Annotated in this window: 101 protein-coding genes and 1 tRNA gene (1 of these 102 only partly in view); 53 read left to right on the forward strand and 49 right to left on the reverse strand. The window is 67.4% G+C overall.

Annotated elements, in window-relative coordinates:
* The 3 genes in view from U0R18_RS10475 to U0R18_RS10485 are tightly spaced (at most 20 nt apart) and all read right to left on the reverse strand, a layout consistent with a single transcriptional unit that may run on beyond the window.
* A protein-coding gene (locus tag U0R18_RS10475) for a thiolase C-terminal domain-containing protein (protein ID WP_526368099.1) crosses the window boundary here: on the reverse strand, positions 1–964 show its 5' portion. 683 nt of this gene lie to the left of the window's left edge; only the first 964 of its 1647 coding nucleotides appear in the window; the start codon lies at positions 962–964; its stop codon lies beyond the left edge, outside the window.
* Positions 961–1260, reverse strand: a complete 300-nt coding sequence (locus tag U0R18_RS10480; RefSeq protein WP_526368297.1) for a ferredoxin — start codon at positions 1258–1260, stop codon at positions 961–963. Before U0R18_RS10480 ends, U0R18_RS10475 begins: the two co-directional genes overlap by 4 nt.
* A gap of 20 nt (positions 1261–1280) precedes the next feature.
* Positions 1281–2597, reverse strand: a complete 1317-nt coding sequence (locus U0R18_RS10485; RefSeq protein ID WP_526368100.1) for an NADH-ubiquinone oxidoreductase-F iron-sulfur binding region domain-containing protein — start codon at positions 2595–2597, stop codon at positions 1281–1283.
* A gap of 50 nt (positions 2598–2647) precedes the next feature.
* On the opposite strand from U0R18_RS10485, the gene U0R18_RS10490 reads away from it, so the two are divergent.
* Complete coding sequence (locus U0R18_RS10490) at positions 2648–3130, forward strand: hypothetical protein (protein WP_526368101.1); 483 nt, start codon at positions 2648–2650, stop codon at positions 3128–3130.
* Positions 3131–3138: 8 nt separating this feature from the next.
* Here U0R18_RS10490 and U0R18_RS10495 read toward each other — a convergent pair whose 3' ends face one another.
* The 4 genes from U0R18_RS10495 to U0R18_RS10510 are packed head-to-tail and all read right to left on the reverse strand — an operon-like array spanning position 3139 to position 6720.
* The gene (locus tag U0R18_RS10495) at positions 3139–4029 is read right to left on the reverse strand and encodes an alpha/beta fold hydrolase (protein WP_526368102.1); all 891 of its coding nucleotides are present in this window, start codon (positions 4027–4029) and stop codon (positions 3139–3141) included.
* Positions 4030–4049: 20 nt separating this feature from the next.
* Positions 4050–4457: a Rieske (2Fe-2S) protein gene (locus U0R18_RS10500; protein WP_526368103.1), complete on the reverse strand. Its 408-nt coding sequence runs from the start codon at positions 4455–4457 to the stop codon at positions 4050–4052.
* A 2-nt stretch (positions 4458–4459) separates the two neighbouring features.
* Entirely contained in the window at positions 4460–5614 is a 1155-nt protein-coding gene (locus U0R18_RS10505; protein ID WP_526368104.1) for an amidohydrolase family protein, read from the reverse strand.
* A complete protein-coding gene (locus tag U0R18_RS10510) occupies positions 5611–6720 on the reverse strand; it encodes an amidohydrolase family protein (RefSeq protein ID WP_526368105.1) in 1110 nt (369 codons plus the stop codon). Before U0R18_RS10510 ends, U0R18_RS10505 begins: the two co-directional genes overlap by 4 nt.
* 163 nt (positions 6721–6883) lie before the next feature.
* Here U0R18_RS10510 and U0R18_RS10515 point away from each other — a divergent pair, with 163 nt between their 5' ends.
* On the forward strand, positions 6884–8056 hold the full coding sequence (locus tag U0R18_RS10515) for an acyl-CoA dehydrogenase family protein (protein WP_526368106.1): 1173 nt from the start codon (positions 6884–6886) through the stop codon (positions 8054–8056).
* A 117-nt stretch (positions 8057–8173) separates the two neighbouring features.
* Here U0R18_RS10515 and U0R18_RS10520 read toward each other — a convergent pair whose 3' ends face one another.
* Positions 8174–9316 carry an amidohydrolase family protein gene (locus tag U0R18_RS10520; protein WP_526368107.1) on the reverse strand — a complete coding sequence of 381 codons (1143 nt, stop codon included), beginning with the start codon at positions 9314–9316 and terminating at the stop codon, positions 8174–8176.
* A 78-nt stretch (positions 9317–9394) separates the two neighbouring features.
* Entirely contained in the window at positions 9395–10276 is an 882-nt protein-coding gene (locus U0R18_RS10525; protein WP_526368108.1) for an SDR family NAD(P)-dependent oxidoreductase, read from the reverse strand.
* Positions 10277–10463: 187 nt separating this feature from the next.
* Here U0R18_RS10525 and U0R18_RS10530 point away from each other — a divergent pair, with 187 nt between their 5' ends.
* Positions 10464–10994: a nuclear transport factor 2-like protein gene (locus U0R18_RS10530; protein ID WP_526368109.1), complete on the forward strand. Its 531-nt coding sequence runs from the start codon at positions 10464–10466 to the stop codon at positions 10992–10994.
* Between the two features lie 298 nt (positions 10995–11292).
* Positions 11293–12492, forward strand: coding sequence for an IS110 family RNA-guided transposase (locus U0R18_RS10535; protein WP_526368110.1), 1200 nt, complete (start codon positions 11293–11295; stop codon positions 12490–12492).
* 30 nt (positions 12493–12522) lie between these two features.
* Here the strand turns inward: U0R18_RS10535 and U0R18_RS10540 are convergent, their stop codons facing one another.
* From U0R18_RS10540 to U0R18_RS10555, 4 genes are read right to left on the reverse strand one after another with little or no spacing between them, the layout of a single operon-like run.
* Positions 12523–13278 carry an SDR family NAD(P)-dependent oxidoreductase gene (locus U0R18_RS10540; RefSeq protein WP_526368111.1) on the reverse strand — a complete coding sequence of 252 codons (756 nt, stop codon included), beginning with the start codon at positions 13276–13278 and terminating at the stop codon, positions 12523–12525.
* An 8-nt stretch (positions 13279–13286) separates the two neighbouring features.
* Positions 13287–14576 carry a cytochrome P450 gene (locus tag U0R18_RS10545; protein ID WP_526368112.1) on the reverse strand — a complete coding sequence of 430 codons (1290 nt, stop codon included), beginning with the start codon at positions 14574–14576 and terminating at the stop codon, positions 13287–13289.
* Positions 14573–15049, reverse strand: coding sequence for a hypothetical protein (locus U0R18_RS10550; RefSeq protein ID WP_526368113.1), 477 nt, complete (start codon positions 15047–15049; stop codon positions 14573–14575). The genes U0R18_RS10545 and U0R18_RS10550 overlap by 4 nt, the downstream gene beginning before the upstream one ends.
* Positions 15046–16338: an aromatic ring-hydroxylating oxygenase subunit alpha gene (locus tag U0R18_RS10555; protein WP_526368298.1), complete on the reverse strand. Its 1293-nt coding sequence runs from the start codon at positions 16336–16338 to the stop codon at positions 15046–15048. Before U0R18_RS10555 ends, U0R18_RS10550 begins: the two co-directional genes overlap by 4 nt.
* Positions 16339–16538: 200 nt before the next feature.
* On the opposite strand from U0R18_RS10555, the gene U0R18_RS10560 reads away from it, so the two are divergent.
* Both U0R18_RS10560 and U0R18_RS10565 read left to right on the forward strand, forming a co-directional pair.
* Positions 16539–17150 carry a TetR/AcrR family transcriptional regulator gene (locus U0R18_RS10560; RefSeq protein ID WP_526368114.1) on the forward strand — a complete coding sequence of 204 codons (612 nt, stop codon included), beginning with the start codon at positions 16539–16541 and terminating at the stop codon, positions 17148–17150.
* A 72-nt stretch (positions 17151–17222) separates the two neighbouring features.
* The gene (locus tag U0R18_RS10565) at positions 17223–18020 is read left to right on the forward strand and encodes a VOC family protein (protein WP_526368115.1); all 798 of its coding nucleotides are present in this window, start codon (positions 17223–17225) and stop codon (positions 18018–18020) included.
* A 9-nt stretch (positions 18021–18029) separates the two neighbouring features.
* On the opposite strand, the gene U0R18_RS10570 is transcribed toward U0R18_RS10565, so the two are convergent.
* The 4 genes from U0R18_RS10570 to U0R18_RS10585 all read right to left on the reverse strand — a co-directional run bounded on the left by U0R18_RS10570 (position 18030) and on the right by U0R18_RS10585 (position 21952).
* Positions 18030–19376 (reverse strand): cytochrome P450, encoded by a 1347-nt coding sequence (locus U0R18_RS10570; RefSeq protein WP_526368116.1) that lies wholly within the window; start codon positions 19374–19376, stop codon positions 18030–18032.
* Between the two features lie 54 nt (positions 19377–19430).
* Positions 19431–20804: a cytochrome P450 gene (locus U0R18_RS10575; RefSeq protein ID WP_526368117.1), complete on the reverse strand. Its 1374-nt coding sequence runs from the start codon at positions 20802–20804 to the stop codon at positions 19431–19433.
* 34 nt (positions 20805–20838) lie between these two features.
* Positions 20839–21030 (reverse strand): ferredoxin, encoded by a 192-nt coding sequence (locus U0R18_RS10580; RefSeq protein ID WP_526368118.1) that lies wholly within the window; start codon positions 21028–21030, stop codon positions 20839–20841.
* Positions 21031–21091: 61 nt separating this feature from the next.
* Entirely contained in the window at positions 21092–21952 is an 861-nt protein-coding gene (locus U0R18_RS10585) for a mycofactocin-coupled SDR family oxidoreductase (protein WP_526368119.1), read from the reverse strand.
* 400 nt (positions 21953–22352) lie between these two features.
* Here U0R18_RS10585 and U0R18_RS10590 point away from each other — a divergent pair, with 400 nt between their 5' ends.
* The 10 genes from U0R18_RS10590 to U0R18_RS10635 all read left to right on the forward strand — a co-directional run bounded on the left by U0R18_RS10590 (position 22353) and on the right by U0R18_RS10635 (position 34866).
* Positions 22353–23810, forward strand: coding sequence for an aldehyde dehydrogenase family protein (locus U0R18_RS10590; protein WP_526368299.1), 1458 nt, complete (start codon positions 22353–22355; stop codon positions 23808–23810).
* Positions 23807–25015 carry a CaiB/BaiF CoA transferase family protein gene (locus U0R18_RS10595; protein WP_526368120.1) on the forward strand — a complete coding sequence of 403 codons (1209 nt, stop codon included), beginning with the start codon at positions 23807–23809 and terminating at the stop codon, positions 25013–25015. Before U0R18_RS10590 ends, U0R18_RS10595 begins: the two co-directional genes overlap by 4 nt.
* Positions 25016–25334: 319 nt before the next feature.
* Positions 25335–26132: an MlaE family ABC transporter permease gene (locus U0R18_RS10600; RefSeq protein ID WP_526368121.1), complete on the forward strand. Its 798-nt coding sequence runs from the start codon at positions 25335–25337 to the stop codon at positions 26130–26132.
* A 13-nt stretch (positions 26133–26145) separates the two neighbouring features.
* Entirely contained in the window at positions 26146–27003 is an 858-nt protein-coding gene (locus U0R18_RS10605; RefSeq protein ID WP_526368122.1) for an MlaE family ABC transporter permease, read from the forward strand.
* A 54-nt stretch (positions 27004–27057) separates the two neighbouring features.
* Complete coding sequence (locus U0R18_RS10610) at positions 27058–28266, forward strand: MCE family protein (RefSeq protein ID WP_526368300.1); 1209 nt, start codon at positions 27058–27060, stop codon at positions 28264–28266.
* Positions 28263–29294 carry an MCE family protein gene (locus U0R18_RS10615; protein ID WP_526368123.1) on the forward strand — a complete coding sequence of 344 codons (1032 nt, stop codon included), beginning with the start codon at positions 28263–28265 and terminating at the stop codon, positions 29292–29294. The genes U0R18_RS10610 and U0R18_RS10615 overlap by 4 nt, the downstream gene beginning before the upstream one ends.
* Positions 29287–30369, forward strand: a complete 1083-nt coding sequence (locus tag U0R18_RS10620) for an MCE family protein (protein WP_526368124.1) — start codon at positions 29287–29289, stop codon at positions 30367–30369. Before U0R18_RS10615 ends, U0R18_RS10620 begins: the two co-directional genes overlap by 8 nt.
* Positions 30366–31880, forward strand: a complete 1515-nt coding sequence (locus tag U0R18_RS10625; RefSeq protein ID WP_526368125.1) for an MCE family protein — start codon at positions 30366–30368, stop codon at positions 31878–31880. Before U0R18_RS10620 ends, U0R18_RS10625 begins: the two co-directional genes overlap by 4 nt.
* On the forward strand, positions 31877–33211 hold the full coding sequence (locus U0R18_RS10630; protein WP_526368126.1) for an MCE family protein: 1335 nt from the start codon (positions 31877–31879) through the stop codon (positions 33209–33211). The genes U0R18_RS10625 and U0R18_RS10630 overlap by 4 nt, the downstream gene beginning before the upstream one ends.
* On the forward strand, positions 33211–34866 hold the full coding sequence (locus U0R18_RS10635; protein ID WP_526368127.1) for an MCE family protein: 1656 nt from the start codon (positions 33211–33213) through the stop codon (positions 34864–34866). The genes U0R18_RS10630 and U0R18_RS10635 overlap by 1 nt, the downstream gene beginning before the upstream one ends.
* A gap of 110 nt (positions 34867–34976) precedes the next feature.
* Here the strand turns inward: U0R18_RS10635 and U0R18_RS10640 are convergent, their stop codons facing one another.
* The 5 genes from U0R18_RS10640 to U0R18_RS10660 all read right to left on the reverse strand — a co-directional run bounded on the left by U0R18_RS10640 (position 34977) and on the right by U0R18_RS10660 (position 37750).
* Positions 34977–35489 carry an Rv2253/PknI dimerization domain-containing protein gene (locus U0R18_RS10640; RefSeq protein ID WP_526368128.1) on the reverse strand — a complete coding sequence of 171 codons (513 nt, stop codon included), beginning with the start codon at positions 35487–35489 and terminating at the stop codon, positions 34977–34979.
* 85 nt (positions 35490–35574) lie between these two features.
* Positions 35575–36267 (reverse strand): Rv1363c family protein, encoded by a 693-nt coding sequence (locus U0R18_RS10645; protein WP_526368129.1) that lies wholly within the window; start codon positions 36265–36267, stop codon positions 35575–35577.
* Entirely contained in the window at positions 36267–36719 is a 453-nt protein-coding gene (locus U0R18_RS10650; protein ID WP_526368130.1) for a hypothetical protein, read from the reverse strand. The genes U0R18_RS10645 and U0R18_RS10650 overlap by 1 nt, the downstream gene beginning before the upstream one ends.
* Positions 36720–36733: 14 nt before the next feature.
* A complete protein-coding gene (locus U0R18_RS10655) occupies positions 36734–37177 on the reverse strand; it encodes an Rv2576c family protein (protein WP_526368131.1) in 444 nt (147 codons plus the stop codon).
* Between the two features lie 60 nt (positions 37178–37237).
* On the reverse strand, positions 37238–37750 hold the full coding sequence (locus U0R18_RS10660; RefSeq protein ID WP_526368132.1) for a hypothetical protein: 513 nt from the start codon (positions 37748–37750) through the stop codon (positions 37238–37240).
* Between the two features lie 90 nt (positions 37751–37840).
* Here U0R18_RS10660 and U0R18_RS10665 point away from each other — a divergent pair, with 90 nt between their 5' ends.
* On the forward strand, positions 37841–39403 hold the full coding sequence (locus U0R18_RS10665; protein WP_526368133.1) for an AMP-binding protein: 1563 nt from the start codon (positions 37841–37843) through the stop codon (positions 39401–39403).
* Entirely contained in the window at positions 39400–40374 is a 975-nt protein-coding gene (locus U0R18_RS10670) for an NAD-dependent epimerase/dehydratase family protein (RefSeq protein ID WP_526368134.1), read from the forward strand. Before U0R18_RS10665 ends, U0R18_RS10670 begins: the two co-directional genes overlap by 4 nt.
* 74 nt (positions 40375–40448) lie before the next feature.
* On the opposite strand, the gene U0R18_RS10675 is transcribed toward U0R18_RS10670, so the two are convergent.
* Together U0R18_RS10675 and U0R18_RS10680 are read right to left on the reverse strand one after the other, a co-directional pair.
* Positions 40449–42089 (reverse strand): FAD-dependent oxidoreductase, encoded by a 1641-nt coding sequence (locus U0R18_RS10675; protein ID WP_526368135.1) that lies wholly within the window; start codon positions 42087–42089, stop codon positions 40449–40451.
* Positions 42090–42121: 32 nt separating this feature from the next.
* On the reverse strand, positions 42122–42787 hold the full coding sequence (locus U0R18_RS10680) for an IclR family transcriptional regulator (RefSeq protein WP_526368301.1): 666 nt from the start codon (positions 42785–42787) through the stop codon (positions 42122–42124).
* A 181-nt stretch (positions 42788–42968) separates the two neighbouring features.
* On the opposite strand from U0R18_RS10680, the gene U0R18_RS10685 reads away from it, so the two are divergent.
* The 12 genes from U0R18_RS10685 to U0R18_RS10740 are packed head-to-tail and all read left to right on the forward strand — an operon-like array spanning position 42969 to position 56246.
* Positions 42969–43835: an alpha/beta fold hydrolase gene (locus tag U0R18_RS10685; RefSeq protein WP_526368136.1), complete on the forward strand. Its 867-nt coding sequence runs from the start codon at positions 42969–42971 to the stop codon at positions 43833–43835.
* Entirely contained in the window at positions 43832–45511 is a 1680-nt protein-coding gene (locus tag U0R18_RS10690; RefSeq protein ID WP_526368137.1) for a bifunctional 3-(3-hydroxy-phenyl)propionate/3-hydroxycinnamic acid hydroxylase, read from the forward strand. Before U0R18_RS10685 ends, U0R18_RS10690 begins: the two co-directional genes overlap by 4 nt.
* Complete coding sequence (locus U0R18_RS10695; protein WP_526368138.1) at positions 45468–46382, forward strand: 3-carboxyethylcatechol 2,3-dioxygenase; 915 nt, start codon at positions 45468–45470, stop codon at positions 46380–46382. The genes U0R18_RS10690 and U0R18_RS10695 overlap by 44 nt, the downstream gene beginning before the upstream one ends.
* 53 nt (positions 46383–46435) lie before the next feature.
* Entirely contained in the window at positions 46436–48175 is a 1740-nt protein-coding gene (locus tag U0R18_RS10700; protein WP_526368302.1) for an FAD-dependent oxidoreductase, read from the forward strand.
* 3 nt (positions 48176–48178) lie between these two features.
* Positions 48179–49489 (forward strand): LLM class flavin-dependent oxidoreductase, encoded by a 1311-nt coding sequence (locus tag U0R18_RS10705; RefSeq protein ID WP_526368139.1) that lies wholly within the window; start codon positions 48179–48181, stop codon positions 49487–49489.
* 25 nt (positions 49490–49514) lie between these two features.
* Positions 49515–50345, forward strand: coding sequence for a coniferyl-alcohol dehydrogenase (locus U0R18_RS10710; RefSeq protein WP_526368140.1), 831 nt, complete (start codon positions 49515–49517; stop codon positions 50343–50345).
* A 3-nt stretch (positions 50346–50348) separates the two neighbouring features.
* Complete coding sequence (locus U0R18_RS10715) at positions 50349–51347, forward strand: cyclase family protein (RefSeq protein WP_526368141.1); 999 nt, start codon at positions 50349–50351, stop codon at positions 51345–51347.
* Positions 51347–52105, forward strand: a complete 759-nt coding sequence (locus U0R18_RS10720) for an alpha/beta fold hydrolase (RefSeq protein ID WP_526368142.1) — start codon at positions 51347–51349, stop codon at positions 52103–52105. The genes U0R18_RS10715 and U0R18_RS10720 overlap by 1 nt, the downstream gene beginning before the upstream one ends.
* Positions 52106–52108: 3 nt before the next feature.
* On the forward strand, positions 52109–52933 hold the full coding sequence (locus U0R18_RS10725) for an alpha/beta fold hydrolase (protein WP_526368143.1): 825 nt from the start codon (positions 52109–52111) through the stop codon (positions 52931–52933).
* Complete coding sequence (locus U0R18_RS10730; protein WP_526368144.1) at positions 52930–53718, forward strand: SDR family NAD(P)-dependent oxidoreductase; 789 nt, start codon at positions 52930–52932, stop codon at positions 53716–53718. Before U0R18_RS10725 ends, U0R18_RS10730 begins: the two co-directional genes overlap by 4 nt.
* Positions 53719–53730: 12 nt before the next feature.
* A complete protein-coding gene (locus U0R18_RS10735) occupies positions 53731–54651 on the forward strand; it encodes an ABC transporter ATP-binding protein (protein WP_526368145.1) in 921 nt (306 codons plus the stop codon).
* Positions 54651–56246 carry an ABC transporter permease gene (locus U0R18_RS10740; protein ID WP_526368146.1) on the forward strand — a complete coding sequence of 532 codons (1596 nt, stop codon included), beginning with the start codon at positions 54651–54653 and terminating at the stop codon, positions 56244–56246. Before U0R18_RS10735 ends, U0R18_RS10740 begins: the two co-directional genes overlap by 1 nt.
* Here U0R18_RS10740 and U0R18_RS10745 read toward each other — a convergent pair.
* Together U0R18_RS10745 and U0R18_RS10750 are read right to left on the reverse strand one after the other, a co-directional pair.
* The gene (locus U0R18_RS10745; protein ID WP_526368147.1) at positions 56206–57507 is read right to left on the reverse strand and encodes a hypothetical protein; all 1302 of its coding nucleotides are present in this window, start codon (positions 57505–57507) and stop codon (positions 56206–56208) included. The two genes, U0R18_RS10740 and U0R18_RS10745, sit on opposite strands and share 41 nt — an antisense overlap.
* Before the next feature lie 5 nt (positions 57508–57512).
* A complete protein-coding gene (locus tag U0R18_RS10750; protein WP_526368148.1) occupies positions 57513–58481 on the reverse strand; it encodes an enoyl-CoA hydratase/isomerase family protein in 969 nt (322 codons plus the stop codon).
* A 139-nt stretch (positions 58482–58620) separates the two neighbouring features.
* Between U0R18_RS10750 and U0R18_RS10755 the strand changes: the two genes are divergently transcribed.
* From U0R18_RS10755 to U0R18_RS10765, 3 genes are read left to right on the forward strand one after another with little or no spacing between them, the layout of a single operon-like run.
* Complete coding sequence (locus U0R18_RS10755) at positions 58621–59313, forward strand: TetR/AcrR family transcriptional regulator (RefSeq protein ID WP_526368149.1); 693 nt, start codon at positions 58621–58623, stop codon at positions 59311–59313.
* Positions 59310–59504 (forward strand): ferredoxin, encoded by a 195-nt coding sequence (locus U0R18_RS10760; protein ID WP_526368150.1) that lies wholly within the window; start codon positions 59310–59312, stop codon positions 59502–59504. The genes U0R18_RS10755 and U0R18_RS10760 overlap by 4 nt, the downstream gene beginning before the upstream one ends.
* Before the next feature lie 10 nt (positions 59505–59514).
* A complete protein-coding gene (locus U0R18_RS10765) occupies positions 59515–60741 on the forward strand; it encodes a cytochrome P450 (protein ID WP_526368151.1) in 1227 nt (408 codons plus the stop codon).
* A 186-nt stretch (positions 60742–60927) separates the two neighbouring features.
* Here U0R18_RS10765 and U0R18_RS10770 read toward each other — a convergent pair whose 3' ends face one another.
* From U0R18_RS10770 to U0R18_RS10795, 6 genes are read right to left on the reverse strand one after another with little or no spacing between them, the layout of a single operon-like run.
* Positions 60928–61902, reverse strand: a complete 975-nt coding sequence (locus U0R18_RS10770; protein WP_526368152.1) for an NADPH:quinone oxidoreductase family protein — start codon at positions 61900–61902, stop codon at positions 60928–60930.
* Between the two features lie 13 nt (positions 61903–61915).
* Positions 61916–62674, reverse strand: coding sequence for an alpha/beta fold hydrolase (locus tag U0R18_RS10775; RefSeq protein WP_526368153.1), 759 nt, complete (start codon positions 62672–62674; stop codon positions 61916–61918).
* Complete coding sequence (locus tag U0R18_RS10780; RefSeq protein WP_526368154.1) at positions 62671–63285, reverse strand: TetR/AcrR family transcriptional regulator; 615 nt, start codon at positions 63283–63285, stop codon at positions 62671–62673. Before U0R18_RS10780 ends, U0R18_RS10775 begins: the two co-directional genes overlap by 4 nt.
* Positions 63282–64577 (reverse strand): acyl-CoA dehydrogenase family protein, encoded by a 1296-nt coding sequence (locus tag U0R18_RS10785; RefSeq protein ID WP_526368155.1) that lies wholly within the window; start codon positions 64575–64577, stop codon positions 63282–63284. The genes U0R18_RS10780 and U0R18_RS10785 overlap by 4 nt, the downstream gene beginning before the upstream one ends.
* Positions 64578–64614: 37 nt before the next feature.
* Positions 64615–65376 carry an SDR family NAD(P)-dependent oxidoreductase gene (locus U0R18_RS10790; RefSeq protein WP_526368156.1) on the reverse strand — a complete coding sequence of 254 codons (762 nt, stop codon included), beginning with the start codon at positions 65374–65376 and terminating at the stop codon, positions 64615–64617.
* 1 nt (position 65377) lies between these two features.
* Entirely contained in the window at positions 65378–66415 is a 1038-nt protein-coding gene (locus U0R18_RS10795; RefSeq protein WP_526368157.1) for a phosphotransferase family protein, read from the reverse strand.
* A 378-nt stretch (positions 66416–66793) separates the two neighbouring features.
* Between U0R18_RS10795 and U0R18_RS10800 the strand changes: the two genes are divergently transcribed.
* From U0R18_RS10800 to U0R18_RS10820, 5 genes are all read left to right on the forward strand, one after another.
* Complete coding sequence (locus U0R18_RS10800; protein WP_526368303.1) at positions 66794–67969, forward strand: amidohydrolase family protein; 1176 nt, start codon at positions 66794–66796, stop codon at positions 67967–67969.
* Complete coding sequence (locus U0R18_RS10805) at positions 67966–69240, forward strand: M24 family metallopeptidase (RefSeq protein ID WP_526368158.1); 1275 nt, start codon at positions 67966–67968, stop codon at positions 69238–69240. The genes U0R18_RS10800 and U0R18_RS10805 overlap by 4 nt, the downstream gene beginning before the upstream one ends.
* Positions 69227–70360, forward strand: coding sequence for a M24 family metallopeptidase (locus U0R18_RS10810; protein WP_526368159.1), 1134 nt, complete (start codon positions 69227–69229; stop codon positions 70358–70360). Before U0R18_RS10805 ends, U0R18_RS10810 begins: the two co-directional genes overlap by 14 nt.
* 184 nt (positions 70361–70544) lie before the next feature.
* Positions 70545–71540 (forward strand): enoyl-CoA hydratase/isomerase family protein, encoded by a 996-nt coding sequence (locus U0R18_RS10815; protein ID WP_526368304.1) that lies wholly within the window; start codon positions 70545–70547, stop codon positions 71538–71540.
* Positions 71537–73936, forward strand: coding sequence for a CaiB/BaiF CoA-transferase family protein (locus tag U0R18_RS10820; protein ID WP_526368160.1), 2400 nt, complete (start codon positions 71537–71539; stop codon positions 73934–73936). The genes U0R18_RS10815 and U0R18_RS10820 overlap by 4 nt, the downstream gene beginning before the upstream one ends.
* A gap of 89 nt (positions 73937–74025) precedes the next feature.
* Here U0R18_RS10820 and U0R18_RS10825 read toward each other — a convergent pair whose 3' ends face one another.
* From U0R18_RS10825 to U0R18_RS10840, 4 genes are all read right to left on the reverse strand, one after another.
* Positions 74026–75333 (reverse strand): ammonium transporter, encoded by a 1308-nt coding sequence (locus U0R18_RS10825; RefSeq protein ID WP_526368161.1) that lies wholly within the window; start codon positions 75331–75333, stop codon positions 74026–74028.
* Between the two features lie 178 nt (positions 75334–75511).
* Positions 75512–76357 (reverse strand): mycofactocin-coupled SDR family oxidoreductase, encoded by an 846-nt coding sequence (locus U0R18_RS10830; RefSeq protein ID WP_526368162.1) that lies wholly within the window; start codon positions 76355–76357, stop codon positions 75512–75514.
* A gap of 40 nt (positions 76358–76397) precedes the next feature.
* Complete coding sequence (locus U0R18_RS10835) at positions 76398–77591, reverse strand: cytochrome P450 (protein ID WP_526368163.1); 1194 nt, start codon at positions 77589–77591, stop codon at positions 76398–76400.
* A 1-nt stretch (position 77592) separates the two neighbouring features.
* Positions 77593–78906, reverse strand: coding sequence for a cytochrome P450 (locus U0R18_RS10840; RefSeq protein ID WP_526368164.1), 1314 nt, complete (start codon positions 78904–78906; stop codon positions 77593–77595).
* A gap of 153 nt (positions 78907–79059) precedes the next feature.
* Here U0R18_RS10840 and U0R18_RS10845 point away from each other — a divergent pair, with 153 nt between their 5' ends.
* Positions 79060–79704, forward strand: a complete 645-nt coding sequence (locus U0R18_RS10845; protein ID WP_526368165.1) for a TetR/AcrR family transcriptional regulator — start codon at positions 79060–79062, stop codon at positions 79702–79704.
* Between the two features lie 92 nt (positions 79705–79796).
* On the opposite strand, the gene U0R18_RS10850 is transcribed toward U0R18_RS10845, so the two are convergent.
* Positions 79797–80513, reverse strand: coding sequence for an enoyl-CoA hydratase/isomerase family protein (locus U0R18_RS10850; protein WP_526368166.1), 717 nt, complete (start codon positions 80511–80513; stop codon positions 79797–79799).
* 193 nt (positions 80514–80706) lie between these two features.
* On the opposite strand from U0R18_RS10850, the gene U0R18_RS10855 reads away from it, so the two are divergent.
* From U0R18_RS10855 to U0R18_RS10870, 4 genes are read left to right on the forward strand one after another with little or no spacing between them, the layout of a single operon-like run.
* Positions 80707–81897 carry an amidohydrolase family protein gene (locus tag U0R18_RS10855; RefSeq protein ID WP_526368167.1) on the forward strand — a complete coding sequence of 397 codons (1191 nt, stop codon included), beginning with the start codon at positions 80707–80709 and terminating at the stop codon, positions 81895–81897.
* Between the two features lie 29 nt (positions 81898–81926).
* On the forward strand, positions 81927–83351 hold the full coding sequence (locus U0R18_RS10860; protein ID WP_526368305.1) for a FadD3 family acyl-CoA ligase: 1425 nt from the start codon (positions 81927–81929) through the stop codon (positions 83349–83351).
* Positions 83348–83998, forward strand: coding sequence for a fatty-acid--CoA ligase (locus tag U0R18_RS10865; protein WP_526368168.1), 651 nt, complete (start codon positions 83348–83350; stop codon positions 83996–83998). Before U0R18_RS10860 ends, U0R18_RS10865 begins: the two co-directional genes overlap by 4 nt.
* Positions 83998–84186, forward strand: a complete 189-nt coding sequence (locus U0R18_RS10870) for a (2Fe-2S)-binding protein (protein WP_526368169.1) — start codon at positions 83998–84000, stop codon at positions 84184–84186. Before U0R18_RS10865 ends, U0R18_RS10870 begins: the two co-directional genes overlap by 1 nt.
* A 5-nt stretch (positions 84187–84191) precedes the next feature.
* Here the strand turns inward: U0R18_RS10870 and U0R18_RS10875 are convergent, their stop codons facing one another.
* On the reverse strand, positions 84192–84905 hold the full coding sequence (locus U0R18_RS10875) for an Rv1363c family protein (protein WP_526368170.1): 714 nt from the start codon (positions 84903–84905) through the stop codon (positions 84192–84194).
* On the reverse strand, positions 84902–85636 hold the full coding sequence (locus U0R18_RS10880) for an Rv1363c family protein (protein ID WP_526368171.1): 735 nt from the start codon (positions 85634–85636) through the stop codon (positions 84902–84904). The genes U0R18_RS10875 and U0R18_RS10880 overlap by 4 nt, the downstream gene beginning before the upstream one ends.
* Positions 85637–86053: 417 nt before the next feature.
* On the opposite strand from U0R18_RS10880, the gene U0R18_RS10885 reads away from it, so the two are divergent.
* The 4 genes from U0R18_RS10885 (at position 86054) to bsh (ending at position 91465) form a co-directional block, all read left to right on the forward strand.
* The gene (locus U0R18_RS10885) at positions 86054–86974 is read left to right on the forward strand and encodes a phosphotransferase (protein WP_526368172.1); all 921 of its coding nucleotides are present in this window, start codon (positions 86054–86056) and stop codon (positions 86972–86974) included.
* Positions 86955–89435 carry an FAD-dependent oxidoreductase gene (locus U0R18_RS10890; protein ID WP_526368173.1) on the forward strand — a complete coding sequence of 827 codons (2481 nt, stop codon included), beginning with the start codon at positions 86955–86957 and terminating at the stop codon, positions 89433–89435. Before U0R18_RS10885 ends, U0R18_RS10890 begins: the two co-directional genes overlap by 20 nt.
* Positions 89436–89551: 116 nt before the next feature.
* Positions 89552–90484 (forward strand): NAD(P)H-dependent flavin oxidoreductase, encoded by a 933-nt coding sequence (locus U0R18_RS10895; RefSeq protein WP_526368174.1) that lies wholly within the window; start codon positions 89552–89554, stop codon positions 90482–90484.
* A gap of 3 nt (positions 90485–90487) precedes the next feature.
* Positions 90488–91465 carry a bile salt hydrolase gene (gene bsh, locus U0R18_RS10900; RefSeq protein WP_526368175.1) on the forward strand — a complete coding sequence of 326 codons (978 nt, stop codon included), beginning with the start codon at positions 90488–90490 and terminating at the stop codon, positions 91463–91465.
* A gap of 84 nt (positions 91466–91549) precedes the next feature.
* Here the strand turns inward: bsh and U0R18_RS10905 are convergent, their stop codons facing one another.
* The gene (locus U0R18_RS10905) at positions 91550–92944 is read right to left on the reverse strand and encodes an aminotransferase family protein (protein ID WP_526368176.1); all 1395 of its coding nucleotides are present in this window, start codon (positions 92942–92944) and stop codon (positions 91550–91552) included.
* Between the two features lie 183 nt (positions 92945–93127).
* On the opposite strand from U0R18_RS10905, the gene U0R18_RS10910 reads away from it, so the two are divergent.
* Both U0R18_RS10910 and U0R18_RS10915 read left to right on the forward strand, forming a co-directional pair.
* Positions 93128–93778 carry an ATP-binding cassette domain-containing protein gene (locus U0R18_RS10910; protein ID WP_526368306.1) on the forward strand — a complete coding sequence of 217 codons (651 nt, stop codon included), beginning with the start codon at positions 93128–93130 and terminating at the stop codon, positions 93776–93778.
* A 17-nt stretch (positions 93779–93795) separates the two neighbouring features.
* Complete coding sequence (locus U0R18_RS10915; RefSeq protein ID WP_526368307.1) at positions 93796–95790, forward strand: YhgE/Pip family protein; 1995 nt, start codon at positions 93796–93798, stop codon at positions 95788–95790.
* Between the two features lie 134 nt (positions 95791–95924).
* Here the strand turns inward: U0R18_RS10915 and U0R18_RS10920 are convergent, their stop codons facing one another.
* The 6 genes from U0R18_RS10920 to U0R18_RS10945 form a co-directional block, all read right to left on the reverse strand.
* Entirely contained in the window at positions 95925–96077 is a 153-nt protein-coding gene (locus tag U0R18_RS10920; RefSeq protein ID WP_526368177.1) for a hypothetical protein, read from the reverse strand.
* Positions 96078–96165: 88 nt separating this feature from the next.
* Positions 96166–97440 carry an MFS transporter gene (locus U0R18_RS10925; RefSeq protein ID WP_526368178.1) on the reverse strand — a complete coding sequence of 425 codons (1275 nt, stop codon included), beginning with the start codon at positions 97438–97440 and terminating at the stop codon, positions 96166–96168.
* Between the two features lie 140 nt (positions 97441–97580).
* Positions 97581–98381: an ABC transporter permease gene (locus U0R18_RS10930; protein WP_526368179.1), complete on the reverse strand. Its 801-nt coding sequence runs from the start codon at positions 98379–98381 to the stop codon at positions 97581–97583.
* Positions 98381–99160, reverse strand: coding sequence for an ABC transporter permease (locus U0R18_RS10935; RefSeq protein ID WP_526368308.1), 780 nt, complete (start codon positions 99158–99160; stop codon positions 98381–98383). Before U0R18_RS10935 ends, U0R18_RS10930 begins: the two co-directional genes overlap by 1 nt.
* Positions 99161–99323: 163 nt before the next feature.
* Positions 99324–100511 (reverse strand): ABC transporter substrate-binding protein, encoded by a 1188-nt coding sequence (locus U0R18_RS10940; protein ID WP_526368180.1) that lies wholly within the window; start codon positions 100509–100511, stop codon positions 99324–99326.
* Positions 100512–100513: 2 nt separating this feature from the next.
* On the reverse strand, positions 100514–101569 hold the full coding sequence (locus tag U0R18_RS10945; RefSeq protein ID WP_526368181.1) for an ABC transporter ATP-binding protein: 1056 nt from the start codon (positions 101567–101569) through the stop codon (positions 100514–100516).
* 650 nt (positions 101570–102219) lie between these two features.
* Here U0R18_RS10945 and U0R18_RS10950 point away from each other — a divergent pair.
* The 3 genes from U0R18_RS10950 to U0R18_RS10960 all read left to right on the forward strand — a co-directional run bounded on the left by U0R18_RS10950 (position 102220) and on the right by U0R18_RS10960 (position 113336).
* Entirely contained in the window at positions 102220–111504 is a 9285-nt protein-coding gene (locus U0R18_RS10950) for a fatty acid synthase subunit beta domain-containing protein (protein WP_526368182.1), read from the forward strand.
* Between the two features lie 22 nt (positions 111505–111526).
* Positions 111527–111916: a holo-ACP synthase AcpS gene (gene acpS, locus U0R18_RS10955; protein WP_526368183.1), complete on the forward strand. Its 390-nt coding sequence runs from the start codon at positions 111527–111529 to the stop codon at positions 111914–111916.
* A gap of 85 nt (positions 111917–112001) precedes the next feature.
* Positions 112002–113336: a dipeptidase gene (locus tag U0R18_RS10960; RefSeq protein ID WP_526368184.1), complete on the forward strand. Its 1335-nt coding sequence runs from the start codon at positions 112002–112004 to the stop codon at positions 113334–113336.
* Here U0R18_RS10960 and bcp read toward each other — a convergent pair.
* Positions 113333–113806, reverse strand: a complete 474-nt coding sequence (bcp, locus tag U0R18_RS10965; protein WP_526368185.1) for a thioredoxin-dependent thiol peroxidase — start codon at positions 113804–113806, stop codon at positions 113333–113335. The two genes, U0R18_RS10960 and bcp, sit on opposite strands and share 4 nt — an antisense overlap.
* Before the next feature lie 103 nt (positions 113807–113909).
* Between bcp and U0R18_RS10970 the strand changes: the two genes are divergently transcribed.
* Positions 113910–114143, forward strand: a complete 234-nt coding sequence (locus U0R18_RS10970; protein WP_526368186.1) for a DUF3618 domain-containing protein — start codon at positions 113910–113912, stop codon at positions 114141–114143.
* Here U0R18_RS10970 and U0R18_RS10975 read toward each other — a convergent pair.
* Together U0R18_RS10975 and U0R18_RS10980 are read right to left on the reverse strand one after the other, a co-directional pair.
* Entirely contained in the window at positions 114140–114322 is a 183-nt protein-coding gene (locus U0R18_RS10975) for a hypothetical protein (protein WP_526368187.1), read from the reverse strand. The genes U0R18_RS10970 and U0R18_RS10975 overlap by 4 nt on opposite strands.
* Positions 114323–114624: 302 nt before the next feature.
* Positions 114625–114700, reverse strand: a tRNA-Lys gene (locus U0R18_RS10980).
* Positions 114701–114703 lie beyond the last annotated feature (3 nt).

Genomic DNA, 114703 nt, shown 5'->3' on the forward strand with positions numbered 1-114703 from the left:
GGTGGAAGTGCCTCTGCGCGTTGAGCGCCAAGGTGTGTGCGGCCGACATCGCCCCGAACGGCATCTGGAAGCTGGTGGTGCGGGCGCCGCCGGGGGGCGAGAGTTTGCCCTCCTTCATGAGCTGCTGGAAGGTGGCCTCCCACAGCGTCCGGAAGCACAGCACGTGCGTGGCCATCCCGGTGGCGACGGCCATCATGGCCGCGATCACCGATCCGCCGGGACCGAAGGTGTCCATGCCGCCGTTGATCCAGGTCGGCCGGATGCCCAGGGCGCCCTCCAGCGCGGTGCAGCCGCCCTCTCCCATGCCGACAGCGTCCATCGCCGGATACGTCGAGAGCCCGTCGATGTCGGCCAGCGTCAGACCGGCGTCGGCGATCGCGGCCTCGCACGCCTCGATCGTCAGCGACAGAGGATTGACCATGAGCCGGCGGCCCATCTTCGACGCCCCGATGCCGGTGATCGCCGAGCGGTCCTCGAACTTGTCCGTGCCGATCATCGGCCGGACGTGCTTCGCGAAATCCTGCGGCGCGATCTCGTCGGGCGGCAATTCGGCGGTCTGCGGTTCGGCCGTCGGCCTGAACAGCGGCAGCCAGGTGTCCTCGTTCTGCTCGAAGACCACCTCGACGACGCGGCCGAGTTCGAGTTCGTCGGGATCACAGTCAATGATGTTGGTGGTCAGGCGAACTCGCGGGTCTTCCTCGATCGCCACCTGCGCGATGACGTAGGGCGCGGTCAGGCCGGGCATGGAGAACCGGTGGTTGACGGTGAACGCGCTGAGGACGGCGCGTCCCGACACCGCGCGGACACCCATGTTGTGGCTGTGGCAGTAGCGGCACACCGGCTGCGGCGGGTGGATCAACGACTTGCAGTCGCCGCACTCCTGGATGCGCAGCTGCCCGTCGGCGCCGGACGTCCAGAAGAACTCGTTGTCGAAGGTGAGTTGCGGCAGCGGAAGCCGGCTCACCGGGTGAATCCCCATTCGGCTTCGTTGTTCTCGGTGATCAACGTGTCCTCCGGGTCGCTGATTTCGTGGTCGACCGGCGGCGGCGCATCGTCCGGCCGCCGCTCTCCGATCTCCATGATCGCGTGCGCGGGGCAGTCCATCAGGGCGCGCATGACGGCGTCGCGGTCCTGCGGCGGGATGTCGCCGTCACCGGCCAGAACGGCGTATCCCCAGTCGTCGAGCGGGAAGTACTCCGGCGCGTGCTTGGCGCAGATGCCGAAACCGTCGCACAGGGTCCGGTCCAGCTTCAGCCGCATCCGGTGATCGTCGTTGTCGCTCATCGTGCCTCCACCCATACCACTTCGAACGGCCGCTCGGCGGTGAAAACGCCTCCGCCGCAGTCGGGGCAGTCGCCCGTCAGGTGCCGTGCGACCTCGTCGGGGAACGTGGCCAGCAGACTGGCGGCGATGTTGGTGGCGGCGTCCAGCGTCGCGCATGCGCCGCGGCCGCGCAGCACCACCGACCAGCGCTCCAGCCGGGCGAGGTCCTCGCCGGTCGCCGTCCCGTCGCGCAGCGCGCCGGCCGCCGCGGCCATGGCCGCCGTGCCGTTGAAGCACGACCCGCATTGTCCGGCGTTCTCCCGGTCGAAGTAGGCGAGCACGGCCGCCGCGACCGCGACCGGGCACTCGTCGGTCAGCAGGGAGACCGCGCCGCAGCCCAACCCGCTGCCCAGGCCGCGCAGCGTCTCGTGGTCCAGCGTGGTGGTCGTGATCTGCCGGCCCAGCAGCCCCGCGAAGTAACCGCCCATCAGCGCGCCGCGCACCCGGTCGGCGCTGATGCCCTGTGCGGCAAGCACTTCGGCGACCGGGACGCCGAACGGAAGCTCGTACAGCGTGGCCGGGCGGCCGCCGCCGGTGATGGTCGCCAGGAAGGTGCCCGGCGACCCGTCGGTGCCGACCCGGCGGTATTCGGCCGCACCGTTGCGCTGGATGAACGGCAGGTTGGCCAGGGTCTCGACATTGCTGACCAGGGTGGGCAGTCCGCCGACACCCTCCTGGAACACCCGGGGCGGCTTGTCGGTGGGTTTGGCGGGACCTCCGTTGATGGCCCGCACGGCCGCGCTCTCCTCGCCGGCGACGTATCCGGGTTCGACCGTGCGGACACTGATCGTCAACCCGTCCAGTGCGTCCGGGCCGCCGACCTCTGCGAGGGCAGCCTCGATGCTGCGCGCCGCGACCGGGTCGGAGACGTAGACGTGCGCGTGCGCGGCGCCGACGATCCGGGCGGCCAGCCGCAGCCCGTCCAGGACGAGATGCGGGCGGTTGTGCAGCAGCCAACGGTCTTTGACCGAGGCCGGCTCGCCTTCTTCGCCGTTGGCGACGACGACGGTGTCCCGGGGGTACCCCGGCAGCAGTCCGGCGTCGCGCACGACGCGCAGCTTGACGGCCATCGGGAACGCCGCGCCGCCGCGACCGACCAGTCCGGCCCGCTCGATCTCGTCGAGCAGGGCGGCCGGGTCGTCGAGCGGCCGGTAGCCGTCGGCGGCGCGGTAGGACGCCGCGGACTCCGGTCCGTCGCCGGTGCGCAGCAACCGCGGGGTGATGCCCGGCCAGGCGGTCACGGTGAGGTCGGCTTGTGAGGCCGTCGCATTCATGGCTGACTCCTGATCTGGCGGGGGTTCCGGCCGCCGCTAGGCTTGCGCGCATGCGAACGACGGTGGTGCGGATCGGCGTGGACCCGGCCGGTGAGCTGTCGTCGCACCAACTCGGCGCCGGCATGGCCGAACTGGCCGGGCTGGTCGGCGATCTCGGCGCCGAACTGATCGACAACAACCTGGCCGCCCTGCCGCCGAGTCGTCGCGAGGTCGAGATCCTGATGACCGGTGCCGACCCCGCGCAACTGCAGGACGTCGCGCGTGACCTGTGCGCCAAGGCATTCGGGACTCAGCCGGTGATCGGTGTGCTGACCTTCGTCAGCCACGGCACCGACGAGGACGCGCGCGGTGTGCTCGCGGCGTTCGGGCTGACCGGCGACATCGAACGGGTGTCCGGCGGCCCGGACGGGCCTGGCTGGGACGTCATCAACGTCACCCTGCGCAAGGACGACCTCGCGCGGGTCCCGGAGAGCCGGGTGCACACCGCGCTGGAGGCATCGACCAACTGCGAGGTGCGCATCCGGACGGTGTGACGGCGTGTTCATCTCGATGCCTTGAGGAATTTCAGGATCGCGGGCGCCGCCAGCACCCAGGTGTCGAACATGTTGAACCGCTTGACCTTTCCGGTGGCGCGCGCTTCGGCGGCGCGCTCCCAGGCGTCCTCCGGCCAGGGCGGGTCGATCAGCGTGGAACCCTTGATCAGGCAGTTGACCTCGAGGGAGGTGCGCTTGGGGTGGTCGAGGTCGTTCTCGCCGCCGCGGATGATCAGCGTCGGCACGGTGATGTTGTCGAACAACTCGTCCTCGACACCCGGGATGGTCTGACCGGGTTTGGGCACGAACGCGTTGAGCCAGCGCAGCATCAGCTTGAGGAACTCGTCCGGGTCCTGGGACAGGATGCGGTCGCGGTTGTCCGGGTTCTCGGCGATTCGTTCCCGCCATTCCGACACGGCGGCAACGGCTTTCATGCCCGCGCCGCGCACCGCCAGGATGCTCGGCACGATGTAGTAGGAGCCCAGTACGAACTGCCCGTAGACGCCGCCGACGATGTTCCAGACCACGAGTTTCTTGACCAGCTCCGGGTAGAGCATGGTGGTCAGCATCGAGTCACGCGCTCCGCCCGAGCCGCCGGCCAGGATGCACGGGCCGATGTCGAGCTTGGTGATCAGCGCGGCCAGCGTCTGGGCGCGCATGTGCGACTCGCTCTGGCCGGTGAACTGCACATCGGACTTGCCGCAGTTCGGGCGGTCCCACAGCAGCACCCGGTAGCCGCCCTTGACGAGTTCCTGCGCCAGTGGTCGCAATCCGGGGATGTCCTTGGAGAACCGCCCGCCGGGGGTCAACGCGATGAATTCGCCCTGTTTCCCCAGGATTTCGTAGACGACGTTGCCGCCGTTGATCTCGATGGACTTCTCGCCACGCTTGAGCGGCATCTGCGGTGGTCTCCTGTGGGTCAGGCCTGAACCAGGACGTCATTGCCGACGACCCGGACCGGATAAGTGCGGATGCTCCATTCTGGCTTGACCGCAGTGGTGCCCGTGGCCAGCTCGAAACCCCACTGATGCCAGGGGCAGAAGATGTACTCCAGGTCGCGGACCATCACCGAATCGCCGGGAACGCTCTCGTCGACGATGTTGCGGCCACGCGGGCGGCCCGAGCACAGCGGTCCGCCCTCGTGCGGGCAGTAGTTCGCGATCGCATAGAACGTGCCGTTGACGTTGTACACGCCGACACCGTGGCGCCCGATGGGAACCAGTTTGTGTGTGCCCGGCGGGATTTCGTCGACGGTGGCGACGGCATGCTCGCGGCCCTGCGCGAGCCGGGGTGGCTGCTGTTCGGTCGTCGGTTTGTTCTCGGTCAACGTCAGAACACCCGTACTTGGCCCTCGAGGGCGGGGACGGTGTCGGGGAGGTGGTAGGTCTTGATTCCGTTGCGGAACATGACGTTTTCGCGGGCGTGTTCGGGTAGGTGTTTGACCAGCCAGCGGGGGTCGTCGAAGGTCCAGTGCGGGTAGTCCGAGGAGAACAGCAAAATCTTGTCGCATTCCATCCACTCGAAGGCCCGCATCAGTTCGGTCTTGTCCTCGGGATAGTCCAGCGGCTGGGTGGTGAACTTGATGTGGTCCTTGACGTACTCGCTAGGTTTGCGCTTGATGTCCACCCACTGTTTGCGGGCTTCGTAGATGGCGTCCATCCGCCACATCAGCGGCAGGACCCAGGTGAAGGCGTGCTCGACGAACACGATCCGCAGGGTGGGGAACCGGTCGAAGACGCCGTCGAAGATCAGGCTCATGATCTGGTTGGCCGCCAGCAGCGAGTAGGTGACCATGAAATCGTGGTTGTAGCTGGGGAACCCGACCGGCGGGATCGGCAGCGTCTCGAACTGGCCCCGGGCCAGGTGGCAGCTGACCACGATGTCGTGCCGGGTGGCGGCGGCCCACACCGGGTCGTACATCGGATGGCCCCAGGACGGCCGCGGCTCAGCCTTGATCAGCACCTGCACCATGTGCGGATGGCCGGCCCACTTCTCGATCTCGGCGACCGCCGACTGGGGATCCTCGATCGCCACGCAGATCGACCCGCGCCAGCGCTCGTGCCAGTTGTTGTGCGAATCCAGCCAGTGATTCGCCTGCCACAGGTTGGTGGCGGTACAGAACGCTGCGGTGGCCTCGGGCAGCCGCATCTCACCGTGGATGGGCTCCAGGACCGCGATGTCGGCCCCGCCCTCCATGATGATCTGCTTGAACGCCAGATCCGGGTCACTGCAGGCGAATTCGCCGTCACCCGGGAAGGTGTCGAGGCGCATCGCGTAGGAGTGCGCATAGTCGGGGGCGTCGTAGAAGATCTGCTCGCCGTACCGGCGGGCAAGGAAGTACTTGCTGCGCCAGGGTTCCGGAATGTATCCGACCATTTCGCCGCGCCGCGGCGTGGGATGCACGTCGGAGTCGACGCAGCGCACCGGGATGCGCTCGGCGGGCGCCTTCCGGTCACTGCTGGATGTGCTGACCGTAGCCGTCATCGCGAACCTCCTGTGACCATGCCGGCGGGGATGTCTATTCCGTACAGCTCACTGGCGTTGCGCCAGCAGAACTTCTCCCGCTGCTCGGCGGAAAATGCTTGGGGCACTTTCAGTTCCGCCAGATTCCAGTGCGGGTAGCTCGAGCCGAACATCGTCATGTCATCCTTGCCGGTGAAGCCGAACCACTCACCGGCGAACTCGACGTCACCCGGGCCGTCGAACGCGCCCTGCACGAAGAAGACGTGCCCGGGTAGGTAGTCGCTGGGCATCTTCGGCGCCCACGGCGTCTGTTCCAGGTGCGGCCGGCCGAAGCAGTCCATCCGCCAGATGAACGGGGTCAGCATGTCGCCGGCGCCGTCTGCCCAGACGAACTTCAGGCCGTCGAAGCGTTCGAAGACGCCCTCGGCGATCATGTTCATCACGTGGTAGATGTAGTTCAGCGACATGAAGCCCTGGTACTGCTCGTAGGTGAGCGTCTTACCGGAAGGCGTTGGCGGAAAAGCGATTCCGGCGCCCACCTCGACGTGGGCGGCCACCGGCAGGCCGGCTTGCACGGCCGCTTCCCACAACGGCCAGAACTGCGGCTTGCCGTACAGCTCGCGCGACTGCAGCGGGATCCCGATCTGCACCACCCGGGGATGGTCCTTGTACTTGTCGATCTCGCGCAGCGAGCCGGGCATGTCGTCGGGATCGACGCGGATGGTGCCGCGGAACCGGTCGCCGAACTCGGGATGCTCCAGCCAGCGCTTGACCATCATGTCGTTGTGCGATGCGGCGATCGCGGTGCCGAGGTGGCGGTCGGGCATGATGCCGCGGGTCATCGGGTGCAGCACCGCGATGTCGACGCCGCGGTCACCGAACAGATGCTGGGCGACGACGTCGACGTCGGAGCCGGGGTACTGGCCTTCGGGTCCCTTGGTGCCCTTGGCGTACTCACCGCCGGGCGCGCCGTACCAGTCCATCTCGTAGTCGGGGAAGCCGCGGCTGCGGAACGGCTCCTGCATGAAGTTCTCGCGCAGATCTTTGTTGGACCCGAAGAAGATGTGCACGCTGGCGTCGATCACCGGCGTTTCGACCGCGTCCGCGCCGTCTCCGACCCTGATCATGACTCCTCCGACCGCCTCGACATGGGTTTCATAGTACAACGCCGTTCTTCATGAGCAAGAATGGAATTCTCAACGAATCCGGGCACTTTTGAGATGTCGATTGCTGGATATGAAGAATGTTATTCTCGCTGGAAAAGCGGGGTTATAGGGCTGGAGGCCACCTGTGCAGTTGACCTTTGACACCGACGTCGAACAGTTCCGCGCGGAGTTCGCGGCGTTCCTCGACGAGCACCTGCCGCCGGAGGCCGAGACCGCCGAGCGGCCGCAGTCCTGTTCGCACATCCCTGCGTGGGCGCGCCGCTGGCAGGCTCTGCAGTTCGACCACGGCTGGCTGCTGCCGGGCAACCCGCCGGAGTTCGGCGGCCGCAACGCCTCGGTCCTGCAGCAGTACGTGCACCGCGAGGAGCTCTCCCGCCGCCGGATCTACCACAGCTTCAACCCGCAGGGCGTCGGAATCGTCGCCGCCTCGATCCTGTCCTTCGGCACCGACGAGCAGAAGCAGCGCTGGGCCGTGCCGATCCTACGCGGCGAGATGACGGCCTCGGTCGGCATGAGCGAGCCGGGCGCCGGTTCGGACCTGGCGTCGTTGCGCACAAAAGCGGTTCAGGACGGCGACCATTTCGTCGTCAACGGCCAGAAGGTGTGGACCTCGGGCGCACATCACGCCGATGTGCTGCTGACGTTCGTGCGCACCGATCCGGACGTCCCCAAGCACAAGGGCATCAGCGTGATCCTGGTCCCGACGGAGTCCGAGGGCCTGGTCCGCCGACCGTTCCCGACCGTGTGCCACCACGACGACCTCGACTTCAACGAGGTGTTCTTCACCGACGTCCGGGTGCCCGCCGAGAACCTGGTCGGCCCGCTGAACGGCGGCTGGCGGGTGGCCAACGGCGCGCTCGGCCACGAGCGCACCATGATGTGGATGCAGTACGCCGACCGGCTGCACAATCTGGTCGAGGACTTCCATCCGGTCACCGCGCTGGAGCGCGACAAGTACGCCACCCTGCTGATGGACCGCCAGGCGTTGCGGCTGTTGGGCTCGGCCGCCGTCGCCAAGGCCGCCCGCGGCGAGGAGGACATGACCACCATCTCGGTGCTCAAGGTGCTCGGCTCGGAGGCCGAGCGCGACGCCACCGAGACGGCGCTGGACGCGATGGGCGTCGAGGGGCTGCGCCACCCGGCGAACACCTCCGCGTACGCGCCCTACGACCTGGACTACCTGTCGGCGAGCTGGATCGAGCGCTACTTCCGCAGTTTCGCGGGCACCATCGCCGGCGGCACGTCGGAGATCCAGCGCAACATCATCGCCCGCGGACTCGGCCTGCCGCTCAGCTGAACCCCGATCTGTTCAGCCGAATTCCGCTCTGTTCAGCTGAATCCGATCTATTCAGCGGTGGCTGCGACGTTGTCCGAGTGAAAGTCGCAGGGAGCGCTCAATAGATCGGATCTGGGATCAGAACACCCGTACTTGGCCCTCGAGGGCGGGGACGGTGTCGGGCAGGTGGTAGGTCTTGATTCCGTTGCGGAACATGACATTTTCGCGGGCGTGTTCGGGTAGGTGTTTGACCAGCCAACGGGGGTCGTCGAAGGTCCAGTGCGGGTAGTCGGAGGAGAACAGCAGGATCTTGTCGCATTCCATCCACTCGAAGGCCCGCATGAGCTCGGTCTTGTCCTCGGGATAGTCCAGGGGCTGGGTGGTGAACTTGATGTGGTCCTTAACGTATTCGGACGGTTTGCGCTTGATGTCGAGCCATTGCTTGCGGGCTTCGTAGACGGCGTCCATCCGCCACATCAGCGGCAGGATCCAGGTGAAGGCGTGTTCGACGAACACGATGCGCAGGGTGGGGAACCGGTCGAAGACGCCGTCGAAGATCAGGCTCATGATCTGGTTGGCCGCCAGCAGTGAGTAGGTGACCATGAAATCGTGGTTGTAGCTGGGGAACCCGACCGGCGGCATCGGCAGTTCCTCGTTGTGACCGCGGGACAGGTGACAGCTGACCACGATGTCGTGCCGGGTGGCCGCGGCCCAGACCGGGTCGTACATCGGATGACCCCACGACGGGCGGCGTTCGGCCTTGATCAGCACCTGTGCCATGTAGGGATGGCCGGCCCACTTCTCGATCTCGGCGGCCGCCAGGTCCGGCGCCTCGATGGACGCGCAGATCGAGCCGCGCCAGCGCTCGTGCCAGTTGTTGTGCGAATCCAGCCAGTGGTTGGCCTGCCATGAGTTGAGCGCCTGGCTCATCGCATGGTCGGCCTCGGGCAGTCGGGCCCCATAGGCGCCGGGCTCCAGGATCGCGATGTCGGCGCCCGCCTCCATGATCAGCTGTTTGAACGCCAGATCCGGGTCGCTGCAGGCGAATTCACCGTCGGCGGGGAAGGTGTCCACCCGCATCGCATGTGAATGCGCGTAGTCCGGTGCGTCGTAGTAGATCAGCTCGCCGTACGGGTGGCTGCCGAAGTAGTCGGTGCGCCACGGCTCGGGGATGTACTGTGCCAGTTCGCCGCGACGCGGCATCGGGTGCACGTCGGAGTCGACGCAGCGCACCGGCACACGCTCGCCGGCGGGCTTACGTTCCGTCGTGATGGTCGCCATCGTGGCCTCCCCGTGATCGCTGCGGTTCCATCCTGCCCGTCACCCGATGCCGAGACCTAGGTTTCGGCGAAGGCAGGGTTAGGCGGCGGGGCCGCCGCGGATCGTGTACGACGACGGGTCGTCGATCCGGTCGATGTTGGCGGCCATGAGTTCCACGGTCAGCCCGGGCTCGTCGATGCCGGCGGTCTCGGCGATGAAGACGCGCGACACATGGGCGCCCCCGACGCGGTAGATGTGTGCGGTCCGGTCGCAGACCTCGTGGCCGAGGTAGACGACGACCGGCGTGACCTGTTCTGGCTCAAGGTCTTTCACCAGTTCGGTCATGGTGTTCTCGGTCATCCGGGTGCGTGCGATGGGGGAGATCGCGTTGACCCGGATGTTGTTGCGCGCACCCTCGATCGCCAGCACGTTCATCAGTCCGACCAGGCCGGTCTTCGCCGCGCCGTAGTTGGCCTGACCGAAGGTCCCGAACAGGCCCGAGCCCGAGGTGGTCATCACGATGCGGCCGTACCCCTGCTCCCGCATGTGCGGCCAGGCTGCACCGGTGACGTAGAAGGCGCCGCGCAGATGCACCGCGATGACCGCGTCAACCTGCTCGGCGGTCATGTTCTTGAAGGCGGCATCGCGCAGGATGCCGGCGTTGTTCACCAGGACGTCGATGCGGCCGAACGTGTCGACGGCGGTGGCGACGATCGCCCGGCCGCTCTCCGGCGTCGACACCGAATCGGTGTTGGCGACGGCCGCGCCGCCGGCGGCGGTGATCTCGTCGACCACCGCCTGCGCGGCCGACGACGATCCGGTGCCGTCGACCGAGGCGCCCACGTCGTTGACCACGACCTGCGCGCCGCGCCGCGCGAATTCCAGTGCGTGACAACGGCCCAAGCCGCCGCCGGCGCCCGTCACCACCACGACCCGTCCGTCGAAACCCAGATTCATCGTGTTGTGCTCCCGTCGTGCCATGCCGGTTCGCGCCTGTCCGCTTCGGCAAGGCTAGCGCGGCCGGAACGGACCACTTTCATACAGGTCTGTATACCTGATGCGACATTGCATATGATCGGAGGGAGTACGCGCGTGATTTCGGTGCGCTCACGTGCGCTGAGCGCCGGTGAGCGCACCGAAATCCCTGGCCAGTGGAGAGGTGCCCGCAATGAAGCTGGAAGACCGGATCGCCAAGCACAAGCGGATGGCGGAGAGCTACCGCGACAAGTACGTGCTCCAGAAGGTCCAGGAGGGCGAGAGCTACGACGAGTGGGACTTCGCCGACGACGCGGTCTACACCTCACCGTATTTCGTCGCCGACCAGGAACTCGTCCTCAAGGACGTCGCGACCGCGTGGGACGTGGCGGCGACCGTCGAGGCCACCGCATACGGCGTGGAGTTCCCGGACTGGAAGCCCGTCGACTACAAGTGCTGGCCGGCCGAGAACGGCTTCGTCATGCGCTACCGCTGGCAGGGCACGTCGCAGACCACCGGCAAGGTGATGGGCTTCTATTCGATCAGCTTCGTCGAGACCAACGACGACGGCCAAATCGTGCACTGGTCAACGTATGTCAACGACGAGGAGTACGGGCCTTTCCTCGAACTGGCGATCGGCGCGCGCGGCCCGTTCCACGGCGACGACTACATGCAGGCCCTGGCGCGGCACTTCGAGAAGCACGGTTTGTCGCTTCCGTTCTGAACTCCCGGATCTGTTCAGTCATCCCTGCGAGTCCTACTCGCAAATCTTCGCAGCCGGTGCTGAACATTGATGATGTAAGAGCGTTACCGCACAGGCCGTGACTCGTGTCGCTGAATGACACCCTGCTGGGTTGTCGTTGATCTGATTTGTCCGGCCTGTGTGGTGCGTGTTTTGTTCACACCGGCCAGGACGGACATGACTTAATCAGGAGCCTGGTCGTTCCTCACCAATGTCTTGTCTGCCCGCCCTGACCGGTGTGTGCCCTACCCAACGCACGGTCAGAAGGGACATCACCATCTTGACAGAAACAACGCTGCTCGTCGCCGGCGCGGACACCCACGCCGACACCATCCACATCGCCGCGGTCTCGATGACCGGGGTGATGCTCGGTGACCGAGAATTCCCGACCACCCGCGCCGGCTATGCCGCCGCGATCGGATTCCTGAGCTCGCTGGGACAGGTCCAGCGCATCGGGGTCGAAGGCACCGCGAGCTACGGCGCCGGGCTGACCCGGGCGCTGCTGGCCGCAGGGATCGAGGTCCTCGAGGTGGCCCGCGCGGTCAAGTCCACCCGACGACTCAAGGGCAAGTCCGACCCACTGGATGCCTACAGTGCCGCACGTAGCGTGTTGGCCGGCCAGGGACTGGCCATCCCGAAAGATGAGGCCACCGCAGGTTTACGTGCGCTGCACATCGCACGCCGCTCCGCGGTCAAGCACCGCACCGCGGTGATCAACCAGATCAAGGCCATGCTGATATCGGCGCCGGACGCGGTGCGTGAAAAGTACCGCGGGCTAACGACATTGAAGTTGATCGAGGCGATCGCCCGCTGCCGCCCCGACACCCAGTCCCAACCATGGGCGGTCTCGCTGCTCACCGCGGCCAAAATGTTGGCCCAGCGGGTGCAGTTCCTCGACGCCCAAGCCGCCGAGCTGCAAGCCCAGATCGACGTTCTGGTCAGCGCAGCCAATCCCGCGCTGCGGGCGGCCTACGGTGTGGGCGCCGACACCGCCGCCCAACTGTTGATCACCGCCGGAGCCAACCCACACCGGCTGCACAGCGAAGCCGCCTTCGCCGCCTTGTGCGGCGCCGCACCGATCCCCGCGTCCTCGGGCAAGACCACCAGACACCGACTCTGCCGCGGCGGAGACCGCGCCGCCAACAACGCTCTGCATCGCATCGCCTTGGTGCGCCTGGCCCACCACCAACCGACCAAGGACTACGCCCAACGTCAACGGCTCAAGGGCCACTCCAAAAGGGAGATCCTGCGCAAACTCAAGCGCGCCATCGCCCGCGAGATCTTCAAACTGCTGACCCGCCAGATCGCCATACCCGAATACGCCGACCTACGCCAAGCCCGCCAAGCCAAGAACATCACCCTCACCGCAGCCGCCAAACACTTCGGGACCTGGCCCACCACGATCACCCGCATCGAAACCGGCCGACAACGCGACGACGCCTTCGCAGACACCTACAGAACCTGGCTCACCACCGCTTGACAGCAATAGGAGCATCAGATCGGTGTGGCGTCAGGTGCGGCGGCCGCCGTTGACACCGATCACCTGGCCGGTGACATATGACGACTCGTCGGCGATCAGGAACATCGCGGCGTTGGCGATGTCCTCCGGCCGGCCGGCCCGCCGCACCGGGGTGATCTTGGCGAAGTTCTCCAGCGAATCGGTGAATCTTCCTTCGGCGATGGCCTTTTCGAGCATCGGGGTGACGACCATGCCCGGCGGGATGGTGTTGACCGTGATGCCCTTCGGGCCCAGTTCGAGCGCCAGCGCCTTGGTGAAGCCGATGAGCCCGGCCTTGGAACTCACATACGCCGCCATGTAGGACTGCCCGCCCTGGGCGCTCGACGACGAGATGTTGACGATGCGGCCCCACTTGGCGGCGAGCATGTCCGGCAGCACTTCCTGTACGCAGATGAACGGCCCCCGCAGGTTCACCGCCATCACGCGATCCCAGAACTCGTCGGTGATGTCGGCGAACTTGCCGAACTGTTCGATGCCGGCGCTGTTCACCAGGATCAGCACCGGGCCGAACTCGTCGCGCACCCGCGCGACGGCGGCGGCGACCTGCTCGCGGCTCGACACGTCGACGACGTGACCGGACACGGTTCCGCCGGCCGCGCGCAGTCGGGTGACCTCGGCGTCGATCGCGTCGGCCTGGATGTCGAATATCGCCACCTTGGTGCCGCGGGCGGCCAGCGCCTCGGTGATGGCCAGACCGAGGCCCGACGCCCCGCCGGTCACGATGGCGGCGGTTCCTTCGAAGGGCATGAAAAGTCCTATCTGAAGCAGATGTTGAGGTTGGTCAGCCCGCGCAGGATGAACGTCGGCAGATACCGGTAGCGGCGCGCGCCCGGCGGGCCGTGCACCTCCTCGTCGATCCAGAACTCGGCGGTGCGGTCGAACAACCGGTTCAGGCTGACCAGCGTCTCCGTCCGGGCCAGCGGGGCTCCGGGGCAGCTGTGCACGCCGCGACCGAACGCCACATGGTTGCGGGCGTTGGCGCGTTCGACGTCGAAGGCGTCCGGATCGTCGAACTTGCGCGGGTCCCGGTTCATCGCGGCGTTGACGAGCATCACCGTCGTGCCGGCCGGAATCTCGACACCGCCGACGGTGACGGGCACCTTGGCCAGCCGGAAGTCGCCGCGCACCGGACTCTCGAAGCGCAGTGCCTCCTCGATGAACCGCGGCAACAGATCGCGGTCGGCGCGCAGCCGGGCCTGCAACTCTTGGTCCTCGGCGAGGATCAGCACCGACGCCGACAGCAGCCGGACGGTCGTTTCCTGGCCTGCCGCAAAGAGATTCGCCGCGACGCGCACCGCGTCGATGACCTCCGGCATGCTGCCGTCCGGGAAGGTGGCCGACGCGACACCGGTCAGCACGTCGTCGCGCGGATTGGCCCGCCGGTCGCCGATGTACTCGGTGAACTTGCCGTAGAGGTACTCCAGCGGCGAGTGCTTCAGCGCGTCGCCCTTGCTGCTCCCGATGGTGCCGGTGCGGCCACTGAGCAGCGCCGCGCGGAACTCGTCGTGGTCGGACTCGGGCACGCCGAGCAGGTCGGCGATCACCAGCATCGCGAACGGGCTGCCGTAGCCGTCGTTGTACTCGCACTTGCCGTCCGTGAGGAGCTCGTCGTACTGCCGGTCGGCCAGCTTCCAGATGAACGCCTCGTTCTCCTTGAGCCGCTTCGGGGTGATCATCTTCGACAACAGGGCCCGGTGATCGGTGTGCTTGGGCGGATCGAAGGCGGGCAGCTGGTCGTTGAACGGCAGTTCGTCGCGGTGCAGGTCGATGATCGCCGAGATGTCTTCGTTCTCATGGCCTTTCAGCGACACCGGGAAACCGGGGAACGGACCGGTGACCGACAGGCAGGACGAGAACCGCTCGGTGTCGTTGTAGATCGCCACGCCCTCGTCGTAGCCCGTCACCATCACCACATCGTGATGGGTCTCGCGGCGCAGCGGGCATTCGTCGCGCAGTCCGGCCAGGTACGCGTACGGGTCGTGCAGCAGCTTGTTGTCGGTGAAGAAGTCGACCGAATCGAGATCGGAGGTGTTGGCGGTGGTCACTCGGCGATCTCAACTCCCTGGTAGCTGGTCAGCATGTCGGTGCTCGGCAACGCCATCTGGAGGTAGACGTCGATGTGGCGGATCTTATTCGCCTCGGTGAATTCGTACACCGACATCGAGTTGACGACGGACTCGAAGTCGCCGATCCGGCTGCGTTCCTCGAGTTCGAGGAACACCACCCCGTCGATTTCGCTGACCCGCTTGAACGAACCCTCCCACTCCGAGTTGGTGGCCCAGTTCGTCAGGAAGTCGACGTATTCGGACCAGTTCATCACCTCTTTGAAGTTGCCGATCCGCTCGAACTCGTCGACCGCGACCAACTCCGCCAACGGCGCCCAGCTCTCGACGGTGAACCCCGGCCGCTTGGCGGCGTCGACGAGGCGCTTGGTGGTCTGCGCGTACTCCAGCACGGCCCGTGACCGTCCGGAGTGCTCGTCGACCACGTCGTCGATGGCACGCAACTCTCGGCTCATACGGGCGCCCCGGCGGCCCGCAGGTACGTGTCGACCACCGAGTGGAAGTGGGCGATGACGACCTCCTCCTTGACCAGGGCCATGTGCTCGAGTGCGGTGTTGCGCAGGCCGATCTGCTGGCGCGGCATCTGCTCGTAATCCTGTTGCAGCGCTTCGAAATACTTGAAGCTGCCGGGTTCGTCGACCACCACCGGCTCGGCGGCGTAGGCGGCCTTGAACTCGTCGGGCAGCCACATGTAGCTCGCGACGTGCCAGATGCAGCGGTTGGGGTCGCCGTCGGGGTGCGGCAGCGACATCACGATAGTCGCCTCGCCGGCGCGGATGGTCATGAAGAAGTTCGGGAACAGCACCCACCCGTGGTTGTCGCTCATCTGCGCGTCGGTCAGACCGCTGACGTCCAGGCCCATTCCGGTAAGCGTGTCGCGGGTGGCGCGCTGCAGCAGTGTGCGCGCGGTGACACCCTCGGGGAACGTGGGTGCGCCGCCTTCATCGTCTGACGCCTTGTACTCGTCGACGAGTTCGGTGAAGCGGGGCAGCACCGCGACGGTGGACGGGAAGGTCTCCGGCAGGTCCATGACGCCGTCGACCTGTGCCTGCGGGCTCGCGCCGACGACGTCGAACGGAGCCATTGAGACACTGTGCTTTTCGAAGAACTTGAACCGGGTGGTGGCCGGGTCGATGTTGATGACGCGCAGCAGCTGCGGGTGGATGCCGTCGATGTGATAACCCTCCTGGAAGGCGTCCATGACGACCTTCCAGTTGCAGTCGATGGCCTCGGTGACGTCCATGACGGTGGTCATCTCGTCGAGGTGGTAGGGGGCCAGCATGGTGGCGACCTCCTCGCCGATGAACTCGGCCAGGGGCGCGGCATCGGGGTCCGGATTGAGGAAGATGAACCCGCCGAAAGTGTCGACGGGAACCTCGATCAGGCCGTGGGTGTCCTTGTCGATGGGTCCGGCGAGCGCCTCGCGGAGCATCCCTTTGAGGTTGCCCGCCAGGTCGTAGGACCACAGGTGGTACTGGCACAGGAAGCCGCGCTTGGCGTTTCCGCGCGCCTCCTGGCACAGCACGTTGCCGCGGTGCCGGCAGGCGTTGACGAAACCGCGAAGCCGCGCGTCCTTGCCGCGCACGACGATGTATGACTGGTCGAACAGTCGGTACTGCTTCCAGTCGCCGGTGTTGGTCAGCTCGTCGGCGCGGCCGACCACCTGCCACACCTTCATCCAGATCGCGTCCCGTTCGAGGGCCACGAAATCCGCTGCGACATAACGCTCCGTCGGGATCTCCATCCGGTACCGGTCGCCGGGAATGTCATCCAGGGCGGTGGCGTGGTCGACCCATTCGCCGGGTCGTGCGGGTGCGGCGGTCACGGCTGTTCTCCTCGTGTCGGGCGGCGGGCCTCAGTGACTGGCATCACTAATATACATCGGTGTATATTCGATGCAACTGTGCAGGACCGCATCGTCGGAGCAACTGGGAGAATCGAGCGATGGCCGAACGCTGGACGATGCAACGCCGTCTCGAGCACACGCGCAGCCTGCTGCTCGACGCGGCCGAGGAAGTGTTCGCGCGCAAGGGTTTCGACGCGGCCGCCCTCGAGGACATCGCCGATGCCGCCGGTTACACCCGTGGTGCGATCTACTCCCACTTCGGCAGCAAGGCCGAGTTGTTTCTCGCCGTCGTCGAACGGCAGCGCCAGCGGTTCCTGGACGGTTTCGCCGACGTCGTCGAATCCATCGGCAATCTCGACGAGTTGCGCGCCGACGACATCGCCGACCGGTGGGGCGATCTGCTGGCCGCGCAGGGATCCGACCGCGCGTCGCTGGGCTACGAGTTCACCCTCTTCCTGCTGCGCAATCCGGAGGCCCGGGAACGGGTGTCGAGCCAGCGCGAGGAGACCGCCCACGCGCTCGCGGACTACATCGCCAAGGGCGTCGCGCGACTCGGCGGCCAGCTCACGATGGAGGCCGTGGACCTGGCCCGAGTGGTGCTCGCGGCCAACGACGGGGTCACCCTCAACAGCCTCGTCGACGGCCGGGACGTCTACCGGCCCTTCCTGCGGATGGTCATCGCCAACATCGTGGCGCCGCCGTCGAAGTAGCGCGATGAATTCTCGGGGTGGCGCCGGTCAATACCGTTGACCGCAACCCACCACCGCGAGGAGCATTCGCACATGGCCGACTTTTCCGCCCCGCCGGGCGCACCGATCTGGTTCGACCTGACGAGCAGTGACCCCGACCGGGCCGTCGAGTTCTACCGGGCGATCTTCGGCTGGGAGGCCGAACCGCCGCGCGCGGAGTTCGGCGGCTACCGCAACTTCACCAGGAACGGCAGGCGCGTCGCCGGGCTGAGCCCGTACATGCCCGAGGCCGGCGGACCGACCAACGTGTGGGGGGTGTACCTGCGCACCGATGACGCCGAGGCCACCGCGCGGGCGGTGCAGGCCGCGGGCGGTTCCATCATGGTGCCGCCGATGCCGGTGGGCAGCGAGGGCACGATGCTCGTCGCGGTCGACAGCGCGGGCGCGGTGATCGGCTTCTGGCAACCCGACGAGCATCACGGCTTCAGTCAGCGCGGTGAACACGGCACGCCGTACTGGTTCGAGTCGCACAGCACGGATTACGCGAAGTCGGTCGACTTCTATACCCGGGTGCTCGGTGCCCGCATCGAGGAGGTCGGCACCGGGGGCGATCCGGATGCCGTCGGCCCCGACGTCTACGGGCAGGTGTTCACCGGCGACCTGGCCTACATGGGCATCATGGACTCCGCCAAGATCCTGCCGGCCGGCACCGGATCGTTCTGGCAGGTCTATGTCACCGTCGACGACGTCGCGGACACCGTCGCCCAGGTCGAGTCCCTCGGCGGGTCGGTGCTGATGGGCCCCGAGGTGACGCCGTACGGCACGCTGGCCACGGTGACAGATCCGCTGGGCGCGGCCTTCAGCCTCGGGCATCCGCCGGCCGGCATGTGAGCGCTCGCCTCACCAGCTGATGACGGCGGCGTCCTTGCGTTCGGTGATCGGCCGCGCCAGTTCCTGCTCGTCGCACGCCTGTTGCAGGAGCTCCAGCGTCTCGTCCAGACCCGGGCCCAGCCGGCGGCCGGGGGTGAAGGTGGCGGGCAGGTGCTGCATGCCCTGGATGACCCCGATGGTCTGGTAGTGCGCGGTGCCGGCCGGATCGCAGGCGAAGTCCGGCATCCGGTCGAGCACCGCCGTGAGCATCGACTTGAACACGGTGCGGGCGACGTTGGAACCCACGCAACGGTGGACGCCCAACCCGAAGCTGAAGTGCCGGTTGCCTTTTCGGTCGAGGACGATCTCATTGGGGTGCTCGAAGACCGACGGGTCGCGGTTCGCCATGGCCCACGAGATCCACAGCCGTTCACCCTCTTTGAGCGGTATGCCGTCGATCTCACAGTCGGCCGCGATCGTGCGGCCGTCGCCGGGCGCCGGCGTGAAGAACCGCAGGAACTCCTCGGTCGCGGAGTCCAGCAGGGTGTCGCGCTCGCGGGACAGGCGCTCACGCTGGTCCGGGTTCTGCGAAAGCCATTCCAGCGCATGGGCCGTCAGTGCGGTTGTGGTGTCGAAGCCGCCGCCGATCAACAGCATCAACATGCCCAACAGCTCGTGGTCGGGCGCGGGCTCACCGTCGACGCGCAGTCGCGCCAGCGCGTCGATCAGCCCGGGTCGGGGCGTTTCCCGGATCTCGGCGAGGTGGCCCATCATGTCCATGGCGCTGGCGATCGCAAGATCGGCGACGCGGACATAGTCGGGAGAGGTGGCGGGTGTGTACACCGACGCGTGGGCGGGCTCGCAGTAGATCGGCCACTTTCGCAGCGGGACGCCCAGCAGGGCCAAGGTCAGTACGGCGGGCACGATGTTGGCCAGATCGTCGACGAAGTCGATCCGGCCCGTCTCGATCTTCTCGTCCAGGCAGGCCCGAACGATCTCGTCGATGACGGGCACCCACCGCTGCACCGCGGCCGGGGACAGGTAGGCGTTCAGCGGGGTCCGGTAGGCCCGGTGCTCGGGGTCGTCCATCTCGAGCATTCCACCGCGAAACGGGGTGCTGGCCTCGACGAGTGGGATGTTGATGCCGCGGTAGCCGCGCCGGGCGCCGGCGATGTCGTGGTCGTTGGAGATGGCCGCGCTGCGCGCGAGTTCGAACACTTCCTTGTTGCCGGCGGCCACCCAGTGCCCGCCGTAGGTGTCCGACCACGCCATGGGGCACTGGCCGTGCAACTCGGCCGTGATCGAGTCGAACCGCTCTCGGTAGTCCGGGGTGTGCCGGTCGAAGTGGAACCGGTGTTCGGCGTGCGGATCACCCATGACCTCGAGGGTACGAGGGGTGCGCGCGTGAAAACCCGCGATTTGCGCGAGAACTCACTTCCAGTCGATGACCGCGACGTCCTTGCGCTCGGTGATCGGGCGGGCGAGTTCCTGTTCGACACAGATGCGCTGGAGGTTCTCCAGCGTCTCGTCCAAGCCCGGCCCCAACGGCTTGCCGGGGGTGAACGTGGCGGGCAGATGCCGCATGCCCTGGATGACGCCGATGGTGTCGTAGTGCACCGTGCCCTCGGGGTCGCAGACATAGTCCGGCATCCGGTCGAGCACGGCGGTCAGCATCGACTTGAACACCGTGCGCGCCACGTTGGAGCCCGCGCAGCGGTGCAGGCCGAGGCCGAAGCTGAAGTGCCGGTTGCCCTGCCGGTCCAGGATGACTTCGTTCGGGCTCTCGAACACCGACGGGTCCCGGTTGGCCATCGCCCACGAGATCCACAGGCGCTCACCCTCTTTGAAGTGATGGCCGTCGAACTCGGTGTCTTCCGAGAAGGTGCGGCCGTCACCCGGTGCGGGGGTGAAGTAGCGCAGGAACTCCTCGGTGGCGGGGTTGAGCAGGGTGTCGCGCTCGCGGGACAACAGCTCACGTTCGGCGGGATGCTCGCCCAGCCATTCCAGCGAGTGCGCCGTCAGCGCGGTGGTGGTGTCGAAGCCCCCGCCGATGATCAGGCCCAGGTTGCCCAGGATCTCCAGATCCGGTGCGGGTTCGCCGTCGATCTTCATCGACACCAGCGCATTGACCAGACCGGGCCGCGGGTTCTCCTTCACCTCGTTCATGGTGTTGACCAGGTCGATGCCCATCTCCCGGTGCATCGCCGCGACGCGCTCGGCGTCCGGCGAGTGCTCGGGGGTGTAGACCGCGGCATGGGTGGGCTCGCTGTAGACCGCCCATTTCTTGAGCGGGATGCCCATCATGGCCAGCGTCAGGACCGCCGGGACGATGTTGGCCAGATCGTCGACGAAGTCGATGCGCCCGGACTCGATCTTCTCGTCGAGGGCCGCGCGCACGATCTCGTCGATGAACGGCGCCCAGCGCTTCACCGCGGCGGGGGACAGGTAGGGGTTCAGCGCGTCGCGGTAGATCTTGTGCTCGGGGTTGTCCATCTCCAGGATGCCGCCGCGGACCATGTTGACCCGCCGGGCCGACGGGATCGCAATGCCCTTGTAGCCCTTGCGTTCCCCGTGGATGTCGTGGTCGGCGGAGACCGCCGGGCAGCGGGCGAGTTCGAAGACCTCCTTGCTGCCGGCGGCGACCCAGTGGCCCTCATAGGTGTCCGACCACGCCATCGGGCAACGGGACTGCATCTCCTCGGTGATCTTGGTGAACTGCAGCCGGTACTCCGGGGTGTGCCGGTCGAAGTGGTAGCTGTTGCGGTTCTTGTCCTCGTCGGCCGCGACGGTGTCGTCGATGCTCACGCGGTATCTCCTCGGGGCTCCATGGATCCTGGCGTCATTCGATGACGATGGCCTGCTCGGGGCAGGAGTGGGCGGCTTCGCGGACGGCGTCCTCCTGGTCCTCGGGCACGATCTCGTTGACCGCCGACGAGTGGCCGTCGACCTCGTCGAGTTCGAACGCGTCGGGGGCGATCATCGAGCACAGGGTGTGGCCCTGGCACTTGTCCTTGTCTACCCAGACCTTCATGTTTTCTCCTCTGACGGCGAACCAGGCTGTGCGGCAATGCTATCGGCCGTTGCGGCCGGGATCAGACGTGGTAGTCGTACCACTTCAGGTAGCCGCCGGCGTCGACGCGCAGTTGCATACCGGTGACGTAGCGCGACTCCTCGGAGGCCAGCCACAGCACCGCGTTGCTGATGTCCTGGGGTTCGATCCACGGCACCTTCATGGCCTGCTGGACGTAGAACACCGGCTCGGCGTCACCCTTGGTCGGGTGCTCCAGGTCGGGCCGGAACGACTGATACATCGGCTCGCTCTGCAGCATGTCGGTGTTGCAGTTGGTCGGGTGGATGACGTTGGCGCGGATGCCGCGCACCGCCAGTTCGGTGGCGAGGTAGTGCACGTACTCGGAGATGAGCCGCTTGGAGACCATGTATCCCATGCCGCCCGGGTCCCCGCCGGGGTTGGGCTTGTTGTGCGCATCCATCAGCGCCGCGGCGGAGGCGGTCGCGATGATCGACGCGCCCTCCTTCAGATGGGGGAGCGCGACCTGGATGGCGTTGATGGTGCCGACGAAGTTGGTGTTGATGCCGTCGGTCCAGGCCTGCATCGGCGGCTGGCCCTTCATGGCTGCGATGCCGGCCTGCGCGACGACGATGTCGAGTTTGCCGAACTCGGCGATCCCGCGGTCGAGGGCCTCCTTGAGTTGGCCGGCCTCCCGGACGTCGGCCTGGGCGGTGACGATCCGCTGCCCGGTCTTCTCGACGTAGTTCTTGGTCTCCTCGAGATCCTCGGGGCGGGCCATCGGGTAGCCGATGGTGTCGATGTCGGCACAGATGTCGACGGCGATGATGTCGGCGCCCTCTTCGGCCAGCCGGATGGCGTGGCTGCGGCCCTGCCCTCGGGCGGCACCGGTGATGAATGCGACCTTGCCTTCAACGCGTCCCACTGTTGTCCCTTCGGATGTGCGTATCGGAGTGTTGTGCGGTGTTCACGTGCCTCATCGCGACGGCTGGCGAGCAGCTGTCGTCTCAAGCGTCAAGAATCGCCCTTTCGATTATGAGAACCGTACTCTCGGCGACGGCTGTCACGCAAGGTTTGTGAACTAACAGTCTTGAAATGCGCGGACTCGGTGAAATCGGCCGCCCGGGTTTGGTTGACAGCGAGGCCCCGGTGCTGATTAGTTGCTACAGTTCTCCCCTGGCGAATGCAGGATTCGCGGATGATGAGAATCCAGTTATCACAAGTTCGGACTCACACGTTCTAAGACGTTCAACGAGGAGGTTCGGGTGGCATCCCCCGACACCATCGCCAACGCGACCACGGACGGCAACCAGGTTGACCGGCGCATGCTGATCGGCGGCAACCTGGTGGAAAGCGGCAGCGGCCGCCGGTTCGCGAGCCTGAATCCCGCCACCGGCGAGGTTCTGGGTCATGCTCCCGATGCGACGGTCGCCGACGCCGAGGCCGCCGTCGCCGCCGCGCGCACCGCGTTCGACGCCACCGACTGGGCCACCAACACCGAGTTGCGGGTGCGTTGCCTCCAGCAGTTGCACGCCGCCCTCGTCGAGCACCGTGGCGAGATGGGGCAGCTGACCACCGACGAGGTGGGTGCCACCCCGGCGCTGCTGGCCGGCGCCCAGTACGACCAGCCGGTCGAGATCGTCCGCTACTACGCCGAACTGCTGAAGACCTATCCGATGACGGATGATCTCGGCAACATCGAGAGCCGCGGCATGCTGCACCACCGCTGGGTGGAGAAGGAAGCCGCCGGCGTCGTCGCCGCGATCATCGCCTACAACTATCCGAACCAGCTGGCCCTGGCCAAGCTCGCGCCCGCGCTGGCCGCCGGCTGCACGGTCGTCCTCAAGGCCGCGCCCGACACGCCGCTGATCACGCTGGCGCTCGGCGAACTGATCGCCAACCACACCGACATCCCGGCCGGAGTGGTCAACGTCCTGTCCGGCGCCGACCCCGAGGTGGGCGCCGTGCTGACCACCAGTCCCGACGTCGACATGGTCACCTTCACGGGCTCCACTCCGACGGGCCGGGCGATCATGGCGGCCGCGAGCAACACCCTCAAGCGGGTGTTCCTCGAACTCGGCGGCAAGTCGGCGGCCATCGTGCTCGACGACGCGGACTTCAACATGGCGGCGCTGTTCGCGGCGTTCTCCATGGTCACCCACGCCGGCCAGGGCTGCGCGCTCACGTCGCGACTTCTGGTGCCGCGCAAGCACAAAGACGAGATCGTCGAGCTCATCAAGACCAACTTCGGCCATGTCCGCTACGGCGACCCGAACGAACCGGGCACGTACATGGGCCCGCTGATCAGTGCCAAGCAGCGCGACAAGGTCGACGGCATGGTCAAGCGCGCCGTGGCCGCGGGAGCGTCCCTGGTCACCGGCGGCGAGAAGAAGGATCCCGGCTTCTTCTACACCCCGACCCTGCTGGCCGACGTCGACCCGGACAGCGAGATCGCCCAGGACGAGGTGTTCGGCCCGGTGCTCGCGGTGATCGCCTACGAGGACGACGACGATGCCGTGCGCATCGCCAACAACTCCATCTACGGGCTGTCCGGCGCCATCTTCGGCGGCCAGGAACGCGCGCTGGCGATGGCGCGCAAGATCCGCACGGGCACCTTCTCGATCAACGGTGGCAACTACTTCAGCCCGGACGCGCCGTTCGGCGGGTACAAGCAGTCGGGCATCGGCCGCGAGATGGGTGAGGCCGGCCTCGACGAGTTCCTGGAGCGCAAGACGTTCGCGACGGTGCTCGGCCCCGTCGAAGCAGAGGCGGACAAGTCATGAGTCGTCCACTCGACGGGATCCGCGTCCTCGAGGTCGCCATGTACGGCTTCGTTCCGTCCGCCGGAGCGGTGCTCGCCGAATGGGGCGCCGACGTGATCAAGGTCGAGCACGCCGTCACCGGCGATCCGCAGCGCGGGCTGCGCCAGACCGGTCCGTTACGGGTCGAGGGTGATCCCAACCCCAACATCGAGCACGCCAACCGCGGCAAACGCAGTGTGGGCCTTGACATGTCGGTTCCGGAAGGGCGCGAGGTCCTGCTGGAACTGGCGCGCCGGTCCGATGTGTTCCTGACCAGTTTCCTGCCCGGTCACCGGCAGAAGTTCGGCATCGACGTCGACGACATCCGGGCGGTCAACCCGAAGATCATCTACGCGCGCGGTAGCGCGCTGGGCCCGCGCGGCCAGGAGGCCAACAAGGGCGGCTACGACATGACGGCGTTCTGGTGCCGGGCCGGCACCGCCGCCACCATCACCCCCGAAGGGGTCGACGGCATGGTGGCGCCGCCCGGGCCGGCGTACGGCGACACGATCTCCGGCACCAACCTCGCCGGCGGCATCGCGGCGGCGCTGGTCAAGCGCGAGCGCACCGGTGAGCCGTCGGTGGTCGACGTGTCGCTGCTCGGCAGCGGCCTGTGGGCGCTGGGCCACACGGTCGCACTGACCAATCACCTTCAGCAGCGGTTGGTGGCCCAGCCGCCGGGGGTGCACGGTTCGCCGATCAACCCACTCGTCGGCGTCTACCGGACCAAGGACGACCGGTACATCTCGTTCGTGATGATGCAACCGACGAAGTTCTGGGCCGACGTGTGCCGCCACATCGACCGCGCCGACCTGATCGACGACCCGCGGTTCGCCACCGCGGAGTCCATCGCCGAGCACACCGCCGACGCGGTGGCGATCCTGGGCGAGGCCATCGCGACCCGCACCCTGCCGGAGTGGAGCGAGCGGTTCGCCACCCTGGCCGGGCCGTGGGCCCCGGTCCAGGACACCCTGCAGGCGGCCGGCGACGCTCAGATCCGCGCCAACGAGTACATCGTGCGCGCGGGCGAGCTGGAGCTCGTCGCCAATCCCGTCCAGTTCGACGTCGAGGCGCCGCACACCGGCGGGGCTCCGGGCTTCGCGGAGCAGACCGACGACGTGCTGCTCGAGCTCGGGTTGGACTGGGATCGCATCATCGAGCTCAAGACCGCCGGAGCGGTGACGTAGCCAGGGCTACGTCACGTAATGGATACAGTAAGGTTCACCGAATGCTTTCCACGGCCACCATCGGCACCCTCCTACCCGACGGGGGCTGTGACGCGTATCGCATCACCCGCGCATGGGCGGACGGCGTCACGCCGGCGGCGGCGCACGGGGCTCCGGCCACGTCGGGTCCTACACTCCGTGGCACGGATGTAGCGGATGTTGCTGAAGTTCACGATTTCTTCACCTGGATCGGCCGCATCGGCTATGAAGATCAGGACTTTGGCGCCCGCACGACGGCTCCTGCGGTCACAGCCCACGACAGCCCGGGAGGTCCCGACTAATGGCAGAACGGTGGTCGGTCGGGGTTCCGGTGTTGCGGAATATGTCGGGGCCGATGCAGGCGATCGGTGGGTTGTTCGCGATGTCGGCCGATGCGGTGCGGTTTGTGTTCAAGCGGCCGTTTCAGTGGCGGGAGTTTTTGGAGCAGGCGTGGTTTGTGGCGCGGGTGTCGTTGGCGCCGACGTTGTTGGTGGCGATTCCGTTCACGGTGCTGGTGAGCTTCACGTTGAACATCTTGTTGCGGGAGTTGGGCGCGGCGGATTTGTCCGGTGCGGGTGCGGCGTTCGGGGCGGTGACGCAGATCGGTCCGTTGGTGACGGTGTTGATCGTGGCCGGGGCGGGCGCCACGGCGATGTGTGCCGATCTGGGGTCGCGGACCATTCGTGAGGAGATCGACGCGATGGAGGTGCTGGGCATCAACCCGGTGCAGCGTCTGGTCACCCCGCGGATGCTGGCCTCGGGGTTGGTGGCGTTGCTGCTCAACAGTCTGGTGGTGATCATCGGCATCCTGGGCGGCTATGTGTTCAGCGTGTTCATCCAGGACGTGAATCCGGGGGCGTTCGCGGCCGGGATCACCCTGTTGACCGGGGTGCCCGAGGTGATCATCTCGTGCATCAAGGCCGCGTTGTTCGGGTTGATCGCCGGGTTGGTGGCCTGTTATCGGGGATTGACCATCAGTGGGGGTGGGGCCAAGGCGGTGGGCAATGCGGTCAACGAGACGGTAGTGTATGCGTTCATGGCGTTGTTCGTGATCAACGTGGTGGTCACCGCTATCGGCATCCGGATGACGACCCACTAGAGGGGCGGCCGACATGGGTACGACGACATTGTTGCGGCAGCGCTTCCCGCGGGCGATCAGCCAGTTCGGCCGGCCGGTGGGGTTTTTCGCCGGGCTGGGGGATCACATTCTGTTCTACGGCCGGGCGCTGGCCGGGGTGCCGCACGCGGCGGTGCATTTCCGCCGCGAGATCATCCGGTTGATCGCCGAGATCTCGATGGGTGCCGGCACGCTGGCGATGATCGGCGGCACCGTGGTGATCGTCGGCTTTTTGACGCTGGCCGCCGGCGGCACGCTGGCCGTGCAGGGGTATTCGTCGCTGGGCAACATCGGCATCGAGGCGCTGACCGGGTTCTTGGCGGCGTTCATCAACGTGCGGATCTCCGCGCCGGTGGTCGCCGGGATCGGCCTGGCCGCCACGTTCGGGGCCGGGGTGACCGCCCAGCTGGGCGCGATGCGGATCAACGAGGAGATCGACGCCCTGGAGTCGATGGGCATCCGGCCGATCGAATATTTGGTCTCGACCCGGATCGTGGCCGGCATGATCGCGATCACCCCGCTGTACTCGATCGCGGTCATCCTGAGCTTCCTGGCGTCGAAGTTCGTCACGGTGGTGCTCTTCGGGCAGTCCGCCGGCTTGTACAACCACTACTTCAACACCTTCCTCAACCCGATCGACCTGTTGTGGTCGTTCCTGCAGGCCGTCCTGATGGCGATCACGATCCTGTTGATCCACACCTACTTCGGCTACTTCGCCACCGGCGGACCCTCTGGGGTGGGTGCCGCCGTCGGCAACGCCGTGCGCACCAGCCTGGTCGTCGTCGTCGCCGTCACCCTGCTGGTCTCCCTGTCCATCTACGGCGCCAACGGCAACTTCAACCTCAGCGGGTAAGAGGGACACACGGTGACAGAGATCAATTCGGGACGCGGGGCAAACCGCGCTCTTGTGGGCACCCGCAAGGAAACGCCCGGCTGGGTCCGGCCGCTCGCCGGGCTGCTGACCGTGCTGGCGATCATCGGGGTCGTCGCGCTGGCGATCGGGCTGTTCCGGGCCAGCTTCACCAAAACCGTTCCGCTGACTGTGCTTTCGCCGCGTGCGGGCCTGGTGATGAACCCCGACGCGCGGGTCAAGATGCGCGGCGTGCAGGTCGGCAAGGTGGTCTCCATCGACAACCGTCCGGACGGCACCGCGGCGCTGCACCTGGCGATGGATCCCGGGCAGATGCACCTGATCCCGGCCAACGTCACCGCCAACATCGCGTCCTCGACGGTGTTCGGCTCGAAGTTCGTCGAACTCGTCCCGCCGCCGTCTCCGTCGGCCAATGCGGTGCAGCCCGGTCAGGTCGTCGACGCCGAGCACGTCACGGTCGAGATCAACACCGTCTTCGAACAATTGGTCAACGTCCTGGACAAGATCGATCCCGCCAAGCTCAACGAGACGCTGGGCGCAATCGGCAAGGCGTTCAACGGCCGCGGCGAGAAGATCGGTCAGACGCTGTCGGACTTCGACCACCTGCTGGCCAAACTCGACCCGAGCCTGCCCAATCTCGAACACGAGATGCAGGGTCTGCCGGCGGTCGCCAATGCCTATGCCGACGCCGCCCCGAACCTGATGAAAACGGCGGACAACGCGGTGAGCATCAGCAACACGCTGGTCTCCGAGGAGACCGCACTCGACGCGGCGCTGGTCAACGTGATCGGCCTGGCGGACGTCGGCAACGAGGTGCTCGGCGGTAACCGCCAGGCGCTGGCCGAGGTCACACATCTACTGGTGCCCACCACCGAGCTGCTCGACCGGTACAACGACCACGTGCGCTGCGCCATCGGCGGTATCGCGCCGTTCGCCAGGACCCCCCCGCTGCCGGACCCCGGCGTGCTGGTGTCCACGTCGTTCGTCATGGGCATCGAGCGCTACCGCTACCCGCAGGATCTGCCGAAGGTCAACGCCAAGAGCGGCAACCTGTGTGAGTCGCAGAAGCTGCCCAAGATCCCGCCGGAATGGTTCCCGCCCTTCGTGTCCGCCGATGTCGGCGCGAATCCGTGGCAGTACGGAAACCAGGGCATCCTGCTGAACTCGGCAGGCCTCAAGGAATGGCTGTTCGGTCAGACCGACGGACCGCCGCGCAACGTTCTACAGTACGGACAGCCAGGATGACGGGTTCGCGCAACACACTGATCAAGTTCGGCGTCTTCGCGGTCATCATGGCGGTGCTGACGGTGTTCCTGTTCATGACGTTCGCCCAGGTGCGCACGGGGTCGGGCAACGACTACTCGGCTGTCCTGGCCAACGCGTCGCGGCTCAAGAAGGGCGACACCGTGCGCGTCGCCGGAATCCGGGTCGGCACGGTCAACGACGTGAAACTGTTGGCGGACCGCAACATTCAGGTCGATTTCGACGCGGACAAGAGCATCGTGCTCACCACCGGCACCAAGGCGGCGGTCCGCTACCTCAACCTGACGGGCGACCGGTACCTCGAACTCGTCGACTCACCCGGGTCGACGCGCATCATGCCGGCGGGTTCCCAGATCCCGCTGGACCGCACGCTGCCCGCGCTCGATCTCGACCTGTTGCTCGGCGGCCTCAAGCCGGTGATCCAGGGCCTCAACCCCAAGGACGTCAACGCGCTCACGTCGGCGCTGGTTCAGGTCTTCCAGGGCCAGGGCGACACGCTGGAATCGTTGATGACGAAGACGTCGTCGTTCTCGAATACGTTGGCGGACAACAATCAGGTGATCGAGCAGCTGATCGACAACCTGCACACCGTGATCGGCGAACTCGGTGACAACGGCAAGCAGTTCTCCAATGCCGTCGACCGGTTCGAACAGGTGGTCACCGGCTTCAAGCAGGACCGCGATCCCATCGCGACGTCGATCGATTCGCTCGACAGCGGCACGGCGTCGATAGCGGATCTGCTGAGCCAGGCGCGTCCGCCGCTGACCGGCACCATCAACGAACTCGCGCGGGTGGCGCCGCTGCTCGATCAGGGCAAGGACCGGATGGACATCGCGATCCAGCGTCTGCCCGGCAACTACCGAAAGCTGGCCCGCCTGGGCGCCTACGGCAGCTTCATCCAGTACTACCTGTGCGGCGTGACCATGCGCGTCACCGATCTGCAGGGTCGCACCGCGGTGTTCCCGTGGATCAAGCAGACGACCGGAAGGTGCTCTGAGCCAGATGCTTAAGTACCGCGGATCCAGCCTGATCAAAGCCGGGTTCATCGGCAGCATCCTGGTGCTGCTGGTGATCGCCATCGGCCTGCAGCCGGCGCGGATCGTGGAATGGGCGTCCAATGTCCGTTACTCGGCCCGGTTCGACGAGCTGGGCGGACTGATGTCCGGCAACGACGTCACCGTGTCAGGCATGAAAGTCGGTTCGGTGCAGGACATCTCGCTCGACGACGGCGAGGCGCTGGTCACCTTCTCGGTCAAGGGCAACGTCCCGCTGGGTACCCAGACCACCGCACACATCCAGACCGCGACCCTGCTGGGGCAGCGCATGCTGACCCTCGAGTCGGAGGGCGACCGGCGTATGCACCCGCTGGACGTGATCCCGGCGTCGCGGACGTCCTCGCCGTACTCGCTCAACGATGCGCTGGGCGACCTGGCCACCAACACCGCCGGCACCGACACCGCGTCGCTCAACCAGTCGCTCGACACGCTGTCCGAGACGCTGGACCGGATCGCGCCGCAGCTCGGTCCCACCTTCGACAGCCTGTCGCGGTTGTCGCAATCGCTGAACAGCCGCAACCAGACACTGGGTGACCTGTTCAAGAGCGCCGCCGACGTCAGCGGGATCCTCTCCGAGCGCAGCAATCAGGTGAACACGCTGATCCTCAACGCCAACGATCTCGTCGGCGTCCTCAACGACCGGCGGATGGCCATCGCCAGCCTGCTCGCGAACACCACCGTGGTCGCCCAGCAACTCAAGGGCCTGGTCGCCGACAACGAGAAGCAGCTGGCCCCCACGCTGGACAAGGTCAACGACGTGACGGCGATGCTGGAGAAGAACAAGGAAACCATCGAGAAGGCACTGCCCGGTTTCGTGAAGTTCCAGCTGACCCAGGGTGAGACGGTGTCCGGCGGGTTCTACTACAACGCCTTCATCCCCAACATCACACTGCCGCAGATCATGCAGCCGTTCCTGGACTACGCGTTCGGCTTCCGGCGCGGCGTGGATGCCGGCCAGCCGCCGGACAACGCCGGCCCGCGTGCCGAATTCCCGTGGCCTTACAACGGTATTCCCGGAGGTTCGCGATGAAGCGCCGTCCGTTCGTCGTGGGCGCGGCCATCGCGCTGGTGGCTCTGCTGGTGGCGGGAGCGATCTTCCTGGTGCGCCAGACGGCGTTGGCGCCCAAGAAGATCACCGCGGTGTTCACCACGGCCAGCTCGATCTACCCGGGCGACGAGGTGAAGGTGGCCGGCGTCACGGTCGGCACCATCGCGGCGATCGAGCCGCTGGGAACGCAGACCAGGTTCAGCCTGCGCATCGACCGGGACGTCCCGATCCCGGCCGACGCCAAGGCGGTCGTCGTCGCGCCCAACCTGATCTCGGCCCGCTATGTGCAGTTAACCCCCGCCTACAAGCACAACGGCGGCCCGTTGATGGCCGACGGCGCGACCATTCCGCTGGAGCGCACCGCGGTGCCCGTCGAATGGGACGAGGTCAAGACGCAGCTGACCCGCCTGGCCGACGAGCTCGGCCCGAAAGCCGGTGAGCAGGGCGGTGTTTCGGGCACCTCGGTGTCCCGGTTCATCAACAGTGCGGCTGATGCGATGGACGGCAACGGGGAGAAGTTGCGCTCGACGCTCGCGCAGTTGTCGGGTGTGAGCCGCATCCTCGCCGACGGCAGCGGCAACATCGTCGACATCATCAAGAACCTTCAGGTTCTGGTCACCGCGCTGAAGAACAGCAGCACGCAGATCGTCCAGTTCCAGAACCGGCTGGCGACCCTGACGAGCGTGATCGACGACAACAGCTCGGATCTCGACAGCGCGCTGAGCACGCTGTCGTCGGCGGTCGGCGACATCAAACGGTTCGTGGCCGGCTCTCGCCAACAGGTCAGCGACCAGGTCCGGATGCTCGGCAATGTGACCCAGGCGTTGGTCAACCAGAAGACGGCCCTGGAGAACGTCCTGCACATCGCACCCAACGCCTTCGCCAACGGCTACAACATCTACAACCCGATGTACGGCGACTACGCCGGCGCGTTCGCGCTGCCGAACATGTCGAATCCGCTGCACTTCATCTGCGGGGCGATCGGTGCGGTCGAGAACGTCACCGCGCCCGAGGCGGCCAAGCTGTGCTCGCAGTACCTCGGCCCGGCGCTGCGGCTGCTGAGCGCCAACTCCATCGTTCCGATTCCGATGAACCCGTACCTGGGTCCCTCGGCGAACCCGGCCGACATCGTCTACACCGATCCCCATCTGATGCCCGGCGGCGGCGGCACGGTTCGCCCGCCCGAACCGCCACCCGCGGTGTCGGCTTACACCGGCGCCGGCGACATCCCGCCGCCGCCGGGCTGGGGCGCCCCACCGGGGCCGTCCACCGGCATCAACGCGCCCAACGGGCTGCCGGCGCCGCCGGAGCCGAAGCTGCTGCCGAACCAGCCGCCGTTGGCCCAACCGCAGACGGCGATGCCGGCGGGAGTGCCGACCGCGCCTCCCGCCGTGGCTCCCGAAGCGCCGCCGCCGGCCACGTTGCCCGGCGTACTGCTGCCGGCCGAGGCGCCGGCGGCGCCGGCACCGGCTGAAGGGACGCCAGGGTCATGAGCGCGATGTCCAGGTTGTCCAGATCCCGGCGCGTCATCGCCGCGGGCGGAGCCGTCGGTGTGGTCGTGGCGCTGACGTCGAGTGGCTGCGCGTTCCAGGGCGTCAACTCGCTGCCGCTGCCCGGTGCGGTGGGCCGCGGTCCGGACGCCAAGATCTATCACGTCGAAGTCGCCAACATCGCTACGCTGGAATCGAATTCGCCGGTGATGATCGGTGACGTCGTGGTCGGCAGTGTCGGCAAGATGACCGTCAAAGACTGGCACGCCGACGTCGAGGTGTCCGTGAAGCCGGACGTGGTCGTTCCCGCCAATGTCGTTGCGACGGTTGGCCAAACCAGCCTCCTGGGCTCGATGCACCTGGCGCTGAACCCGCCGATCGGGCAGCAGCCCAGCGGTCGGTTGCCGGCCGGTGCGACGATCCCGCTGAGCAAGTCGTCGACCTATCCGACCACCGAGAAGACCCTGGCCTCGCTGGCGGCGCTGGTCAACGGCGGCGGCCTGGGCCAGATCGGCGACATCATCCACAACTTCAGCACCGCGATGTCGGGCCGGGAGGCCGATGTCCGGGATCTGCTTGTGCGACTGGACGATTTCGTCTCGGTCCTGGACCGCCAGCGCGAGAACATCGTCTCGGCCATCCAGGATCTCAACCGGGTCGCGGCGACGTTCGCGGGCCAGAAGGACGTCATCAACCGGGTGATCCACGAGGTGCCGCCGGCGCTGGACGTGCTGATCAAGGAACGGCCGCGGATCACCACCGCGCTGCAGAAACTGGGCACGCTCAGCGACACCGCGACCCAGCTCGCCAACGACGCTCAGGCGGATCTGGTGACCGACCTCAAACATCTGGAACCCGTCCTGCGCGCCTTGGCGAACGTCGGGCCCGACCTTCCGGTCGCACTGGGTTACGCACCGAACTTCCCGTACAGCCAGGGACTCATCGACCGCGCGGTCCGCGGCGACTACATGAACCTGTTCGCGGTGTTCGACCTGACCATCCCGCGGCTCAAGCGCACCCTGTTCCTGGGCACCCGCTGGGGTGAGGAACACGCGAAACTCGTTCCGGCACCGGGTGATCCGTTCTACCTGAACTACACCTACAAGCCGATGGACGCGCCGCTGGCGCCGCCACCGCCGGACCAGGCGGCACCGCCCGGCCAGGCCGACGAAGCGGACGCCGTCCAGACGGGATCGGTCATGCCCATGCCGCCCGTCGACGGTCCCGTGCTGCCGGTGGTGCCGCCGACCATGATGTCGCCGATGGGCGGCCCGGTGACCGTCGAGACCACCAACCAGGTATTCGCCGGTCCGTACGCCGCTGGAGGTCACTGATGCTGACCCGTTTCGTCCGAACCCAGCTGATCATCTTCACCATCGCGTCGATCGTCGGCGTGGCGGTGATGATCTTCACCTACATGCAGGTGCCGACGCTGCTGGGCATCGGCAAGATCAACGTCAAGCTGCAGTTGCCCGCCACCGGCGGCCTGTACCGCTTCAGCAACGTGACCTACAACGGCGTGCAGATCGGCAAGGTCACCGACATCAAGCTGACTCCGGCGGGTGCCGAGGCGACGCTCATGCTCGACCGGTCGCCCAAGGTGCCGACGAACCTGAAGGCCGAGGTGAAGAGCGTCTCGGCGGTCGGCGAGCAGTTCGTCGACCTGCGCCCGCAAACCGATTCGGCGCCGTATCTGCAGAACGGCTCGGTGATCCCCGCCGATGTCACGTCGATTCCGCAGGCCGTCGGACCGATGCTGGACAAGGCGAGCAAGCTCGTCGAGAGCATCCCGGGGGACCGGATCTCCGATCTGCTCGGCGAATCGTTCAAGGCGTTCAACGGCGCCGGTTACGACCTGCAGTCGTTGCTGGACTCGGCGTCGAAGATCACCGGTGACGCGAACGCGATTTCCGACCAGACCCGTGCGCTGATCGACGACAGTGCGCCGCTGCTGGATTCGCAGGTGCAGACGACCGACGCGATCCGGCAGTGGTCGCGGAGCCTGGCCGGCATCACGACCACGATGACCAACCGGACCGCAGACTTCCGGAATCTGCTCCAGCAGGCACCCGGTACGGCACAAGAGGTTTCGCACCTGCTGAACGACGTCAAGCCGACGCTGCCGGTGCTGCTGGCCAATCTGACGACGGTCGGGCAGATGCTCGTCACCTATAACGCCTCAGTCGAACAGCTGCTGGTGTTGTTGCCGCCGTACATCGCGGCTCAGCAGGCCTACGGCCTCGCGACCAGCAACGCGTCCGGCTTGCCGTTGGGCGAGTTCGCCCTCGAGTCCAGCGATCCGCCACCGTGCACGGTGGGCTTCCTACCGCCGTCGCAGTGGCGCAGCCCGCAGGACCAGACCGACGTCGACACACCCGACGGCCTGTACTGCAAGCTGCCGCAGGACTCACCGCTCGACGTGCGCGGCGCGCGTAACTTCCCGTGCATCAAGCAGCCGGGCAAGCGGGCGCCCACCGTCGAAATCTGCGACAGTGACAAGCCTTTCGAGCCGATCGCGATCCGTCAGCACGCACTGGGCACCTATCCGTTCGACCCCAATGCCATCGCGCAGGGTGTGCCGCCGGACGATCGGATCAACACGGGCAGCGACAACCTCTTCGGCCCGATGGAGGGGACCCCCAGGCCGCCGGCGGTCGGGGTACCACCACCCGCCGCGCCGGACGTGGCACCGGTCGCGCCGGCCGCGGGTCCACTCCCGGGACCTGCCGCTCCGGCGGAGGCTCCCGCGGCGGTGCCGCAGGGCACCGGTCCGGCCCCCGGGCCCGCCGTGGTCCCGCCGGCAGCCGGCGACCCCGGTGCGCCGCTCGTGGCGCCGAGTGCGAATCGCGGGGGAGCGCCCAAGGTGGCGTTCGCGCCCTATGACCCCAAGACCGGCAGCTATCTGGGGCCGGACGGTCAGATGGTTCGGCAGACCAACCTCGTTACGGGCGGTCAGACGCAGACGTGGAAGGACATGCTGCCCAGCTGATTTCGCGCCGCGCGACCCGACCCGCCGACAATCTGTTCAGCGTGCACCGACACGTTCAGCGAGTGGATCTCGCAGTACACGCTGAATAGATGTCCGGCGGCAGCAGGCGATCAGGAGATGCGGGTGAGGTGCAGCGGGAGTTCGATCGTGAGTCCCCGGTTGCGGCCGCACGAACCGCTGTCGGTGAAGGTGGTGTCCTTGCCCGCCAGCTCGGTGGTGCTGCGGTTGTTCATCCCGGTTTGGTCCACGCCGTAGAACCAGTACAGCTGGTGGCCGGTTGCGGCACCGCCGGTCTCGCAGGGCGCCCAGTTCGGGATGGTGCGGGGGGCGACCCAGTGGTCGTTGAGGAAGCGCAACGGAATTGTCCAGCCCTCGTTCAGGCTGGTGATGGTGCCGTCGCAACGGTTGGTGCTCTCACACGACGACGACATCCGCCAGACGTCGCGCTTCACCCCTTCCGGTGTGAAGCTGTCGTTGTGCTTGGCCCATTCGCCATTGGAGACAGCGGAATACGTGCCGTTGAGCTCGAAACCGTAGTCGGAGGCCGACGCGACCGGAGCCTGGCCGGTCAGCACGGTCGCCGCACACGCGACAACGCCGGCCATCACACCGACTGATCGCATCATCGATTCCCGCCATCTGTTCGAAAAGTGTTCTGCACGCCGAGAGTATCAGCCGTCGTAGCAGCGATTCCGGCGAACGACGTCGTCATACGAACTCCAGATTCGAGACCTTGATCTGGTCGCCCTCGCGGTTCACGGTGACCACGGCGCGCCAGGTCCTGGGGTCTCGATCGGTCGCCTTGGGGTCGCCGCGCTGGGAGACCGCCGAGACCAGCACCACCGCCGATTCGTTCGTCATCGACTGGACGGCAACGCTTTTCACGTCGACTTCGGTCAGGATCTTGCCCTCCTGCAGGGCCTTGACCAGATCCTTGGACGTCGACTCGAAGTCCTCCTTGAATCGGCCGGTGGCGCTGTCCAGCACCCGCTGGACGTCGGCCTGCGCGGTGTTGTAGTTGATCGCCATCATGTTGACCACACCCTGGCGGGCGGCCGCCGAGTACTGTGCGGCGTGCTGCCGGTCCGCTTCCACGGCGCGGTGACTGCGAAGGATGTACGTGCTGATGCCGAGCAGGCCGAGCACGGCCGCCGCGCCCAGGACCGCGGCCACCGGCCCAGCCATCCGCCGCACGTACCGGACCGGCGCTGCTCGGCCGGTTGCCGGTGCGGGTGTGCTGTCAAGTGGTGGCTCGGCTGCCCGTAGCCGCGCTTCGGTGGCTCTGGCGCGTGCGGCCCTGGCGCGCGCCTCCGCGGCGCGGGCGTCGGCCTCGGCGGCCTCGGCCTCGGCGGCGGCGATGTCGGCCGAGCCGGCCGAGGCTTCTCCGTCCTCGGCCGTCATCAGGCGTCCCCGCGCACCCACACCGTGTTGCCGTCCTGCAGGGCACAGGTCAGGAACAGTCCGTCCGGGGCCTGAGCCATGTAGTTCTCCTGCCCCGTGCACCAGGTGCCGAGTTCCTTGATGCCCACCATCGGCATGGTGCGGAAGTATCTCGGCGCATAACGGCGTGGGGACCCGCAGAACACGAGCCGGCCGGGCTGGATCGAGGGCCCGGCGACGGCGGTCCCGAACACGTAGTAGGAGGTGTCGCCGCACGGCGCGCCGAGGACGACGTTCGGTGTGATCCCGGGCGTGCAGAACGCGTCGTTGCACACGTCCGAGATCGCGGGGTTCGGGTTGGGCGGGGCGGGCGGCCGTGGCAGCGGATCGTCGGCATTCGCGGGCGCCGCGACCAGAAAGGCGGCGACGCCCAGACCGGAGAGCGCCAGCGCGGCCCTGCGTTTGGCGACCATTCGGAGCACTCCTCTCACCACGTCCTGATCGAGCACAGTGCCCCGCGGCCGCCCTCGTTCGTCTGCACGACCGTGCCGTCGACCTCGAGGGTGCAGCGGAACCCCGGTTGGGTGGTGTGCAGCACGCTGGTCGCGTTGTTGTTCGCCTGTACGACGACCATGGCCCATTCGTTGGGGTTGGCCAGCATGGTGTCGAACACCCACGGCGGCTGGTCCGGGCCCAGTTGGGCGTCGGCCCGCGGACTCCAGACGTAGGGATCGTGGCTGTAGACGCCCCAATCGGGGGGATCGGCCTGCCGGTAGTAGATATGGGCGGCGACCGGGGTATCACTGCTGACGGTGTACCGAACATGGTGCAGCGGAACGTCATCCGCAGTCGCCGCCGGCGCCACGGCCAAGGCCGGCGCGGCCAGTGCGCATGACACCGCGACTCCGAACAACGACCGCGCTAGCTGCATGTGCCTACCTTAGAACTTCGATGTCGTGGATTGAGCCGATATCGCCCACTGGGCGGGCGGTCACAGCCGGGTCAGCCAGATCGGGTAGTTCAGAGTGCCCGGGCGACCGTCGCATCCCACGTCGAAGGTGGACACCATGTTGCCGGCCAGAGTGACGTCGTTCCAGGTGTATACGTCGCGGGTGGGGAACGTCGCACCGTAGTACACGTTGCCGCACCGCAGGCCGAACGGATCATCGACGGTCACCACCCAGTTGCCGTCGACAAACCGGCCCGGCGCAACCCACTGGTACGCCCGCGCGATCGGCTGGGCGATGGCCGATATCCGGCGGCATTCGCCGGGACACGGCTGGCAACCGTTCTCGCACGCGCCGACATTGAAGGTCCAGGTGTGGAAGTCGAAGCGGTCCGGGATGGCGAGGCTGAAGTTGCCGTACGCAATGACCGGATTGGCGTTCGCCGGTGCCGACAGCATCGGCGCCACCACCGCGAGCGCCGACGTCAACACCGCCGCGGCGCGGGTGGCGAGGCGGCGGACGGATCCCGGCTGTCCTCCCGGTTGAACTTCCGTCATCTGATGCCTCGATCCGCTGCACTTGCGAGATTGGTATTTCTCGCTGGAGAGAATAACATTTCCGCCCGAAGCCGGAGGTGGAGTTAGCTTATGCGGAAGATCCCCGTCGAACTGGCAAAACGGTACGAAGAAGAGGGCTGGTGGACGCCGGATACCCTCGGTGATCTGCTGGCGCGCGGACTTGCCGCCGCGCCCGGCGCCGAGTTCCGGGTGCACTCGGAGGTGCGGCCGTACACCGGCACCTATGCCGATGTCGAACGGACCGCGCGGCGGCTGGCCGCGGGTCTGCGCGAGCGCGGGGTCGGACCCGGCGACGTGGTGGCGATGCAGCTGCCGAACTGGATGGAGGCGGCCGCCAGCTTCTGGGCCGCGGCGTTGCTGGGCGCGGTCGTCGTGCCGATCGTGCACTTCTACGGGCACAAGGAACTGGCCTACATCCTGGGTGACGCCAAGCCCAAGGTGTTCATCACCGCCGCGTCGTTCGGGCACCTGAAGTTCGACCCGTCGGTGGTCACCGAGATCCCCATCGTCGGGGTGGTGGGTGGGAAAGATCCAGCGGTGGTGGGTGGAGAACCGGCGTTCGAGGACCTGCTCGCCGACGAGCCGATGGCCGGTGTGCTGCGGACCGATCCGGCCGGCCCGACGCTGATCGCCTACACCTCCGGGACCACCAGCGCCCCGAAGGGTGTCATCCACAGTCACCACACGCTGGTGCACGAGACCTATCAGCTGGTCGGGCAGAACCGTCCGGACACCGGCAAACAGTTGACCGCGGCGCCGGTCGGACACTTCATCGGTATGGTTGGCGCCCTGCTGATGCCGGTGCTGCACGGGATGCCGATCAACCTCATCGACACCTGGAACCCGGGTACGGCACTGGCCCTGATGAAGAGCGACGGACTCGCGATCGGCGGTGGCCCACCGTATTTCGTCACGAGTCTGCTGGATCATCCGGACTTCACCCCCGAACATCTCGACGGCGTGCGCACCGTCGGCCTCGGCGGCTCGACGGTTCCGGTCGCGGTCACCACGCGCCTGAAGGATCTGGGGATCACGGCGTTTCGGTCCTACGGAAGCACCGAACACCCGTCCATCACGGGATCCCGTTACGACGCGCCCGAGGCCAAGCGGCTCTACACCGACGGCTGCGCGCTGTCGGGTGTGGAGGTGCGACTGGCCGAGGACGGCGAGATCCTGTCCCGCGGGCCGGACCTGTGCCTGGGCTACACCGATGATGCGTTGACCGCCAAGGCCTTTGACGACGACGGCTGGTATCACACCGGTGATGTCGGGGTCCTGGACGAGGACGGCTACCTGACGATCACCGACCGCAAGTCCGACGTCATCATCCGCGGCGGCGAGAACATCAGCGCGGTCGAGGTGGAGGAGACGCTGCTGGCGATGCCCGGGGTCGCCGAGGCGGTCGTCGTCGCCGCCCCCGATCCCAAGTACGGCGAGCACGCCACCGCGGTGCTGCGCATGCTGCCCGGTTACGACCTGCCCACCCTGCCCGAGGTGCAGGAGCACTTCGAGGCCGCCGAGATGGCGCGGCAGAAGTGGCCCGAGGAACTGCTCGAGGTCGACGACTTCCCGCGCACCGCCAGCGGCAAGGTGCAGAAGTTCAAGGTCCGGGCGATGGTGACCGAACGATGACCGCGCTCGTCCTCGGCGCCAGCGGGTTCCTGGGCTCGCACGTGACGCGACAGCTGGTCGAGGACGGCCAGGACGTCCGGGTTCTGCTGCGAAAGACCAGTTCCACCAAGGCCATCGAAGACCTCGACATCGAACGCCACTACGGCGGCTTGTTCGACGACGACGCGTTGCGCGCGGCGATGACGGGCTGCGACGTCGTCTACTACTGCGTGGTCGACGCCAGGTACTGGCTGCGTGACCCGGCCCCGCTTTTCCAGACCAATGTCGAGGGTCTGCGCAACGTGCTCGACATCGCCTGCGAGTTCCCCGGTTTGCGAAAGTTCGTGTTCACCAGCACGATCGGGACACTGGCGATTAACGACTCACGCCCGGTCACCGAAGACGACCCGCACAACTGGGACGGTGGCGGGCCGTACATCGAGTCGCGGGTGGCGGCCGAGGAACTGCTGTTCTCCTACGTCCGCGACAGGGGGCTGCCCGGGGTGGCGATGTGCGTCTCCACCACATTCGGTCCCGGCGACTGGCAGCCCACACCGCACGGGTTGATGATCTCGCTGGTGGCCAAGGGCAAGCTCGCGGTGGTTCCGGGCTTCTCCCTGGAGGTGGTCGGTATCGAGGATGCCGCCCGGGCCATGGTGCTCGCGGCCGAGCGCGGCCGGGTCGGCGAGCGCTACATCATCTCGGACCGCTACATGAGCACGCGCGAGGTGGTCGAGATCGCCGCCGCGGCGGCCGGCGTCCGGCCACCACGCTTGGTCGTCCCGGTGTGGCTGATGTACCCGGTGTCCTTTCTCAACGATCTGGCCGCCCGGCTGCTGCGCCGCGACTTTCCGATGGCGATGGCCGGCACCAGGATCAGCGATCAGATGTCGCCGTTGGACCACAGCAAGGCCGAGCGCGAACTCGGCTGGAAGCCCGAGCCCGTCGAGGCCTCGCTGGCCCGTGAGGTCGATTTCTTCCTCGCGCGCTAGCGGTCCCCTGCATCGGCCGTTGAGTGAGGAACCTCGCAGAGGGCCACTCGAACTTCCGCTGCGGGATTCCTCACTCAACGCGTGGGTGCGCTGCGTCCGGTCGCGGCGTGATGGCCGGCCCGGTAGCCGAAAACCATTGCCGGGCCGATCGTTCCACCCGCCCCGCCGTAGGCGCGGCCGGTCACCCCGGCCATCGCGTTGCCGGCCGCGTAGAGTCCCTCGATCATCGCGCCCGACACGTGCATCACCCGGCCGTCCCGGTCGGTGCGCGGACCGCCCTTGGTGCCCATCGCGCCGAGGGCCACCGGCACCGCGTAGAACGGGCCGGTGTCCAGCGGGCCCAGCGTCTGGCCGGCCGGGGTCGACGCGTTCGGATCGCCCCAGTATCCGTCGTAAGCGCTTGCGCCACGGCCGAATTCGGGGTCGCGGGGGTCGGCCGGATCCGCGACGTTCTCGTTCCAGGCCGCCACGGTGCGGGTCAGGCCGTCGGCGTCGATACCGGTCTTCTCGGCGAGTTCGGTCAGATCGCGGGACTTGTTGAACCAGTCCGGAACCTCGCCGCCGGGCTCGACGCCCAGGAATCCGTACCGCTTGAGGTGCTGGTCGTCGAACACGATCCAGGCCGGATCGTTGACGTAGCCGTCCCGCGGGTGCAGGTACTGGAAGGCGCCGGCCATCGAGTTGTAGTCGGAGGCCTCGTTGATGAACCGGTTGCCGGACTTGTTGACGATGATGCTGCGCGGGCGGGTGCGCTCCAGGCGCACGCTGCGGCTGCGCGGCTGTCCGCCCAGGGTGTCGCCGGGGATCTGAATGACCGGCACCCACCACGCCTCGCCCATGTTGGCCAGGTCGGCGCCGTGGGCCATGGCCATTCGCAGCGCGTCGCCGGTGTTGTTCGGTGGTGACACCGGGCCGTGCATCGGGCCGCGCAGGAAGGCTGCCACCAGCTTGGGATCCCATTCGAAACCGCCGTTGGCAAGGATCACCCCGCGGCGGGCCCGGACGTCGAAGGTGTTGTCGCCGCTGACGATTCGGACGCCGGTGATCCGGCCGTCGGTGGCCAGCAGTTCGACGGCACGGGAATCGGTCTGCGGCTCGACGCCGAGATCGAGTAGGCCGCGAAGCAGCCCGGCGATCATCGCGGAGCCGGCGATCACCAGGTCGCCGGAGTCGTCACCGTAGTCGGCGTGCAGCCGGGCCCGGGTTTCGGCGTCCAGGCCGACGTTGCTGAAGTCGGCGGGGAACGACGTGATGCGCTCACCCCAGCCCGGGACGCGGCTGACGTCGTAGGGCACCGGGCCCAGCGAACGTCCGCCGCCGGGCCGCCCGCCCGGCAGCTCCGGCTTGTAATCCGGGAAGCCGGTGGCGATCTGGAAACGCATGTCACTGTGCGCCTCGACGAAGTCGATCATCGGCTGGCCGCTGCGCACGAAGGTTTCCACCAGTTCTTCGTCCATCGCGCCGAAGGATTGGGCCCGCAGGTAGGCCATGGCGTCGGCGACGGTCAGGTCGGGCGCCTTGTCATGCGACGGGATCCAGGCGATGCCACCGGAGACCGCGGTGGTGCCGCCGATCTTGTCGGACTTCTCGAACACGGCGACGGTGATGTCCGGGGCCCCGCCCACCGCCGCGGACAGGGCGGCGGTCAGTCCCGCCGCTCCGGTGCCGAGCACGACGACGTCGACCTCGATCTCGCGTTGTGCTGAATTGCTCATCGCGCCAACCCTTTCCGATTCGGACAGCAAGCTCAGTTGAGAAGTTTCGACAGATCCTCGGCCGCGGTGAGCGCGGCGTCACGGCCACGCTCCACCACGTCCTGACGATGCGAGATCAGGTTGATACATGTCGGTGGCGACGGCGGCAGCCGATGCACCGCGACGGCGAGACCGTAGGTGTTCGGTTCGATCTCGCCGTGGGTGATCACCCAGCCGCGTTCGCGGGTCAAGGTGACCAGGTCGCGTTCGCCGGGTTTCGGCGGCATGCTGGCCAGCAGGGCGATACCGGCGGCGCCGCGGTCCAGGGAGTAGCGGCTGCCCTCATGGAACGACAGTTGGTAGGACACATGGGTTGGCACGATCACCGCGACGGCCACCTGTTGGTCGCCTTCGGCGATCAACAGGGACACCGTGGTGCCCAGCTCGTCGGCCAGGGCACGTAACCGCGGCAGGCACAACTGGCGCAGGTTGTTGTCGAACGCCGCGCCCAGAGTGGCCAATCCGGACGCCGGCCGGTACCGGCCGTCCTCGTTTCGGGCGACGAGATTGAACTGCGCCAGCGTCGCCAACAGTCGATAGGCGATGGTGCGGTGGACGCCGATCTGGTCGGCGACCTGCTGGACGGTCAGGCCGCCCGGGGTGGCGGACACCGACTGCAGCGCGGTGAGGCCGCGGGCCAGCGTCTGGGAACCCGGCAGCGTCGCCGACCCCGCGCCGCCGGATCCGGCGCCGGTGGTCCCGGTGCCCTGACGACGTGGTCCCTTGACAGACGTCACCGCGAGAGTGATGCTCTATAGATAGTGCACATTGATGAGCGATAGTAGCACACAATGTCGTCAAAAAAAGAGAATGGCATAATCGCAGGCAGAGAGGCACTTTGTGGCTGAGTTCGAGAGCATTTGGAGTGATCTCCAGGGCGTCCCGTTCTCGCAGGGATACCTGACCGCGGGTGGTGTGCGCACCCGTTACCTGCATGCCGGCGAGGCGGGGAAGCCGGTCCTGATTCTGCTGCACGGCTCCGGCGGACACGCCGAGGCCTACATCCGCAATCTCGAATCGCACTCCGAGCACTTCGACACCTGGTCGATCGACATGCTCGGCCACGGCTACACCGACAAGCCGGGTCATCCGCTGGAGATCCCGCACTACGTCGACCATCTGCTCGCCGTGGCCGACGCCATCGGGGCGGCGACGTTCAGCCTGTCCGGAGAGTCACTGGGCGGCTGGGTAGCCTCCCGCGTCGCCGCGGACCACCCCGACCGCATCACCCGGCTGGTGCTCAACACGGCCGGCGGCTCGCAGGCCGATCCCGAGGTGATGAAGCGGATCATCACCCTGTCGATGGCCGCCGTGGAGGACCCGACCTGGGAAACCGTCCAGGCCCGCATCAAGTGGCTGATGGCCGACAAGTCCAAGGACTACGACGACGTCGTCGCCAGTCGGCAGCGCATCTACCGCCAGCCCGGGTTCGTCGCGGCGATGCGGGACATCATGGCGCTGCAGGATCCGGAGATCCGAGCCCGAAACCTGATGAGCCCCAACGACTACGGTTCCATCACCGCGCCCACCCTGGTGCTGTGGACCAGCGACGATCCGACCGCCGACGTCAGCGAGGGACAACGGATCGCCACGATGATCCCGGGCGCCCGGTTCGAGGTGATGGCGGGCTGCGGGCACTGGCCGCAGTACGAGGACCCCAAGACGTTCAACCGGCTGCATCTGGACTTCCTGCTGGGCCGCTCATGACCATCGACGCGGACGTGCTCGTCGTGGGGGCCGGGCCGGTGGGCCTGACCCTGGCCAATGTGCTTGGCCTGCAAGGGGTCAACACGGTGGTGGTCGACGAGCGGGACAGCCTGATCGACTACCCGCGCGGCGTCGGCCTCGACGACGAAGCGCTGCGCGCCTTCCAGTCGATCGGGCTGGTCGACGCCGTCCTGCCGCACACCGTGCCCAACCAGATCCTGCGCTTCTTCGACGCCAACCGCCGACTGCTCGTCGAAATGGCCCCGCCCGACGCGCGGTTCGGCTGGCCCAAGCGCAACGGCTTCGTCCAGCCCATGGTCGACGCCGAACTGCTTGCGGGCCTTGACCGTTTCGAGCACGTCGGCGTTCGCTGGGGCGCCCAGATGACGACCTGCACCGAGGACGCCGACGGCGTGACCGCCGAGTTGTCGACCGGCGACTCGGTTCGGGCCCGCTATCTGGTGGGGTGCGACGGCGGCCGAAGCGCCACCCGCCGGCTGATGGGCGTGTCCTTCGACGGGACGACGTCGCCGACCCGATGGCTGGTCATCGACGTGGCCAACGATCCGCTCGGCCACCCGAACAGCGAGGTCGGCGCCGACCCGCGGCGGCCCTACGTCTCGATCTCGATCGCACACGGAATCCGGCGCTTCGAGTTCATGATCCATGCCGACGAATCCGACGAGCAGGCCACCGATCCCGCGTTCGTCGCCAAACTGCTGTCGCGCTTCCTGCCCCATCCGGAGAAGGCGGACATCATCCGGTACCGGGTGTACACCCACCACTCGCGCATCGCCGGCGCCTTCCGCAAGGGCCGGCTGATGATCGCCGGCGACGCCGCACACCTGATGCCGGTGTGGCAGGGGCAGGGCTACAACAGTGGCATCCGGGACGCCTTCAATCTCGGTTGGAAGCTCGCCGCGGTGGTCAACGGTCAGGCCGGCGACAGCCTGCTGGACACGTACGACGTCGAGCGGCGCAAGCACGCCCGGGCGATGATCGACCTGTCCACCATGGTGGGTCGCGTCATCTCGCCGACCAACCGTCGTGTTGCGAGCCTGCGGGACAAGGTGATCCGGGCCGCGTCGGTCGTGCCGACGCTGAAGAGCTACGTACTCGAGATGCGGTTCAAACCGATGCCGCGCTACGAGCGCGGCGCGGTGGTACACGCGCAGACCCCGCCCGCGCCGGGATCGGTGGTCGGCACCCTGTTCATCCAGCCCCGGGTGGACACCCGTGAACAGCAGAACGTCCTGCTCGACGATGTCATCGGGCCCGGGTTCGCGGTGCTGTGCTGGAACAACGACCCGCGCCGGCTGCTCGGCGGCGCCGAGTTCACCCGCTGGAAAGCCTTGGGCGCCAAGTTCATCGCACTGCGGTCCCAGACCCAGCTGCACTGGGACGCTCAGGGCGGTCCCGATCCCGACGTCACCGTCGTCGGCGACCGCACCGGCGCGCTCAAGAAGTTCTTCGACACCCAGACCGACTCCGTGCTGTTCCTGCGGCCCGACCGGTGCGTTGCCGGCGCCTGCATCGCACAGCGCGCACCGGAGTTGAGCGCCGACCTCGCGCGTGCGCTCGCGCTCAGTACGGAAGGCGGTGAATCCCATGGCGAAACCGGCTCTGTGTTGCATGTCGCACAGCCCACTGCTGAACCTTCCGGGTCCGTCGGCTGACCTGCTCGACGACATCGGCGGTGCGCTCTCGGCGGCCCGGGACTTCGTGGCCGACTATGACCCGGAACTGGTGGTGATCTTCTCGCCGGACCACTACAACGGGTTCTTCTACCGCTGCATGCCGGCGTTCTGCATCGGCACCGCCGCAACTGGCGTGGGCGACTACGGTTCGTACGCCGGGCCGCTGAACGTCGCCGACCTCGCGAACGCCTGCGCCGCAGCGGTTCTGGACGCCGGTGTCGACGTGGCGATCTCGGCCGCGATGGACGTCGACCACGGCACCGTCCAACCGCTGCAGACCCTGTTCGGCGATATCACCACCGTCCCGGTCATCCCGGTGTTCATCAACTCGGTCGCCACCCCGCTGGGGCCGATCCGCCGGTCCCGTGCGCTCGGCGCCGCGGTCGGCGAATTCGTTGCGGCACTGGACAAGAGGGTGCTCCTCATCGGGTCCGGCGGCCTGTCCCACGACCCGCCGATCCCCACTTTGGCCACCGCGCCGCCGGCGGCGCTGGACCGCATCGTGCGCGGTGTCCCGATGACTCCCGATCAGCGGACGGCGCGGCAGAACGCGGTGATGGCCGCCGCCCACGACTTCGCCCACGGCGAGAGCCCCCTGCAGCCGCTGAACCCCGACTGGGACCGGGCCTTCCTGGATCTGCTGGACACCGACCGCCTCGCCGAGGTCGACGCCTGGGACAACCGCTGGATCGCCGAACAGGCCGGCAACTCCGCGCACGAGGTCCGCACCTGGGTTGCCGCCTTCGCGGCGATGGCCGCGGCCGGCCCGTACCAGACGGTGCAGCGGTACTACCGGCCCGCACCGGATCTGATCGCCGGCTTCGCCGTCCGAACGGCGGTGGCCGCGTGAGCGACAATGCGCGCGACGGAGGAGCGCGAGGAGGAGCCGCGCCGTCGGATTCGATGAGCGACAACAACTTCGACCAGATGGTCGACGTCCTGGTGATCGGCAGCGGCGGCGGAGGCATGACCGCGGCACTGACCGCGCAGGCGGCCGGCTTGGACACCCTGGTGGTGGAGAAGTCCGCCCACTTCGGCGGGTCCACCGCGCTGTCCGGCGGCGGCATCTGGGTGCCGGGTGCGCCGTCGCAACGCCGGGAGGGCTACGCACCCGATCCGGACGAGACGTTCGCCTACCTGAAACGGATCACCGAGGGTCTGGTCAGCGATACTCGGCTGCGCGCCTACGTCGACGCCGCACCGCTGATGATGGAGTTCCTGGAGAAGCGCAGCAACTGGCTGGAGTTCGTCTGGAAGCCCGGCTACGCCGACTACTACCCCGAACTGCCGGGCGGCTCGGCGCTGGGCAGCACCATCAACGTCCCGGCGATCGACCTGCGCAAGCTGGGTGACGAGGAACAGCACCTGTTGCAGCCGCTGGCGCTGGCCCCGAAGGGAATCTGGTTCGCGCCCAAGGATCTTCGGCTGTTCTATCAGTTCCGGCAGAACTGGCGCGGCAAGGCCGTGCTGATCAAGCTGATCTACCGGATGTTCCGCGCCCGGGTGTTCGGCGACCGGATGGCCGCCATCGGGCAGTCGCTGATGGCACGGATGCGCCTGGCGCTCAAGGACCAGAACATCCCGCTGTGGCTGAATGCCCCGATGACCGAGTTGATCACCGATGTGAACGGGAAGGTCACCGGAGCCGTCGTCGAGCGGGGCGGCGGGGTGCAGCGCATCGGTGGGCGCCGCGGTGTCATCCTCGCCACGGGTGGCTTCGACCATGACCTGGCCTGGCGCCGCGAATACCTGCCCGAGCTCGAGAAGGACTGGAGTTTCGGCAATCCCGCGGCCATGGGCGATGGGATCCGGGCCGGCGAGAAGGTGGGAGCCGGGACCGACCTACTCGACGAGGCGTGGTGGTTCCCCGCCATGTGCTGGCCGGATGGCCGGCTGCAGTTCATGCTCAACGAGCGGATGATGCCGTCGCAGTTCGTGGTCAACGGCGCCGGTGTCCGATTCGTCAACGAGGCCGCGCCGTACATGGATTTCGCGCACGCGATGATCGACGGTCAGCGCACCGGCGTGACGCACATCCCGTGCTGGCTGATCACCGACATGCGGTCCTTCCACCGCTACGTCGTCGGCGGACACCTGCCGATCCCGAAGATCCCCTTCGCGCCGGTGCCGACGGGCGGGAAGCTGCCCAAGGCCTGGCTGGAGTCCGGCATCGTCAAGCAGGCCGACAGCTGGGAAGCGCTCGCGGCGCAGATCGGGGTGCCCGCGGATGCGTTGCGGCAGACGGCAACCCGGTTCAACGAGCTCGCCCGCACCGGCCACGACGACGACTTCAATCGAGGAGACAGCGCCTACGACAACTACTACGGCGACCCGACCCTGCCCAACCCGAACCTGCACCCGATCTCCCGGCCGCCGTATCTCGCGTTCCAGATCATCCTGGGCGACCTCGGCACCTCGGGCGGGTTGCGCACCGACGAGCACGCCCGCGTCCTCGACGGTGACGACCGCGTCATCGACGGCCTCTACGCCGTCGGAAACACGTCGGCCGCGATGATGGGCCGCAGCTACGCCGGCGCCGGCGCCACCATCGGACCGGCCATGACCTTCGGCTATGTGGCGGCGCGTCACATCGCCGAGAAAGCCAGCACCACACCAACTCCCAGCAGTTCCCACAGGAGGTAACGAATGAAGATTTCCCTGTTCTACGAGTTCCCGCTGCCCCGGCCGTGGGCCGAGGACGACGAGCACAAGCTGTTCCAGGACGGCCTGGTGGAGGTCGAGGCCGCCGACAAGGCCGGCTTCTCCACGGTGTGGCTCACCGAGCACCACTTCCTCGAGGAGTACTGCCACTCGACGGCGCCGGAGATGTTCCTGGCCGCCGCGAGTCAGCGCACCAAGAACATTCGGCTCGGCTTCGGTGTGATGCACCTGCCGCCGCCGATCAACCATCCGGCCCGCATCGCCGAGCGGGTCGCCACGCTGGATCACCTGTCCAACGGCCGTGTCGAGTTCGGCACCGGCGAAGGGTCGTCGATCGCCGAGCTGGGCGGGTTCAACATCGACCCCGCCGACAAGCGCGGGATGTGGGAGGAGGCCCTCGAGGTCTCGATCCGCTGCATGGTCGAAGATCCGTTCAGCGGGTTCAAGGGCGAGCACGTCGAGATGCCGGCCCGAAACGTCATCCCCAAGCCCCTGCAGAAGCCGCACCCCCCGGTGTGGGTGGCCTGCACCCGCCCGTCGTCGGTCAACATGGCGGCCGAAAAGGCCATCGGCGCACTGAGTTTCGCCTACACCGGACCGGGCCCGCTCAAGGACCGGGTGGACACCTACTACCGGGACTTCGAGGAGAAGGGGACCCCGGTGACGCCGGCGATCAACCCCAACATCCTGGCCATCGGCGGCGACCTGTCGATGATGGTGGCCCGCACCGACGACGAGGCGATCAAGCGTCTGGGCGTCGGCGGCGGCTTCTTCTCGTTCGGCATCATGCACTACTACCTCACCGGCATGCATACCCCGGGCCGGACCAAGGTGTGGGAGCTGTATCAGGAAGCCGTCAAGGAAGACCCGACGCTGGCCTACGGCCCCGGCCGCGGCGCGATCGGCTCACCGGACACGGTGCGTCAGTTCCTGCGGGACTACGAGTCCAGTGGGGTCGACGAGATCATCCTGCTGCTCAACCCGCGCGCCCACGAGGGCATCATGGAGTCGATCGAGATCATGGGCAAGGAGATCCTGCCCGAGTTCATCGAACGCGACGAAAAGGCCGTTGCGGCAAAGGCGAAGCGGCTGGAGGCCGTCATCGAGAAGGTCGAGGCCCGGCGCCGGCCGTCGGACGCGCCGATGTTCGACGAAACCTATGCGTTCGGCGGGCTGCCGACCGGCCGCGGCGGTAAGTTCACCGCATCCGAGATCCCCGAGGCATGGGCCGAGATCAACGAGGGACGGGTCCAGGCGGCCCAGGCCGAGAAGGAAGCGCGCGAAGGCAGCGCGTGACCGCTCGCGCTGGAGGATCGGACCGGTGAGCACGGTCGGAGAACTGCTGCGCTACGACGGCAGGCACGTCGTGGTCACCGGTTGCGCGTCGGGCATCGGAGCCCAGGTCGCCCGCCAGGTCGCCGAACTCGGCGGCCGCGTGACCGGTCTGGATCTGCGCGCACCCGACGACCGCAGCCATCTAGACCGGTTCGTCGAGATCGACCTGTCGCAGGAGAGCTCGATCGACGCCGCGGTCGGGGAGATCCAGGCCCCGGTGGATGCGCTGTTCAACGTCGCCGGGGTGTCGTCGGGTATCGGTGACCCGATGCTGGTGGTGCGCATCAATTTTCTCGGCACCCGCCGGTTCACCGAGGCGCTGGAGGATCGCATGCCGGCCGGTTCGTCGATCACTAATGTGTCGTCACTGGCCGCGGCGTCCTATCGGGAGAACGCCCGGACGACCGCCGGGCTGCTGGAAACCACGTCGATGGCCGAGGGGCTGGCCTGGTGCGAGGCCCATCCCGAGGCCATCGCCGACGGGGGCTACCGGTTGTCCAAGGAGGCGATCATCCTCTACGGCATGCGCCGTGTCAGCGAACTCGGCGCCCGCGGCATCCGGATCAACTGCACGGGACCGGGTGTCACCGAGACGCCCATTCTCGACCAGCTGCGCTCGGCCTACGGGCAGGGATTTCTGGATTCGTTCACCACTCCGCTGGGGCGGGTCGCCGGCCCCGACGAGCAGGCGGCGGTCCTGGTCTATCTGGGCAGCCGCGCGGCCAGTTACATTACCGGTCAGGTGATCTGGGTGGACGGCGGCACCGTCGCGCAGCGGGTCGCCGGTGAACTCGTCGACACGAATCAGGGGAGTTGAGACATGGCCGGCACGATGGCGCAGTTCCGCAAGGTCGCCGACGACGTCCGCAACTGGGGCCGCTGGGGAGACGCCGACGAACTGGGCACCCTCAACTTCATCACGCCCGAGAAGATCGCCGAGGCCGCCACCCTGGCCAGACAGGGCAAGGTGTTCGCGCTCGGGGTGGACTTCGGCTCGTCCGGCCCGCAGGGCGCATTCGAGTTCCGGCACAACCCGATTCACGTCATGACCGTCGACGGCGGGGACGCCGAGACGCTGGCGCGGTACGGCCCGCAGTGGTTGCGCAATTCGGTCGCCGCAGAGGTGAGCGGGTTCTTCGTCGACAACCCGTTCCGGTTCAACGACGACATGATCGTGATGCCGTTGCAGGCCGCCACCCAGTGGGATGCGCTGAGCCACGTGTACTACGAGGACAAGCTGTACAACGGCTTTCCGGCCGGCTCGGTGACCAGTTTCGGCGCCTACCACTGCGGTATCGACAAGGTCGACGGCAAGGGCATCACCTCGCGCGGGGTGCTGCTCGACGTGGTGCGTCACCGCGGCGCCGAGGTGTTCTGCGAACCGGGCACGCCGATCACCCCGGCCGAACTCGACGACGTCGCCAAGGCGCAGGGCGTCGAGGTGCGGCGCGGGGATGTGGTGTTGGTGCACACCGGCTGGTGGACCCGGTTCCAGCAGAACGGCGTCGGTGCGGAACCCGGTGCGGGACTGGACTGGACGTGCGCCTCGTGGATGCACGACCACGAGATCGCGGCGATCGCCGCGGACAATCTGATGGTGGAGGATCCCGATCCGGCCAACGGGGTGGCCGGCACCTTCCTGCCGATGCACATGCTGTGCCTGCGCGACATGGGCCTGATGCTGGGGGAGTACTGGAACCTCGGGCCGCTGTCGGCGGACTGCGCGGCCGACGGTGTCTTCGAGTTCCAGCTCGTCGCGCCACCGCTGAGCGTGGTGGGCGCGGTGGGTTCGCCGGTCAACCCGATTGCGATCAAGTGATGCGGTTCGTCTTCGTGCACGGCGGTTTTCATGCCGCCTGGTGCTGGGAGCGCACCATCGGCGAACTGAGGGAACTCGGCCATGACGGGGTGGCCGTCGACCTGCCCGGGCACGGTGCCCGCGTCGACGAGGAGTCCACCCTGGCCAACCGCCGGCAGGCGATCGTCGATGTGTTGCAACCCGATGACGTATTGGTGGGACATTCTGGTGGCGGCTTCGACATGACGCTGGCCGCCGACGCCGCACCGGAACTGGTGAGCCATCTCGTCTATGTCGCGGCAGCGTTGCCGCGGGAGGGCCGGACGTATCCGGAGGCGATGGCGATGCGCGACCACGAGGACGGCGAGTTCGACGCCGACACCGGTGAGATGCTCGGGTATCTGAGGTTCGACGACGACGGCGCGATGTGGTTCGCCGACTTCGAGGGCGCGCGCAAGTACTTCTACCACGACTGCGACGAGGCGACCGCCCGCTGGGCGTTCAATCGGCTGGGACCGGAGCGGTTCGGCGACACCACCGTCACCCCGGTATCGGTGCCGCGGTTCTGGCAAGCTGATCTGCCGCGCAGTTTCATTGTCTGCGAACAGGATCGGTCCATGCCCCGCTGGCTGGCCGACACCGTCGCCCGCCGGCTCGGTGTCGAGCAGCTGTCCATCGACACGTCGCACTCGCCGTTCCTGAGCCGGCCGCACGAACTCGCCGAGCTGCTGGTGCACGCCACCACCACCCGTCCCGTCGGCCCGCTGATCCCGGACTGAGGCATGGACGTCACCTACACGACCACCACCGTCGACGGGCTGGCCACCGGGTACCTGGAGGCCGGCTCGGGTGCTCCGGTCGTCCTGCTGCACGGCGGCGAGTTCGGTGCCAGCGCCGAAATCGGTTGGGAGAAAACGATTCCGGTACTCGCCGAGCACTACCGGGTGATCGCACCGGACATGCTGGGTTACGGGCTCACCGCCAAAGTCCTGGACTTCGTCGACGGCCGCGGGATGCGGATCCGCCATGTCGCCGCACTGTGCGAGCAACTGGGTGTCGATTCGGCGATCTTCGTCGGGAACTCGATGGGCGCGATCAACCTGTTCGTGGACACCACGTCGGATGCACCGGTCCTGCCGGTGCGTGCCATGGTCACCATCTGCGGCGGCGGCGAGATCCAGGCCAATGAGCACATGGCCGCGCTGTACGACTACGACGCCACGCCGGAGGCGATGCGGCGCATCGTCACCGCGCTGTTCGCCGATCCGGCCTATCCGGCCGACGACGCTTATGTGATGCGCCGCCACGAGTCGGCGACGTTGCCCGGCGCCTGGGAGGCTATCGCCGCCGCGCGCTTCCGCCGGCCCGGTTCCCAGCCGCCGGCCGCGGCGCCGAGTGCGCGCCGGTACGACCGGATCGACGTCCCCGTGCTCGTCGTCGAGGGCGGCGCGGACAAACTGCTGCCGGCCGGGTGGGCGGCCGAGATCGCCGGACAGATCGCCGGTGCGCGATCGACCGTTGTCGAAAACGCCGGGCACTGCCCGCAACTGGAACAGGCCGACGTCGTCAACACCCTGTTGCTGGACTTTTTCGAGGAGTGCGCATGAGCGGAGAACTCGCCGGCAAGGTCGCCGTCGTCACCGGCGGCGCCGGCGGACTCGGGCGCGGCATCGCCGAACGTTTTCTCGCCGAGGGGGCCAAGGTCGTCGTCGGCGATCTCGCCGAAGGCGAACCCCTGGGCGGCGACTCCCTGTTCCGGCCCACCGACGTCGCCGACCTCGATCAGGTGAGCGCGCTGGTGTCGACCGCGATCGACAGCTTCGGCGGGCTGGACATCATGGTCAACAACGCCGGGGTGTCCGGCACGATGCACCGGCGATTCCTCGACGACGACCTGGCCGACTTCCATCAGGTCATGGGTGTCAACCTGCTCGGAGTGATGGCGGGCACCCGCGACGCCGCGCGCCACATGGCCGAGCACGGCGGCGGGTCGATCCTCAACCTCACCTCGATCGGCGGCATCCAGGCCGGCGGCGGTGTGCAGACCTACCGCGCGTCCAAGGCCGCCGTCATCCAGTTCACCAAGTCGGCGGCGATTGAGTTGGCGTATTACGACATTCGGGTCAACGCGATCGCGCCGGGCAACATCCGCACCGCCATCGTCTCGAAGTCGGCGAACGCCGAGGACCGTCAGCGCCTCGAGGAGTTCGAGGAGAACATCCGCGCGCAGATGCGCCGCGACCGCCCGCTCAAACGCGAGGGCACGGTCGAGGACGTCGCGGAGGCCGCGCTGTACTTCGCGGGGGACCGGTCGCGGTATGTCACCGGCACGGTGCTGCCGATCGACGGCGGCACGGTCGCGGGCAAGGTCATCATTTCGAAGAAGGGATGAGAGAGTAGTTCGATGACCGAAAGAACCACCGACGCGGAACTGGTCATCGACATTGCCGGCTTGCACAAGTCGTTCGGCGACTTCGAGGCACTCCGGGGCTTGGACCTGCGGGTCGAGCGTGGCCAGGTGCACGGCTTCCTCGGTCCCAATGGCGCGGGCAAATCGACAACCATCCGGGTACTGCTGGGTCTGTTGCGCGCCGATGCCGGCCGGGTCCGACTGTTGGGCGGAGACCCGTGGCGCGATGTGGTCGCACTGCACCGTCGGCTGGCCTACGTGCCGGGCGATGTGTCGCTGTGGCCCTCGATGACCGGCGGTGAAGCGATCGACCTGCTGGGGTCGATGCGGGGCGGCCTCGACGAGGGCCGCCGGGCGGACCTGCTGCAGCGGTTCGAACTGGACCCGAGCAAGCGCGGCCGGCAGTATTCCAAGGGCAACCGGCAGAAGGTCGCCATCGTCGCGGCGCTCGCCTCCGACGTGGAACTGCTGATTCTCGACGAACCGACCTCGGGTCTGGACCCCTTGATGGAGAACGTCTTTCAGGAGGTGCTGGAAGAGGCGGTCGGCCGCGGCGCCACCGTGCTGCTGTCCAGCCACATCATGGCCGAGTTGGAGACACTGGCCGACCGGCTGAGCATCATCCGCGACGGTGTCATCGTCGAGTCCGGCACGCTGACCGAACTGCGCGGACAGGCCCGCACCACGGTGCATGCCGATCTGGCGACTTTGCCTGCGCATGAACAACTGTCGATGCTGTACGACGTGGAACTGCGCGGTCATCGGTTGACGGCGACGGTCGACTCCGACCGGATCGGTCAGGCGATGGAGGGGCTGCTGCCGTTCGGCCTGACGGCGTTGACGGTCGAGCCGCCGTCACTGGAGAGCCTGTTCCTGCGGTTGTACGAAGACGAACAGACGCCGGACCGCCGCTGATGTCGGCTCCCTCTGCCATCGCCGGCACCCCGCCGTTGCTGCGGGCGTCGCTCAAACACGAGGCCCGCTCGTTCGCACCGTGGATCGGGATCGCCACGGCACTGTCCGTGTCGTCGGTGATCGTCTACCCATGGCTGTTCCCGGAGGCGGTCGAGCGGCGCCGGTTCGCCGCGACCGTGGGAGCCAATCCGGCGCTCGGCCTGATCTTCGGCCCCGCCTACGACCTGTCCACCGTCGACGGATTCAACGCCTGGCGCAGCCTATCGATCGGCGGGTTCCTCACCGCGCTCGGCGTCATCTTCATCGTCGTGAAAGCGAGTCGCGGCCAAGAGGATTCCGGGCAGGCCGAGCTGCTGGCCTCCGGTGTGCTGGGCCGCGAGGCTCGGCTGCTGACCGCGCTGCTGATGGCGGGCGTCTGCGCCCTCGCCGTCGGCGTGGTGTCCTTCGCGTTCACCGTGCTGTGCGGCGGAGCATGGGAGTCGTCGCTGCTGCTGTCCGCCGGGTTCACCGTCACCGGTTTGATGTTCGCCGCGGTCGCCGCGGTCACCGCGCAGATCGCCTCCGATGCGCGCACCGCCACATCGATCGCGGTGGCTGTGCTCGGAGTGCTGTTCGTGCTGCGCGGCTTCCTGTACTCGGTCAGCGCGCCGAGATGGACGGCCTGGGCCAACCCGCTGGGCTGGATCACCGAGACGCGGCCCGCCACCGGGAACCACTGGTGGCCGCTGCTGTTGGGACTCGCGTTCGCAGCGGTATTCGTCGCCATCGGGTTCGCCCTGCAGGTGTCGCGGGATTTCGGCCAGGGTCTGATCGCGTCACGGCCGGGCCCGGCGCGCGGAACCGCCCGCACCCCACTGGCGTTGGCGATCAGGATCAACCGGGGGCCCGTGGTCTCCTGGTCCGTGGCATTCGTCGGACTCGGGGTGATCTTCGGCTACTTCATCAGAACCGTGCGGGACCTGTTCAGCGTGAACCCGGCGCTGGCCGAGATTTTCGCCAAGGGCGCGACGCTGCCGGCCGAACTGCTCGCCGGGTTTCTCGCCACCATCCTCACACTGATCGGCATCGTGGCGGCGATCGCCGGCGTGCAGATCGTCAACCGGGTCCGCACCGAGGAACTCGAGGACCGGGCCGAGCCCGTGCTGGCCACGGCGGTCAGTCGGAGCCGCTACCTTGCGCCGAGCGTGCTGCTCGCCTTCGCCGCACCGGCGCTGTTCATCCTGATCGCCGGTGTGGTCATCGGGGCCCTGGCTGCCGCTGCGCACATCGGCCTCAACTTCGGCTACTCCCCGTTGCAGGCTGTCGCCACCATTCCCGCGGTCTGGACGGTGGTCGCTCTCGCGGTCGCGGTGATCGGCGCCCGTCCCCGGGTCCAAATCGCCTCGTGGGCGGGCGTTCTGGTGTCGTTCGGGCTGACCTTGTTCGGGCCGAGTTTCAAACTCCCGGGCTGGGCGCTGGGCATCAGCCCCTACTACCACGTCCCACACGTCGCGGCCGGAACACAGGACTGGCGCGGGCTGCTGTGGATCAGCCTGTTCACCCTCGCATTCCTGGTCATCGGATTCGCGGGGTTCCGCCGCCGGGACGTCCCCTGACGGCGGCATCGAGCACCTCACCGGGCGGCCGGCCGGCCCAGAGGTTGAGCAGGTTGGCCAGCATCTGCAGCGGCGCCCGCAGGCCTTCGTCGTCGGCGATCCGCGGATCGGGACGCGTCAGGACACCGGGATCCGGGCCGAGGCGGGTCCGCAGCCGGGCCGGCACGTCCAGCAGCCAGGCCATCCCCATCACCGCGGCGTAGCGCAGCACGAGCCGGCCGAGTACGGCCGGGTCCAGATCGGCACCGCCGTGGCGGCGGACCCCGTCGGCGAACACCTCGAGTAGATCGTCGAAATGCGCGTCCCACAGCGTTGTTTCGGCGGCGCACAGTGCACCCCAGATCGCCATCGCGACGTTCATCCGGCCGACACAGCCCCAGTCCATCAGGCCGCAGGCAAGTTCACCGTCGGCCGCGCGGTAGAACCACGCGTTGTCGACGTTGGCGTTCCAGTGGCACAGCGCGATGTAGTCCGGCCGCGCGGCCAGGTCGGCCCAGACGTCCTCTTCGCGGGCCAGCAGCAGAGGCGCCTCAGCGGCCAGTCGGCGCAGGAACGCCGGGTCGCGGGCTCGCTCGGGTAGCAGATCGGGTTGCGCGGCGGCGAACTCGGCGAGCTGATCGAGCCGGCGCGACAGCTTGTTTGGCGTCATCGGTCGCGGGTCGCCCACCGTCGCGCCGCGAAGGTCCAGCGGGAACCGCTCGACGACGTCCTTCGGCAGGACGCCGGACTGCTGGGTGCCGGCGAGCGCCGCCACCGCGGACAGCAGTGCACGGTAGTGGCCGAACTGGTCCGGCATCCGGTGGTCCCGCGCCTTGTGGTATTGCGGTTCGATTCCGTTGCAGCCGAATTCTATTCGCTCGGTGATGAGTATCCCGGTGCCCGAATCGGCATGGTAGTCGGCGAACTGGGTGCGCGGCACCGCGATCGGAAAGGCCGGGCTGAGCGCGAGGTTGGCCAGGCGTACCTCGGATTCCATCTGGAACCGGCCGCCGTCTCGCACCGGGTCACCGAAGTCCCGGGAGAACTTCACGAACAGCCGGGTGTGCAGCGCCGGCTCGGGCCGGGCGTAGCCGACCGTCAGCAGCGCCTTGCGCCCGGTGCTGCCACCGCCGACCTCGGTGAGTTCCTCGATCCGTGTGACGGCGTTATCGGGGGACAGGGCCCCCGAAGTTCGGAAAGCCGTTGTCAGGAAGCCGGTCCCGGCTGCGCGCAGGCCGTCGATGTCCGCGGGGAAGTCGATCCCGTGTCGACCGACGACCATTTCTGTCACGGCTTCTTGCGGCCGGACCGGCTCAGCCGCCACTCCGGCGGGAAGTTCATGTCGTTGTCCTTGACGACGTTGTTGAGCCCCTTCTCGAACGTGCCCTCGGTGAGGTCGACCTCGTTCGCGCGGTCGTTGGTCATCATCGGCAGCATGCCCTCGACGACGCCGGTGAGCAGGCTGCCGAAGTACTCGCCCTTGTGCTGCTTGTAGAGTTCGAGGAACGTCTTCTGCACCACGACGGTGTCGGTGGGGCGCGTCTTCGAACACGCCATCGCGTACTTCAGTGTTTCGGCCTCCAGCTTCTCCCGGGGCACCACGCTGTTGAGGAACCCACACTCGTACATCTCCTGCGCCGTGAAAGGCCTTCCGGTGAAGAGCATTTCGGAGAACTTGCGCAGGCCCATGGTCTCGGCCCACCACCACAGCCGGGGACCCCAGCCGACGTAACGGAACGCCGGATGGCCGAACAGCGCGTCGTCGGACGACACCACCAGGTCGGCGTCGCCGGCCTGGTAGAAGTGCCAGCCGTAGCAGTACCCCTTGGCCTCGACGATGGTGACCTTCTTGCATTCCTGCAGCGGCCGGTTGCCGGCGCGGGCCTTGGCGTAGTGATCGGTCAGGGTGTACAGGTAGCGGTAGGAGTCGCCGGGCGGGTACTTGACGTTCTCGTCGTTGATCGAAAGCTCATGCAGAAGCGGCATTCCCGGGTTCTCCAGCATGTCGCGTTGCTCGGGCAGGTCGCCGCCGCTGCCGAAGTCCTCGCCCTCGCCGCGGATCACCACGACCTTGACGTCGTCGTCGACGTTGCACTTGTGGATGAGGTCCGCGTAGTTCTGCCGCATCCCCATGGTGGTGCAGTTGAGATCGTCGGGCCGGTCGAAGGTGATGTAGGCGATCCGGTTCGCGGTGTCCTTCTCGAAGCGGATGAACGGCTCGGCGGCCTTCTTCATCTCCTCGTAGTCGTGGTCCATGGCGATCTCCCGTCTTCGGTGGTGGCATGCTGCCGGCGCGCACCGAGTCTGTCAGCGCCGACGTGGCCTCCACAATGGCAACCGCGTCCGATTAAATCAATCACTTGACTTAAAGATGTCCGGTTGGTTGACTGACCGCATGACCCGGCCAGCACGATCGACGGTGCGCAAAACGGCGCGTGCCGAGCGGTCCGACGGGACACGCGAGGTGATCCTCACCGCGGCCGAGCGGCTGTTCGCCGAGCACGGGGTCTTCGCCGTGTCGAACCGCCAGGTCAGCGAGGCCGCCGGACAGGGCAACAACGCCGCGGTGGGCTACCACTTCGGCACCAAGGCCGACCTGATCCGCGCGATCGTCCGCAAGCACAACGAACAGGTGGAGCGGATCTGCCAGCAGATGATCGACCGCCTGGCGGATGCCGGCGAGCCGGCCACCCTCGGCGACTGGGTCGAATGTCTCGTCCGGCCGCTGGCCGTGCACCTGACCGAACTCGGCACCCCGACCACCTACGCGCGGTTCTCCGCGCAGCTGATGCCCGACCCGAGCCACCGCGACCTGGTGTCCGAGGAGTCGCTGGGATCGTCGTCGGTGCTGCACATCATCGAGGGCCTGAAGCGCTGTCTGCCGGGTCTGCCCGAGCAGGTGCGGGTGGAACGCAATGCGATGGCCCGGCAGCTGATCGTGCACATGTTCGCCGAACGGGAACGCGCACTTGCCGACAGTGCGCCGACCCCCCATCCGAGCTGGGCCGCGATGGCCACCAGCCTGGTCGACGCGATCACCGGACTCATGCTCGCACCGATTACCGAGGCAGGGGTTGAAGAGTCATGAAAGTGACTGTGGACCAAGGGAAATGCGTATCTGCGGGCAACTGCGTCGCGAATGCGCCCGACGTCTTCGACCAGGACGAGGACGACGGCAGCGTCATCCTCCTCGACCCGAATCCGTCGCCCGATCGTGCCGATAACGTCCGGCAGGCCGAAGCGGCCTGCCCAGCCCACGCAATCTTCGTCCAGGATTAGGAGCTCACCCGTGACCGAGACACTCACCGACACCGTCGTCCCCGAGTACCCGATGGAACGTTCGGCGGCCTGCCCGTTCTCGCCGCCGCCGGCCGAACTCGAACTCACCGAGGTCAAACCGCTGTCCCGGGTGCGGATCTGGGACGGCAGCACCCCGTGGTTGATCACCGGCTACGAGACGGGCCGGGAGCTCTTCGCGGATTCCCGGGTCAGCGTCGACGACCGCAAGACCGGCTTCCCGCACTGGAACGAGCACATGCTGTCCACCGTGGACAAGCGGCCGCGTTCGGTGTTCACCTCCGATGCCGAGGAGCACACGCGGTTCCGCCGGATGCTGTCCAAGCCGTTCACGTTCAAGCGGGTCGAGGGCCTGCGGTCGGCCATCCAGAAGGTCACCGACGAGTGCATCGACGCTGTGCTGGCCGGCCCGCAGCCGGCCGACCTGGTGACCGCGCTGGCCCTGCCGGTGCCCACCGTGGTGATCAGCGAAATGCTCGGTGTGCCGTATGAGGATCACGAATTCTTCCAGGAGACGGCCAACGCCGGTCTCGCCCGCTACGCCGCCGCGGACGCCATGCAGAAGGGTGCGATGAGCCTGCACCAGTATCTGATCGATCTGGTCAAGCAGAAGCAGGCCAACCCGGCCGAGGACGCGGTGTCCGATCTGGCCGAACGGGTGACGGCGGGGGAGATCAGCGTCAAGGAGGCCGCCCAACTGGGTACCGGCCTGCTGATCGCCGGGCATGAGACGACGGCCAACATGATCGGCATCGGCATCCTGGCGCTGCTGGAGAACCCGGAGCAGGCCGATCTGCTGCGCAACACCGACGACCCGAAGGTGATCGCCAACGCGGTCGAGGAACTGATGCGATACCTGTCCATCATCCAGAACGGACAGCGCCGGATTGCGTTGGACGACATCGAGATCGCCGGTGAGACCATCAAGGCCGGCGAGGGCATCATCCTGGACCTCGCCCCGGAGAACTGGGATCCCGCGATGTTCCCGCAGCCGGACAAGCTGGACCTGGCCCGCGAGAATGCCGGCCAGCAACTGGGATTCGGCTACGGACGTCACCAGTGCGTGGGTCAGCAGCTTGCCCGGGCCGAGATGCAGATCGTGTTCCACACCCTGCTGCGCCGGATCCCGACGCTGAAGCTGGCGATCCCGTTCGACGAGGTGCCGTTCAAGCACGACCGGCTGGCCTACGGCGTCTACAGCCTGCCCTGCACCTGGTAGCCCAACCACGCCGAAACGTACGTTTGGGCGAAGTTGTTCGAGTAGCTTCCACCATTTCGTCGGACTCGGCGGGGCACAGGATGGCCGGCAGATGCCGTGAAGAACTTCGGTCACTGCCGAATTGGACGAAATGGTGCGCTGGTCTCGGCTTTTCGCGCCCAAACGTACGTTTGGGCGTGGTTGGGGTCAGGGGATGTCGATGACGACCTTGCCGAGTGCCCGGCGGTCGGCGACGTGGCGGAGCGCGACGGCGGCCTGGTCCAGCGGGAACCGGGCACCGATATAGGGACGCACCCGGCCCTCGTCGAACATCTGCTGCAGCTCGGCGGTGTCGCGCAGTGCCTCGTCGGGATGGTCGGTGAAGAAGGTGCGGATCTCCATGCCGCGCAGCGTGATTCCCTTGAGCAGCACCAGGTTCAGTGGGATGGACGAGATCTCGCCGGCGGCGTAGCCGAGCGTGACGAAGGTGCCGCCTCGGCCCAGGGCCCGCAGGGCGGGTTCGGAATACGGGCCGCCCACCGGGTCCAGGACCACCCGGGCACCCGCACCGCCGGTGATCTCCTTGATCCGGTCGCGCAGGTTCTCGGTCGCATAGTCGACGCCGGCCAGCGCACCGCGCTGCGCGCAGACGGCCAGCTTGTCGGGGCTCGACGCCGCGGCGATCACCTTGGCGCCCATGGCGACCGCGATGTCGACGGCGGCCAACCCGACTCCACCGGCCGCGCCCAGCACCACCACCCAGTCCTCGGGACGGATCGGCGCCACCGTGCGCAGGGTGTAGTACGCCGTCCGGTAGGTGACGCCGAACGCCGCGGCATCGGCGAAGTCCACTCCGGGCGCCATCGGCACCAGGGTGCTCGCCGGGACCGCGATCTGTTCGGCGAAGGCACCCACCATCACCGAGCCGGCGACCCGTGCCCCGACCGGCAGATCGACGCCGTCGCCGACGGCGGTGACCTCCCCGGCGAACTCGCTGCCCGGCGCGAACGGTGGCGGCACCTTCACCTGATATCCGCCCGACATGAACAGCACGTCGGGAAAGTTCACCGCGGCCGCGCGGACGCGAACCACCGCTTCGCCGGGACCCGCTGTGGGGTCGGGCAATTCGGTGAGTTCGAGTAACTCGGGCGGCCCGTATTCGCGACACAGCATTGCTCTCACTCGAGATCTCCGTTCAGTTCGGGAGCAACGGTCCGACCGGTGTGGTCGTGGTTGCGTGCACCAACAGCTCGGCCAGTTCACGTGGCCGGCTCAGGAAGGGTGAGTGCGAGGAGTCGATGCTCAACTGCTGCACCCCGAGGCGCCGCGCCACGGTGTCGGCCAGCCAGCGCGGCATCGACCGGTCCTGCTCGCACACGATGAAACTGCGGGGCAGATCGGCCGCCCAGAACTGCGGGACCGACACCGGCGTCACCGTGGTGTCGCCGAAGCGTTCGGGTCCCAGCCGGTCGAATGCCCAACGCGCCGTGGCCTCGTCACAGTCGTGGTAGAAGTACTTCCGGGCGCCTTCGAAGTCGGCGAACGTCATCGCACCGTCGTCGTCGAAATGCAGATAGCCCAGCATCTCTCCGGTGTCCGCGTCGAACTCGCCGTCCTCGCTGTCGCGCATCGCCATCGCCTCGGGGTACGTGCGCCCTTCCCGGGGCAGCGCCGCGGCCAGATACACGATGTGGCCGACCTTGTCGGGCGCCGCGTCGGCGGCCAGTGTGGCATCGAACCCGCCGCCGGAATGCCCCACCAGCACATCGCCGGGTTGCAGCACGTCCAGGATCGCCTGACGCCGGTTGCCCAGCGTGGACTCCTCGTTCAGCCGGGTACCGTGGCCGGGGAGGTCGACGGCAACCGCGCCGTGGCCCAACGTCACCAGTTCGCCGATGGTGCGCTCCCAGCACCACGCGGCATGGAAACCGCCGTGTACGAAGACGAACCTCATGCTGGAATCTCCTTGCCGGACAGGCCGTTCAGGCAGAAGCGCACCAGGTGCGCGCGATCCGCCGGGTCGGGTTGGCGGTGGGAACCGACGTAGCGTCGCATGGTGGCGATGGTGAGTTCGAAGATGGCCTCGGCGTCGCGCTGAGGGTCGGCACTGCCCGCCTCGGTCACGGGCGCGACCAAGAGGTCGCGGAGGGGGGCCATGATGTCCTCGATCGGATCGGTCCGGGTCATCTGCTGCACCACCGCCCGGCTCATGCTGATCAGATGTGGATCGGACACCTGCGCCAGCGCGCCCTCGATCCAGGACGCGATCTTGGCCTGTGGCCCTGCAGCTTTCGCCATCTGATGTTCCAGATAGGACGTGACGATGCCGATGCCGCGCTCCATGACGGCCAGCAGCAGGTCGTCCTTGCCGGCGAAGTACCGGTAGAACGCCTTCTTCGACGACCCGGCCTCGGCGACGATGTCGTCGACGCGGGGCGGCTCGGGTGCCAGGCGTTGCATCACCCGCACCGCCGCGGCCAGGATGCGTTCGACCTCTTCGCTGGCCTCGCGGTGGCGCTCGTCGAGCGCGCGGTCGACGGCTGCCGTGGCCCGGGTGCTCGTCACCGGGGGAGTGCCGGGATCCGGTCGATGCGGTCGCCGTACTTGGCCTTCGCGGCGGCGATCCGGACATCGGCGAATTCGCTCGGCCATTCCGGATCCTGGGCCTGGTAGTCCTTGAGGAACATCCGGGCCAGGTTGACCTTGTGGGCCTCGGTGGGTCCGTCGGCCAATCCCAGCGCGACACCGCCGAGCAGCACGTTGATCAACGGCATCTGCTCGGTCATCCCCAGCGCGCCGTGCACCTGAATGGCCCGCAGGCCGATCGACTTGAGCACCGACGAGGCCAGGATCTTGCACACGCCGATCTCCTTGCGCGCGGCGTGTTCGCCGGCGGTGTCGATCAACCACGCGGCGTGCAGGACGGTCAGCCGGAACTGCAGCAGTTCGGCGTACGAGTCCGCAATGAACTCCTGCACCAGTTGCTTGTCGGCGAGCAAGCTGCCTTGGGTGAACCTGCTCTTCGCCCGGTGGGCCATCATGTCCAGGGCACGCTGTGCCACGCCGAGCGAACGCATCGCGTGATGGATCCGGCCGCCGGCCAGCCGGGCCTGCAGGATCTCGAAGCCGCGGCCGGGTTCGCCGAGCATGGCTGAGGCAGGCACTCGCACGTTGTCGTAGTGGATCAGCGAATGCCCGGCCTCGTGCGGCAGCGAGCCGACGAGGTGGTGGGTGGCCTCGACGTTCAGTCCCCGCGTGCCGGCCGGGATGAGGAACGTCGACGCGCCCCGGTGCACCGGCACGTCGGGATCGGTGATCGCGACGACGATGAAGAACGAGGCCACCGATGCATTCGAGGAAAAATACTTGCGGCCACTGATAACCCAGTTATCGCCGTCGGGAACCGCGCGAGTGGTGAACACCCGGGGATCCGAACCGCCCTGCGGTTCGGTCATCGAGAAGCAGGAGAAGATCTCACCCGACAGCAGCCCGTCCAGGTAGTCCGCCTTCTGCTCGGCGGTGCCGAAGCGGGCCAGTATCTCGGCGTTGCCGGTGTCGGGCGCCTGGGTGCCGAACACGATGGGCGCCCAGCTGCTGCGACCCAGGATCTCGTTGATCAGGGTGAGCTTGACGGCACCGAATCCCTGACCGCCCAGGTCCGGCCCGAGGTGTGGGGCCCAGAGCCCCTGATCGCGGACCTGTTGTTTGAGCGGGTCGACGATGGCGCGGCGTTCGTCGTCCAGTGGCAGGAACTCGCACCCGGGGAAGAGCACCTCGAGCGGTTCGACCTCCTCGCGCACGAACTCCCGGATCCAGTCCAGCTTCTTCTCGAATTCCGGTTCGACCGAGAAGTCCATCTCAGTGCTCCTTCTTGTTCGCGGGGGAATGTGGGGATCAGGGGATGCCGCCGTCGGCCCGCAGGATCGAACCGGTGGTGTAGCTGGAGGCATCCGACATCAGGAACAGCGCGGCGCCGACGATCTCGTCGGGATTCCCGGCCCGCTGTAATGCGAAGTGCCCGAACGGGTTCTGCGTACCCTCGAAACTCCACGCCTTGCTGATGTCGGTGAGGAAGGGTCCGGGCATCAGCGTGTTGACGCGCACCGTCGGGCCGAAGGCCATCGCCAGGCCCTCTGTCATCGCGTTGAGCCCGGCCTTGGACGCGGCGTAGGGGATGAACGACGGGTGTGGCCGCAGCGACCCATGCGTGCTGACGTTGATGATGACCCCGCCGCCGGCGGCCACCATGCGTTCGCCGACCAGTGCCGAGAGCCGGAAGGGGCCCTTGAGATTCAGGCTGACCACCGCGTCGAACAGCTTCTCGGTCACGTCGGTCTGCTTGTCGTAGACCGGCGACATGCCCGCATTGTTGACCAGCACGTCGAGTCGGCCGAAGCGTTCGTGGACGGCGTCGACCAGGCCGTCGAGTTCGTCCCAGTGCCCGACGTGCACCGCGTACGGCATTGCGGTGCGGCCGGTCTCGGCTTCGATCGCAGCGGCGGTGTCCTGACAGCTGTCGAACTTTCGGCTGGCGATCACCACGTCGGCCCCGCAGCGGGCGGCCGCGAACGCCATCTCGCGTCCGAGCCCCCGGCTGCCGCCGGTGATGAGAACCACGCGGTCGGTCAAGTCGAAAAGCGGTGCAGGATAGGTCATTTCAAGCCGCCTTCCGGCTGAGTGAGGCGGCCGTGGTCATCAGCTTCAGGACCATCGGGCCCATCGCCGCAGCCACCTCGGGAGCCACCTTGCTGTTCGGTGCCAACGAGGCCGCGTAGGTCTTCTCCAGCATGATGCCGAGCTTCCAGTTGGCCAGCACCAGGTAGTAGTCGATGTTCTCCGTCGACAACCCGCTGACCTCCTCGTAGCGCGCGAGCAGTTCACTGCGCCGCGGCATGCCGGTCATGTCGAGGTAGAAGCCGTCGGGGCTGGGTTCCTCTCCGTCGTAACCCAATAGGCACCAGCCGACATCCAGCAGCGGATCGCCGATGGTGGTCATCTCCCAGTCGACGATGGCAGCCAGCCGGGCCGGTGCGCCGGGGGCGTACATCACGTTGGCGAACTGGTAGTCGCCGTGCATGATGCCGGGCGTGAAGTGGGCCGGGCGATTTCGGCGCAACCAGTCGGCCGCCACGTCCAGCCCGGGCAATTCGCGCACCTGGTAGGCCGACAGGAAGCTGAGCCAGCGGTCGACCTGGCGCTCGTGGAATCCGTCGGGTCGGCCGAAGCCCTCGAGGCCGTGCGCACGCCAGTCCACCCGGCCGAGCTTGGCAGCGCCCTCGATCAACTCGAAGGCCAGCCCCCGCCGGGCGGTCAGATCGGTGTCGAACGGGGCCTGCCAGCCGCCGTTCATCGGACTCCACCCGTCGATCTCGGCCATCACGTAGAAGGGCTTGCCCAACACGTCGCCGGTGTCGTCGGCGGCAATCAGCTCGGCATGCGGGACGTCGGTGCCCGCAAGTCCGCGGACCAGGCGGATCTCGCGCAGCAGGCCGTCGAGGCGAGCGGCGTCGGCGCGCGGGCCCGGCATGCGCAGGACCATCCGCTGGTCGCCGCGATGTACGAGGTAGAGCGTGTTCTGGGAGCCCCCGGTCAGTAATTCCAGGCGCGGCTCTTCACCCTGGCCGGGGGCGCTCTTCGTATCGAGCCAACGGCCGAGGACGTCGGTGTCGGGGACCGTTCCAGTGTCTGCGGGCATCGGCTGCACTCCTTGCTCTCGAAATGGAGAATAGCAGTCTCCAGGTAGAAACCAAGAGTTTCGCAGCGCGCGGCCAGTGCTCGCCGGACAGTTGAGCCCACGGGCCGCCATGCTTGCCTGCGGTGGTGCAGATACAGCACGTTGATTTGCTCGGAGCACTAGATCCCGAGAACGCATTCTTGGAAAAAGAGAATTTCATTTCCGCAGTAAAAGTAGCCAGCGAGCGGCAAATTTGATGTCTCTATCTGTATGTTTCCAGTATCAGCTGATAACGTCATTTCCAATGACGAGGCACCGCGCTGTCCCGCGGGAGGACGCATCTGCGCCCGGGCTTCGAAGTTGCCGCGGTAACGCGCGGGCCGGAACGGAAGGTCGATGATGTCCACTGAGTCCAGTACTGCCACGCTCTACCCGCCCGGCGGATTGGGTGCACCCAAGGATCGCCGCGGTCATGCCTCCGGAGACTTCGGGCTGCCGCCCGGCACCGTCGTCTTCTCCGCGGACAACCACATCTCGGTGGCCGAAGACATCTTCTACGAACGCTTCCCCGATGACCTCAAGGGCGCCGCGCCGCGCATCTGGTACGAGGACGGCGCCTACATGGTCGGCATGAAGGGCAAGTCCTGGGTCGCCGGGGACTTCGGCCGCGTGCTCATGCAGTACGACGATCTCGCCGGAGCCGCGTCGAACAACATCGAGGCCCGGGTCCGTGAACTCAAGGAGGACGGCATCGAGAAGGAACTCGCCTTCCCGAACGCGGTCCTGGCGCTGTTCCACTACCCCGACAAGGCGATTCGCGAGCGGGTGTTCCGCATCTACAACGAGCACATCGCCGATCTGCAGGAGCGTTCCAACGGTCACTTCTACGGCGTCGGGCTCATCAACTGGTGGGATCCCAAGGGTACCCGCAGCACGCTGGCCGAGCTGAAGGCGTTGGGACTCAAGACATTCCTGTTGCCCCTGAATCCCGGCAAGGACGACGAGGGCAATATCTACGACTTCGGCAGCCGGTCGATGGACGCGGTCTGGGACGAGATCGAGGACGCGGGCCTGCCGGTCAGTCACCACATCGGCGAGACGCCGCCGAAGACGCCGTGCGAGCACAACAGCGTGGTGGTCGGCATGATGGTCAACGTCGACTCGTTCCGCGAGCAGTTCGCCAAGTATCTGTTCTCGGGCATCCTGGATCGGCACCCGAAGCTGCAGGTTGGCTGGTTCGAGGGTGGAATCGCTTGGGTACCAACGGCATTGCAGGACGCCGAACACCTGCTGGCGTCGTATCAGCACATGTTCAACCATGAGCTCCAGCACGACATCCGGCACTACTGGGACCACCACATGAGCGCCTCGTTCATGGTGGACCCGCTGGGACTGCGGTTGATCGACGACATCGGCGTCGACAAGGTGATGTGGTCCAGCGACTACCCGCACAACGAGAGCACGTGGGGTTACTCCGAGAAGTCGCTGGCCACCGTCGTCGAGGCGGTGGGGTCGGAGAACGCCGCGAAGATCGTCTCCACCAACGTGCAGAAGTTCCTGGGACTCACCCAATGACAATGTCGACCCATTCGGGTGTCACCCAGATCACCCGAACCGGGTTGACCTGGCTGGACATTCCGGAGGAGCCCGACCTCGCCCGGATGCGCCGCGAGATCAGTGTGCGGCTGCACGCGGCCATGCGCGACGCCGGTGTGGATGCGCTGGTCCTGCTGGGCAACGGCAACGTCATGTACACCACCGGGATCAGCTGGCCGCTGGCCGACGCCGGCCTCTCACATGTCGAGCGGCCGATCGCCGTCGTCCTGGCCGACGACGAACACCCGCACCTCTTCCTGCCCTTCCGCGAGGGCGCCGCGATGGAGTCGGATCTCCCCGACGACCACCTCCACGGACCCGTCTACCTCGAATTCGACGAGGGTGTAGCGGAATTCGCGAAGATCTTGGCCGGCCTCGTGCCTGCCGGTGCCACCGTCGCCGTCGACGAGTTGACCGGAGCAATGCGACGGGCCGGCGCCGCACTGTTCCCCGGTGGTGCGCCGGTGGACGCCGCCGCGGTGGTGGGCGCGGCGAAACTGGTCAAGACCATCGACCAGATCGCCTGCGTGCGCCGGGCCTGCCAGATCACCGAGCAGGCCATCTCCGAGATGCAGAAATCCGTGGTTCCCGGGGTGCGCCAGATCGACCTGTCGGCCGAATTCGTCCGCCGCACTTTCGAACTCGGAGCCACCACCAACATGTTCGACTCGGTCTGGCAGGTCATGCCGTCGTCGCGCACCGAGGGCACCTGGACCATTCACGGCGACCTCGCCCTGCCACTGCTGACCACCGAGCGGGAGTTGCAGCAGGGTGACGTGCTGTGGACCGATGTTTCCATCGCGTATCGCGGCTACTGCTCCGACCACGGCCGGACCTGGATCGTCGGACAGGATCCGACGCCACGCCAGCAGGAGCAGTTCGACAAGTGGACCGCGGTCGTCGCGGCGGTCCTCGGGGTCACCCGGGCCGGCGCCAGTTGCGGCGACCTGGGGCGTGCGGCCATCGACGCAGCCGGCGGCCAGAAGCCGTGGCTGCCGCACTTCTACCTGGGCCACGGGATCGGCGCCAACGCCGCCGAGATGCCCATGATCGGAACGGATCTCGGTCAGGACTGGGACGACAACTTCGTCTTCCCGGCCGGCATGCTGCTGGTGTTCGAGCCGGTGGTGTGGGAGGACGGCACCGGAGGCTACCGCGGCGAGGAGATCGTGGTGGTCACCGAGGACGGCTGGATGCCGCTGACCGACTATCCCTATGACCCGTACGAGGTGGCCAATGTCGGCAACTGAGGTCGAGGCCGATGACCGCGCGCTGCGGATCGGCCGTCGCGAACGTGCCCTGGCGCAGATGGAGGCCTACGACCTCGACGTGCTGGTGCTGGGCCGGCAGGCCAACGTCCGCTACATCTCCGGCGCCCCGCAGTTGTGGGTCGTGGGGACCCGGCCCTTCGGGCCGATCTGTACCTATGTGCGGGCAACCGGTGAGATCCACCTGAACAGCACGTGGGACGAGGGCATGCCCGAGGAGATTCCGCACGAGAATCTCTACGGGCTGGCCTGGAATCCGATGACATTGATCGGCGTGCTGCGTAGCATCAAGGGATCCGACACGGCGCGCCGGGTCGGAACCGATGCCCTGACACCGACATTCGCCAAGCTGCTGCCGATGGCCTTCCCGCAGGCCGAGCTCGTCGACGGCGAGCAGGCGATGCGGGCCGCCCGACGGATCAAGACACCGGAGGAGGTCGAGGCCCTGCGCCGCGCCCTGCGCGTCGCCGAGGCCGGATTGGCCCGGGCGGTTGCCGAGCTGGCGCCGGGTACCACCGAGAAGTCGCTGGCGGGTGCCCTGCTCGAGGCCGAGGCCGCAGGCGGCGTCAGCACCCCGGCCACGCAGGACGCCGCCTGGATCACCTCCAAGGAACATCCTTGGCGCCGCAGTGCCGGTGATGGCCGGGTCCGGGAGGGCGACCTGGTGGCGCTGGCGGCCGGTGTGCTCGCCGACGGGTATGTCGCCGAGGTCGCCCGCACCCTGCCGGTCGGAGAGCTCAGCGATGCGGCTCGTGCGCTGTATCGGCGCCGGGATGACCTGTGGGACAGGATGATCGACGCATGCCGGCCAGGTCGGCCCGCGGCCGCCCTGCTGGCTGCCTACGAGGACTCCGGTGAGCCACTGCCGGCGATGCCCGTCGCGCACGGTCTGGGACTCGGCTTCGACCCGCCGGTCGTGACCCCCCGACTGCCGGAGACGGCAGCCGCGGAAACCCTCGAGGAGGGAATGGTCCTGGCCCTCACCGGCTACGTCTGGGAGCCCGGGGTGGGTGCGGTGTTCACCCGCGATGCCGTCCACGTCACCTCGGACGGGGCAGAGGTGCTGTCCACCGGTCCGTCGTGGCGAGACGTCCGTGTCTGAACCCGCCGGTCCGGATGTCGACGGGCCTCGTGCTCGCGGAACTGCACCGCTCGCCGAACCCGCCGGTCCGGATGACGGGCCTCGTGCTCGCGGAACTGCACCGCTCGCCGAACCCGCCGGTCCGGATGTCGACGGGCCTCGTGCTCGCGGAACTGCCCCGCTCGCCGAACCCGCCGCCGAGGAAATCATCCGATACGAGAAGGACCCGGCCACTCGGATCGCGACCATCACCTTCGACCGTCCCGAACGGCTGAACGCACCCACCATCGCGGCGCGGGTCCGCTACGCCGACCTGTTGCACCGGGCCAGCATCGACGACGACGTCAAGGTGCTGGTGATCCGTGGCGCCGGCGACGATCTGGGCAGCGGCGCCGACCTTCCCGAATACATGGCGGTGCAGGACGCCGAGGGCCCGGAGGCCGACGCCGCCCGGCTCGCCGAGTACCGGGTGGCGCTCGGGGAGGTCACTGTCCCCCCGAAGGGGTCGCTGCGCCGCGGCGCGAACATCGGGCAGTGGTATGCCAACCCGAACTCCGGGATTCGCGGCCTTCAGGATTTCAAGAAGATCTCGATACTCGAGGTCAAGGGGTACTGCTACGGCTGGCACTTCTATCAGGCCGCCGACGCCGATCTGGTGATCTCCTCGGACGACGCGGTGTTCGGCCATCCGTCCTTCCGATACCACGGCTGGGGTCCACGCATGTGGTGGTGGGCCCAGACCATGGGCATCCGAAAGTTCCAGGAAATGGTCTTCACCGGACGGCCGTTCACCGCGGCGGAGATGTTCGATTGCAATTTCCTGAACGCCGTGGTGCCGCGTGCGGACCTCGAGGCCGAGGTGGCGAAGTACGCGTTGGCCTGCGCGCGCAACCGGCCGACCGACACCGTCTTCATGCAGAAGACGTTCTTCGAGATCATGAAACAGTTCCAGGGCGAGTACCTGGGCAGCATGCTCGCCGGTGTCTTCGAGTCGATCACCGGTGGGGCGCAGCATGATTCGGGAGATCTGCGACTCGGCGACGCGATGGATCGCGGCCTGTCGGGTTCGGTGAAGGACAACGATGCCAAGTTCCCACCGGAGTGGGGGTTGAGCAGGGCCGCCAACCGCGAGACGGCGATGGCACCCGACAAACTCGACAAGCCCAAGAAGCCCAAGAAGAAGAAAAAGAAGAAGGCGTGAACGCACCACTGGACGGCTTCGTCGTCGTCGATCTGTCCGCCGGCATCGCCGGCGGTTACTGCACCAAGATGTTCGCCGACGGCGGTGCCAGCGTCATCAAGGTCGAAGCGCCCGAAGGTGATCCGTTGCGGGCGTGGTCGGCGTCGGGTGCACCCGTCGATGTGGCCGCCGGTGGTGCGTTGTTCAGCTTCCTGGCCTGTTCGAAACGGAGTGTGGTCGTCGACCCGGCCGGCGATCTGCAGGCGGTCGAGGGTCTGCTGGCCGGCGCCGACGCGGTGGTGTGGTCGCCGGGTTCGCGGCTGGCCGCACTGGATTCGCTGCAACCCCAACGGATCTACGAGCGTCATCCGCACCTGGTCGTCACGTCGATCACGCCGTTCGGACTTGCCGGTCCCTGGCACGAGCGACCCGCCACCGAGTTCACGCTCCAGGCGTGGTCCGGTGGGGCGCTGGGCATCGGGCGCGGTGAGCAGTCCCGGGCGCCGGCGCACGTCGGTGGACAGCCGGGGGAGTGGCTGGCCGGCGCGTACGCGGCGGCGTTCACCCTGGCCGCCCGGGCTCGCGGCGGCGGCGAGCTGGTGGACCTCTCAGCGCTGGAGGTCCAGATCCTCGGACTCACCTACTATCCCGTGACCTACTTCGAAATGCTCGGGCGGCCGTGGCGCAGCGAACGCAAACCGACCGTGCCCGGTGTGGCGCAGGCCGCCGACGGGCTGGTGGCACTGGGCTGCGGCACCGCACAGCAGTGGTGGGACCTGTGCGCCATGTCGGGGCATGTGGAGTGGATCGACGAGGCGTCACCGTTGTCGATCACCGAACAGGCCAACCTCCACGCCGACGAGCTGTACGACTGGTTGCGCGGCGAGAACGTTGATGCCGTACGGGAACTGGCGTCGGCCTTCCGGATCCCGAACTCGCCGGTGGCCAATGGTGAGAACGTCGCCGAGATGGATCATTACGTCGCTCGGAACAGTTTCGTCCGCAATCCGCGCGACGGCTTCCTCCAACCGGACCGGGCGTTCCGGTTCACCGGTGTCGAGTTGCCGGCACCGGGACCGGCGCCGCGGCTCGGTGAGCACACGAATGAACCGATGCCCGAACCGCACATCCGGGTGCCGGCCGGAAACGGGTCGACCCTGCCGTTCGAGGGTCTGCGCGTGCTCGACATGACGGCGTTCTGGGCCGGCCCGTCGTGCACCCATCTGCTGGGGATGCTCGGCGCCGAGGTCATCCACCTCGAGTCCACGCCTCGTCCCGACGGCACGCGGTTGATCGCGGGCATCCCGGTGACCGAGCCGCAGTGGTGGGAGCGCTCACCGATCTTCTCGGGCCTGAACACCAACAAGCTCGGCCTGACCCTCGACTTCCAGACCGAGCAGGGCCGAGACCTGTTGCGCCGCTTGATCCCCACCTGCGACGTGATCATCGAGAACTTCACCCCACGGGTGATCGAGCAGATCGGTCTGGACTACGACAGCGTCCGCGCTCTGCGTGAGGACATCATCATGGTCCGGATGCCCGGCTTCGGGCTCGACGGACCATGGCGCGACAATCCGGCGTTCGCCTACATCATCGAGGACGCGTCCGGGTTGAGTTGGCTCACCGGCTATCCGGACCGCACTCCCTACGAGCCCTACTCGATCGGCGACCCCAACGCCGGCATCCACGCACTGATCGGGTTGCAGCTGGCGCTGGAGAACCGTCGCCGTACCGGCCACGGTGCGCTGGTGGAGGCCGCGATGGTCGACGCGGCGCTCAACGTGGCCGCCGAACAGGTCATCGAGTACTCGGCCTACGGCGCGGTGCTGCAACGGGACGGTAACCGCGGCCCCGCGGCCGCACCGCAGAACATCTACCGGTGCGCCGGTGTCGACGAGTTCGGCCGGGAGGACAACTGGGTCGCGATCGCGGTCACGACCGATGCGCAGTGGGCGGCACTGGTGGCCGCGCTGGGCGGGCCGGAGTGGGCGGTCGACCCGCAACTGAGCACGGTAGCCGGCCGGCGGGCGCATCACGACGAGATCGACACCGCACTGGGAGCCTGGTGCGCGTACCGTACCGGCGACGAGATCGTCGAAAACCTCTGGCCGGCAGGTGTTCCCGTGGCAAAGGTGATGCAGCCGCACCGGCAGACCGAACTCGTGCAGCTGGCTGCCCGGGGTTTCTTCGAGCAGGTCGCCCATCCCGTCAACGTGACGGCGCCGCACAGCACGGTGCCGGTACGGCTCACGCAGGAGCCGGCGCAGTACCATCGCGCTCCCGCGCCGTTGCTCGGTGAACACACCGCGGAAATCCTTCGTGGGCTGGGGTGTTCGGATGCCGAGATCGCGCAACTGGACGCCGACGGGGTGATCGGAACCGAGCCGGCGATGGGCGGGCGCAAGGCGAAGCGTTAGGCGCTGGCTCCAATCTGTTCAGCGGTGGTTGCGACGTTGTTCGAGTGGATGTCGCAGGGACCGCTGAGCAGATCGGGAAATGGTCCCGGCTACTCGTCGTCGGCGTCGCGATGGCCGAACGGGCCGAACGGGCCGGGCGGTCCCGGTCGCCGGCCGGGCGCGTGCCCGTGAACACCTTCGGCGTAAGCGGTTTCGGCGTGCTGGCTCAGGTCGATGCCGGATGTCTCGTCCTCGGCGCTGACCCGGAATCCTATCGTCCGGTCGATCAACTTGGCGAGGACGAACGACACCGCAAATGCGTAGACGGCGACCGCGACCACCGAGACGAGTTGCCTGCCCAGTTGGGCCAGACCTCCGCCGAAGAACAGGCCCTGGGCGCCCCCCGTCATCGCGGCGGTGGCGAGTAGCCCGATCAGCAGGACGCCGACGACCCCGCCGACGAAGTGAACGCCCACGACATCGAGTGAATCGTCGTAGCCGAACCGGAATTTCGCGCCGATCGCGAAGGAGCAGGCCACGCCGGCGGCCAGACCGACCACCACGGCACCGAGGGTGTTCACCGTGCCGCACGACGGGGTGATCGCGACCAGGCCGGCGACGACACCCGAGGCGGCGCCGAACGTCGTCGGCTTGCCGTCGCGGACCTGTTCGACGGTGAGCCAACCCAACATGCCCAGGCAGCCGGCCACGAGGGTGTTGAGGAAGATGGCGGCTGCCGTCCCGTTCGCGGCCAGCGCCGAGCCGGCGTTGAAGCCGAACCAGCCGAACCACAGCAGCCCGACGCCGAGCAACACGAAAGGCAGATTGTGCGGCCGCATCGCGTCCTGTTTGAAGCCGATCCGGGGGCCAAGAACCAGTGCCAGGGCCAACGCGGAAGCGCCCGACACGGTTTCGACCACCAGGCCACCCGCGTAGTCGAGGACGCCCAGCCGCGCGAGCCACCCCTGCGGGGACCAGACCCAGTGCGCCACCACCGAATAGACCACGATCGTCCAGATGGGGACGAACACCACCCAGGCCGCGAACCGGGCGCGATCGGCGATCGCCCCGCTGATGAGCGCGGCGGTGATGATCGCGAAGGTCAACTGGAACGTCGCGAACAGCAATTCCGGGACGGTGCCGTGGACGGTGGTTGGACCGATGCCGAGCATGCCGAAGTGCTCGAGGTCGCCGAGCAGACCGCCGCCGGCGTCGCCGGAGAAGCTGATGCTGTAACCCAGGAGCAGCCAGGTCACCGTGACCAGCGGAATGGCGATGAAGCTCATCATGATCATGTTGAGCACGCCGGTGCTGCGCACCATGCCGCCGTAGAAGATCGCCAGGCCGGGGGTCATGAGCAGCACCAGTGCGGTGCTGGCCAGCAGCCAGGCGGTGGCGGCGGGATCGATCGCGTTCAATTCAAGATCTCCTCAGCGCGGTGTGGTTCGCGTGCGGTGAGGGTACCGAGTGAACCTGGCGGGGGATGGCGGCACCCGGTACGCCGACGAGCGTGCGCATCGGTACGTCCGACACCGGTGTGTCGCGTACCAACACGCACGCTCGCGCTTGGGACTTGGGAGAGGACCTCTCGGGGGGCTACTTCAGGCAGCTGCCGGCGTCGACGGGCAGCGTCACACCGGTGACGTAGCGCGACTCGTCGGACGCGAAGAACAGCACGGCGTTGCTGATGTCGCGGGCTTCCACCCACGGGATCGGCAGCGTGTGGAACAGCTGGCAGATGGGCGCCATGTCGTCGGGGCCCGGGTTCTCCAGGTCGGGCCGGAACATCTTGAACGTGCCCTCGTTGTGCAGCATGTCGGTGGCGACGTGCGTCGGGTGCACGCTGTTGACCCGGATCATGTGCTGGCCCAGCTCCACGCCGAACGCCCGCATCAGGCCGACGACGCCGTGCTTGGCGGCGACATAGTTACCGCAGTGCGGGTAGGCCTTCAGCCCGCCCACCGAGCTGGTGAGCACGATCGAGCCGCCGTTACCGCCCGAGATGATATGGGGGACGGCCGCTTTGACGGACTTCCAGACACCCGAGAGATTGGTGTCGATCATCTCGTCCCAGTCGAGCTGACTGGTCTCGTGCAGCACGTCGCCGCCGTTGCCGATACCGGCGTTGGCCACCACGATGTCGAGTCGGCCCAGCTGCTCGACGCCGCTGTCGACCGCTTCCTTGACGCCGGGGAAGTCGCGCACGTCGACCTCGGCGGTGACGATGCGGCGGCCGAGGTTCTTCACCAGATCCGCCGTCTCGGCCAGATCCTCCGGCGTCGAGGCCGGGATCGCCGTCTCGGTGCCCGGGCGGATCGGTCCACAGATGTCGATCGCGATGATGTCGGCGCCTTCTTCGGCCAGTCGCACCGCGTGGCTGCGGCCCTGGCCGCGGGCCGCACCGGTGATGAACGCGACCTTGCCTTCTACACGTCCTGCCATGTCTTCGAATCCTTTTGTCGTGGTTTGGGTTTCAGGTGATTCAGGGGATGAAGGTGGGCATCGATTCCCAGCCGCGCACCGCGGTGGTCTGCGACGGCTTGGCGTTGTCCCAATCGACCTCCCACTCGGGGAAGCGCTTCAGGATCTCCTCCAGCGCGATACGGCCCTCCAGTCGTGCCAGGGCATTGCCCATGCAGAAATGGGTGCCCGCACCAAAGGTCATGTGCGAGTGCTGTTCCCGGTGGATATCGAATACGTCGCCGTTCGGCGGGAACCGGCGGTGGTCCCGGTTGGCGGCACCGACCAGCATCAGCATCGCCGAACCCTCGGGCACGGTGCGGCCGTAGTACTCGACATCGCGGGCGACGTACCGGGCGATCTGCAGCGCGGGCGGCTCCCAGCGCAGGATCTCCTCGATGGCCTGGGGGATCAGGCTCGGGTCGGCTGCCAGCTGGGCGCGCTGGTCCGGGTTCTCGGCCAGCGTCTTTCCGGCCCAGCCGATCAGCCGGGTGGTGGTTTCCGCTCCGGCGGTGGCCACCACGATCAGGTACATCAGCAGCTCATCGCGGGTCAGCTTGCGGACCGTGCCGGTCTCATCGGTGAACTCGGCGTTCAGCAGATCGGTCATGATGTCGTCCGACGGATGCTCGGTGCGGTAGTCGATGAACTCGCCGAACACCTCGCCCGTGGCCAGGAAATCGACCTGATCGCCCTGCAGCGTGGCCTCGCCGTGGTCGGTCACCCGGCGTTGATGCTCCTCGGGAATGCCCAGCAGCATGCCGATGACCCGCATCGGCATCTGCTCGCCGAGGTCGTTGACGAAGTCGAACTTGCCCGTCCCGACCACCGGATCCAGGCACCGTGCCGTGAACTCCCGGATCTGGGGTTCCAGTGCGAGCACCTTGCGCGGGGTGAAAACGCGCGACAGGAGGTTGCGGTGGATGTTGTGGATCGGCGGATCCTCGAAGATCAGCGTGCCGGGCGGGATCTCCATACCGGACTTGATGATCTCGAGCAGTGCGCCGCGACCGGAGATGAAGGTCTCGTGGTCGATGACCGCCTTGTTGACGTCCTCGAACCGGCTGAGCGCGTAGAAGTCGTGCTGCTCGTTGTAGTAGAGCGGCGCCTCTTCCCGGATGCGGGCGAACACCGCGTAGGGGTTCATGTTCAGCTCGACGCTGTACGGATCGTAGTACAGCCCGGCCTCGGTGGAATCAGGTGTGGTAACGGTCATTTCAGCGCTCCACCGTCGGAGCCAGCTTGCTGAAGGTGATGTGGATATCGGTGAGTCCGCGCAGGATGAAGGTCGGTTCGTAGCTGAACCGGCGTGCCTCCGCCGGGCCGTGGAACTCCTCGTCGAGTTTGATGTCGGTCATCCGGTCCAGGATGCGTTCCAGCGACACGCGACCCTCGACGCGGGCCAGTGGGCCGCCGGGACACGAGTGCGCCCCGCGGCTGAACGCCAGGTGCTCACGCACGTTCGGCCGGTCCAGATCGAAGGTGTGCGGGTCGTCGAAGTGCCGCGGATCACGGTTGATGGCACCGGGATTGATCATCAGGACGGTGCCGGCCGGAATGTCGACGCCAGCCAGCTCGGTGTCCTTCTTCGCCAGCCGGAACGCGGACTTCACCGGACTCTCCATCCGCAGCATCTCCTCGACGAACGCCGGGATCCGGGTGCGGTCGGAGCGCAGGCGCTCGACCACCTCGGGATGTTCGGCGAGCACACGCATGGACGCGGACAGCAGCTTGGTGGTGGTCTCCTGGCCGGCGGCGAACAGGAACGTCGCGCTCTTGACCACGTCGATGATTTCCGGGGTGTCACCCTCGGGATACTTGGCGGTGGCCAGCGCGGTCAGGATGTCGTCGCGCGGATTGGCGCGGCGGTCCTCGAGGTAGGCGCAGAACTTGTCCTCGAGCCACTGCAGCGGGTTGTGCTCCATCACGTCGCCCTGCAGCGAGCCGACGGTGTTGCCGGGCCGCGGCGCCAGCATCTGCCGGAACTCCTCGTGGTCCTCCTCGGGCACGCCGAGCAGATCGGCGATCACCAGCATCGAGAACGGCTTGGCGTATTCCTCGAGGAACTCGCACTTGCCGTTGTCGATGATGTCGTCGATGAACTTGTCGGCCAGCGGCCACATGAAGGCCTCGTTCTCCTTGAGCCGTTTGGGCGTCAGGAGGCGGTTGAGCAGTGACCGGGCCCGCGAGTGCTGCGGCGGGTCCATGGTGACCATGTGCTCGCTCATCAGGAACTCGTCACGGTGGGCCTCGATCTGCCCGGTGATGTCGGAACCCTCAGGGGTGAACGGCAGCGGCGGGAAGGGACCGCCGACGGCGATGCACGACGAGAACAGGTCGGCGTCCTTGTAGACCACCGAGGCCTCGTCGTAGCCGGTGACCGCGTAGACCCCGTAGTTGTCCGTCTTCAGCACGGGGCACTGGGCGCGGAGGTGGTCGAAGTACGGATAAGGGTCGGGGACCAGGCTCTGGTCGGTGAAGAAGTCGATCGAGTCGTAGTCGGACGTGGCTTCCGCCGGGGATTCGGGCAACGCGGATCTCCATCAAAGGGCTGACAGGTGCTGAGCACTTGCTTAGCATGTGAGCTGGCACACGGTCAAGATCACCGCGGCGTGAGCTGCGCGTTTACGATGACTCGGAATCGGGCACGGCGACGGAACCAGGCCCCGGACGGAGAGGTAACCATGGCTCACCCCGCTGGTGCGGTCGGAGATCCGCAGACCAGTGCACGCAGACTGGGTGCGCCGGACGCCAAGAATCGCACCGTCCTGCTGGACGCGGCCGAACGTTTGATGGCCGAAGAGGGATACGCGGCGGTGACGTCGCGCCGGGTCGCCGAGCAGGCCGGCCTGAAGCCCCAGCTCGTGCACTACTACTTCCGCACGATGGACGAGCTGTTCCTCGAACTGTTCGGACGCCGCGCCGAGCAGATGCTGCACTACCACCAGCTCGCGCTGCAGGCTCCGCAGCCGTTGTGGGCGCTGTGGGAACTCAACACCGACCCGCAGGGCACGGGGATGACGATGGAGTTCGTCGCGCTCGCCAACCACCGCAAGACGCTCCGCGCCGAGATCGCCCGTTACGCCGAGATCCATCGCACCGAGCAGATCAAGACCATCACCGCGGCGATGGCCCGGTACGACGTGCCGTTCGACGAGTTCAGTCCGACGGTGTTGATGGTGCTGATGACCGGTGCCACCCAGGTGCTGGTGCAGGAGCAGCTGCTGGGGGTGACGGCCGGGCACGACGAGACGCTCCGGTTCGCCGAGAAGTGGCTGACCTTCCTGGAGGGCCCGCGCCAGCTCGACCCCAACTGGCGCAACGGCTGATTTCTCAGTTGTCTCTGCCGCGAGCGTCCGACTTGGTACGCGGCACGCCGACGGGAGCCGTACAGACACGGCCGCTCGCGGGCAGGTGGGGATTACTTCGCGCGGGACATCACCTTGTCGGCCGCGGCCCAATGCTCGTCGGACACCCAGAGTCCCGCGAAGGCCGCGATGGCCTCCTCGGCGGACACTCCGCCCATCACCTTCTTGATGTCGCCCGCGGCGCGATGGGTCAGCGACCGCGCGATGCCTCGCCAGCCCTCCTCGAAGGCGGCCCGGGGGAAGACCTGGTCGACCAGGCCGAGGCGCTCCGCCTCCGCGGCGTCGAGGATGCGTCCGCTGCCGGCCAGCATCAGTGCGCGACCCTTGCCGACCAGGGCGGCCAGCCGCTCGGCACCACCCCAAGCCGGCATGATCTCCAACGTCACCTGATTGAAGCCGATCCGGATGTCGTCGGCCGCGATCCGGATGTCGGCGGCCACGGCCACCTCGGCGCCGCCACCGAGCGCATGCCCGTTGAGGGCGGCGACCACGGGCGCCGGGAAGGCGGCGATGCGATCGCAGATCGTGCGCATCTGCCGGGCCATGTCGGCGGCCTGCTCCTCGGTCCGCAGTTTGGCGAGTTCCTTGAGATCCCCGCCGGACACGAACGCGCGGTCGCCGCCCCCGCGGATCACGAGCGCCAGTGCGCCCTCGGCGCGATCCAGCGCGGCGTCGAGTTGGTCCATGGTCTCGGGGGCGATCGCATTACGGGCCTGCGGGCGGTCGATGGTGATGACGGCCAGACCGTCGGTCAGCTCTAGCTCGACCATGTAGGCATTCTCCAGACTTGATATCGGCATTCTCCAAAACAGAGAATAACATCGGCCCGCGGCGTTAATCCGCGGTACCGCACGCCACGCCGCCTACGGTCGGCTCGATGCCGGTGGCCCCGCGGCGGCGGGAGGACATTGCGGCCGCGGCGCTATGAGAATATGATTCTCACGAACTGGAAAGGAGCATTTCATGGGGCAGCTGTCGCACAAGGTCGACATTCCGTTTCCGCTCTTCGACGCGGACAACCACCTCTACGAGCCGCCGGAGGCGATGACCAAGTACCTCCCCAAGGAGTACAAGGACATCATCCAGTACGTCGAGATCAACGGTCGTACCAAGATCGCGATCCGCGGCCAGATCAGCGAATACATCCCGAACCCCACGTTCTCCGTGGTCGCCAAGCCCGGCGCCTGGGAGGAGTACTTCAAGTTCGGCAACCCCGACGGCAAGAGCAAGCGTGAGCTGTTCGGCGAGCCGATGAAGTCCATCCCCGCGTTCTTCGAGCCGGCTCCGCGGTTGGCGCTGATGGACGAGCTCGGCCTGGACCGCACGCTGATGTTCCCGACGCTGGCCAGCCTGATCGAGGAGCGGCTGCGCGACGATCCGGTCGCCATCCACGTCATCGTTCACTCGCTCAACCAGTGGCTCGACGAGGTCTGGGGCTTCAACTACCAGAACCGGATCTTCACCACGCCGGTCATCACCCTGCCGATCGTCGAGAAGGCCATCGAGGAACTGGAGTGGGCCGTCAAGCGCGGCGCCCGCGCCATCCTGGTCCGCCCGGCGCCGGTGCCCGGGTTCCGTGGCCCGCGGTCGTTCGCGCTGCCCGAGTTCGATCCCTTCTGGGAGCGCTGCGTTCACCACGACGTGTTCGTCGGGATGCACTCGAGCGACAGTGGCTACTCGCGCTACACCTCGGAGTGGGACGGTGGCGCTCAGGAGATGCTGCCGTTCCAGACCAACGCCATGTCCATCCTCAACGAATGGCGCCCGATCCAGGACGCGGTCGCCTCGTGGGTCATCCACGGTGCGCTGTTCCGCCACCCGAAGTTGAAGGTCGGCATCGTCGAGGCCGGTTCGAAGTGGATGTTCCCGCTGCTGGACTCGATGGCCGAGGTGTACAAGAAGGCCCCGGAGGCTTTCCTGGGCAACCCGATGGAGGAGATCAAGAACCGGATCTACGTCAGCCCGTTCTACGAAGAGGGCATCGACGATCTGATCAACCTGGTCGGCGTGGACCAGGTGCTCTACGGGTCCGACTGGCCGCACCCGGAGGGCCTGGCCGAGCCGACCCACTATGTGACCGCACTGGATCATCTGTCGGTCGAGGATCAGGCCAAGATCATGGGTGGCAACCTGGGCCGCCTTGTGACGGTGTGACACAACAGAATTGGTCGACCATCCCCGAGATGGTCCTGAGCGTCGGCGACCGCTTCGGAGATTCCGAGGCGGTCGTCGACGGTTCACTGCGATTGACCTTCGCCCAGCTGGTGGACCGAGTCCGTTGCGCCGCAGGTGCTTTCGCGGAATTGGGGGTGGACCGGGGCGACCGGGTCGCCATCTGGGCGCCCAACTCCGCGGAATGGATGATCGCCGCCTTCGGCCTGCTGACCGCCGGCGGAGTGGTGGTTCCGGTCAACACCCGGTTCAAGCCGGACGAGGCCGCCGACGTCATCACCCGCAGCGGCGCAAAGGCCGTCCTGGTCCAGGAGGGCTTCCTCGGCCTGGACTATTCGACACCGCCCGGGGTCACCGGTATCGACCTGAAATCCGACTTCCTGCAGTCCGGTTCGCCCTTCGAACGGCGGGTCTCCGGCGATGATGTCGCCGACATCATCTACACGTCCGGCACCACTGGCCGCCCGAAGGGCGTCATGACCGGACATCGGCAGAACCTGCGGCTGTACGCCGAATGGTGCGATCTGGCCGACCTGCGACAAGGCGACCGCTATTTGATCGTCAACCCGTTCTTCCACACCTTCGGGTACAAGGCCGGCTGTATCGCGTCGATGATCCGTGGCGCCACCGTATTGCCGATGCCGGTTCTCGAGATGGACCGGCTGGTGGACATCGTCGAGGCCGAACGCATCACGATGCTCCCGGGCCCGCCGACGCTGTACCACTCGCTGTTGGACGTCGCCCGGCGCGACGGCGCCAGGGCCCGGTTGGCCACCCTGCGCGCGGCCGTCACCGGGTCCGCGGACATTCCCGTCGAGCTGATCCGCCGCGTGCACGACGAGCTGCCGTTCGAGACCATCATGACCGGATACGGGCTGACCGAAGCCGGTACCGTGACGGCCTCGCGGCGCGGCGACTCCTTCGAGGACATCGCCACCACCGTCGGAATCGCCTGTGCCGAACAGGAACTGCGCATCGCCGAGGACGGTGAGCTGCTGGTGCGCGGATACAACGTGATGCAGGGCTACCTCGACGACCCGGATGCGACCGCCGCGGTCATCGACCCCGACGGCTGGCTGCACACCGGTGATCTGGCCACCATCGACGAGAATGCGCGGGTGCGGATCGTCGGCCGCAAGAAGGACATGTTCATCGTCGGTGGCTTCAACGCCTATCCCGCCGAGATCGAGGGCTTCCTCGTCGAGCACCCCGCGGTGGCCCAGGCCGCCGTCATCGGGACGCCCGACGAGAGGATGGGTCAGGTCGGCAAGGCGTTCGTGGTGCTCGACGACGGCGCTGCCGACCTCGCCGAGTCCGATCTGATCAGCTGGTGCAAGCAGAGAATGGCCGGTTACAAGGTGCCGCGGTCTATCGTGTTCCTCGAGGCACTGCCGTTGGGTGCCACCGGAAAAGTGATGAAGGACCGGCTCGGATGAGACTCTCCGATGTGTATCGCCACTCGATGGTCATCGCATCGGACTACCGCATCCCCGACCCGGACAAGGTCGGTCCGCTGCTGCGCCGGCGCACCGACGAGCTGATTGCGATGGGCGCACACCACGTCCTGGTGTACCGCGCGCTACGGGATCCCGGCCGCGTCCTGGTGATGATCGGTGTGCACAGCAAGGAACCCGTTGTCGAACTGCTGAGTTCGCGGGTGTTCTTCAACTGGTTCGACGCCGCCGGCGTCGAGGACATCCCGGCCGTGTTCGCCGGTGAGATCGCCGGCCGCTTCGACCACGCCGACGCCGGGGTGGAGGAGGCACCCGGGGTGCTGGTCTCCGCGTTCCTCCTGGTCGACGACATCGACTGGCTGTTGACCGAATTCCGCCAGCAGGCAAGCACATTCAAGAGTGCCGGCGTACGCAAGGTATGGGTGTTCCAGGCCTTCGACGACCCCCGCGAGGTGATGATCGTCCAGGAACTCGATACCGAGGAACACGCATGGAGCTGGACCCGGCGCCACGACGCCGCCACGGAGTGGATGGAACGCACCGGGGTGGGGGTCTACCCGTCGTTGTTCGTCGGGGAGTTCCTGGATCTGTTGCGCGTCGGCGACGCCGATCTGCCCGGGCCGCGCTGATGTACGTCTGCCTGTGTCACGGGGTCACCAGTCACGCCGTGACCCAGGCCGTCGCCGCGGGTGCGGCGACATCCAAACAGGTGGCCGAGGCGTGCTGGGCGGGCGCGGAGTGCGGTCGGTGCCGGCGCACCGTCCGGGCGATCATCGAGGCGAACGGCGGCGGTTCGTGCCGCGGCCGGGATGACTGAACCGATCAGACCGGATCGAACGCCGAGATCAGCCACCTGCCGTCGATCTTCTTCATCGTGACCACCACACTGCTGGACGTCAGCGAGGGCTCCGTGCGCTCGGCGCTGGTGGTGACCTGGTTGACGAACACGAGGACCTTGGCCTGATCCGGTTGCATCTCCGAGACCGCGGCCTGGACCACGTTGGCGGACGTGGACACCTTCTTGGTCTTGACGGCCGGACGGACCACCTGATCGGTGAACTGCGTGTAATAGGTGAGGAAGTCGCCGGTCAGATGTGACTTCGCCGCGTCGAGGTCCTTGTCGAGATTGTCCGGTGAGTACGAGAGCACCGCGATGGTCGCATCCTTGGCCTGTTGCAGGACGGCATCCGAGGCTGCCTGGCCGACGGCGCGGTCGTTGCGGTAGGTGTGGAAGTACAGCCACGCCGTCGACCCGGCCGACGCGATCAACAGGACCGCGAGCACACCCGCCACAATTCGGCCCCACCGCCGGCTGCGGACCGGCGCGGCATCGGCCTCGTTGTCGACAACATCGTCGATGTCGACAACATCGTCGGCCTCGCCATCAACGTCGGCGTCCGTCGCGGTGACATCGGTCGCGTCGGAATCATTTTCGCCGTCGGTCGCTCCGGTCTCGGCATCGGTGAGGTCCGCAGCGGCGGGCTCCCCGGGCTCTCCGGACTCGTCGATGTCCAGCTTGGTGTCTTCGGAACTCATGGCACGAACTCGACTTTCGACATCTTGGGCTGACCGTTGTCCTGCTGGAGGGTGACGCTGAGGCGCCAACCGCGGGGCGGCTGTTTGTTGGCCGCAGAGTTGGACACCTCCGAGGCCGCGGCGACCAGCACCACGGCCGAATCGTCGGTCATCGACTGCACGGCAGTGGCCTTCACGTCGGCCCTGGTGACCACCTTCGAGTCCTTCATCACGGTGAGGAAGTCGTTCTTGCTCTTCTCGAAGTCGGCGCGGAACTGGCCGGTGGTGCTGTCGAGCAAGCGCTTGATGTCGGCGTCGCCGTTGTTGAAATCCAACGACATCAGATTGATGACCCCCTGCCGGGCCGCCGCCGCGAACGCCGCCGCACGGTTCTGCCGCTGGGTGGTCTGGTGGTGCAGAACGAGCAGGATGACACTGGCCGCTACCAGTCCGCACACCAGCAGGCCGGCCAGCGCGCTCAGCGCCACGGTCACCCAGGGGAGCCGGCGACCGGCCACCGATTCGTCCGCATCTTCGGCACTCTCGAGGTCATCCGGTTCCGGGGCATCGTCGAGCGGAGCGTCGGCATCGTCGAGCGCAGCGTCGGTGTCGTCTGCGATGTCCTGCTCGGCCGCGAGGCTCGTTCGCAGCGCGGTGGCACGCTCGCGTGCGGCAACGGCCTGCGCTTCGGCCTCGGCTGCTTCCGCCTCGGCCTGCTCGGCGAGCGACAGCGCGTCGTCGGTGGAACTCATGTAGTACTCAGGCCTCGATCTCCGGACGTCAATCCCTCGCGCTGGCGCCTCGCCGTCTTACGGGGCGCACCGAGAATGACGTTACTCGTCGCGTTCGAGGATCCAGCCTATCGCATGACGAAATGGATCCAGAAATACGCATCTATCAGCGGAAATGAGGTTTCCGCAGGTTGTCCGGCCAACGCTGCGCCGGGCCTCGTGCTCGCGGAACTGCGCCGCTCGCCGAACCCGGCTCCGCCCATGCGCCGGGCCTCGTGCTCGCGGAACTGCGCCGCTCGCCGAACCCGGCTCCGCCGATGCGCCGGGCCTCGTGCTCGCGGAACTGCGCCGCTCGCCGAACCCGGCTCCGCCGATGCGCCGGGCCTCGTGCTCGCGGAACTGCGCCGCTCGCCGAACCCGGCGGTTAGCGTGTTCGGCGTGCCGCCCGCGCTCACCGACGCCGAGTTGAACGCATTGCTCGACCAGTTCCCGGTGCTGACCGGCCGGCGTCGTCGGCTCGAGGATCTGCCCGGCGGCCTGACCAACCGCAACGTCAAGGTGAGCACCGAGGACGGAAACTACGTCGCCCGCTGCGCGGACCCCGAGAACCTGCTCGGCATCGACCGGGAAGCCGAGTATCACAACAGCCGGGCCGCCGAAGCGGCCGGCGTCGGCGCACCGGTGGTCGGTTACCGGCCCGATCTGGGCATCCTGCTGGTCGGCTTCCTCGACGGCGTGACGCTGACCAACGACGACTTCGGCCGACCGGGCGTGATCGCAAGAGTGGCCGCCGGCTGCCGGGCGCTGCACCACGGCCCACGATTCCACGGGGACTTCGACATGTTCGCGCTGCAACCGCAGTATCTACGGGTGGTCCTGGACAACGGTTTCCGGCTGCCCGCCGGCTACCTGGACTTCGCCGAGTCCTTCGGGCGCATCCAGCAGGTGCTGGCGGCCGGCGGCATGGCCAGCGTGCCGTGCCACAACGACCTGCTGGCGGCCAACTTCATCGAGGACGGCGACCGGGTCTGGCTGATCGACTACGAGTACTCGGGCAACAACGATCCGAGCTTCGAGCTCGGCAACATCTGGCGCGAGTGCGGGCTGTCCGTCGACCAGCTCGCGGAACTCGTCACCGCCTACCACGGTGCGCTGTCGCGACGCGAACTGGCGCGTGCGCGGCTCCAGGGCACCGTGTCGCAGTACGGGTGGACCCTGTGGGGATGCATCCAGAATGGCTCCAGCGCAATGGATTTCGACTTCTGGAGCTGGGCGATGGAGCGCTATGAAAACGCGGTGGCCGAGTTCACCGGACCCGAGTTCGCCCAACTGCTCGACGATGCCCTGCGCGAGGACTGAAGGAGAACAACCGGTGGCCACCCTTCCCGACCGCGCCCGCGTCGTCATCGTCGGCGGCGGGGTCATCGGTACCAGCGTGGCCTACCACCTGACCAAACTGGGCTGGACCGATGTGCTGCTGATCGAACAGGGTCGGCTCTCCTCGGGCACCACCTGGCACGCCGCGGGCCTGGTCGGCCAGTTGCGGGCATCCGAGAGCGGTACGCGGCTGGTGCAGTACTCCACCCAGCTGTATGCCGAGCTGGAGACAGAGACCGGCCTGAGCGCGGGCTACAAGCAGTGCGGTGGGGTGACGGTCGCCCGGACCGAGGACCGCATGGTTCAGTTGCGCCGCACCGCGGCGAACGCGGCCGCCTACGACTTGGATTGCGAACTGCTGACCCCCGAGCAGGCCCTCGAGCGCTATCCGGTCATCCGGATCGACGACCTGGTGGGTGCGATCTGGCTGCCCGCGGACGGCAAGGCCAACCCCGCCGACCTCACCCAGGCGCTGGCCAAGGGCGCCCGGCTGCGCGGTGCCCGGATCGTCGAACGCACCCGCGTCACGGGAGTGGTCACGCACGACGGTCGCGTCACGGGCGTACGGACCGACGCGGGCGACGTCGAGGCCGAGGTCGTGGTCAACTGCGCGGGGCAGTGGGCCCTGCAGGTGGGGCTGCTGGGCGGCGTGAACGTGCCCCTGCATTCGGCCGAACACTTCTACGTGGTGACCGAGACGATCGACGGCGTGCACCCCGATCTGCCGATCCTGCGCGACCCCGACGGATACACCTACTTCAAGGAAGAGGTCGGCGGCCTGGTGGTCGGTGGCTTCGAGCCGGAGGCCAAACCATGGGTGCCCCCCGACGCCATCCCGTACCCGTTTGAATTCGCTCTCCTCGACGAGGACTGGGAGCACTTCCAGATCCTGATGGACAACGCGATGTGGCGGATCCCGGCGCTCGAGCACACCGGCATCAAGAAGTTCTACAACGGGCCGGAGAGCTTCACACCGGACAACCAATTCATCCTCGGTGAGGCGCCCGAGCTGACGAACTTCTTCGTGGCCGCCGGATTCAACTCCGTCGGCATCGCATCGGCCGGGGGAGCCGGGCGCGCACTGGCGGAATGGATCGTGGCCGGCGCACCCGGCTCGGACCTGACCGGCGTGGACATCCGACGGTTTGGCGGGTTCAACGGGAACGTCGCCTGGCTGCACGACCGGGTGGCCGAGATTCTGGGCCTCCACTACGAAATCCCCTGGCCCAACCGGGAAATGGCGACCGCCAGGCCGTTTCGGCGCTCACCGGTACATCACCTGCTGACCGCGGCCAACGCCAACTTCGGCAGCCGGATGGGTTGGGAGCGGCCCAACTTCTTCGCACCCGCCGGTGCGTCACCGCAGATCGAGTACACCTGGGGCAAGCCGAACTGGCTACCCTGGTCGGCGGCCGAGCAGACGGCGGCGCGCACCGCCGTCGCGGTGTTCGACCAAACCTCGTTCTCGAAGTACCTGATGGTGGGCGCCGACGCCGAAGCCGCGCTGCAGTGGCTGTGCACCGCCGACGTCGCCGTCGCGCCGGGGCGCACCGTGTACACCGGAATGCTCAACGCGCGCGGAACCTACGAATCCGATGTCACCGCAACGCGTCTGGCCGCCGACGAATATCTGATCGTCTCCAGTGCGGCCAGCACCGAACGCGACAAGGACCACATCCGCAGGAACATCCCCCGCGGTCTGCACGCCAGCGTGGTGGACGTGACCTCGGGGCTGGCGGTATTCGGGGTGATGGGGCCCACCTCGCGGGCCCTGCTCTCGACGCTGACCACCGCCGACCTGCGCGACGAGGCTTTCCCGTTCGCCACCAGCCGCAGCATCCCGCTGGGTCGTGCGACCGTCCGCGCCACGCGCATCACCTATGTGGGCGAATTGGGTTGGGAACTCTACGTTCCTGCGGAATTCGCTGTGGGCGTGTACGAAGACCTGATGAGTGCCGGTGTGGAATTCGATGTGGCACAAGGTGGTTACTATGCGATCGAATCGCTACGGCTGGAGAAGGGCTACCGGGCGTTCGGCCGCGAACTGACCCCGGGGGAGAACCCCGTGGAGGCCGGCCTGCTGTTCGCCTGCAAGCTCGGCACCGACATCGGATTCCTCGGGCGCGATGCCGTCGAACAGGCGCGCGCCACAGGGGTGCGCCGCCGGCTGGTCGGCTTCGCCGTGAGCTCGCCCGAGCCCATGCTGTGGGGCGGCGAGCTGATCCTGCGCGACGGTGCGCCGTGCGGCCAGGTGACTTCGGCGGCCTGGGGCGAAACCACCGGCGCCTGTGTGGGTCTGGCGTATGTGCGCGCGCCTGCGGCGATCACCGCGGACTGGATCCGCATGGGCACCTACGACGTCAACGTCGGCGGGCGGCAGTATCCGATCGAGGTATCGCTGCGGCCCCTCTACGATCCCGCCAACGCCCGCATCCGTTCCTGACCGGCGACCTACCCACGGCGAGGGTGCGTGTTGGTTCGCCGACACGCCGGTGCGGGCGGACTTCTGCGCACGTTCGCCGGGGAATTGAGCCCGTCCGCCGAGTAGGGTCGCCACTCATGAGCAACCGGTTCTGCGAGCTGGCCGGCGTGGACGTCCCGGTCATCGGCGCGCCCATGACCTTCATCGCGGGGGCGCAGCTGGCCGCCGCGGTGTCCAATGCGGGCGGCCTGGGCATCATCGAGACGACCTCTGAGCAGGGCCGCGCCGACCTGCGTCGGATCCGCGACCTCACCGACCGCCCCGTCGGCGCCAACATCTCGTTGTTCGTCGAACGCGACCCCGCGTTCGTCGACGAACTGGTGGAGCTCGGCATCCGGTTCGTCACCACCTCGGCCGGTGGTCCGCGGTTGTTCACCGGACGCCTGCGGGACGCCGGGATCACGGTCTTCCACGTGGTGGGCACCCTGGCCGCCGCACGCAAGGCCGCCGATGCCGGCGTCGACGGCCTGGTGGTGGAGGGCGTCGAGGGAGGCGGCTTCAAGAACCGGTTCGGCGCCTCGAGCATGGTGCTGCTGCCGCTGGTCGCCGAGCATGTCGACCTGCCATTGATCGCGGCCGGCGGCATCTGCGATGCCCGTACGATGGCGGCCGCGTTCGTGCTGGGCGCGGTGGGCGTGCAGATGGGTACGCGGCTGCTGGCCTGCGCCGAGTCGCCGGTGCACGACAACCTCAAACAGGCGGTCCTCGCCGCCGACGAGACCGGCACCGTGCTGTTGCCGCTGGGCGGTGGCAGCGGGGCGCGAATGATGCGGGTGATCCGCACCGCGGCCGCCGAGCAGATCGACACCGGCGGGTCGCCGGACGGTGCGGCACTGACCCGGGTCCACACGCTCTACTTCGACGGTGACATGACGGCCAGCGTGGCCAACACCGGACACGTGGCCGGTCGGATCGCCGACATCCGTCCGGCCGCGCAGATCATCGGTGAGATGTGGGCCGGTTGCCGCGAGTTGCTCACCGCGACAGTGGCTTCGATGGCTACCGTGTGATGCATGTGTACCCGTGTGGTTTATCTCGGCAACAATGATCGCGTCGTAACCGGACGTTCGATGGACTGGAAGTTCGAGATCGGCACCAACCTGTGGGTGATGCCGCGCGGGGTCGAGCGTAGCGGCGCGGCCGGTCCGAACTCCTTGCAGTGGACGTCGAAGTACGGCAGCGTCATCGCATCCGGCTATGACATCTGCTCCACCGACGGGGTCAACGAGGCCGGCCTCGCGGCGAACCTCTTGTGGTTGGCCGAATCGCAGTACCCGAAGCCGGGTGCCGACGGGCCCGGCATCTCGTTGGCGCTGTGGGCGCAGTACGTGCTCGACAGCTTCGGCAGCGTGGCCGAGGCGGTGACGGCACTGACCGCCACGCCGCTGGCGGTGCAGACCGCCGGGGTGCCGGGCCAGGACCGGCTGGCGACCCTGCACCTGTCGATGTCGGACAAGACCGGCGACAGCGCGATCGTCGAGTACATCGATGGCCAACAGGTCATCCACCACAGTCGGGACTACCAGGTGATGACCAATTCGCCGATCTTCGAGAAGCAGCTGGCCGTCGAGGAGTATTGGAAGGGGATCGGCGGCACGGTGATGCTGCCGGGCACCAACCGGGCCGCCGACCGGTTCGTCCGGGCGTCGTTCTACATCAACGCCATCCCGAAGACCGACGATCCGCTGCTCGCGGTCGCCGAGGTGCTCAGCGTGGTGCGCAATGCCTCTGTGCCGTACGGGATTTCGACCGCCGACGAGCCGAACATCTCCTCGACGCGGTGGCGCACAGTGGTGGACCACAAGAGCCTTCGGTACGTCTTCGAATCGGCATTGGCGCCCAACACCTTCTGGGTCGATCTGAAGAATTTCGACTTCACCAAGTGCAGCAAGCTCGATCTCGGTCAGGGTGAGAAAAGTGTATTCGCCGGCGACGCCAGCGGGCACTTCGCGGTGGCCGAACCATTCGACTTCATGGCCGTGCCGGACTGAACCTGCGCGAGCGAGCGTGCATAGCGGTACCCATTATTGCGGCGTGTCGCGTACCAACGCGCACGCTCGCCGAAAGAGAACGGATCAGGCCACGTAGCCGTCGGCCACCGTCAGCGCCGCATCGAGGATCTGCAGGCCCTCGGCCACCTCGGCGTCGCTGATATTGCATGGCGGGCACGCATGGATCCGGTTGTAGTTCGAAAACGGAAGCAGCCCACCGGATTTGCACGCCGCCAGCGTCGCCGCCATCGCCGGGCTGGACCCGCCGTAGGGTGCCAGCGGTGCGCGGGTCTGCGGGTTGGCCACCAGCTCGATGGCCCAGAACACGCCCAGTCCGCGGACCTCACCGACCGACGGATGCTTGTCCGCCAGCTCGCGCAGTCCGGGCCCCAGCACGTCGCGGCCGATGCGCGCGGCGTTCTCGACCATCTTCTCGTCGGTCATCGCGTTGATGGTCGCCACCGCACACGCCGTCGCCAGCGGGTGCCCGGAGTAGGTCAGCCCACCCGGATACGGCCGGTCGGCGAACGTCGCGTAGATCGCGTCGTTGATCGCCACGCCGCCCAGCGGGACGTAGCCGGAGGTGCTGCCCTTGGCGAAGGTGATCAGATCGGGAACCACGTCGAAATGCTCGATGGCGAACCATGACCCGGTCCGGCCGAAGCCGGCCATCACCTCGTCGGCGATGTACACGATCCCGTACTTGTCGCAGATCTCCCGCACACCCTTCAGGTAGCCCGGCGGGGGCGCCATGATGCCGGCGGTGCCGGGCACCGACTCCAGGATGATCGCGGCGAACGCGTCGGGGCCCTCCATCGCGATGACGGCCTCGAGATGCTCGAGCGCGCGCTGGCTCTCCTGCTCCTCGGTCTCGGCGTGGAACGCCGAGCGATACAGGAACGGGCCGTGGAAGTGCACCACGCCGCTGTCGCCGTAGTCGTTCGGCCAGCGGCGGGTGTCGCCGGTCAGGTTGATCGCCAGGTCGGTGCCCCCGTGGTAGGAGCGGTACCGTGCGAGCACCTTGCGGCGGCCGGTGTGCAGGCGCGCCATCCGGACGGCGTGCTCGACGGCGTCGGCGCCGGCATTGGTGAAGAACACGCGGTTGAGGTCCCCGGGGGTGAGCTCGGCGATCAGCCGGGCGGCTTCCGACCGGGCCGAGTTCACGTGCGCGGGGGCGATGGTGCACAGCTTGGCGGCCTGCTCGGCGATGGCGGCGACCACCTTCGGGTGCTGATGGCCGATGTTGGTATTGACCATCTGGGACGAGAAGTCCAGTAACCGGTTACCGTCGCCGTCCCACAGGTAGGAGCCCTGCGCGGCGATCACGGTCATCGGCGCGAGCTTGGCCTGGGCCGACCAGGAATGGAAGACGTGTGCCCGGTCGAGTTGGTGGGCTCGTTTGCCCTCGGCGATGGCGGCGTCGAGGTTCTGGCCGTTGGGCAGCAGTTCGGTGCCGGTCACATCGGAGACAGAAGTCATGGCGACCACCTTGCCACGCCCGGCGGGCCCAACGCTAACGAGTTGGGTGCGCGTGAGCCGCAGAAATGATCTGATCTCGGGGTACGGCGGGACGCCGAGGAGAACCGTGCAACCGAACGGAGTGGGTTGGTGTCAGAGCCCGATGATTCTGCGGTGCCGGCGGTGATCGCCCGCGGCATCCGGATGCGCGGTCCCTGGGGGCCGGTCTATGGTCCGGTCGATCTCGAGATCGAGGATGGCGGCCTGACCGTGCTGGTCTGCCCGGCCGGCTCGGGACGCACCGCGTTGTTGATGACGCTCGCCGGCCGGATGGCCCCGGTGTCGGGGGAGCTGACGGTGTTCGGGCGGCGGCGCCCCCGCGAGATCTTCGACCACGCGGCGCTGGCGGGTATCGACGATCTGGACTCCGTATCGGAGTCGGTGACGGTGCGCGACGCGATCACCGAGCAGTTGCGCTGGGACGCGTCCTGGTACCGGTTGGTGCCGCGGGCCCGGCCCGCCGACCTCGAGGCGGTATGCGCGCCGGTGTTCGGCGAACTCCCGTTGCCGCCCCTGAACGAATACGTCGAGGAACTCACCGAACTCGACCGGCTGCTGTTGCGCATCGCGCTGGCCAACACCGCGCGTCCCGAGTTGCTGGTGGTCGGCAACCTCGACTACGTCACCAGCGATGTCAACAGGGTCCTGCTGGTGGAGCGTCTCATCGAATTGGGGCGGTCCCAGACGGTGGTCACCGCCACCGTCAACGGCGTCGCGCACCCGGGAGTGCGTGCCCAACTGGCGGTTTCGAACACCGCCCGGGCCGACCTGGCCGCGACCCAGAAAGGCAGGTGAGGGCGGTGCTCGCCGGCATGTCCCTGGGAACCGATCTCAAGCGGTACTCGCGCGGAACGCTGCCGCGGGTCGCGATCATCACCGTGGTGCTGCTGCCACTGCTCTATGGAGCGATGTATCTGTGGGCATTCTGGAATCCGTTCGCCGAGGTCAACAAGGTGCCGGTGGCGTTGGTGAACGTCGACCGGGGTGCGGTTGCCGACGGGAAGCAGGTGCGCGCCGGTGACCAGGTCGCGGCGGCGCTGTTGATGTCGGGGCAGCTCGACCTGCATGAGGTGTCGGCACAGGAGGCGGCCGACGGGGTCGCCGACGGTACCTTCTACTTCTCGGTGACATTGCCGGAGGACTTCAGCGCCGACGTGGTCTCACCCTCGGGGGGCGACCCCCGACCGGCCAAGCTCCGGTTCACGTTCAACGGCGCGAACAACTACCTGGCGACGATCATTGGACAGAACGCCGCCCGCGAGGTGATCAGCCAGGTCAACGCGCGCATCGGGCAGCAGACCGTCACCACCGTGCTGACCGGACTGACCGACGCCGGCGCGGGACTGGTGAAGGCGGCCGACGGCGCCCAACAGCTGTCCGACGGCCTCGACACCGCCGACGCCGGCGCCCAGCGACTCTCGGCGGGAGCCAACCAGCTGGCTGCCGGTCTGGTGACCGCGCGGGACGGGTCGGCCCAACTGGCCGCCGGTACCCAGGAGTTGGCGAACAAGGTCGACACCACCGTTGATCCGTTGATCGACGCACTGGGCCGGGTCAGCAACCTGGGTCTGGATCCCGAGGAGGTCGGCCGCGCGGCCGAACACCTGAGCGGCGCAGTGCGTTCCACCACCGACCGGATCTCGGCGTTGAACATCAACACCGCCCAGGCCGCGACGTTCGTCGATCAGGCGGTCGCCGTCCTGCGCGACAACCCGGATCCGGCGGTGCGAGACGCCGGCGAGTTCCTGGCGGGGGCGCAGCGGCTGCTGCGCGCACAGAACATCGATCCGACCACCGACGCGGGCCTGGTGAAGCTGCGGGACAGCGCCGCCTCGTTGGAGAACGACCTCGGCAACCCCGACAGCCGGCTGCGGGTTCTGCTGACCAAGGCTCTCAATGGGGGACTGCGCGCCGACGTGGTCAAGCTGCGGGATGGGGTGAACCAGCTCAACACCGGGGCCCACCAGCTCTCGGGCGGGCTGGTGAAACTCAGCGACGGTGGCAGTGAATTGGCCCGCGGTGCAGGGCAACTGGCCGCCGGTACGCCGAAACTACGGGCCGGCGGCGCCGAACTTGCCGCCAAGCTGAAGGAAGGCTCGACCCAGGTGCCGTCCTGGACCCCGCACCAGCGCACCGCGGTGGCCAGGACCATCGCGGCGCCGGTCGAGCTGGACATGGACTACCACAACGAAGTGGCCACGTTCGGAACCGGCTTCGCGCCGTTCTTCCTGCCGCTGGCGCTGTTCATCGGAACGCTGATCGTGTGGATGTTGTTGACGCCCTTGCAGTCCCGGCCGATCGTCAACGGTCTGGGTGCGCTGCGGGTGGTCCTGGCGTCTTACTGGCCCGCGCTGCTCATCGTTTTCTGCCAGGTCGTCGTGATGTATGCGGTGGTGCACTTCGGGGTCGGCCTGCAGGCGAAATACCCATTGGCCACCGTCGGATTCCTGATCCTGGTGGCCGCCGCCTTCCTGGCACTCATCCAGATGTTCAACGCCGTGTTCGGCGTGGCCGTGGGCCGCGTCGTGACACTGGCCTTCCTGATGTTCCAACTGGTGTCGGCCGGCGGAATTTACCCCGTCGAGACCACCGCGAAGCCCTTCCAGGTGATCCACCCGTTTGATCCGATGACCTACGCGGTCAACGGTTTACGACAACTGACGGTGGGTGGCGTCGACGCACGGCTGTGGATCGCCATCGCCGTGCTGACCGGAGTTCTCGCAGGATCGCTGGCACTCAGTTCATGGGCCGCCAGACGCAATCGGCTCTACACCATGGAGCGACTACATCCGCCGATCGAGGTGTGACCAGGATCCGGCGAGCGCGCGGTTGCGTCCGTTCTGGCCGCCGGATTTCGTACGTGGCTGCACGCTCGCGACGGGGAGGACGGCGTGTACCAATTCGTCACGCGGGTCGCCCGGGCCTATCAGGGCCACGGAACTCAGAGCCGGTAGGCCTCGCGGCCCATCAGGCCGGACTCGAGATAGCCGTTGCCGGGGGCGCGCCGGCGCGCCGCGGTGATCCGTCCGCTGACCCGGGCCCAGCCGCCACGTCCGGTGGCCAGTGATTCGACGGTGGAGTTGTCTTCGGACATCGTTCTCTCCTCGGGGTTGGTCTGATGAGAGGAACGCTACGAATCGGGTGCGCCGACGGCGCGAGTAGTGCGGTACCTGTTCGGCGGGTCAGCGCACCAGCTGGTGTTCGTCGAAGAATTCGAGCAGGTACTTGCTCTCCTCGATGTCCCCGATGGTGCGCCGGGCCTTCCGGCGGGTGATCAGGATCGCTACGGCGGCCACCGCCCAGATGACGTACTGGACCGACCAGGCCAGCCGGAACGACTCGAACGAATAACCGCCCGTGGCCCCGATGATCAGTCCCATCGCCTGCATCACCAGCAGCGAGGCGATGAAGCCGCCCATGTTGACCACCCCGGTGGCCGTCCCCAGCGTGGGCCGCGGGTTGAACGTGCGGGCGAAATCGAACCCGACCATCGACCCCGGTCCACCCACCGAGATGATCACGACCAGCACCAGCAGCAGCCACAGCGGTGCGCGGGTCGGGAGCGCCAGCACCACTGCCCAGATCGCGGCATTGCTGATGATGATGCCCAGGACGACGCGGGTGCGTCGGTGCGGGTGCCGTCCGGTGAAGATGCCGATCAGGATGCCCGACGCGACCGCCGCGCCGACCGACACCGTTAGCAGCGCGCCCGCGACCGAATGCGAAAGTCCTTGCGCCTCGGTCAGATACGGCACACCCCACATCAGCGCGAAGGTGGTCACCGAGAACTGCGTACCCATGTGGGTGAAGAAGCCCAGTCGGGTCCCGGGGCGCAGCCACACGGTCTTCAGATGCGACCAGATCTCGTGCACCGCGACGGAATGCTCGGGAACCGCACGGCCGTGCGGCGTGTCCTGGATCAGGACGATCGCGAGCACCGCCGCCAGCACGCCGAAGCCGGCCGCCGACAGATAGGCGGTGCTCCAGCCGGCGCCGCCGAGCAGCGCCACGAACGGCACCGCCGACAGCACCTGACCGAATTGCCCACAGATGCCGGTCAGCTGGCTGATCAGGGGTATCCGGCGCTCGTCGAACCAGTGGGGGACCAGTCGCAGCACCGAGATGAACGTGAAGGCGTCACCGACCCCGAGCACCGCCCGGGCGGCGATGGCCATCGGCAACGACTCGCTGAACGCCAGGGTCAGCTGTCCGGCCGCCATCAGGAACCCGCCGATGACGATCATCACGCGGGAACCGAAGCGGTCGAGCAACAGGCCGGCCGGGATCTGCGCGACGGCGTACATGCTCACCTGGAGGACGACGAACGACGACAGCACCCCGGGGCTGGCGTGGAACCTGTCGGCGGCGTCCAGGCCCGAGACGCCCAGAGTGGTGCGGTCCAGGACGGCGACGACGTAGGCCAGCAGTCCGACGGACCAGACGATCCAGGGCCGCACGCCGCTCACCTCTCCACGCCCTTCCTTCCATCTGTTCAGCGTCCATGGACACGACGCCCGAGTGGACCTCGCAGCCGGCGCTGAGCAGATCCAGAGGGAAATGATGCCAGCCGGGCGCCAGCCGGCGAAACCGTAAACGATCAGACCCGGGTGCCCGCCGGGTCGCTACCGACCCGCTGGGCCAGCCACACCGGCACGACGGCGATCAGCGTCAGGGCCGCGGCGACCACGTTGATCACCGGCGCCTGGTTGGGCCGGAACAGGTTGCCGAATATCCAGATCGGCAGGGTCTGCACCGTCGGCCCGGCGGTGAACGTGGTCACGACGATCTCGTCGAAACTCAGGGCGAACGCCAGGATGGCGCCGGCCACCAGCGCCCCGCGCAGCATGGGGAAGGTGACGAACCGGAAAGTCTGCCAGGACGAGGCGCCCAGGTCGGCGGAGGCGTCCTCGAGGGTGGTCCCCAGGCGCCGGAGCCGGGCCTGAATGTTGTTGAACACGATCACGATGCAGAAAGTGGCATGTCCGATCACCACCGTCGCCAGACCGAGGGTCAGGCCGAGGGCTGACGTGAAGGTGGCGTTGAGCGCAATGCCGGTGACGATGCCCGGCAGTGTGATGGGCAGCACCACAAGGAGATTGACCGCGTTCTTGCCGAAGAAGTCGTACCGCTGCACGGCCAGCGCGGCCATGGTGCCCAGGATCAGCGCGATGCCGGTGGCCGCGAGCCCGATGACCACCGAGTTCGCCAGGGAGTGCCACATGCCCTGGCTGTGCACGGCCGCGCGCCACCATTGCCAGGTGAATCCCGTCGGCGGGAAGGCGAACGTTCTCGACGAGTTGAACGCGTTGACGATCACCAGAAGCAGTGGCGCGTAGAGGAACACGAGCACCAGCGCCACCCAGATGCGGGCGCCGCGGCGCAATCCCCGGGAGAACATCACAGACTCTCCAATGCCCCGGTGCGGCGCATGGCCAGCAGGTAGGCGACGATGGCGAACAGCGGGATCAACGACAGCGCCGCGGCCAGCGGTTGGTTGTTGGCCGTGACCAGCTGCCCGTAGATGATGTTGCCGAGCAGCTGGGTCTTACCGCCGACGATCTGCACGGCGATGTAGTCGCCGAGCGACAGCGAGAACGTGAAGATGGATCCGGCCACGACGCCCGGGAACACCATCGGGGCCAGTACCGAGCGCAGCGTGGTCCAGCTCGACGCGCCGAGATCCGCGCTGGCGTCGATCAGCGCATCGGGCACCCGGTCGAACGCGGCGAACACCGGAATCACCATGTAGGGCAACCAGAGATACGTGAGCGTCACGATGGTGGCGGCAAGTCCGTAGCCCGGTGTAAAGCCCGTTGCCCAGGACAGCGGACCCTCGGGGGAGAACATCATCCGCCACGCGTAGGCCTTCACCAGATAGCTGGCCCACAGGGGCGTGGTGACCGCGACGACGAGCGCCAGCCGGACCGCCGGGGAGGCGATCTTGGCCATGTACAGCGCGAGCGGGACGGCCAGCGCGGCGCAGATCACGGTGACGGTCAACGCGACCGCGACGGTGCGCACCGTCGCGGTCCGGAACACCGGGTCGGTCAGCACCCGCACGATGTTGTCGGTGGTGAAGCTCCGCACCACCGCGCCGGTGAAGGAATTGGTGCTCCAGAACGCCGAAACCAGCAGGACGGCAAGCGATCCCAGGTAGGCGATGACCAGCCAGGCCATCGGCGGCAGCAGCAGGACGGCCAGCCCGGTCCGGCGCTGACCCGCGCGGGTGGTCACCCCGAGCTCTCGCGAGCGTCCGCGTTCGTACGGTTACCTGCGGAGATTCGCGTACAGACACGGCCGCTCGCGGAGGGGGGCGAGGGCGGGGGCGGCCCGCCCACTCTCACCCCTTGAGCTGCTGCCACTTGTCGACCCAATCCTGGTAGGACGTGCAGTTGTTCCCGCTGCCGTCGACGCACTTCTGCTGCGGCGTGGTCCAGTAGTGGATCTGCTCGGCAAACTTCTCGTCGGTGGCCTTGAAGATGTCGCAGAACGCCTTGTCGGTGGTGTGATCGCAGGCCTTGGTCTGGGCCGGGGCCTCGCCGAAGTACTCGGCGACCTGGGCGTTGACCTCGGGCGAGGTGATCCAGTCCATCCACTTGTACATGCAGTTGGGATGTGCGGCCTTCGATGCCAGCATCCAGGTGTCGGACCATCCCGTCGAACCCTCCTTGGGCAGCACGGTGTTCACCTGGACCTTGTTGTCCGCGCCGATGGTGTTGGCGATGACCTGCCAGGTGGTGCCGATCACCGACGTCCCGGACTCGAATGCCTGCACCTGCTTGGTGTAGTCCGACCAGTACTCGCCGATGTTCTCCTTCTGTGCCTTCAGCAATTCCATTGCGGCATCGAGTTGTTCGGACGTCAGCGAATAGGGGTCCTGGATGCCCAGCTCGGGCTTGGTCTTCATCAGGTACAGGGCGGCGTCGGCGATGTAGATCGGCGAGTCGTAGGCGGTGACCTTGCCCTTGTAGTCACTGCCCGGGAACACCGCGCCCCAGGAGTCCGGCGCACCCTTGACGACGTCGGTGTTGTACATCAACAGGTTTGCGCCCCAGCCGTGCGGGATGCCGTACATCTGGCCGTCCACCGAGTTCCACGCCCGGTCCTTGAGGAACGAGGAGATGGTGGCGTAGTTGGGCACCAGATCGGTGTTGACCGGTGCCACGTCGCCCGCGTAGATCAGCCGCAAGGTGGCATCCCCGGAGGCCGAGACCCCGTCGTACTGACCGCTGCGCATCAGTTGCACCATCTCGTCGGAGGTGTTGCCGATCTTGACGTTGACCTTGCAGCCGGTGTTCTTCTCGAACGGGGTCACCCAGTCGACCTTCGGGTCGTTGGAACCGTTCTCGGCGTACCCGGCCCAGGCGATCAGGTTGAGCTGGCCCTCCCCGGCCCCGACGGACGCGGCCGGGGTCATCTTGGGGACCGATTGACCACCGGACCCCCCGGAATCGTTCGAACACCCGCCCAGCGCCAGTGTGCATACGGCCAGTGCGATGCCCATCGGCCGCAACGCGTTCAAATGCATTGTCACTCCTCGGTTTTGGCGTCGAAATCCCTGATGGTTCTAACGGCATTGTCGGGCCAGGCCAATGTCACCGCGGTGCCGTGCCGCAGCTCGGCGGAGGCGTCGGCGCTGAGCAGCGTGGCCGTCAGCTCGAAGCCCCCACGGTCGCGGGCGGCGACACGGGTGATCGGTCCGGCATACACGACCTCATCGACGGTGGCCTCGGCGGTGCGCATGCCGGCCGGCGGAGCGTCGCCGTCGAGGAGCACCTGGATGCGTTCCGGGCGCACCGCGTAGGCACCACGACGTCCCAGCATGCGTTCGGCGTCGTCCCCGTCGAGAACATTGGACGTCCCGACGAAATCCGCGACGAAGCGGTTGGCGGGATTCTCGTAGACCTCACGGGCCGCGCCGATCTGTTCGATGCGGCCGGTGTTGAACACCGCGAGCCGGTCGCACAGGGTCAAGGCCTCGTCCTGGTCATGGGTCACGATCACGAAGGTGATGCCCAGCTCGCGCTGAATGCCGCGCAGCTCCAGCTGCATCTGTTCGCGCAGTTTGAGGTCCAGCGCGCCCAGGGGTTCGTCGAGCAGCAGCACCTTGGGCTGGCCGACCAGCGCTCGGGCCAGGGCGACCCGCTGCTGCTGGCCACCCGAGAGCTGGGCGGGCTTCCGGTTGGCATACCCGGTCAGGCGCACGAGCTCCAGTGCTTCGCCGGCCCGGCGCTGGCGTTCGGCCCGGCCGACCCCGCGCACCCTGAGCCCGTATTCGACGTTCTGCGCGACCGTCATGTGCGGGAACAGGGCGTACTGCTGGAACACGGTGTTGGTGTCCCGGCGGGCCGGGGGGAGTGCGGTCACGTCCCGGCCGCCGAGGTGGATGACGCCCGCGGTCGGCTGTTCGAAGCCGGCGATCAATCGCAGGATGGTCGTCTTTCCCGATCCCGACGGGCCAAGGATGGCGAACAGTTCGCCGTCGGCCACGGTGAGATCCGCCCCGTCGACGGCGACCACACTGTCGGTGGCGCCGAACACCTTGCGAACGCCGATCAGCTCGATCTGGGGTTCGGCCACCGGCATGGAGCAAATCCTATGGATTCCGACGGCTCGACGCCCCGGGAAGTGCGGATGTGGTCCGTGGGGTTGCAGGGGCCATCGATGCCCCCGGCACGTTCTGTGGCTGTGGCCGCGGCGTTCGGATGGCGGCCGGGCCACACGCCGCCAGCAAACTCTTGATAACCAGGGCCGGAGATTCTCGGCCGTTGGGAGGGTGTGCGGCGCCACCGCGTGGGTGAAAATTTTAAGGTAACGATTCGATAACAAAACTGTCTTGATCAGCCAAGTTATAGCTACTCAACCGTAACCACCTGCATGCAGGACGTTTGTCCGTTTGGGCCGTCGGGTCGATTCACCGGGCTGTTAGCTCCACCACGGTTACTCGCGCGTAGAACTCACCAGTAACCCCCGACGTGCCCTGATGGTGCCAGTTTCTTATGCCACGCTTATTGCCGGCGGCACCGCCGAAGCGATTCATCCGATACGTGACCCAGCCGGCGGCGCACCGACGGTCCGCGCCCGGGCCGACCTCCGATCGGGGTTCGACGACGAGCCCGCCGATACGCCCCAGAGCTGGCCCCGGGGCGAGACGGCGCCCAGTCCGGCTCCACCGCGCCCGCGCGCCGAACGACGACCACAGACCACGCATGACGAAGCACAGGGAGATACAACAAGTGACGATCTTCGAACACGACCAAGTGTCCACCGGCCGCGAAGAGCGTCAGGAGGCCTCCGGCGCGTCGTCCCAGGCCCTGGTCGATCTGCTGAGCGCGGGTGAACCGTACGCGGTGATCTTCGGCGGTCAGGGCGGCACCTGGTTGGAGAACCTCGAGGAACTGGTCAACATGGCCGGAATCGAGTCGGAACTGAGCGAAATCGTCGGCGAGGCCGAACTACTGCTGGAACCGGTTGCCCGCGAGCTCGTCGTGGTCCGTCCGATCGGCTTCGAGCCGGTGCAGTGGGTGCGCGCCCTGGCCGCCGGAGAGCCGGCCCCCAGCCAGAACCAGCTGACCTCCGTGGCAATCTCCGGCCCCGGCATCGCGCTGACCCAGATGGCCGCCATCCGCGCGCTGACCCGGCAGGGCCTGGATCTGGCGGCCTCGCCGCCGGTGGCCGTGGCCGGACACTCGCAGGGCATGCTCGGCGTGGAATCCCTGAAGGCCGGCGGCGCCCGCGATGCCGAACTGCTGGCAATGAGTCAGATCATCGGGGCCGCCGGATCGCTGATCTCGCGCCGCCGCGGCATGGTCGGCCGCGGCGACAAGTCGCCCATGCTCTCGGTGACCAACGCCGATCCCGACCGCATCGCCGAACTGCTCGAAGAATTCAGCCAGGACGTCCGCACCGTGCAGGCCCCGGTGCTCTCGATCCGCAACGGCCGGCGCTCGGTGGTCATCACCGGCACCCCCGAACAGCTCAACAGGTTCGAGCTGTACTGCGAGAAGATCACCGAGAAGGAAGAAGCCGACCGCAAGGCCAAGGTGCGCGGCGGCGCGGTGTTCCGGCCGGTGTTCAACCGCATCCTCACCGAGGTCGGATTCCACACCCCACGGCTCTCGGGCGCGATCGACCTGGTCGAGGAGTGGGTGGCCCGCTGCCCCGGTATCGACCCCGAGTTGGGGCGCTGGGCCGCGCACAAGATCTTCGTCGACCCGGTTGACTGGGTCGCCCAGGTGGAGGAACTGCACCAAGCGGGCGCCAAGTGGCTCGTCGACCTCGGGCCCGGCGACGTCGCCACCCGTGTCACCGCACCGGTGATCCGCGGCCTGGGCATCGGGATCGTTCCGGCCGCGACGCGGACCGGTCACCGCAGCCTGTTCACCCCGGGCGCCATCCCCAGCGTGGACCCCGCGTGGTCGACGTTCGCCCCCACCGTCGAGACCCTGCCCAACGGCGAGGTGAAACTGTCGACCCGGTTCACCCGCCTCACCGGACGCTCACCCATCCTGCTGGCCGGTATGACCCCCACGACCGTCGACGCCAAGATCGTGGCAGCAGCCGCCAACGCCGGGCACTGGGCCGAACTCGCCGGCGGCGGACAGGTCACCGAGGAGATCTTCGACAACCGGATCGACGAGTTGGTGGAGTTGCTGGAACCGGGTCGCGAGATCCAGTTCAACTCGCTGTTCCTGGACCCGTATCTGTGGAAGCTGCAACTCGGCGGAAAGCGCTTGGTGCAGAAGGCCCGTCAGGCCGGTGCGCCGATCGACGGCGTCATCGTCACCGCCGGTATCCCCGAACTCGAAGAGGCCGTTGCCCTCATCGAGGAACTCAACAGCGTCGGCATCAGCCACGTGGTGTTCAAGCCGGGAACCATCGACCAGATCAAGGCGGTCATCAAGATCGCTGCCGAGGTGCCGCAGACCCCGATCATCGTCCACATCGAGGGCGGTCGCGCCGGTGGCCACCATTCCTGGGAGGACCTCGATGACCTGCTGCTGGCCACCTATTCCGATCTGCGCCGTCAGGCAAACCTGACGATCTGCGTGGGTGGCGGCATCGGGACCCCCGAACGTGCCGCCGAATACCTGTCGGGCCGCTGGGCGGTCGCCTACGACTACCCGCTGATGCCGGTCGACGGCATCCTGGTGGGCACCGCGGCGATGGCAACCCTGGAGGCGACCACCTCGCCCCAGGTCAAGCAGCTGCTGGTCGACACCACCGGTACCGATCGATGGGTCGGTGCCGGAAAGGCGCAGGGCGGCATGGCATCCGGGCGTAGCCAGCTCGGGGCGGACATCCACGAGATCGACAACGCGGCCTCGCGCTGCGGACGCCTGCTCGACGATGTGGCCGGCGACGCCGACGCGGTGGCCGAGCGCCGCGACGAGATCATCGCGGCCATGGCGGGCACCGCCAAGCCGTACTTCGGTGACGTCGGTGAGATGACGTACGCACAATTGCTGCGGCGCTACGTGGAGCTCGCGATCGGCGCCGGCGACTCGACCGCGGACACCCGCAAGGGCGACTCGCCGTGGCTGGACATCACCTGGCGCGACCGCTGGTCCTCGATGCTGCAGCGCGCCGAAGCACGTTTGCACCCCAGGGATTCCGGGCCCATCGAGACGATGTACGACGCCGCCGACAGTGCGGGCGAAGCGTTGCTCGAGGATCCGGCCGGTGCCATTGCCGCGCTGCTGGCGCGGTACCCGGACGCCGATCAGGTCCAGCTGCACCCCGCCGATGTGCCGTTCTTCATCGACCTGTGCAAGACCCTGGGCAAGCCCGTCAACTTCGTGCCCGTCATCGACAAGGACGTGCGCCGCTGGTGGCGCAGCGACTCGCTGTGGCAGGCCCACGATGCGCGGTACTCCGCCGACCAGGTGTGCATCATCCCGGGTACGGCTGCCGTCGCCGGGATCACCCGCGTGGACGAGCCGGTGGGCGAGTTGCTCGACCGCTTCGAGCAGGCGGCGATCGACGATGTGCTCGCGACGCAGGGCCGGGACTCCCAGCCACCGCGCGTGATGGCGCGCCGGCACGGCGACACCGGTGCCAGCGGTCCGCTCGCCGTGGTGCTCGATGCCCCGGATGTGTTGTGGGCGGGCCGAATCAGCACCAACCCGGTGCACCGCATCGCGCCGCCGTCGGATTGGCAGGTCCACCCCAACCCCGGGCAGGACACCGTCAGCGCCACCAACCCGTCCACCGGGGCGCGGCTCGAGCTGGCCGGTGAGCAGGTGGTGCTCAGCGTGCCGCTCTCCGACATCTGGATCGAGATCCGCTTCACCATCCCGTCATCGTGCGTCAACGGCGGTGCGCCCGTCGTGTCCACCGAGGACGCCGCCACCGCCATGCGTTCGGTGCTGGCGATCGCCGCGGGCAGCGACATACCCGAGCAGCTGCCCACGGTGGTGGCCGACGGGGACCTCCGGGTCGCCACCGTCACCGCCGAATGGGACCCCGAGCGCGTCGCCGACCACACCGGCGTGACCGCGACGTTCGGCGACACCCTGTGGCCGACGCTGACCGTGATCCCGGACGCCGTGGTCGGCCTGTGCTGGCCGGCGGTGTTCGCGACCATCGGTTCGGCCGTCACCGAGACCGGCTTCCCCGTCGTCGAGGGTCTGCTGAGCCTGGTGCACCTGGACCACGCCGCGCACCTGCTCTCCTCGCTGCCCAAGGAACCGGTCGAATTGACCGTCACCGCAACGGCTTCCGCCGCCCATGACACCGAGGTGGGTCGCGTGGTGCCGGTCAACGTGCGCATCACCACCCCGGACGGCGAGTTGTTGGCGACCCTCCAGGAGCGCTTCGCGATTCGCGGCCGCAATGGTGACGCCGAACTGAGTGACCCGGTTCGCGCCGGCGGTGCCGTCTCCGACAACGCCACCGACACCCCGCGCCGGCGCCGTCGGGACGCCGTCATGACGGCCCCGATCGACATGCACCCGTTCGCGATGGTGTCCGGCGACCACAACCCGATCCACACCGATCGGGCGGCCGCCCTGTTGGCCGGGCTGGAATCGCCCATCGTGCACGGCATGTGGCTGTCGGCCGCGGCGCAGCACGTGGCCACCGCCACCGACGGCAAGCCCGCGGCACCCGCCAAGCTGGTGGGCTGGACCGCCCGTTTCCTGGGCATGGTGCTGCCCGGTGACGAGGTGGAGTTCCGCGTCGACCGCGTCGGGATCGACCGGGGCGCCGAGGTTCTCGAGATCTCTGCCCGGGTCGGATCGGATCTGAAGATGTCGGCCACCGCACGGCTGGCCGCACCCAAGACCGTCTACGCATTCCCCGGCCAGGGCATCCAGTCCAAGGGCATGGGCATGGAGGTCCGCGGACGGTCCAAGGCCGCCCGCAAGATCTGGGACCGGGCCGACAAGTTCACCCGCGAGGCCCTGGGCTTCTCGGTGCTGCACGTCGTCAAGGACAACCCGACCAGCCTGATCGCCAACGGCGTGCACTACCAGCACCCCGAGGGTGTGCTGTACCTGACGCAGTTCACCCAGGTGGCCATGGCGACCACGGCGGCCGCACAGGTTGCCGAGATGCGCGAGCAGGGCGCCTTCGTCGAAGGGGCCATCGCGTGCGGCCACTCGGTGGGCGAGTACACCGCTCTGGCGTGTGTCAGCCAGGTCATCGAACTGGAGGGCCTGCTGGAGGCCGTGTTCCATCGCGGCTCCAACATGCACGACATCGTTCCCCGCGACGAGCGGGGCCGCTCCAACTACCGGATGGCGGCCATCCGGCCGTCCCAGATCGACCTGGACGATGCGGACGTCCCGGCCTTCGTCGCCGAGGTCGCCGAGCGCACCGGTGAGTTTCTGGAGATCGTGAACTTCAACCTGCGGGGCGCGCAGTATGCCATCGCCGGCACCGTCCGCGGCCTCGAGGCGCTCGAGGAAGAGGTCGAGCGTCGTCGCGAGATCAGCGGCGGCAAGCGGTCCTTCATCCTGGTGCCCGGCATCGACGTGCCGTTCCACTCGAGCGTGCTGCGCGTCGGCGTCGACGACTTCCGCCGCGCTCTCGAGCGGATCCTGCCCACCGGCAAGGACCCGGCCCTGGTGGTCGGCCGCTACATCCCGAACCTGGTGCCCCGGACGTTCACCCTGGACCGCGATTTCATCCAGGAGATCCGGGACCTGGTGCCGGCCGAGCCGCTCGACGAGATCCTGGCCGACTACGACACCTGGCGGAACGACAAGCCAGAAGAGTTGTGCCGCAAGGTCGTCATCGAACTGCTGGCGTGGCAGTTCGCCAGCCCGGTCCGCTGGATCGAGACGCAGGACCTGCTGTTCATCGAGGAAGCCGCCGGCGGCATGGGTGTCGAGCGCTTCGTCGAGGTCGGGGTGAAGTCCGCGCCGACGGTCGCCGGGCTGGCCACCAACACGCTGAAGCTGCCGGAGTACTCGCACAGCACGGTCGAGGTGCTCAACACCGAACGTGACGCCGCGGTGCTGTTCGCGACGGACACCGATCCCGAGCCCGAGGAGATCGAAGAGGCTCCGGCGAGTTCCGAAGCGCCCGTTGCGAATACCGACGCGGCTCCTGCCGCGCCGGTTGGCGGGCCTCCTCCCAATGTCGCGCCTGCCGGCGCTCCGCGACCCGATGACATTTCGTTCGACGCGGCCGACGCCACGGTCGCGCTGATCGCGTTGAGCGCCAAGATGCGCATCGACCAGATCGAGACGCTGGACTCCATCGAGACCATCACCGACGGTGCGTCCTCGCGGCGCAATCAGATGCTGGTCGACCTGGGCTCCGAGCTGAACCTGGGTGCCATCGACGGTGCCGCCGAGGCGGATCTGGCCGCACTGAAGGGACAGGTCAGCAAGCTGGCCCGGACGTACAAGCCGTTCGGCCCGGTGCTCACCGACGCCATCAACGATCAGCTGCGCACCATCCTGGGCCCGTCCGGGAAGCGGCCGGCCTACATCACCGAGCGGGTTTCCAAGACCTGGGAGCTCGGCGCCGGCTGGGCCAAGCACGTCACCGTCGAGGTCGCCCTGGGCACCCGCGAGGGATCCAGTGTCCGCGGTGGTGACCTGGGTGGCCTGAACGACGGCGCACTGGCCGACGCCACCGCGGTCGACAAGGCCATCGACGCCGGTGTCGCCGCCGTCGCGGCACGCCGCGGCATCGCGGTCGCACTGCCGTCCAGCGGTGGCGCCGGCGGTGGGGTGGTGGATTCCGCGGCCCTCAACGAGTTCGCCGAGAAGGTCACCGGGCCCGCCGGTGTGCTGGCCAACGCGGCGCGACTGGTGCTCGGCGAGCTCGGCCTGGACAACCAGGTCGGCGTCACCGAGACCGCCAGCGATTCCGAACTGGTGGAACTGGTCAGCGCCGAACTCGGTTCGGACTGGCCGCGATTGGTGGCCCCGGCGTTCGACAGCCGCAAGGCCGTGGTGCTCGACGACCGCTGGGCCAGTGCCCGTGAGGATCTCGCCCGGTTGTGGCTGACCGACGAGGATGACGTGGACGCGGACTGGCTGCGGCTGTCCGAACGGTTCGAGGGCGCCGGCCATGTTGTTGCCACACAGGCGAATTGGTGGCAGGGCAAGGCGCTGGCCGCTGGCCGCAATGTGCACGCTTCGCTGTACGGCCGGATCGCCGCCGGTAGTGAAAATCCGGGAACCGGTCGATATTCCGGCGAGATCGCGGTGGTCACCGGCGCGTCGAAGGGCTCCATCGCCGCTTCGGTGGTGGCCCAGTTGCTCGACGGCGGCGCAACGGTCATCGCGACCACCTCGCGGCTCGATGACGAGCGGTTGGCGTTCTACAAGGCGCTGTACCGCGACCACGCGCGCTTCGGCGCGACGCTGTGGGTGGTCCCGGCCAACATGGCGTCCTACGCCGACATCGACGATCTGGTCGCATGGGTGGGCAACGAGCAGTCGGAGAGCCTGGGGCCCAAGTCGATCCACGTCAAGGATGCGATGACCCCGACCCTGCTGTTCCCGTTCGCCGCCCCGCGGGTGGCCGGCGACCTGTCCGAGGCCGGCTCGCGGTCCGAGATGGAGATGAAGGTCCTGCTGTGGGCCGTTCAGCGACTCATCGGCGGGCTGTCGTCGATCGGCGCCGACCGGGATATCTCGGCCCGGCTGCATGCCGTGCTGCCCGGTTCGCCGAACCGCGGAATGTTCGGCGGCGACGGCGCCTACGGCGAGTCCAAGTCCGCGCTGGACGCGGTGGTTTCCAGATGGAGTGCCGAATCATCCTGGGCGTCCAGGGTTTCGCTGGCGCACGCGCTGATCGGCTGGACCAAGGGCACCGGCCTGATGGGTCACAACGATGCCATCGTCGACGCGGTCGAGGAAGCCGGCGTGACCACCTACACGACGGCGGAAATGGCGGCCATGCTGCTGAGCCTGTGCACCGTCGACGCGAAGGCCGCCGCTGCCGAGAAGCCGATCCAGGTGGACTTCACCGGCGGCCTGGGTGACATCGAGCTGGACATGGCGGCCCTGGCCGCCGAGGCCCGCGAGGAAATGCTCGCCGAAGGTGCTGCAGCCGAAGAGGATTCGGCCGATGCGGGCACCATCTCGGCGCTGCCGTCGCCGCCGCGGGTGGACGATTCCAGGCCGATTCCGGAGTGGGACGACCTCGACGTCGACCCGGCTGATCTGGTCGTCATCGTCGGTGGTGCCGAACTCGGCCCGTACGGCTCGTCGCGGACCCGGTTCGAGATGGAGGTCGACAACGAACTGTCGGCCGCCGGCGTGCTCGAGCTGGCCTGGACCACCGGGCTGGTGAAATGGGAGCAGGATCCCAAGCCGGGCTGGTACGACAGCGACTCGGGCGATCTGGTCGACGAGTCGGAGATCGTGGAGCGCTATCACGACGCCGTGATCGAGCGTTGCGGCATCCGGGAATTCGTCGACGACGGCGCCCTGGATGCGTCGCATGCCGCGCCACTGCTGGTCAGTGTGTTCCTGGACAAGGATTTCAGCTTCGTGGTGTCCAGCGAGGCCGACGCGCGGGCGTTCGTGGAGTTCGATCCGGAGCACACCGTCATCCGGCCGGTTCCGGAGTCGGGCGACTGGGAGGTCATCCGCAAGGCCGGCACCGAGATTCGGGTGCCGCGTCAGGCCAAGCTCTCCCGGATCGTCGGCGGACAGATTCCCACTGGTTTCGATCCGACGGTGTGGGGCATCAGCCCGGACATGGTGAGCTCGATCGACCGCCTCGCGTTGTGGAACCTGGTGGCCACCGTTGATGCATTCCTGTCGTCGGGCTTCACGCCGGCCGAGGTGATGCGCTGGGTGCACCCGACGATGGTGGCCTGCACGCAGGGCACCGGTATCGGCGGCCTGTCCTCGATGCAGACGATGTTCCACGGCAACCTGCTGGGTCAGGCCAAGCCGAACGACATCCTGCAGGAGGTTCTGCCGAACGTCGTTGCCGGACACGTGGTTCAGAGCTTCATCGGGTCCTACGGTGCGATGGTCCACCCGGTCGGCGCCTGCGCCACCGCGGCGGTTTCGATCGAGGAGGGCGTCGACAAGATCCGCCTCGGCAAGGCCGAACTGGTGGTCGCGGGTGGTCTGGACGACATGACCCTGGAGTCGATCATCGGCTTCGGTGACATGTCGGCCACCGCCGACACCGAGGTCATGCGCGCCAAGGGCATCAGCGATCAGCGGTTCTCCCGCGCCAATGACCGCCGCCGGCTCGGCTTCGTCGAATCACAGGGTGGCGGAACGGTTCTGCTGGCTCGTGGTGACCTGGCCGCCAAGATGGGTCTGCCGGTGCTGGGTGTGCTCGCGTACGTCGAGAGCTTCGCCGACGGCGTACACACCTCGATCCCGGCCCCGGGTATCGGTGCTCTCGGCGCGGGCCGCGGCGGCAAGTCGTCGAACCTGGCGCGGGCGCTGAACCGCCTCGGGGTGACCGCCGATGACGTCGCGGTGGTGTCCAAGCACGACACCTCGACACTGGCCAACGATCCCAACGAGACCGAACTGCACGAGCGACTGGCCGATGCGATCGGCCGTTCGCCGGGCAACCCGCTGTTCGTGATCAGCCAGAAGTCGCTGACCGGTCACGCCAAGGGTGGCGCCGCGGTGTTCCAGACGGTCGGCCTGTGCCAGGTGCTGCGCAACGGCGTCATCCCGCCGAACCGCAGCCTGGACTGTGTCGACGACGAGCTGGACAACGCCGGTCACCTGGTGTGGGTCCGGGAGACGCTACGGATGGGCGACAAGTTCCCGCTCAAGGCCGGTCTGGTGACCAGCCTCGGGTTCGGTCACGTGTCGGGTCTGATCGCGGTGGTGCACCCGCAGGCGTTCGTCGCCGCCCTCGATCCCGAGCAGCGGGCCGCCTACCTGGCCAGTGCCCAGGAGCGTGAGCTGGCGGGTCAGCGCAAGCTGGCCTCGGCGATCGCCGGCGGCACCCCGATGTACGAGCGGCCCGCCGACCGGCGGTTCGATCACGACCAGCCGGAGAAGGCGGCGGAGGCCGCCATGCTCCTGGACGCGGCGTCGCGGCTCGGTGACGACGGCAACTACAACCGGTGACCGGTGGGCTAGGGTTCGCGCTATGGCGATAGTCGGGGTCGGGATCGACGTGGTGTCGATCCCCGACTTCGCGGCCCAGGTCGATCAGCCGGGCACGGTGTTCGCCGAGACGTTCACCCCGGGTGAGCGGCGCGACGCCGCCGACAAGAGTTCGGTGGCGGCGCGTCACCTCGCCGCGCGATGGGCGGCCAAGGAGGCCGTGATCAAGGCGTGGTCGGGTTCGCGGTTCGCGCAGAAGCCGGTGCTGCCCGAGGGGATCCACCGTGATATCGAGGTGGTCACCGATATGTGGGGCCGGCCGAAGGTCCGGTTGACCGGTGATATCGCTACACACCTGGCCGAGGTCACCATCCACGTGTCGCTGACCCATGAGGGTGACACCGCGGCCGCCGTCGCGATCCTCGAGACCTGAGTTTCCTTCCCGCGAGCGGCCGTGTTTGTACGGTGACACGCCGTTGGATGCGTACAAACCCGGACGCTCACGCAAGATGGACGGCATGACTGAGCTGATCGAGAAGGTCCGTGCCGTGCTGCCGTCGGTCCGCGCCGACCTCGAGGATCTGGTGCGCATCCCGTCGGTCTGGGCCGATCCGCCCCGCCGGGACGAGGTGGATCGAAGCGCCCGGGCCGTCGCCGATCTGTTGACCGGCGCGGGTTTCGCCCACGTGCGCATCGTCAGCGAAGGGGGTGCGCCGGCCGTCATCGCCCGCCGCCCCGCCCCGCCGGGGGCGCCGACGGTTCTGCTCTACGCCCACCACGACGTGCAGCCCGAAGGTGATCACAGCCAGTGGAATTCGCCGCCGTTCGAACCCACCGAGCGTGACGGCCGGCTCTACGGTCGCGGTGCCACCGACGACAAGGCCGGTATCGCCACACACCTGGCGGCCATCCGGGCCTTCGGCGACGAGCTGCCGGTCGGGGTGACGGTGTTCGTCGAGGGCGAGGAGGAGTCGGGTTCGCCGTCGTTGAGCCGGCTGCTGGCCGCCCACAAGGACGAACTGGCCGCCGACGTCATCGTCATCGCCGACTCCGACAACTGGAGCGCCGAGGTGCCCGGCCTGACAGTGTCGCTGCGCGGGCTGGCGGACTGCGTGGTCGAGGTGGCCACCCTGGATCACGGCTTGCATTCGGGACTGTGGGGAGGGGTGGTGCCCGACGCGCTCTCGGCGCTGATCCGTCTTCTGGCAACCTTGCACGACGACGACGGCAATGTGGCGGTCGCCGGACTGCACGAGGGTACGGCCGCCGATGTGGAGTATCCGGCTGATCGGGTGCGCACCGAGTCGGGTCTGCTCGACGGAGTACGAGAAATCGGTGATGGCTCTGTGGTGCAACGACTTTGGGCCAAGCCGGCGGTGACCGTCATCGGCATCGACACGACCCCGATCGCCGCTTCGTCCAACACGCTCATCCCGCGGGCCCGCGCCAAGGTCAGCCTCAGGGTGGCTCCCGGCGGCGACGCGGCGGCCCACCTCGACGCGCTGCGCGCCCATCTGGAGAACCACGCCCCGTGGGGTGCACAGGTCACCGTCACGCCGGGCGACGTCGGCCAGCCCTACGCGATCCACGCCACCGGTCCGGTCTATGACGCCGCTCGGGCCGCCTTCCGCACGGCGTGGGGCCGCGAGCCGGTCGACATGGGCATGGGTGGGTCGATCCCGTTCATCGCCGAGTTCGCCCGGGCCTTCCCGGCGGCGACGATCCTGGTCACCGGTCTGGGGGATCCCGACACGCAGGCGCACAGCATCAACGAGAGCCTGAATCTGGACGTGCTGGAGAAGGCCGCGGTCGCGGAGGCGCTGCTACTGGCGGGCCTGGTCCCGAACTCCTAGACGGATAGGTCGCGGCGGAGCTTGGCGACGTGCCCGGTGGCCTTGACGTTGTACTGTGCGACGGCGATCTTGCCGGCTTCGTCGACCAGGAACGTCGAACGGATGACGCCCTGAACCGTCTTGCCGTACATCGTCTTCTCGCCGAACGCGCCCCACGCGGCGAGCACCTTCTTGTCCGGATCGGACAGCAGGGGGAAGGTCAGTCCCTCGTTGTCGCGGAACTTGGCGAGCTTCTCCGGCTTGTCGGGGGAGATGCCGATGACGTCGACGCCCGCCTCGTTGAGCTCGGTGAGACTGTCGCGGAAGTCGCAGGCCTGCTTGGTGCAGCCCGGGGTCGACGCTGCGGGGTAGAAGTACACGATCACCTTCCGGCCCGCGAAGTCGGACAGCTTGACGGTCTGGCCGTCGGCATCGGGAAGGCTGAACGCGGGGGCCTTGGCTCCGACGGCCAGGCGCGCTGTGGCGGTCAATTTACTTCTTCCTGTCGTCCTGTGGTCGCACCGGTGCGCCGGGTGGCGCATCGACTGAACTAGGGTAGTAGGCCGAGCATGCGCAGCACATGGAGGCGATACCGTGGCGGATCGGGACCCCGAGGTCATCAAGGCTGAGATCGACGAAGCCCGTGAGCGGTTGGCGGCAACGGTCGATTCACTGGCCGAGCGGGCCAACCCGCAGCGGATCGCCGATGACGCCAAGTCGAAGGCGTTGGCTTTCGTCGATCAGCCCAAGGTCAAGTACCCGCTCATCGGCGTGGTTGTCCTGGTGGTGCTGGTGGTGATCCGACGGGTGCGGCAGCGGCGCTACTAGCGCCGCCGCAGCCAGCCGCTGAGGGCGGAACGCGGCGGGTTGGCCTGCATCCCGATGCGGCTGCACCCGTAAACGGCGACCATGCCGCCGCGGGCGGCGCGGCCGTCGGTGTCGTCGGCGGACCCGGTGGAGCGATCCTGGAAACGACGGTCGTCATGGCGTCCATCGAACATCGGCATTGGCAAACTCCTCGCTTCCCCGTCCGTTCCGATCAATTTCCTGGCTGTGATCTTTTCAGCTAATCAGTAGCAATCTCAGTAGATCAAGTTTCCCCAGCATATCCCGCTAACTTCGGTCATCGCAACCACTGTACCGTTAACAATTTTACGCAGGTGGTTCGGCTCGGCCTCCCGGCTCCACGATCGGTCCAGCGAAACATACTTGGAACCGATACCCGGCACGGTCGTGCGCCAAACCCGAGGACACGGCGCAGCGTTGGCTCCGAAATGACAAAAACCCCGCCTGAGCAGGGTTTTTGTGGTGGTGCGCCGTCAGGGTTTCGAACCCCGGACCCGCTGATTAAGAGTCAGCTGCTCTACCAACTGAGCTAACGGCGCGGG

This window comes from Mycobacterium sp. (assembly GCF_046330795.1).
Taxonomy (GTDB): Bacteria; Actinomycetota; Actinomycetes; order Mycobacteriales; family Mycobacteriaceae; genus Mycobacterium.

What these genes read in the sequence shown, in the direction of transcription:
- U0R18_RS10785 (WP_526368155.1), bottom strand. Translation starts at nt 64,577, where the DNA reads ATGGACTTCTCGGTCGAACCGGAATTCGAGAAGAAGCTGGACTGGATC.
- U0R18_RS10895 (WP_526368174.1), top strand. Translation starts at nt 89,552, where the DNA reads ATGAGCAACCGGTTCTGCGAGCTGGCCGGCGTGGACGTCCCGGTCATC.
- U0R18_RS10640 (WP_526368128.1), bottom strand. Translation starts at nt 35,489, where the DNA reads ATGCGATCAGTCGGTGTGATGGCCGGCGTTGTCGCGTGTGCGGCGACC.
- U0R18_RS10755 (WP_526368149.1), top strand. Translation starts at nt 58,621, where the DNA reads ATGACCCGGCCAGCACGATCGACGGTGCGCAAAACGGCGCGTGCCGAG.
- U0R18_RS10915 (WP_526368307.1), top strand. Translation starts at nt 93,796, where the DNA reads ATGTCCCTGGGAACCGATCTCAAGCGGTACTCGCGCGGAACGCTGCCG.
- U0R18_RS10510 (WP_526368105.1), bottom strand. Translation starts at nt 6,720, where the DNA reads ATGATCAGGGTCGGAGACGGCGCGGACGCGGTCGAAACGCCGGTGATC.
- U0R18_RS10645 (WP_526368129.1), bottom strand. Translation starts at nt 36,267, where the DNA reads ATGACGGCCGAGGACGGAGAAGCCTCGGCCGGCTCGGCCGACATCGCC.
- bsh (WP_526368175.1), top strand. Translation starts at nt 90,488, where the DNA reads ATGTGTACCCGTGTGGTTTATCTCGGCAACAATGATCGCGTCGTAACC.
- U0R18_RS10760 (WP_526368150.1), top strand. Translation starts at nt 59,310, where the DNA reads ATGAAAGTGACTGTGGACCAAGGGAAATGCGTATCTGCGGGCAACTGC.
- U0R18_RS10625 (WP_526368125.1), top strand. Translation starts at nt 30,366, where the DNA reads ATGAAGCGCCGTCCGTTCGTCGTGGGCGCGGCCATCGCGCTGGTGGCT.
- U0R18_RS10945 (WP_526368181.1), bottom strand. Translation starts at nt 101,569, where the DNA reads ATGCCGGTGGCCGAACCCCAGATCGAGCTGATCGGCGTTCGCAAGGTG.
- U0R18_RS10715 (WP_526368141.1), top strand. Translation starts at nt 50,349, where the DNA reads ATGGCCGGCACGATGGCGCAGTTCCGCAAGGTCGCCGACGACGTCCGC.
- U0R18_RS10795 (WP_526368157.1), bottom strand. Translation starts at nt 66,415, where the DNA reads ATGCCCGCAGACACTGGAACGGTCCCCGACACCGACGTCCTCGGCCGT.
- U0R18_RS10845 (WP_526368165.1), top strand. Translation starts at nt 79,060, where the DNA reads ATGGCTCACCCCGCTGGTGCGGTCGGAGATCCGCAGACCAGTGCACGC.
- U0R18_RS10550 (WP_526368113.1), bottom strand. Translation starts at nt 15,049, where the DNA reads ATGAGCCGAGAGTTGCGTGCCATCGACGACGTGGTCGACGAGCACTCC.
- U0R18_RS10935 (WP_526368308.1), bottom strand. Translation starts at nt 99,160, where the DNA reads ATGGCCTGGCTGGTCATCGCCTACCTGGGATCGCTTGCCGTCCTGCTG.
- U0R18_RS10620 (WP_526368124.1), top strand. Translation starts at nt 29,287, where the DNA reads ATGCTTAAGTACCGCGGATCCAGCCTGATCAAAGCCGGGTTCATCGGC.
- U0R18_RS10600 (WP_526368121.1), top strand. Translation starts at nt 25,335, where the DNA reads ATGGCAGAACGGTGGTCGGTCGGGGTTCCGGTGTTGCGGAATATGTCG.
- U0R18_RS10700 (WP_526368302.1), top strand. Translation starts at nt 46,436, where the DNA reads ATGAGCGACAACAACTTCGACCAGATGGTCGACGTCCTGGTGATCGGC.
- U0R18_RS10775 (WP_526368153.1), bottom strand. Translation starts at nt 62,674, where the DNA reads ATGAGGTTCGTCTTCGTACACGGCGGTTTCCATGCCGCGTGGTGCTGG.
- U0R18_RS10655 (WP_526368131.1), bottom strand. Translation starts at nt 37,177, where the DNA reads ATGCAGCTAGCGCGGTCGTTGTTCGGAGTCGCGGTGTCATGCGCACTG.
- U0R18_RS10850 (WP_526368166.1), bottom strand. Translation starts at nt 80,513, where the DNA reads ATGGTCGAGCTAGAGCTGACCGACGGTCTGGCCGTCATCACCATCGAC.
- U0R18_RS10905 (WP_526368176.1), bottom strand. Translation starts at nt 92,944, where the DNA reads ATGACTTCTGTCTCCGATGTGACCGGCACCGAACTGCTGCCCAACGGC.
- U0R18_RS10745 (WP_526368147.1), bottom strand. Translation starts at nt 57,507, where the DNA reads ATGGTCGTCGGTCGACACGGGATCGACTTCCCCGCGGACATCGACGGC.
- U0R18_RS10650 (WP_526368130.1), bottom strand. Translation starts at nt 36,719, where the DNA reads ATGGTCGCCAAACGCAGGGCCGCGCTGGCGCTCTCCGGTCTGGGCGTC.
- U0R18_RS10830 (WP_526368162.1), bottom strand. Translation starts at nt 76,357, where the DNA reads ATGGCAGGACGTGTAGAAGGCAAGGTCGCGTTCATCACCGGTGCGGCC.
- U0R18_RS10735 (WP_526368145.1), top strand. Translation starts at nt 53,731, where the DNA reads ATGACCGAAAGAACCACCGACGCGGAACTGGTCATCGACATTGCCGGC.
- U0R18_RS10630 (WP_526368126.1), top strand. Translation starts at nt 31,877, where the DNA reads ATGAGCGCGATGTCCAGGTTGTCCAGATCCCGGCGCGTCATCGCCGCG.
- U0R18_RS10670 (WP_526368134.1), top strand. Translation starts at nt 39,400, where the DNA reads ATGACCGCGCTCGTCCTCGGCGCCAGCGGGTTCCTGGGCTCGCACGTG.
- U0R18_RS10920 (WP_526368177.1), bottom strand. Translation starts at nt 96,077, where the DNA reads ATGTCCGAAGACAACTCCACCGTCGAATCACTGGCCACCGGACGTGGC.
- U0R18_RS10740 (WP_526368146.1), top strand. Translation starts at nt 54,651, where the DNA reads ATGTCGGCTCCCTCTGCCATCGCCGGCACCCCGCCGTTGCTGCGGGCG.
- U0R18_RS10490 (WP_526368101.1), top strand. Translation starts at nt 2,648, where the DNA reads ATGCGAACGACGGTGGTGCGGATCGGCGTGGACCCGGCCGGTGAGCTG.
- U0R18_RS10530 (WP_526368109.1), top strand. Translation starts at nt 10,464, where the DNA reads ATGAAGCTGGAAGACCGGATCGCCAAGCACAAGCGGATGGCGGAGAGC.
- U0R18_RS10705 (WP_526368139.1), top strand. Translation starts at nt 48,179, where the DNA reads ATGAAGATTTCCCTGTTCTACGAGTTCCCGCTGCCCCGGCCGTGGGCC.
- U0R18_RS10890 (WP_526368173.1), top strand. Translation starts at nt 86,955, where the DNA reads ATGCCCTGCGCGAGGACTGAAGGAGAACAACCGGTGGCCACCCTTCCC.
- U0R18_RS10865 (WP_526368168.1), top strand. Translation starts at nt 83,348, where the DNA reads ATGAGACTCTCCGATGTGTATCGCCACTCGATGGTCATCGCATCGGAC.
- U0R18_RS10635 (WP_526368127.1), top strand. Translation starts at nt 33,211, where the DNA reads ATGCTGACCCGTTTCGTCCGAACCCAGCTGATCATCTTCACCATCGCG.
- acpS (WP_526368183.1), top strand. Translation starts at nt 111,527, where the DNA reads ATGGCGATAGTCGGGGTCGGGATCGACGTGGTGTCGATCCCCGACTTC.
- U0R18_RS10590 (WP_526368299.1), top strand. Translation starts at nt 22,353, where the DNA reads ATGCTGATCGGCGGCAACCTGGTGGAAAGCGGCAGCGGCCGCCGGTTC.
- U0R18_RS10930 (WP_526368179.1), bottom strand. Translation starts at nt 98,381, where the DNA reads ATGTTCTCCCGGGGATTGCGCCGCGGCGCCCGCATCTGGGTGGCGCTG.
- U0R18_RS10875 (WP_526368170.1), bottom strand. Translation starts at nt 84,905, where the DNA reads ATGAGTTCCGAAGACACCAAGCTGGACATCGACGAGTCCGGAGAGCCC.
- U0R18_RS10805 (WP_526368158.1), top strand. Translation starts at nt 67,966, where the DNA reads ATGACAATGTCGACCCATTCGGGTGTCACCCAGATCACCCGAACCGGG.
- U0R18_RS10720 (WP_526368142.1), top strand. Translation starts at nt 51,347, where the DNA reads ATGCGGTTCGTCTTCGTGCACGGCGGTTTTCATGCCGCCTGGTGCTGG.
- U0R18_RS10480 (WP_526368297.1), bottom strand. Translation starts at nt 1,260, where the DNA reads ATGCGGCTGAAGCTGGACCGGACCCTGTGCGACGGTTTCGGCATCTGC.
- U0R18_RS10860 (WP_526368305.1), top strand. Translation starts at nt 81,927, where the DNA reads ATGGTCCTGAGCGTCGGCGACCGCTTCGGAGATTCCGAGGCGGTCGTC.
- U0R18_RS10555 (WP_526368298.1), bottom strand. Translation starts at nt 16,338, where the DNA reads ATGGAGATCCCGACGGAGCGTTATGTCGCAGCGGATTTCGTGGCCCTC.
- U0R18_RS10910 (WP_526368306.1), top strand. Translation starts at nt 93,128, where the DNA reads ATGCGCGGTCCCTGGGGGCCGGTCTATGGTCCGGTCGATCTCGAGATC.
- U0R18_RS10730 (WP_526368144.1), top strand. Translation starts at nt 52,930, where the DNA reads ATGAGCGGAGAACTCGCCGGCAAGGTCGCCGTCGTCACCGGCGGCGCC.
- U0R18_RS10790 (WP_526368156.1), bottom strand. Translation starts at nt 65,376, where the DNA reads ATGACCTATCCTGCACCGCTTTTCGACTTGACCGACCGCGTGGTTCTC.
- U0R18_RS10750 (WP_526368148.1), bottom strand. Translation starts at nt 58,481, where the DNA reads ATGGACCACGACTACGAGGAGATGAAGAAGGCCGCCGAGCCGTTCATC.
- U0R18_RS10675 (WP_526368135.1), bottom strand. Translation starts at nt 42,089, where the DNA reads ATGAGCAATTCAGCACAACGCGAGATCGAGGTCGACGTCGTCGTGCTC.
- U0R18_RS10580 (WP_526368118.1), bottom strand. Translation starts at nt 21,030, where the DNA reads ATGAAGGTCTGGGTAGACAAGGACAAGTGCCAGGGCCACACCCTGTGC.
- U0R18_RS10725 (WP_526368143.1), top strand. Translation starts at nt 52,109, where the DNA reads ATGGACGTCACCTACACGACCACCACCGTCGACGGGCTGGCCACCGGG.
- U0R18_RS10870 (WP_526368169.1), top strand. Translation starts at nt 83,998, where the DNA reads ATGTACGTCTGCCTGTGTCACGGGGTCACCAGTCACGCCGTGACCCAG.
- U0R18_RS10595 (WP_526368120.1), top strand. Translation starts at nt 23,807, where the DNA reads ATGAGTCGTCCACTCGACGGGATCCGCGTCCTCGAGGTCGCCATGTAC.
- U0R18_RS10665 (WP_526368133.1), top strand. Translation starts at nt 37,841, where the DNA reads ATGCGGAAGATCCCCGTCGAACTGGCAAAACGGTACGAAGAAGAGGGC.
- U0R18_RS10570 (WP_526368116.1), bottom strand. Translation starts at nt 19,376, where the DNA reads ATGGGTGATCCGCACGCCGAACACCGGTTCCACTTCGACCGGCACACC.
- U0R18_RS10495 (WP_526368102.1), bottom strand. Translation starts at nt 4,029, where the DNA reads ATGCCGCTCAAGCGTGGCGAGAAGTCCATCGAGATCAACGGCGGCAAC.
- U0R18_RS10615 (WP_526368123.1), top strand. Translation starts at nt 28,263, where the DNA reads ATGACGGGTTCGCGCAACACACTGATCAAGTTCGGCGTCTTCGCGGTC.
- U0R18_RS10505 (WP_526368104.1), bottom strand. Translation starts at nt 5,614, where the DNA reads ATGACGGCTACGGTCAGCACATCCAGCAGTGACCGGAAGGCGCCCGCC.
- U0R18_RS10695 (WP_526368138.1), top strand. Translation starts at nt 45,468, where the DNA reads ATGTCGCACAGCCCACTGCTGAACCTTCCGGGTCCGTCGGCTGACCTG.
- U0R18_RS10560 (WP_526368114.1), top strand. Translation starts at nt 16,539, where the DNA reads ATGGCCGAACGCTGGACGATGCAACGCCGTCTCGAGCACACGCGCAGC.
- U0R18_RS10525 (WP_526368108.1), bottom strand. Translation starts at nt 10,276, where the DNA reads ATGGCACGACGGGAGCACAACACGATGAATCTGGGTTTCGACGGACGG.
- U0R18_RS10485 (WP_526368100.1), bottom strand. Translation starts at nt 2,597, where the DNA reads ATGAATGCGACGGCCTCACAAGCCGACCTCACCGTGACCGCCTGGCCG.
- U0R18_RS10855 (WP_526368167.1), top strand. Translation starts at nt 80,707, where the DNA reads ATGGGGCAGCTGTCGCACAAGGTCGACATTCCGTTTCCGCTCTTCGAC.
- U0R18_RS10540 (WP_526368111.1), bottom strand. Translation starts at nt 13,278, where the DNA reads ATGCCCTTCGAAGGAACCGCCGCCATCGTGACCGGCGGGGCGTCGGGC.
- U0R18_RS10810 (WP_526368159.1), top strand. Translation starts at nt 69,227, where the DNA reads ATGTCGGCAACTGAGGTCGAGGCCGATGACCGCGCGCTGCGGATCGGC.
- U0R18_RS10605 (WP_526368122.1), top strand. Translation starts at nt 26,146, where the DNA reads ATGGGTACGACGACATTGTTGCGGCAGCGCTTCCCGCGGGCGATCAGC.
- U0R18_RS10565 (WP_526368115.1), top strand. Translation starts at nt 17,223, where the DNA reads ATGGCCGACTTTTCCGCCCCGCCGGGCGCACCGATCTGGTTCGACCTG.
- U0R18_RS10690 (WP_526368137.1), top strand. Translation starts at nt 43,832, where the DNA reads ATGACCATCGACGCGGACGTGCTCGTCGTGGGGGCCGGGCCGGTGGGC.
- U0R18_RS10835 (WP_526368163.1), bottom strand. Translation starts at nt 77,591, where the DNA reads ATGACCGTTACCACACCTGATTCCACCGAGGCCGGGCTGTACTACGAT.
- U0R18_RS10880 (WP_526368171.1), bottom strand. Translation starts at nt 85,636, where the DNA reads ATGAGTTCCACCGACGACGCGCTGTCGCTCGCCGAGCAGGCCGAGGCG.
- U0R18_RS10520 (WP_526368107.1), bottom strand. Translation starts at nt 9,316, where the DNA reads ATGGCGACCATCACGACGGAACGTAAGCCCGCCGGCGAGCGTGTGCCG.
- U0R18_RS10800 (WP_526368303.1), top strand. Translation starts at nt 66,794, where the DNA reads ATGTCCACTGAGTCCAGTACTGCCACGCTCTACCCGCCCGGCGGATTG.
- U0R18_RS10975 (WP_526368187.1), bottom strand. Translation starts at nt 114,322, where the DNA reads ATGCCGATGTTCGATGGACGCCATGACGACCGTCGTTTCCAGGATCGC.
- U0R18_RS10960 (WP_526368184.1), top strand. Translation starts at nt 112,002, where the DNA reads ATGACTGAGCTGATCGAGAAGGTCCGTGCCGTGCTGCCGTCGGTCCGC.
- U0R18_RS10940 (WP_526368180.1), bottom strand. Translation starts at nt 100,511, where the DNA reads ATGCATTTGAACGCGTTGCGGCCGATGGGCATCGCACTGGCCGTATGC.
- U0R18_RS10660 (WP_526368132.1), bottom strand. Translation starts at nt 37,750, where the DNA reads ATGACGGAAGTTCAACCGGGAGGACAGCCGGGATCCGTCCGCCGCCTC.